The following is a 113,820-nucleotide window of genomic DNA, read 5'->3' on the forward strand; positions in this document are numbered from 1 at the left end:
GGCTACGAACTGTGCGAGAACATCCCCCTGCGCGAGGGCAGCGAGGAGTACCTCGACTCCGAGAAGTACCAGCTGCGCCCCCGCGACTGGGAGACCGCCGAACGCGAGGGCCGCACCATCACCCCCCTCATCACCCGCCTCAACGCGATCCGCCGCGCGAACCCCGCCCTCAGGCAGCTGCGTGATCTGCACTTCCACCATGCGGACCAGGACCCGGTGATCGCATACTCGAAACGGAGCGGTTCGAACACGGTTCTGGTGGTCGCCAACCTCGACCCTCACCACACCCAGGAGGCCACGGTCTCGTTGGACATGCCGCAACTCGGCCTGGACTGGCACGAGTCGGTGCCGGTGCGCGACGAGCTCACCGGCGAGACCTATCACTGGGGCAGGGCCAATTACGTGCGCCTGGAACCGGGCACCCGTCCCGCGCACGTGTTCACGCTCCTGCGACCGTCCACCCCGCAGATCGGAGGGTCACCCACAACATGATCGTCAACGAGCCCGTTCCGGACACCTTCGAGGACACCCCCACCAAGGACCGCGACCCGGATTGGTTCAAGCGCGCGGTGTTCTACGAGGTCCTCGTCCGTTCCTTCCAGGACAGCAACGGCGACGGCGTCGGCGACCTCAAGGGCCTGACCGCCAAACTCGACTACCTGCAGTGGCTGGGCATCGACTGCCTGTGGCTGCCGCCCTTCTTCAAATCACCCCTCCGCGACGGCGGTTACGACGTCTCGGACTACACCGCCGTACTGCCGGAGTTCGGGGACCTCGCCGACTTCGTGGAGTTCGTCGACGCCGCCCACCAGCGCGGCATGCGGGTGATCATCGACTTCGTCATGAACCACACCAGCGACCAGCACCCGTGGTTCCAGGAGTCCCGCAAGGACCCCGACGGCCCCTACGGCGACTACTACGTGTGGGCCGACGACGACAAACAGTTCCCGGACGCCCGGATCATCTTCGTCGACACCGAGGCCTCCAACTGGACCTTCGACCCGGTCCGCAAGCAGTACTTCTGGCATCGGTTCTTCTCCCACCAGCCGGACCTCAACTACGAGAACCCGGCCGTCCAGGAGGAGATGATCTCCGCCCTGCGGTTCTGGCTGGACCTGGGCATCGACGGCTTCCGGCTGGACGCGGTGCCGTACCTGTACCAGGAGGAGGGCACCAACTGCGAAAACCTTCCGGCAACCCATGAGTTCCTCAAGCGGGTACGGAAGGAGATCGACGCCTCCTACCCGGACACGGTGGTGCTGGCCGAGGCCAACCAGTGGCCCGAGGACGTCGTCGACTACTTCGGCGACTTCGAGTCCGGCGGCGACGAGTGCCACATGGCCTTCCACTTCCCGGTCATGCCGCGCATCTTCATGGCCGTACGACGCGAATCCCGCTACCCCGTCTCGGAGATCCTCGCCAAGACCCCGGCGATCCCGAAGAACTGCCAGTGGGGCATCTTCCTGCGCAACCACGACGAGCTGACCCTGGAGATGGTCACCGACGAGGAACGCGACTACATGTGGGCCGAGTACGCCAAGGACCCACGGATGCGCGCCAACATCGGCATCCGGCGCCGGCTCGCCCCGCTCCTCGACAACGACCGCAACCAGATCGAGCTGTTCACCGCCCTGCTGCTGTCCCTGCCGGGATCGCCGATCCTGTACTACGGCGACGAGATCGGCATGGGCGACAACATCTGGCTCGGCGACCGGGACGCGGTCCGCACGCCGATGCAGTGGACACCTGACCGTAACGCGGGTTTTTCGTCCTGTGACCCCGGGCGCCTCTACCTGCCGACCATCATGGACCCGGTCTACGGCTACCAGGTCACCAACGTCGAGGCGTCGATGTCGTCGCCCTCCTCGCTGCTGCACTGGACGCGCCGCATGATCGAGATCCGTAAGCAGAACCTGGCCTTCGGTCTCGGGTCCTACACGGAGCTGCAGTCGTCCAACCCGGCGGTCATCGCGTTCCTGCGCGAGTACGAGGACGATCTCGTGCTGTGCGTGCACAACTTCTCCCGGTTCGCACAGCCCACCGAGCTCGACCTGCGCGAGTTCAACGGGCGGCATCCGGTGGAGCTGTTCGGCGGGGTGCGTTTCCCGGCCATCGGGGAACTGCCGTACTTGCTGACCCTCGCGGGGCACGGGTTCTACTGGTTCCGGCTCCGCGGGGAAGGCGCCTAGCAGCCCCGCGAACCCGGCGTGGGGCGGTTTCTCCCGCCCCACCCGGGGCACGCATACGTAGCACCCCGCCCACCCGGGGAAAGGACGACGCCATGTCGGAAGCCGTCACCCGTACCGCCACGACCAGCCCCGGCCTCCTTGCGTCACTGGACCCCCTGCTGCGCGAGTGGCTGCCCCGGCAGCGCTGGTTCGCCGGCAAGGGACGTCCGGTCACCGGGTTCTCACTGGTCGCCGCCACCGAGCTGCTCCCCGGCGACGGCAAGCTGGGCCTGTACCACCTGCTGGTGCGCGCCCACCAGCCGTCCGCGCTGGGCGCGGAGACCCACGCCGGCGACTGCTACCAGCTGCTCATAGGCGTGCGCGAGGCGCTGCCGCCCCGGCTGGCGCCCGCGCTGATCGGACACGTGGAGGAGGGCCCGCTCGCCGGACGCACGGTGTACGAGGCCCTGTACGATTCCCGGCCCGCCGAGGTGCTCCTGGAGGCCCTGCGCTCCCAGGCCCGCATCGGCGGGCTGCGTTTCGAGCGGGAGCCGGGCCGGGAGATCCGGGCCGGGCTCGTCCCGCGGCTGATGACCGCCGAGCAGTCGAACTCGTCGGTCGTCTACGGCGATACGTTCATCCTGAAGCTGCTGCGCCGGGTGGTGCCCGGCGTCAACCCCGACCTGGAGCTGCCGCTGGCGCTGGCCCGTGAGGGCTGCCCCCGGGTGCCCCCGCCGACGGCGTGGCTGCGGGCGGAGCTGGGCGGGGAGCCGTACGTCCTGGGCGTGCTGCAGCCCTTCCTGCAGGGCGCGTCCGACGGCTGGGAGCTGGCCCTGCGGGAACTCGCCAAGGGCGAGGACTTCGGCGCCGAGGCGCGGGCGCTGGGCCGTGCGACGGCCGAGGTGCACACGGCGCTGGCCCGTGCGCTGCCGACGGTCACGCTCGGCCACACGCAGATGGAACTGCTGGCCGGCGGCATGATCGAACGGCTGGAGGCGGCGGCGCAGGCGGTGCCGGTGCTGCGGCCGTACGTGCCGGCCCTGCGCTCGGCGTTCACGGCGCTGGCCGACCTGGCGGCCGAGGGCCGGGTCTGGACCGGGCAGCGCGTCCACGGGGACCTGCATCTCGGGCAGTGTCTGCGCTCGCCGGGCGGTCAGTGGTGGCTGATCGACTTCGAGGGCGAGCCGGCGAGGCCGCTGGCCGAGCGGCGGATGCCGCAGCCGCCGGTGCGGGACGTCGCGGGCATGCTGCGATCCTTCGACTACGCCGCGCACTCCGCGGGGCCGTCGGCCGCGGAGGACTGGGCCGCGACCTGCCGGGCGGCGTACTGTTCCGGATATGCCGAGGTCAGCGGCGCGGATCCGCGCACCGACCCGGTACTGCTGCGGGCCTGTGAGACCGACAAGGCGGTCTACGAGGTCGTCTACGAGGCCCGGCACCGGCCTGACTGGCTGTCGGTGCCGATGACGGCGATAGAGCGTTACGCCACGTCTGACCTGTACTGACTTGTACCTTCCTGTTCTGACCCACTCCACTTCCCCCGTCCCTTCGCCGAGGAGGCGCCGCCCGTGACCCCCCGCCCCACGTCCAGCGGTCCGGATCCCAAGAAAACGGCCGAGGACAAGGCCGTCAAAGCCGCGAAGAGTGTGAAGAAGGCGGTGAAGAAGGCCGCGGACAAGGTCACGCCCGGGAAGACGGCGGAGAAGACCCCGGCGCGGAAGACACCCCTGAAGGCCCCGGCGGGCGCGGCCCCGGCGGAGAAGGTGACCGCCAAGAAGGCGACGGCGAAGAAGGCAGCCGCGAAGAAGACGACGACCGACGAGCCCGCGGCCAAGAAGACGGTGGCCAAGAAGACGACGGCGAAGAAGGTGGCTGCGGAGGGCGCGGCGGCCAAGAAGACAGCCGCGAAGAAGGTGGCCGGTGACAACGCGGCGCTCAAGAAGGCAGCCGCCAAGAAGGTCACTGCCGAGGGCCCGGCGGCGAAGAAGGCTGCTGGCGAGGGCCCGGCGGTGAAGAAGACGGCCGCCAAGAAGGTGGCTGCGGAAGGCGCGGCGGCCAAGAAGACAGCCGCGAAGAAGGTGGCCGGTGACAACGCGGCGCTGAAGAAGACGGCCGCCAAGAAGGCGACAGCCGCGGGCACGGTGACGAAGGCAGCCGCCAAGAAGGCTCCGGCGAAGGCCGCCTCTTCCACTACGGCCGCCAAGAAGGCCGCGGCCGAGAAGGCGGTCGCCAAGAAGACGGTGACGGCGAAGGCCGCAACCAAGAAGGCGAGCACCGCGAAGAGGGCCCCTGCCAAGACGACGGCCTCGAAGGCGGCGGTCAGCAAGGCCACCGCGGCGGCCGAGGCGGCTGCTGCCGCGCCGGAGCACCTCACCGCGGCCGGCGCCTCCACCCGGCCCGGCGGCACAGGCACCCCGGAGCAGGCCGCCGCTCCGAGCGACGGCACGGCACCCGAGTCACTTGCCGCCGCCGACTCCGGCGAGGTCGGGGCGCATGAGCCCGTTGCTCTCGGGCGGGAGGATCGGGAGCGGTTGTCGGCCGGTACCCATCATGATCCGCACACCGTGCTGGGGGCCCACCCCGTCGACGGGGGCGTGGCGTTCCGGGTTTTCCGGCCCTACGCGTTGGGCGTGACCGTCGTCGCCGGCGAGCTGCGGGCGGAGTTGGAGGACGACGGGGACGGGTTCTTCTCCGGGCTGCTGCCGCTGTCGGAGGTGCCGCCGGGGTATCGGCTGCTCGTGACCTACGAGGGGTCCGTGCAGGACGTCGAGGACGCGTACCGCTTCCTGCCCACGCTCGGCGAGCTGGACCTGCACCTGATCGGTGAGGGCCGGCACGAGGAGCTGTGGAAGGTGCTGGGCGCGCATCCGATGACCCACCAGGGCGTGGCAGGCACCCGTTTCTCCGTGTGGGCCCCCAATGCCCGCGGCGTCCACGTGGCCGGCACCTTCAACTTCTGGGACGGCACCGGTTACCCGATGCGCTCGCTCGGCTCCTCCGGCGTGTGGGAGCTGTTCGTGCCCGGCATCGGCGAGGGCGAGCTGTACAAGTTCCAGATCACCCGCCCCGACGGCTCCAAGACCCTGCGCGCCGACCCTCTGGCCCGCCGCACCCAGGCCCCGCCGGAGACCTCGTCGATCATCACCGCCTCGCACCACGAGTGGGGCGACGAGGAGTGGCTGGCCCGCCGCGCGGACCTGCCCGCGCACGAGGCGCCGTTCTCCGTGTACGAGGTTCATCTGCCCTCCTGGCGGCCCGGACTGACGTACCGTCAGCTGGCCGAGCAGCTGCCCGCGTACGTCAAGGACCTCGGCTTCACGCATGTCGAGCTGATGCCGGTCGCCGAGCATCCCTTCGGCGGCTCCTGGGGCTACCAGGTGACCGGCTTCTACGCTCCGACGGCGCGCCTCGGCACCCCGGACGACTTCCGGTACCTGGTCGACGCCCTGCACCAGGCCGGCATCGGCGTCCTGATGGACTGGGTGCCGGCGCACTTCCCGCGCGACGACTGGGCGCTCGCGGAGTTCGACGGTCGCCCGCTGTACGAGCACGAGGACCCGCTGCGGTCCGCGCACCCCGACTGGGGCACCCTGGAGTTCGACTTCGGGCGCCGCGAGGTGCGCAACTTCCTGGTGGCGAACGCCATTTACTGGTGCGAGGAGTTCCACATCGACGGTCTGCGGGTGGACGCCGTCGCCTCCATGCTCTACCTGGACTACTCGCGCGAGCCGGGCCAGTGGGTGCCGAACGAGCACGGCGGCCGGGAGAACCTGGACGCCGTCGCCTTCCTGCAGGAGATGAACGCGACCGTGTACCGGCGGGTGCCGGGCGTGGTGACGATCGCGGAGGAGTCCACGGCCTGGGACGGCGTCACCCGCGCCACGCACCACCGGGGCCCGGGCGGCTTCGGCGGGCTCGGCTTCGGCCTGAAGTGGAACATGGGCTGGATGCACGACTCGCTGGACTACATGAGCCACGAGCCGATCCACCGCAAGTACCACCACAACGAGATGACGTTCTCGATGGTGTACGCGTACAGCGAGAACTACGTGCTGCCCATCTCGCACGACGAAGTCGTCCACGGCAAGCGCTCGTTGGTCTCGAAGATGCCGGGCGACTGGTGGCAGCAGCGGGCCAACCTGCGCGCCTATCTGGCCTTCATGTGGTCGCACCCCGGCAAGCAACTGCTCTTCATGGGGCAGGAGTTCGCGCAGGGCGCGGAGTGGTCGGAGGCGCACGGCCCGGACTGGTGGCTGCTGGACCCGGGGTACGGCGCCGAGGCCGACCACCGGGGCGTGCGTGACCTGGTCCGCGATCTCAACACCGTGTACCGGCACAGCCCGGCGCTGTGGCAGCAGGACATCCAGCCGGCGGGCTTCGAGTGGATCGTGGGCGACGCGGCCGACGACAACGTCTTCGCGTTCCTGCGGTACGCCACCGACGGCACGCCGCTCCTGGCCGTCTCCAACTTCTCCCCGGTGGTCCGCCACGACTACCGGCTGGGCGTCCCGGACGACGTCCCCGCCTGGCACGAGGCGGTGAACACGGACGCCGCGCGCTACGGCGGCACCGACGTCACCAACCCGGACGACATCAAACCGGAGCCCCACCCGTGGCACGGCCGCCCGGCCAGCATCCGGCTGACCCTGCCCCCGCTGGCGACGCTCTGGCTGCGCCCGGCGTGACCGCTCCCTGAGCAGGGGTCCGGGGCACACAGGCCCCGGGCCCCGCTCAACGGTTCCCGAACATCAGCCTCCGCAGCGCCGACAGCATCCCCCGCATATGGCTGTCACCCCGGCCCGTGTCGACCGCGACGGGCTCCTCCCGCGACCCCGTGACGGAAGGACGCACCCGGCCGCTCAGCTCGTACCGCACCGGCAGCAGCCTCAGCCCCCGCACCACCGGTCCCGTCCGCCACGGCAACTGGTCCGGCGGCAGGGTCAGTTCGGCCTTGGTGAAGTGGTCGAAGACGCGGCCCACGGCCGTGGTCACGATCATTCCGCCCAGTTCGCGCGCCGCGCTCGGGCAGCCGTGCGGACCGGCGCCCCAGCCCAGATGGGCCCGTGTACTGACCGTCGACCCCACCATCGGGGAGGAGCCGATCGCCAGCAGGTCCTGGTGCGCCGCGGCGGCCGACGGCGAGACCACGTCACCGGCCCGCACACAGAAGTCGCCCAGCAGCGCGTCCCGCGCCGCGAACCGGAAGCACATGTTGGCGACCGGCGGATTGACCAGCGCCGCCCGGTTGACCGTCTCCCCGAACTGCCCGGCCGACAGGCTCCGCCGCACCCCGGCGTTGCCGCGCAGCACCTCCAGCAGGGTGTTGAGCACCATGTTGCCGGTGATGTCGTTCAGGTACACGGCGTTCATGAACAGCTCCCGGCCCAGTTGCTCGTCGCTCATGCCCGGGTCGGCCAGCAGCATGTAGGACGTGAGGTCGTCCCCGGGCCGGGCCCGCCGGTGCGCGGCCAGCCGGGTCATCGCCGCCAGCGCCCGTCCCGTCGCGGGCCCCGCGTCCGGCCCGCCGTCCAGCATCCGCCACAGGTCCATGACCAGTTCGTCACCGAGTTCGACCGGGCAGCCGAACAGCTTGGTGGTGACCATGAGCAGCAGCGGCCGGGTGTACTGGGCGCCCAGGTCCGCGAACCCGGCCGTCCCCGACTCCGCGGCGAGCACGCCGACGAGTTCGTCCGCGTACCGCGCGACGGTCGCCCTGAGCTCCCATCCCTGCGGAGTGCGCGGCTCCTGGAAGGGCCGCAGCGCCGAGTGCAGGGTCCCGCGCGCCGCCCGGTGCTCCTCGGCGTCCATGAACATGGTCTGCCGCACCTCGTACCCGGCGAGCATCGGCCAGTCGTGGGGCAGGCGCCCCTCGGCCCGGGCCCGCCAGTACCGGACGTCCCGTCGCCACTGGTTCTCGTTCTTCAGGACCTCCAGCACCTCGCGGTAGTCGAGAACCAGCCACACGGGCACGCCCATCAGCCCGACGGGAGCCACCGGACCGTAGGTGCGCCGCAGCCTGTCGTACACCGCCCCGGGATCGGCGTCGAACTCCGCCGTGAGCAACGGCTGGACGGGCAGCGACTCGAGCCGGGGACGGTCGGCCGGCGCGCCGGTGTACGGATGGGCTTCCATGACCACCACGCATACCGCACCGACCGTGCACGAGCAGTGACCACGGCGGGAACTGTTACGGCTCGGTGATCCCCGGGGCACCCGTGTCGACCAGCCCCTTCGGCAGCCGTCCGGTGTGCAGCACGCCCAGCCGCTGGGTGGCCCGGGTCAGCGCCACATAGAGGTCGCTGGTGCCGTACAGGCCCGGCTCGACCACCAGCACGGAGTCGAATTCCAGCCCCTTCGACTGACGCGGGTCGAGGAGGACGACGGTCCGGGTCAGGTCGGGCTCCGCGCCGGCCGTCACCCCGTCCAGCCGGGCCGCGAGCCTTCGGTGCAGATGGCGCGGGGCGATGACCGCGAGCCGGCCCTCGGCGGGGGTCAGCTCCTTCACCGCCTCGGCGACCGCGCCGGGCAGGTCGTCGGTGGCGCGCACCCAGGGCCGTACCCCCGTCGAACGGATCGAGCTCGGCGGCTCGAAGTCCGGGCTCTCGGCGCGTACGACGGCCGCCGCCAGGTCCATGATCTCGGCGGGGGTGCGGTAGTTGACGCCCAGGCGGGTGTGCTCCCAGCGGTCCTCGACGTAGGGCTCGAGGATCTTCTCCCAGGAGCCGACGCCCGCCGCCTCCGCGGTCTGCGCCGGGTCGCCGACCAGGGTCATCGAGCGGGTCGGGCTGCGCCGCATGAGCAGCCGCCAGGCCATCGGCGACAACTCCTGCGCCTCGTCCACGATGATGTGCCCGAACGCCCAGGTGCGGTCGACGGCCGCGCGCTCGGCGGCGCTGCGGTGGTCGTCCTCCTCCTGCCGCTCGGCGAACCGCTCGGCGTCGATGATGTCGTGCGCGGACAGCACCTCGGAGCCGTCCGGGTCGCTGTCCTCCTTGTCCTCGAACTCATAGGTCCGGGAGGCGAAGGACACGTCCAGCACGCCCTGCGCGTAGGCGATCTGGGTCTCCCGCTCGCGCTCGGCCCGCGCCCGTGCGAACCGCTCGTCCACGCCGAGCAGTTCGGCCGCCTCGTCGAGCAGCGGGACGTCCGCCACGGTCCACGCCCGGGTCACCGGGCGCCGGATGGCGGCCGCGTCCTCGTCACTGACGTAGCCGACGGGGTCGGCGAGGAAGTCCGCGACCAGCCGCTGCGGGGTCAGCCGCGGCCACAACTGGTCGATGGCGGCCCACACTTCGGGGTTCTCGGCGATCTCGTCACGGATCTGGGTGACGTCGGAGGCGTCCAGCAGACTGCCGCCGTCGTAGGGGTCGGTGCCGACGCGCTCGGCGTACAGCTCGGTGAGCGTGTTGAGGATGTGGCCCTCGAAGTGCTCCCGGGCCACGTTGTGCGGCAGCCGGGCGGCGCGGGTCTTCTCGCGGGCGACCTTCACCAGGCCGTCGTCGAGCATCAGCACCTCCCGGTCGTGCTCGATCGCGATCACCGGGTCGGGCAGCGCCTGCCAGTCGCGTACGACGTCGGCGAGCACGTCCGCCATGTCGGCGCGGCCCTTCACGGCCGCCGCCTCCCGGGTGTCCGTGGCCGTCGCCCGCACGCCGGGGAACAACTCCCCCACGGTGGCGAGCAGTACGCCGGTCTCGCCGAGGGCCGGCAGCACCTCGCCGATGTACCCGAGGAAGGCGGGGTTGGGGCCGACGATGAGCACGGCCCGCTTGGCGAGCAGTTCCCGGTGTTCGTAGAGGAGAAAGGCCGCCCGGTGCAGCGCGACGGCCGTCTTGCCGGTCCCCGGGCCGCCCTCGACGACCAGCACACCGCGGTGGGGCGCCCGGATGATCTCGTCCTGCTCGGCCTGGATGGTCTGCACGATGTCGTGCATACGTCCCGTGCGGGCCGCGTCGAGGGCGGCGAGGAGCACGGCGTCGCCGGTCGGGTCCTCGTGGCCGGTGCGCTCCCGGTCCCCGAGGTCGAGGATCTCGTCGTGCAGGGCGGTGACGGTACGGCCGCCGGTGGTGATGTGCCGGCGCCTGCGCAGGCCCATCGGAGTGTGGCCGGTGGCCAGGTAGAAGGGGCGGGCGACGTCGGCCCGCCAGTCGATGAGGATCGGGGTGCGCTCGGCGTCGTCGGTGCGCAGCCCGATGCGGCCGATGTGGTGGTTGGCGCCCGAGGTCAGGTCGATCCGGCCGAAGCAGAGCGAGCCGTCCACCGCGTTCAGGGCGGCCAGCAGTCCGGAGCGCTCGGCGACCAGGATGTCCCGCTCCAGCCGGGCCTGCATGGGCGTGTTGCCCTGGCCGAGCGCGTCCGTGACACCGGCCTCGGTGTCCCCGCGCAGGGCGTCCACACGGGCGTAAAGCCTGTCGATGAATTCCTGCTCACCGCGAATTTCATCGCTGTTTGACAATTCCACTCCCGGCCAGATATACTGTGCTCACTGAACTTCTTTGCGACTCAATTTCCCGTGAAGTCGCGAACCATTGAATATACGCAGGAAAATCCCCCGAGCGCAATTGCTCGGGGGATTTCTTTTTGTTCCCGTCGGGTCGGGCGCCGCCGGAACCACCCGCGGCGGGTGAGGCGGCGCTCGCACGGGCCGGAGTTCGCTGGTGGGTGACCACAACCTCCGCACCCCTGCGAGAACGGACCTCGAGATGACCCAGGACACCACCGGCGCGGGCGGAGTGACCGCACTCGCCGAGGCCGACGCTCCCGTCTTCGAAACGCTCGTACAGATGACCCTCAACACCTTCGAGCGGTCGGCACTCGACCCGGAGACGTACCTGCTGACCCGTATCGCGGCGCTGGTGGCCATGGACGCCGCGCCGGCCTCCTACCTGCTCAACATCGGCACGGCGGAATCACTGGGTATCCCGCTGGAGCGGATCCGGGGCACCCTCGTGGCCATCGCACCCGTCGTCGGCAGCGCCCGTGTCGTGTCCGCCGCCCGGAACATCGGCGAGGCCTTCGGACTGGACCTGCCGGACGCGGACGCCGGCTGACCGGCGCGGCAGGCCCGAGACAGGGATACCGTCATGTGCCGCTGGCTCGCCTACTCGGGGACGCCCGTGCTGATCGACGAGGTCCTCTACCGCCCGACGCACTCACTGATCGACCAGAGCCTCCATTCACGGATGGGCGTCGAGACGACCAACGGCGACGGCTTCGGTGTGGGCTGGTACACGGACCACGCCCACACCCCGGCCGTCTTCCACGACACCGGCCCGGCCTGGAGCGACCGCAACCTCCACGAGATCGCCTCTCACGTCAGTTCGCCGCTGTTCTTCGCCCACATCCGGGCCTCCACCGGGACGGCCGTGCAGCAGACCAACTGCCACCCCTTCCGGCACCGCCACTGGATGTGGATGCACAACGGCGCGATCGCCGATTTCGCGGTACTGCGCCGCGATCTCACCCTCGCCGTCGACCCCGTCCTGTTCCCCTCGATCGAGGGGACCACGGACTCGGAACTCATGTTCTACCTGGCCCTCACCTACGGACTCGACGTCGATCCCCCGGGGGCCGTGGCCCGTATGGCGGGCCTGGTCGAACACGTGGGGCACACGCACGGGGTGGCTCAGCCCCTGCAGATGACGGTCGCCGTGACCGACGGGGAGCGGGTCTGGGCCTTCCGGTACTCCAGCGCCGGCGCCTCACGGTCGCTGTTCTACAGCAGCCGCGTCAGCGACCTGCGCGCACTCCACCCCGACGTCTCGTTCCTGAAGGACGTCTCCGACGACACCCGGCTGATCGTGTCGGAGCCGCTGGGCGATCTCCCCGGCGCCTGGAACGAGGTGCCGGAGAGCACGTACGGCATCGTCCAGCCGGGGCAGGACGTCCTGAGCACCTTCCAGCCCCAGTACGGGTAGTCAGAGCACGTCCTCCAGCTCCGCCAGCAGCCGCCGCTTGGGCCGGGCGCCCACCATCGCCTTCACCGGCTCACCGGCCCGGAACACCATGAAGGTCGGCATCGACAGCACCTTGTAGGCGTTCGTCGTCTCCGGGTTGGTGTCCACGTCCAGCTGGACCACCTTCAGCCGCTCGCCCTCCTCGGCCGCGAGGGCCTTCAGCACCGGGCCCATCTGCCGGCACGGCGGGCACCAGTCGGCGGTGAACTCCACCAGCACCGGCAGTTCCGAGCCGATCACCTGCGCCGCGAAGTCCGCGTCCGTCACCTCGGTCACGCTCACAGTTCCCGCCCTCCCAGTTCGCACAACGGTGGTTCGCTGTCGGTCGAGGCCAGACGCACGGCGATGGTCGCCCGCACCGCCTGCAACTCACCGATCAGCGCGTCGAGTTCGGCGAGCTTGCGCCGGTAGACCGCGAGCGAGGCCGGGCAGGAGTCACCCTCTGGATGACCGGCCCGCAGACACTCCACGAAGGGCCGTGTCTCCTCCAGGTCGAACCCGAAGTCCTGCAGCGTGCGGATCTGCCGGAGCAGCTTCACATCGCTCTCGTCGTAGGTCCGGTGTCCGAGCTCGTCGCGACGCGCGGGCAGCAGCCCGCGCGCCTCGTAGTACCTGAGCGCCCTCGTCGTGGTCCCGGCCCGTGCGGCCAGCTCGCCGATTCGCATGCCTACGAACGTACGGCTTCACGCCGACGTCAAGGCAAGCACCGGTGTCAGCGGGGTGGCGCTCCGGGCGCCCGGCCGGGGCGCGGGCCCAGCAGCCACTCGCCGGAGGGCGGCCCCGAGTGGACCACCTCCTCCTCGTCATCGTCCGCCGGCCAGTCCTCCTCGTCCTCGTCGCCGGTCCGCACGCCCAGCAGCCGCCGGGTGAGGCGGTCGCGGTCGGAGAGGAGTTCGTCGAGGGCCTCGCGGACGTCCGCCGGTTCGGTGCGGGCGGACTCGCGTTCCGCCGCGATCAGCACCGAGCGGCGCACCAGTTCCTTGGTGAAGGAGGCCGTCGTGCCCTCGGTGCGGGTCACCACCTCGGCGGCGATGTCCTCGCCGAGGTCGAGACGGGTGCCGTACAGGGCGAGGAGGGCGGCGCGGCCCTCGGCGTCGGGCAGCGGGATCTCGACGGCGAGGTCGACGCGGCCGGGGCGCTGCGCGAGGGCCGGTTCCAGGAGGTCGGCGCGGTTGGTGGTGAGCAGGAAGGCGACGTCGGCGTCGTCGCCGAGGCCGTCCATCTCGTTCAGCACCTGGAAGAGCAGGGGCTGTTCGCCGTGGCCGTAGTCGCGGGCCTCGGCGATCAGGTCGCAGTCCTCCAGGACGACGAGCGCGGGCTGGAGCATCCGGGCCAGGGCGCAGGCCGGGCCGATGGCCTCGATGCTGGTGCCGGAGAGGATGACCGCCGTGAACTGCGGGAGATGGGAGAGGAGGTAGCGGATGGTGTGGGTCTTGCCGGTGCCGGGCGGGCCGTAGAGCAGCAGGCCCCGGCGCAGGTGCTGGCCGACCGCGCGCAGCTGCTCGCGGCGCCGGGCCACACCCACCACCTGGCGCTCCACCCGCTCCAGCAGGCCGGTCGGCAGCACGATGTCCTCGCGGGTCAGGCCGGGCCTGCGGTGGAAGCGGAACGGGCCGAGGCCGTGGCCGAACTGGGAACCCTCGAAGGACAGCACCTGGCCGCGGAAGACGTTGTGCTCGCGCACGATCGCGTCGAGGTCCGCGAGCAGCCGGTCCGCGAACTCCTTCTCCTGCGCGAGGACCTCGATCTCGACCTTGTTGCGCCCGTACTCGTCGGCGGGGCCGCGCAGCAGCACCGCGAACCGCTCCTCGCCGTCGGTGCCGAGATAGAAACCGCAGGAGACGCAGGCCAGTTCCTCGTCCGGGGAGATCGGCAAGTGCGCGTAGTCGACCGCGCCGATGGTGAACCGGTCGTAGCGGTCGGCGGATTCGAGGATGTCGCCGAGGGTGAGCTCGCCGTGGTGCTGGGCGCCGCGCATGCCGATGAGCTCGTAGGAGCGGCCGTCGGCGGCGAACCAGCGTTCCAGCGCGAGGTGCACATTGGGGAGGTCGTAGGGCGGGTACGCCGCCTTGACCACCGGGCGGTCGGTGGGCGCCGAGCCGAGGTGCTCGCGCAGCCGCCTGGTGAGGTTGCGGCGATCGTCGTCCTCCTTGCGCCGGGGACGGGCCACGGCGGAGAGGAACTCGTAGAACATCTCGGAGATCTGCTCCATCGACAGCGACGACGGCTCGCGGCCCGCGCCGTAGCGCCGCTCGTACTCGGCCGAGCTGACGATCTCGACGCCTTCGGACTCCCCCATGTCGCCTCCGTATGGTCGGTACGTGCGCTCCAGGGCTCCCCAGCCTGGTCCCAACCGGCACCCGAGGCAAAGCATTTAGGGCAAGCGTCACCAAACGGTCGCCGGACGCACCCGGAGCGGCGGGCCCGCTCCCGGACCCGCCGCTCCGTTCCCCCGTGTCTCCCCCGTCGGTCTCGTCATCGCCCCCATCTCACCGCTCGGCAACGACCGCCGGTGTCCACGGTGGCTCCTCGGCCTCCTTCGCCCCGCCCCGCTCGAACCACACGCGGGCCGCTTCGGGCCGCCCGGTGAGCAGGAGGAGCAGCGCCGCGATCGGGCCGCGGATCTCCTCGCCCTCCCCGCGCGTCCACTCGATGTCGGTGGCGACGAGCCGGGCCCTGGGAAGCGGCCAGGGACGCGGCGGGATCCGCATGGTCCACACTCGGTCGGCGGCGTCCCGAGCGGCCTCCGGCGGCATCTCGCGTGTCCGGCCGAGCGCGAGGGCGATGTCCTGGCCGTGCACGAGGACGTCCAGCAGCGACTCACGGGGCGTGGTCAGCGGGGCCATGCGCCGCGAGCCGACGATGGAGCGCAGATGGGCGACGATCTCGGTCACGGGCAGCCGCGCCTCGCGCAGCGCCGAGTCATGGATCATCCGGTCGAAGTTCCCCCGGGCCCGAACCGCTTCCCGCAGCACGACCCGCACCGGACAGCGCGCCCCGATGGTCAGATGGGCGGCCACGTCCCGCACTCGCCAGTCCCCGCAGCGCGTGGGTGTCTCCCACTCCTCCGCGCCCAGACCGGCCAGCAGATCGGCGAGGGCCGCCCGCTCACGGTCGACGACCTGCCAGAGCTCGTCCGTCGGCAACTGCGCACCCATGGGATCACCGCCCACTCAAGTGGTAAGCTTCACTGACCAAAATAGTCAGAGACTCTGACCAATGTCAAGGTATGCGGAGGAACGTCCACGATGGCGGTGGAGAGCGAGCTCAATACGGGAGTGCTCCTGTTCCTCCCCTATCGGGCCCTGGAGAACCGTATCTTCGCCGTGCTCGCCGAAGCGGGGCATGACGACCTCACGCCCGCCCAGGCCCGGGTCCTGCAGCGGATCGGGCCGCAGGGCACGCGGCTGACGGAGCTGGCCGAGCAGGCCCAGGTGACCAAGCAGACCGCGGGCTTCCTGGTCGACCAGCTGGAGAAGGCCGGGTACGTACGCCGCGAGCCGGACCCGACCGACAGACGCGCCCGGCTCGTGTGCCTGGCACAGAAGGCGTGGGCGGCGAAGGAGATCGCCGACGGGATCGTGGCCGAGGTCGAGGAGGAGTGGGAGCGGCACCTCGGCAAGCGCCGTATGAAGCAGCTGCGCGAGGCGCTGACCCTGCTGCGGGAGATCACCGACCCCTGGGCGGAGCGGCAGCCCTAGACCGGCACGCCGGCCGACTCCTCGACCTCCAGGAGTGACGCGCTCTGGCGTTCCTCCTCGAAGGCCCTGCGGCCGCCGCGGAGTCCGAACAGGCGCTTGGCGAGGGCGATGTAGAGCACCGCGAGGATGTTGAGGACCAGCGTGGTGATCTTCAGCCAGCTGATGTGCTCGGTGAGTTCGTAGATCTCCAGCGGCAGGAACGCGGCGGTGGCGACCACCGTCAGATACTCCGCCCAGCGCTTGGCGTACCAGAGGCCGACCGCCTCGACGAGCTCGATCAGCGCGTAGGCGAGCAGCAGCGCGGCCACCAGGACCAGCGTGGAGTGCTTGTAGCCGAAGGTCTTCTGGATGGTGCCGACGATCGGCGAGTGGTCGAGGTCGTAGTGGAAGTGCTTGAAGACCGGCCGGAACACGTCCAGGTACTCGTTGAACAGCCGTCGCACCGCGTCCTGACTGTTGCTGAACCTCCACACGGCCACGGCGACCAGCACGATGAACACCCCGCGCACCAGCCGCTCGATCGCCAGGAAGCGCAGGATGAACAGGTCGCGCAGCACCTTGCCGCGCGGCACCAGGGGCGCCTCGGCGGCTGGTCCCGAGCCGTGCGGCTCGCCGAGCACGAAGTCGCCGCAGCGCAAACAGCGCCAGACCTCGCCGAGGGCGGTCTCGGCGTGCAGCCGCACCCGCAGCCGGGGGTCGTCCGGCGCGTACGTGATGTGCCCCTTGCGGGAACACGTCCGCCGGTCCCAGTCGATCTTCATCCCCCGCGCCTCCATACCGCCGTGCCGAGCATGCCGAGCATGCCGAGCGTGCCGTGCCGGTCGACGGCACGGCACGTTAGTGCATCGGAGTAAGAGACGACGATCCGGGGACATCAGTTCGCCGCGGCGCCCGCCGGTTCTGCCGGGAGCGGGTGGCCTCCCCGGACCGGGCGGCTGAGCAACGGGGGGACGCTCAGCCGCCCGGCGTGAGCGGGGGACGGGCCCGGGTTCAGGGCGGGCCGCTCCCGGGTTCGCCGGGGCCTCAGGCCTTGGCGAGTTCCTTCTCGCCGCCCTGCTCGGGGATCTCGGCGTGCGGCTGCACGCCCTCGTCGAGGAGGGTGGTCTCGTCGAAGGGGAGCTCTCCGGCGAGGACCTGCCGGACGCGGACCTTGTCGATCTCCTTGGTCCAGGTGCCGACCAGCACGGTGGCGACCGCGTTGCCCGCGAAGTTGGTCAGGGCGCGGGCCTCGCTCATGAAGCGGTCGATGCCGACGATCAGGCCGACGCCGTCCACCAGGGCGGGCTTGTGCGACTGCAGACCACCGGCCAGGGTCGCGATGCCGGCGCCGCTGACGCCCGCCGCGCCCTTGGAGGCCAGCAGCAGGAAGAGCAGCAGCGGGATCTGCTCGCCGACGGACATCGGCGTACCGAGGGCGTCGGCGATGTAGAGGGACGCCATGGTCATGTAGATCATGGTGCCGTCGAGGTTGAAGGAGTAGCCGGTCGGGACGGTGATGCCGACCACCGACTTGCTGACGCCCAGGTGCTCCATCTTCGCGATGAGCCGCGGCAGCGCGGACTCGGAGGAGGAGGTGGACAGGATCAGCAGGAACTCACGGGCCAGGTACTTCAGCAGCACGAAGATGTTCAGCCCGGCCACGGCCCGCAGGATCACGCCCAGCACGACGAAGACGAACAGGAAGCAGGTGACGTAGAAGCCGAGCATCAGGACCGCGAGGCTCTTCAGGGCGTCCAGGCCGGCCGAGCCGACCACCGCGGCGATGGCGCCGAAGGCACCGATCGGGGCGGCCCACATCACCATGGCGAGGATGCGGAAGACCAGCCGCTGGATGTGCTCGACACCGCGCAGGACCGGCTGGCCGACCGAGCCCATGGCCTGCAGCGCGAAGCCGGTGAGCAGCGCGATGAGCAGGGTCTGCAGGACCTGGCCCTCGGTGAACGCCGAGACGAAGGTGGTCGGGATGATCGACAGCACGAAGTCCACCGGCGGCAGCGCGTCGCTGGAGACCTGGTCGTGGCCGGAGGCCTTGATCGCGTTGGTGAGGTGCAGTCCGTCGCCCGGGTGCAGGATGTTGCCGACGACGAGCCCGATGGTCAGTGCGACCAGCGACATCACCAGGAAGTAGCCGAGCGCGATACCGCCGACGGCACCGACCTTCGCGGCCTTCCGTACCGATCCGATACCGAGCACGATCGTGCAGAAGATGATCGGGGAGATCATCATCTTGATCAGGTTCACAAAGCCCGTACCGAGCGGCTTGAGCTCGACGCCGGCGTCGGGCCAGATCAGACCCACGGCGATACCGAGCACGACCGCCGCGATCACGGCGAGGTAGAGGTAGTGGGTACGGTCCCGCTTCACGCGGGGTGCGGCAGGTGCCGTATCGGGGGTGCTGGCGGCGGCCACGGCTGCCCTCCTTGACGTCTTCGTCGGCATCACCGGCGTGCGGCTCACGTCCGGGGGATGGGGATCGGGGGTGCGGTTTCGTCCGGCGGCCGCGATGGCTGGAACCGAATGTCCCGCTTCCGCTCGCTTCCGCATTGCGGTGACTATCCCGTGCCCCTGTGAGGGCGGTCACCCTTCCGTTCATTTAGTTCATCGAGAAGAACCGCACACTCAGTCGCGCGATCTCCGATGCGTCGTGGGCTGAGCTGTGCTCCATGCTGGAGTACAAGGCCGAGTGGCACGGCCGCGAAGTGATCGCGGTCGACCGCTGGTACCCGTCGAGCGGAACCTGCTCGGCCTGCGGCCACCTGGTCGCGAATCTGCCGTTGACCATCCGGGAGTGGACCTGCGCCGCATGCGGGGTGACCCACGACCGGGACGAGAACGCGGCGAAGAACGTTCTGGCCGCCGGGCTGGCGGTGTCGGCCTGTGGAGCCGGCGTAAGACCTCAACGGAGATCCTCCGGGCGGGCGGCCGGTGCTGAAGCAGGAAAGCTTCGAAGGAGCGCTGGACAGCGGCGCAGAGTCGGAGCATCCCCCTCATTGGAGCGGGATGAGGCCAATTAGTTCACGCTTGGCCCGGGGCCTCGGGAGACCGGAAAGAGGGGCACCGACCAGGGGCGAGGCACACTGAACCCATGCGCATGCCCAGCGTCCCGAGACCCCGCAGCCTGGCGGGGCAGCTCTTCGCCATGCAGGCCGTGCTGATAGCGGTCGTCGTGGCCGGATACGCGCTGTTCACGTACGTCAGCGACGAGCGGCAGGCCGAGCGGGCGGCCGGCCGGCAGGCCATGGCGGTGGCCAGCTCGATCGCCGACGCCCCCTCCGTGCACGCCGCGATCGCCACCCCGAAACCGAGCCTCGAGCTCCAGCCGTACGCCCTGAAGGTGATGCGCGACGCCGACGTGGACTTCGTGACGATCATGGATCCGCAGGGCATCCGCTGGACCCACCCCAAAAAGAACATGATCGGCAAGCACTTCGTCGGCAATATCGCCAAGGCCCAGCAGGGCGGCTCCCTCACCGAGAAGTACAAGGGCACCCTCGGTGTGTCGGTCCGCGCGGTCACCCCGATCAAGGACGCGGACCAGCACGTCATCGGCCTGGTCAGCGCCGGTATCAAGGTCCAGGCGATCAGCAAGCAGGTACGGGGCCAGGTCTCGGCGCTGCTCGGCGTCGCGGCCGGCGTCCTCGCCCTGGGCGCGATCGGCACGTACGTCGTCAACGCCCGGCTGCGCCGCCACACCCACGGCATGAACGCGGCCGAGCTCAGCCGGATGCACGACTACCACGAGGCCGCCCTGCACGCGGTGCGCGAGGGGCTGCTGATGCTGGACGGGCAGTACCGGGTGGCGCTGATCAACGACGGCGGACGGGAGCTGTTGGGGCTGGAGGGCGAGCGGGGCGTGATCGGGACGTCGGTCGCGGACCTGGGTCTGCCGAGTCCGTTGACGGGGGCGTTGCTGGCGTCGGAGCCGCGGGTGGACGAGGTGCATCTGACGGCGGACCGGGTGCTGGTGGTCAACACCTCGCCGGTGTCCGGCGGAGAGCGCCGCGGCACCGTGGTCACCCTCCGGGACGTCACCGAACTGCAGTCCCTGATGGGCGAGTTGAACTCCGAGCGTGGCTTCACCCAGGCCCTGCGCTCCCAGGCGCACGAGGCCGCGAACCGACTCCACACGGTGGTCTCCCTGATCGAGCTGGGCCGCGCGGAGGAGGCGGTGGACTTCGCCACGGCGGAACTGGAGCTGGCGCAGGCGCTCACCGACCAGGTGGTGGCGGCGGTGAGCGAGCCGGTGCTGGCGGCGCTGCTCCTGGGCAAGACGGCGCAGGCGAACGAGCGGGGCGTGGAACTGGTGGTGTCGGAGGACAGCCGCCTGGACGACGGTCTGCTGCCGCCGACCCTGCCCGCCCGGGACCTGGTGACCATCCTCGGCAACCTGATCGACAACGCGGTGGACGCGGCGCAGGGCAGCGTGCGGGCGCGGGTGACGGTGACGGCGTACGCGGAGGGTTCCGAACTGGTGCTGCGGGTGGCGGACACGGGCGCCGGGGTGGATCCCGCCCACGCCGACCTGGTCTTCCAGCGCGGCTTCTCCACGAAACCGTCCGGGCCGGGGGGCCGGGGGCTGGGCCTGGCGCTGGTACGGCAGGCTGTGCAGCGGCAGGGCGGGGAACTGACGGTGACCGAGGCGGACGGCGGGGGCGCGGAGTTCGTGGTGCGGCTGCCGCTGCGTACGACGGCGCCCGTCCCGGTGCCGGGAGGCGAGGCATGACCGACATCCGGGTGCTGGTGGTGGAGGACGATCCGGTCGCGGCGGACGCGCACGTGATGTACGTCGGCCGGGTACCGGGGTTCGTCGCGGTCGGGAAGGCGCACACGGGCGCGGAGGCACGGCGGCTGCTGGACCGCACGCCGGTGGATCTGCTGCTGCTGGACCTGCATCTGCCGGACGTCCACGGGCTGCAGTTCGCGCGGTCGTTGCGGGCGGCGGGGCATCACGCGGACGTGATCGCGGTGACGTCCGCGCGGGATCTGACGGTGGTGCGCGAAGGGGTGTCGTTGGGGGTCGTGCAGTACGTCCTGAAGCCGTTCACCTTCGCGACGCTCAGGGACCGGCTGGTGCGGTACGCGGAGTTCCGTGGGGCGGCCGGGGAGGCGAGCGGCCAGGACGAGGTGGACCGGGCGCTGGCGACCCTGCGCGCCCCCTCGCCGGCGGCGCTGCCGAAGGGGTTGAGCGGGCCGACCCTGGAGCGGGTGACGGGGGCGCTGCGGGAGGCCGCGGAGGGGCTGACGGCGGCGGGGGTGGCGGAGGCCGTGGGGATATCCCGGATCACGGCCCGGCGGTATCTGGAGCACCTGGTGGACGCGGGCAGGGCGGCACGCAGCCCGCAGTACGGGACCGTGGGGCGACCGGAGTTGCAGTACCGATGGGTTCCCGGGCGTTAGGGCCCGCTGCGAAAGTCCCGCCTGCCCCGCGACGCCCGGCACGCTCCTCCACGACGCCGCAGGGCACGCCCTTCGGGCGGACGGCGGGACTTTCGTATCAGGCCCCAGCCGCTCGTCGTACCCGCCCCCACCCCAACACCGCAACCCTGCAGGCGCATTGACCTGACTAGACCACTCCTCCTACCTTCACCGGGCAACCATCTCGGCCGACAACGACGTAGGCCCGCAGGAGGTCATGCCCGTGCGCCCCACCGCCGCCATCACCGCCCTCCTCTCCACCGCTCTCGCCGCAGGCGCCCTCACCGGCTGCGGCAGCGGTTCCGGCAGCAGTCCGGACACCGTGAAGATCTCCTTCAAGCAGTCCACGGACAACTCGATCCGCGTGATGGACGACTATCTCGCGGACATCAAACGGCAGTTCGAGAAGCGCTACCCCGGCAAGAAGGTCCAGCTCGTCCCCATCAAGGCCCCGGACTCGGAGTACTACACCAAGCTCCAGCAGATGCTCCGCTCCCCCAAGACCGCCCCGGACCTGGTCTACGAGGACACCTTCCTCATCAACTCCGACATCACCAGCGGGTACTTGAAGCCCCTGGACGCCTACCTGGCCAAGTGGCCCGACTGGAACCAGTTCATCGACACCGCGAAGGCCGCGGCGAAGGCCGAGGACGGGAAGACGTACGGCGTCCCGGACGGCACCGACACCCGGGGGCTCTGGTTCGACAAGGGCATCTTCAAGCGGGCGGGGCTTCCCGCCGACTGGCAGCCGAAGAACTGGGAGGACGTCCTCGCCGCGGCTCGCACCGTCAAGAAGAAGGTCCCGGGAGTCACGCCGATCAACCTCTACACCGGCAAGCCCGCCGGTGAGGCCGCCACGATGCAGACCTTCGAGATGCTGCTCTACGGCACGAGCGACGGGACGTCGGACCCGCTGTACGACAAGGCGTCCAAGAAGTGGATCGCCGGGAGCCAGGGCTTCAGGGACGCGCTGCGGTTCGTCGAGACCGTCTACAAGGAGAAGCTCGGCCCGGACGTCTCCGACGCCCTCGACCCCAACATCCAGACCATCGTCGCCGGGGATCTGCTGCCGAAGGGCAAGCTGGGCATCGCCCTCGACGGCTCCTGGCTCCCCCAGGCCTGGCTGAAGGGCAGCGGGCACGAATGGCCGCAGTGGTCGAGCGAGCTGGGCCTCGCGTACATGCCCACCCAGCACGGTCAGGCCCCCGGCAAGGTGAGCATGTCCGGCGGCTGGACCTGGGCGATCCCCGCAAAGGCGGGCAACCCCGACCTGGCCTTCGACTTCGTCAGGACGATGCAGACCAAGGCCAACGCCGAGAAGTGGTACATCGCCAACTCCGGCATCTCCGTACGCAAGGACGTCGCGAGCGACTCGTCGTACGCGAGCGCCCAGCCCGGCATCAAGTTCTTCACGGATCTCGTCGCGAGTACGCACTACCGGCCCGCCTACCCGGCGTACCCGAAGGTGTCCACCGCCATCCAGGAGGCGATGGAGGGCGTCACGACGGGTGATCTCTCCGTCGACAAGGCGGCGAGCGGCTACGACGACGCCCTGAAGGACGCCACCGACAACCAGGTCGTCAAGAAGTGACCGCCGCGACCCCACCCGCGCACGCACCGAGCCCGAGGGCGGCCGAGTCGCCCTCGCGCCCGGCGGCCTCCCCGCCGCCCCGCCGGCAGACGCGCCGTGCCCTCGCCCGCTTCCTCCCCCTGTCCCCCGCCGTCGTCCTCCTGCTGCTCTTCCTGGCCGGACCCATCGCCTACTGCGCCTACATCGCCTTCACCGACCTCCAGCTCACCGGGCAGGCCCACTCCTCCTTCGTCGGTCTCGCCAACTTCCGCGAGGCCTTCAGGGACGAGGAGTTCCTCAACGCCGTATGGCTGACCCTCGTGTTCACGGTGATCTCGTCCCTGCTGGGGCAGAACACCCTGGGGCTCGCTCTCGCCGCCCTGATGCAGCGGGCGTCCAAGCCCGTGCGCACCCTCACCGGCGGTGTCGTGATCACGGCGTGGGTGCTGCCGGAGGTCGTCGCCGGCTTCCTGCTGTACGCCTTCTTCCGCCGCGAGGGCACCCTGAACGCCATCCTGGACCTGCTCCATCTCCCCTCCCAGAACTGGCTGTTCACCCTGCCGATCCTCGCGGTGTCCTTCGCCAACGTCTGGCGCGGCACGGCCTTCTCGATGCTGGTCTACTCGGCCGCGCTGAACGAGATCCCGAAGGAGGTCACCGAGGCGGCCGAGGTCGACGGGGCGGGCGGCTGGCGCCGGATGTGGCACATCACCCTGCCGATGATCCGCCGCTCCATCGGCACCAACCTGATGCTCAACACCCTGCAGACCCTGTCGGTCTTCGGACTGATCTGGGTGATGACGAGGGGTGGTCCCGGGAACAAGAGCCAGACTCTTCCCCTGTTCATGTACGAACAGGCCTTCCAGAACAGCATGATCGGCTACGGCACCGCGGTGGCCCTGCTGCTCCTGCTGGTCGGCTCGCTGTTCTCGCTGGTCTATCTGCGCCTGCTGCGGACGGAGGTCTGACCCCCATGGCCCTCACTCTCGCCGACCGCCGCCGCAGCCGCCGACTGGCCGCCGACGCGGGCCTGTTGGCGGTCGCCGCCGCCTTCGCGCTGCCCCTGGTCTGGGTGCTGCTCTCCTCCGTGGACCCGCACGCGGACCTCAGGGTGAAGGCGCCCGACGGCGTCACCTGGTCCAACTTCGACGCGATCCTGAAGCAGGACATCACCTTCACCCCGCTGCTCAACAGCCTGATCCTGTGCGGCGGGGCGACCCTGCTGACGGTGGTGTGCGCGGCCCTGGCGGCCTATCCGCTCTCCCGCTTCCGCTCCCGTCTCAACCGGCCCTTCCTGCTCACCATCCTGTTCGCGACGAGTCTGCCCATCACGGCGATCATGGTCCCGGTCTACGCGCTGTTCGTCCAGGTGAACCTGATCGACACCATGCAGGGGACCATCCTCTTCTTCGCCGCCTCCCAACTCCCCTTCGCCATCTGGCTGATGAAGAACTTCATGGACGGGGTGCCGAAGGAGCTGGAGGAGGCCGCGTGGACGGACGGGGCCTCCTCGATGCAGTCCCTGGTCCGGATCGTGCTCCCCCTCATGGGCCCGGGAGTGGCGGTCGTCACCGTCTTCTCCTTCGTCGTCATGTGGGGCAACTTCTTCGTCCCGTTCATGCTGCTGCTCACCCCGGACCAGATGCCGGCGAGCGTGAGCATCAACGAGTTCTTCGGCAACCGCGGGATGGTGGCGTACGGGCAGCTGGCGGCGTTCTCGATCGTCTACTCGACGCCGGTGATCCTGCTGTACGTGCTGATCGCCCGGCGACTGGGAGGAGGCTTCGCCCTGGGCGGCGCGGTCAAGGGGTGAGCCGCCGGCCCGGGCGGAGCGGAACGGCGGGATTGAGCCGCGGGTTCGGCTCGGCCGCCCGGTGGGGCTTGGTACCGGCGCTGACGCACGTTCCTTCGACCTCCGTCCACAGGCGCGAGGTCCGGGGAGCGTCGTCAGGGCCGATCCCGGTCAGGTGTCAGCGGGCGGTGACGGGGGAGGTTCGGGCATATGCCCCTCTACCTTGCCACCCGGCATGCTCCACCGACCCCGGAACGCCGCACAGCCGTACCTTCCTACAATCCGTATTCCTGGCCGAACAGACCGTAGTCAGTGCACTCCCGCACCCCTACGTTGTGGCGCGTGCACCCACCGTCACCCCACCCGAACCGCCCGAACCACTCCACCCGGCCCCTTCAACCCGCCCCGCCCTTCAACGCCATCGCCGCCCGCCGGCTGCGCACGGCCCTCGACATGGGCCCCGAGCACGTCGCCTATGGAATGCGCGTCTCCTACGGACTGCCCTACGTGACCGCGGACCTGGTGACCTCCTGGGAGCGCGGGACCCTGTCCCCGACGAACACCGAACTCTCCGCCCTCGCCGGCGTGTTGTGGTGCTCCTCCGGTGAACTGATCGGAAAGCCGCGGACTTTGCGCGAGCACCGCATCGCCCGTGGCCTGGCGCCCGAGAACGTGGCCCGTTTCGTCGGGCTCGAACTGCCCGCCTACCTCCACATGGAGGAGCACGACACCTGGCGCGGCAACCACCGCCAGTCCACCGCCCTCGCCGAGCTGCTCGACCTGTCGCTGCCGGACTACATCACCGTCACGGGTCGGGAGACGAAGCTGGCCGAGATGCTGCGCAGCGCGGTGACCACGCGCTGGCAGGCGTACGTCCGGCCGGTCGCCAAGGCGGTACCGCTGGACCGGCGACTGCTGGAGGACTCCCTCCAGCAGCTCCACCAGGACTACCAGGGGCAGATGGTCGCCTCGCTGAGCTGGGGCGACGGCGGCGCGGCGAACACGGCCGGCGACGCGGGGCGGGACTTCCTGGACCGGATCGTCGACCACTTCTGGGCCGCGGTCCAGGACAACACCGCATGACCGCCGAAGGGTCTGGCAGGGGGGCCTAGAAGACCGACTCCGCCTCGTCCATCCGGTCCTTGGGCACCGTCTTCAGCTCCGTCACCGCCTGGGCCAGCGGCACCATCACGATGTCGGTGCCCCTGAGTGCCGTCATCTTCCCGAACTCGCCCCGGTGGGCCGCCTCCATGGCGTGCCAGCCGAAGCGGGTGGCGAGCACCCGGTCGTAGGCGGTGGGGACGCCGCCGCGCTGGACGTGACCGAGGATGACCGGCTTGGCCTCCTTGCCGAGGCGCCGCTCGAGCTCGTACGCCAGAGCGGTGCCGATGCCCTGGAAGCGCTCGTGGCCGTACTTGTCGATCTCGCCGTGGCCGTAGTCCATGGTGCCCTCGGCGGGGTGGGCGCCCTCGGCGACACAGACCACCGCGAACTTCTTGCCGCGGGCGAAGCGCTCCTCGACCATCTTGACCAGGTCGGCCGGGTCGAAGGGGCGCTCGGGCAGGCAGATGCCGTGGGCGCCGGCCGCCATGCCGGACTCCAGGGCGATCCAGCCCGCGTGCCGGCCCATGACCTCGACCACCATCACGCGCTGGTGGGACTCGGCGGTGGTCTTCAGCCGGTCCATCGCCTCGGTGGCGACACCGACCGCGGTGTCGAAGCCGAAGGTGCGGTCCGTGGAGGAGATGTCGTTGTCGATGGTCTTCGGGACGCCCACCACCGGCAGACCGGCGTCCGACAGCATCCGCGCCGCCGTCAGCGTGCCCTCGCCGCCGATCGGGATCAGCGCGTCGATGCCGAACTCGTGGATCATGTCGGAGGCGTTCTCGCAGGCCTCGCGCAACCGGTCGCGCTCCAGCCGGGAGGAGCCGAGGATGGTGCCGCCACGGGCCAGGATGCCGCTGACCGACTCGAGGTCGAGGGTGCGGTAGCGGCCGTCCAGCAGGCCCGAGTAACCGTCCTCGAAGCCGATCACCTCGTCGCCGTAGTGGTCCACCGCCCGGTGCACGACCGAGCGGATCACGGCGTTCAGGCCGGGGCAGTCGCCGCCTGCGGTGAGAACTCCGATGCGCATCGTGCTGTGTCTCCTGCTTCGGTCTCGGTACCGGTGAGCAGATCCGATTGTTTCATGCTCCACGCCCAAGTCCGTTGTGTCCCTTATCACCCGGATGGCCGGGTCGCCGTGTGCGGCCGGCCCCCCGCCCTGACGGGCGCCTTATCCAGCGCCGAGGGTATTGTCAAGGGGGTTCCGCTCGCCCCTACGGGCGATGTCTGTACCGGCGCCAGACGAACGCCAGACGAAACGGAGAGCACGCGTGACGCGCAGCGTGTACGTGACCGGTATCGACCGCGGCGACGGCCGCCAGGTCGTCGAGCTGGGGGTCATGGAGCTGCTGACCCGGCAGGTCGACCGGGTGGGGGTGTTCCGGCCCCTGGTCCACCACAGTCCCGACCGTCTCTTCGAGCTGCTGCGCGCCCGTTACCGGCTCTCCCAGGACCCGGCCACGGTCTACGGCATGGACTACCACGAGGCCTCCGCCCTGCAGGCCGAGCGCGGGACCGACGAGCTGGTGTCCACGCTCGTGGACCGCTTCCACGTCGTCGCCCGGGACTACGACGTCGTCCTGGTCCTCGGCACCGACTTCGCCGACACCCAGCTGCCGGACGAGCTGTCCCTCAACGCCCGGCTCGCCAACGAGTTCGGCGCCTCGGTGATCCCGGTGGTGGGCGGCCGCAAGCAGCCCGCCGAGGCCGTACTCGCCGAGACCCGCAATGCCTACCGCGCCTATGAGGGGCTCGGCTGCGACGTGCTGGCGATGGTGACCAACCGGGTCGCTCCCGAGGACCGGGACGAGATGACCCGGCAGCTCGGCTCCCGGCTGCCGGTGCCCTGTTACGTCGTGCCGGACGAGCCCGCGCTCTCCGCGCCCACGGTCTGGCAGATCAGCCAGGCCCTCGGCGCCCGGGTGCTGCTCGGCGACGACTCGGGGCTGGCGCGGGACGCCCTCGACTTCGTCTTCGGCGGGGCGATGCTGCCCAAGCTGTTGGGCGCCCTGACCCCGGGCTGTCTGGTGGTGACCCCGGGCGACCGCGCGGACCTGGTCGTCGGCTCGCTCGCCGCGCACAGCGCGGGCACCCCGCCGATAGCCGGCCTGCTGCTCACCCTGGGCGAGGTGCCGAGCGACGACGTCCTCACCCTGGCCGCCCGTCTGGCGCCCGGCACGCCGGTGCTCTCGGTGCCCGGCATGAGCTTCCCCACCGCCGAGCAACTCTTCTCCCTGGAAGGGAAGTTGAGCGCGGCCACCCCGCGCAAGGCGGAGACCGCGCTCGGCCTCTTCGAGCGGTACGTCGACACCGCCGACCTCATCCGGCGGGTCTCCGCCCCGAGCAACGACCGCCTCACCCCGATGATGTTCGAGCACAAGCTGCTGGAGCAGGCCCGCTCCGACAAGCGCCGGGTCGTGCTGCCGGAGGGCACCGAGGAGCGCGTCCTGCACGCCGCCGAGGTGCTGCTGCGCCGGGGCGTGTGCGACCTGACCCTGCTCGGACCGGTCGACCTGATCCGCAAGAAGGCCGCCGACCTCGGCATCGACCTGGGCGAGACCCAGTTGATCGACCCGGCCACCAGCGAGCTGCGCGACTCCTTCGCCGAGAAGTACGCCGCCTTCCGCGCCCACCGGGGCGTCACGGTGGAGCTGGCGTACGACGTGGTGAGCGACGTGAACTACTTCGGCACGCTGATGGTCCAGGAGGGCCTGGCGGACGGCATGGTCTCGGGCTCGGTCCACTCCACGGCCGCGACCATCCGTCCCGCCTTCGAGATCATCAAGACGAAGCCGGACGCCGACATCGTCTCCTCGGTCTTCTTCATGTGCCTCGCCGACAAGGTCCTCGTCTACGGCGACTGCGCGGTGAACCCCGACCCGGACGCCGAGGAGCTCGCCGACATCGCCATCCAGTCGGCCGCGACGGCCGAGCAGTTCGGCGTGGAGCCGCGGATCGCGATGCTGTCGTACTCGACGGGCACGTCCGGTTCGGGCGCCGACGTCGACAAGGTGCGCGAGGCGACCGAGCTGGTGCGCGCCGGGCGCCCCGACCTCAAGATCGAGGGGCCGATCCAGTACGACGCCGCCGTGGAGCCCACCGTCGCGGCGACCAAGCTGCCGGAGTCGGACGTGGCCGGGCAGGCGACGGTGCTGATCTTCCCGGACCTCAACACGGGCAACAACACCTACAAGGCCGTGCAGCGCTCGGCCGGCGCGATCGCGGTCGGCCCGGTGCTGCAGGGCCTCAACAAGCCGGTCAACGACCTGTCCCGGGGCGCCCTGGTCTCGGACATCGTCAACACCGTGGCCATCACCGCCATCCAGGCACAGAACTCCGCAGAGAAGGCACCCCTGAAGTGAGCGCGACCCGCGTCCTCGTCCTCAACTCCGGCTCCTCGTCGGTGAAGTACCAGCTGCTCGACATGCGGGACAGCAGCCGGCTGGCCGCGGGGCTCGTCGAGCGGATCGGTGAGGAGACCTCAAGGATTCGGCACACGCCGCTCGCGAGCGGCGGCGGGACCCGCGAGTCGGTCGGCCCGGTCGCCGACCACGAGGCCGCCCTGAAGGCCGTCGCGGAGGAGCTCTCCAGGGACGGACTCGGCCTGGACTCACCCGAGTTGGCCGTGATCGGGCACCGGGTGGTGCACGGCGGCAAGACCTTCACCGAGCCAACCGTGATCGACGACACCGTGCTCGCCGAGATCGAGCGGCTGATCCCGGTCGCCCCGCTGCACAACCCGGCCAACCTCACCGGCATCCGCACCGCCCGGGCCCTGCGCCCCGATCTGCCGCAGGTCGCCGTCTTCGACACCGCCTTCCACACCACGATGCCGGAGTCGGCCGCCCGCTACGCGATCGACGTGGCCACGGCCGACGAGCACCGCATCCGGCGCTACGGCTTCCACGGCACCTCGCACGCCTATGTCTCCCGGGCCACGGCGAGGCTGCTCGGCAAGGCGCCCGAGGACGTCAACGTCATCGTGCTGCACCTCGGCAACGGCGCCTCCGCGTCCGCGGTGCGCGGCGGCAAGTGCGTGGACACCTCCATGGGGCTGACGCCTTTGGAGGGGCTGGTGATGGGTACGCGCTCCGGGGACATCGACCCGGCCGTCATCTTCCATTTGGCGCGTGTTGGCGGAATGTCCATCGATGAAATCGACACTCTTCTCAACAAGAAGAGCGGGCTGATCGGCCTCTGCGGCGACAACGACATGCGGGAGATACGACGCCGGATCGACGCGGGCGACGAGGAGGCGAAGCTCGCCTTCGACATCTACATTCACCGCCTGAAGAAGTACATCGGCGCCTATTACGCGGTACTCGGCCGCGTGGACGCGATCGCCTTCACAGCGGGAGTCGGGGAGAACGCGAGTGAGGTGCGGGAGGCTGCCGTCGCGGGCCTGGAGACCCTGGGCCTGGCGGTGGACGGCGCGCTGAACGCCGTACGGGGCGACGAGCCGCGGCTGGTCTCGCCCGCGGACGCACGGGTGAAGGTCGCCGTGGTGCCCACCGACGAAGAACTGGAAATCGCTACGCAGGCCTACGCGCTCGTAAAGAAAGTGACCGAGCAGTAACCGGCAAATGAGCACCGCTCCGCCCATATGAATCTTCCGCCAGACGGAATATTCCGCGGCGAAACAAACCGATAGGATCGCCCCATGCGCCGTTCGAAAATCGTCTGTACTCTCGGCCCCGCGGTCGACTCCCACGAAATGCTGGTCTCGATGATCGAGGCCGGAATGAACGTGGCCCGGTTCAACTTCAGCCACGGCACCCACGCCGAGCACCAGGGGCGGTACGACCGCGTCCGTGCCGCGGCCAAGGAGACCGGGCGCCCCATCGGCGTCCTCGCCGACCTGCAGGGCCCGAAGATCCGTCTGGAGACCTTCGCCGAGGGTCCGGTGGAGCTGGAGCGCGGTGACGAGTTCGTCATCACCACCGAGGACGTCCCGGGCGACAAGACCATCTGCGGTACGACGTACAAGGGCCTGCCCGGTGACGTCGACCGCGGCGACCAGATCCTGATCAACGACGGCAACGTCGAGCTGAAGGTCCTGGACGTCGAGGGCCCCCGGGTGCGGACGATCGTCATCGAGGGCGGTGTCGTCTCCGACCACAAGGGCATCAACCTGCCCGGCGCCGCCGTGAACGTGCCGGCGCTGAGCGAGAAGGACGTCGAGGACCTCCGCTTCGCGCTGCGCATGGGCTGCGACATGGTCGCCCTGTCCTTCGTCCGCGACGCCAAGGACGTGGCCGACGTCCACCGGGTGATGGACGAGGAGGGCCGCCGGGTCCCCGTCATCGCCAAGGTGGAGAAGCCGCAGGCGGTGGAGAACATGGAGGGCGTCGTGATGGCGTTCGACGCCGTCATGGTCGCGCGCGGTGACCTGGCCGTCGAGTACCCGCTCGAGAAGGTCCCCATGGTGCAGAAGCGGCTCATCGAGCTGTGCCGCCGCAACGCCAAGCCGGTGATCGTGGCGACCCAGATGATGGAGTCGATGATCACCAACTCCCGCCCCACCCGCGCCGAGGCCTCCGACGTGGCCAACGCGATCCTCGACGGCGCGGACGCGGTCATGCTGTCGGCGGAGTCCTCCGTGGGCGCCTACCCGGTCGAGACCGTGAAGACGATGTCGAAGATCGTCGCCGCGGCCGAGCAGGAGCTGCTCAGCAAGGGCCTGCAACCGCTGGTGCCGGGCAAGAAGCCGCGCACGCAGGGTGGTTCGGTCGCCCGTGCGGCCTGCGAGATCGCCGACTTCCTCGGCGGCCGCGGCCTGGTGGCCTTCACCCAGTCCGGCGACACCGCCCGCCGGCTGTCCCGCTATCGCGCGCAGCAGCCCATCATCGCCTTCACCACCGACGAGAACACCCGCAACCAGCTGACCCTCAGCTGGGGCGTGGAGTCGCACGTGGTGCCGTTCGTCAACACCACCGACGAGATGGTCGACATGGTCGACGCGGAGATCGCCAAGATCAACCGCTTCAACCCGGGCGAGATCGTCATCATCACCGCGGGTTCGCCCCCCGGCGTCCCCGGCACCACCAACATGCTCCGCGTGCACCACATCGGCGGCACGAACAACTGACACCGCCGTGAAGGCGGTTGTACGGCGCTGAGGGCGCCCCCTGGATCAGGGGGCGCCCTCAGTTCGTGCGCGGCTCCCGAACGGGCCTGTGGCGGCGCTCAGCCGGTTCCGTCGGTCGTGTACACATGCATCCCGGGCACGTGCAGGGTGCCGCCGAACTGGCCGGCCTGGACGACCTTGACGTTGGTGAAGTAGATCAGCGGGATGTTCAGCGGCGGCGGGTTGTCGGGGCTGAACGTGATCGGGATCAGACCGAACAGGTTCCCGGAGATGGACTGCGTGTACATCGTGGTGTCGCCGTTGCGGATCGTGGACGTCGTGCCCTTGCCGGCCTGCACGTGGTAGGTCTTGTTCTGGCTCGTGTCCTTGACCGTCTGGTGCAGGTCACCGATGTCCGTGCCGCCGGAGATGACGTACTTCAGCACCTTCTTGACGGTGCCTCCGGCCGTCTTCACCTCGACGATGCCCTTGTAGTCGGCGCCCTTGAGCGTCAGCGAGCTGGCGTTGAGGTACCAGGGGTCGTTCGCCACCGGCACCTTGTTGTCGACACCGCTGGTGGCGTCGGTGGCGGCGTCGCAGTTCGCCGCGTCCGCGCTCGAACTCGCGCTCGGCGAGGGGCTGGCGGAGGACGTGGCCGCCTCGGCCGCCTTCTCGGCCGCCGTGGTGGCGCTGTCCGCCGCCTTGGACGCCGCATCGGTCGCGCCCTTCACGGTGTCGTCGACCGTGTCGGTGACCTTCTTGGTGGTGTCCTTGACGGTGTCCGAGACGCCGGCGCCCGAGGACGAGTCCTTGGTGTCACTCGCCGAGGACGACGCGGAGGGGGACGGCGTCGGGCTCGCGCTCGACGTCGAACTGCCGCTGCCACCCGTGAAGATGCTGCCGAGCGTGTCGCCGATGGTGTCCAGCAGGCCGCCACCGCTGCTGCTGCTCGTCGACGCCGAGGGGGTGGGCGTCGTCGCGGTGTCGCCGGAGGAGGACTTGCTCTGCGACGCGGACGGGGTCGGCGTGGCCTTGTCGTCGGAACCTGAATCCGACGAAGAGGTCTTGCCGGAGTCCGCGGTCGACGAGTCCTTCGACGTGCCCGCCGAGGACGAGGCGGACGGCGAGGGCGTCGGCTTGTCGGCGGAGTCGCTCGAACTCGCCGAGGCGGAGGGCGACGGCGAGGCCGAGGAGCCGTCCAGGGCCGCGACACAGTCCTTGTAGTCGTCGGCCTTCTGGCTGTTCGTCGTCGCGGTGGAGCCACCGCTGTCGGCGAGGGCCAGCGAGGACGTGAACCCCATTCCCACGATGACCGCCGTCGGCATCGCCGCCATGGCTATCGCCTTGCCGGCGGGCATGTGGAACCTGGTGAACAGCGGCTTCCTGGGGGCCGCGTGGCGCGGCCCGGTTCTCACACGGGACTCGTCCACATCAGTCCCGTGGGTCACCTCGTCAGCCGGCACTGTGCCTCCCGTTCGCCCCGTTGGCCGGGCTCGTTCCTGACAGATCGTTCGGCTCACCGACCACGGGCTTGAGGATCGTGGTGTCGGAGTCCAGGGCCTGCGGGGCGTCGCCCGCTCCCGTGGTGTCCTCCTGCACCGGCTGCTCCTCCGGCGCAACGCCCGGCGCCCACGACACCGCCATGGCCCCGCCGACCAGCGCGAGCAGGAAGCCCATCAGGAAGCCGCCGAGGTTGGACACCGGGATGGAGACCAGGCCCAGCAGGATCGCCGCGACGCCCGCGAAGACCCGTACGTGCTTCTGGAACCAGAGGCTGAATCCCAGCACGACGAGCAGCACGCCGATGATCAGGGAGCCGGCCCCGCCCGTGGTGGCCATCGCCAACGTCAGATGACCGACCTGGAGATGCGCGTACGGGAAGTACATGATCGGCAAACCGGCGAGCAGGACGAAGAGCCCCGCCCAGAACGGCCGCGTGCCCCGCCAGGCGCGGAACTGCGCCCTCCGGCGACTGAACTGGCCGGCGGGTACGGCAGGAGTCTCGGCGCTCATGGAAAACAGCTCCCTGGTGCGGCTTTGCTGTGGTGATGGTGCTGTGGTGATGAGTTGTGCTGCTTGTGAAGAAGTCGGTGGAAGGTGGACGGGCGGGGGCGCCGTGAGGCTCCCCCGCCCGTCAACGAGTGCTCAGTAGCACTCGTGGGTGCCCGTCTGGACCGACATCTTCAGCCCGCTGAGCTTGAAGGTTCCGGCGGTGGTCGCCCACGCCGTCTGCTTCACACCGCTCAGCGAGGCGTGATCGGCCTGCTGCGCGAACCCGTACGGGTTCGCGGTGTCACCGCTCTTGATGCCGGGACCCTTGCTGGCGTCCTTGGCGGCCACACCGATGTCGATGTTCGTGAACGTCGCGTCGGCGCTCAGGTCGTCGAGGTCGATGTAGAGCTTGCTCGCCTCGACCGGCTTGTCGCCGCCGCCCGCCTTCAGGATCAGGCTGACGTTGCCGATGATCGGGATGTTCGGGGTGACGACCGACTGGCACAGACCCTTGATGGTCGCGGAGTTGAACGCCGAGACCGCGACCGGGTGGGCCGTCTTCTGGCCGTCGAGGGTGTACCCCGAGTCGACGGCGCCGTACTGTGCGAACCCGTCACCTTCGAGCTGGTCGGCCGTGACCTTGAACTGCTGGCCGGACACGCTGAAGGACGCGGCGAGAGCGCCCTGCGCGAGGGCGACACCTATCGCGGCCGTTGCGGCGACGCTGGGCACCATGACCACAGCGAACCGCTTCCATCTGGTCCCGCCACGCACCTGGGACTCCATATTTCCTCCTTCTCGGACGTACATCTCCTGGTCGGCGGCCCCCAGTCGGCGGCTCTTCCGGGCAGGGATGGGAGAAGTGCTACGTCCTCGGGAAGGGGAGCGCCCGTACTCGGAGGCGCGAACCGCGCACCGATCACCGGCGATCACCCCCGAGCGACAACCACTGGTCGCGCCTGACACGCATCACGCACAACCTTGCTGGACAGGCTTCGCCGAGTGGACGAAGACCCCCCTGTCCAAGAGCCGGCGCACCCTGGCGCCGTCTCTGCTCGGTGGGGACCCAGGAACTCCCGCGACCCGACCGGCTGTCGGGGTACGGGAAGGGACCGAGCGTCGCCGATCGTGGTGCATTCTCGCCGCCCGCACAAGGGGCTTCGTTACTGGGTAGTAACGGCCGGATAACCGAAGCACGACCCAGAGGTCTCGGGTGGCGACGGAGGGTGCAGCAGTGGGCGGGGACAAAGCTATTGATCGTTGGACAGAATCCGACAGATCAACGCCCGTAACTTACTCGTAGTAACAGCGGCCGCGATTACCAAGATTTGGTAAAGCGCGGCCGCACTGACATTCCGTCGGCAAATCTTTCACTCCGGCATCACATGCCGTGGCGTTTAGCGACTGGTCAGAACAGCGCCCGCGCGAGCGCCCTCCGGGCCGTCGCCACACGCGGATCATCCGCCCCTACGACCTCGAAGAGCTCCAGCAGTCGCAGACGTACCGTGTCCCGGTCGTCACCCGCCGTGCGCCGGACGGTCTCGATGAGCCGCCCGAAGGCGTCCTCCACATGACCGCCGACCAGATCCAGGTCCGCCGCGGCGATCTGCGCCTGGACGTCGGCCGGCTTCTCGGCCGCGTCCTTGCGCGCCTGTTGCGGGTCCAGTCCCTGCACCCGCTGGAGCAACTCGGCCTGCGCGAGCCCGAGTTTGGCCTCCGGGTTGCCGGGGTCGTCGCTCAGCACGTTCTTGTAGGCCTGGACGGCACCGCCCAAGTCCCCCGAGTCCAGGGCGCGTACGGCGGACTCGAGCAGGGCGTCGTACGGCCCGGCCGGCACCGCCTGCGCGCCCGCCGGGGCGCCGCCCGGCTCGGCGTCGGGGTCGACCGTCAGGCCCGTGAGGCCGAAGCGCTCCTCGGCGACCTGCACCAGTTGGTCCAGGGTCTGCCGGATCTGTGCCTCGCCCGCGGCCCCCTGGAAGAGCGGCAGTGCCTGGCCGGCGACGACCGCGAACACCGCCGGGATCCCCTGGATGCCGAACTGCTGCATCAGCATCTGGTTGGCGTCGACGTCGATCTTGGCGAGCAGGAAGCGCCCGTCGTATTCGACCGCCAGCCGCTCCAGGACGGGGCTCAACTGTTTGCAGGGTTCGCACCACTCGGCCCAGAAGTCGATGACGACGGGCACCTCGGTGGACCGCTGCAGGACGTCGCGCTCGAAGGAGGCCTCGTCGACGTCGATCACCAGATCGGCCGGAGAGACGGCTCCGGTGCCGCCGCCCTGCCGGGCGGCCTCGGCGCGCGCCTGCTCCGCCTTGGCCTTGGCCTCCTGGGCCGCCTTCACCGCGGCGAGGTCGACGACTCCGCTCATGGACATGTTCCGTGGCTGCATGCGTCTATCCTCCCCCGTCCGCGCGTGTGAATGAAAAGCGCCGTGAAAGCCGGTCGAACTCGCGTGTGGTCGGCGCCGGGTCCCCACCCTGCGCCACGCCCGTGGTTTCGCTACGAGTCGTAGCGTAATGGCACCGGGTGCCTCATGGGTACCACCCCCCGGTGATCTCCCTCACGGCATCACAAGAACCGCCGGTTATGGTCGAGGGATGCGAAGCCGCACCCCCGTCCCCCGTGCCTCGGGACGCCCGCGCAGCGCCGAGGCGGACGCCGCGATCCTCGCGGCCACCCGGGAGGCGCTGGTGGAGCTGGGCTGGTCCAAGCTCACCCTGGGAGACGTCGCGACCCGGGCCGGGGTCGCGAAGACCACCCTCTACCGCCGCTGGGCGGGCAAGAACGAACTGGTCGTCGACGCGGTGGCCGAGCTCTTCGACGAACTGCGCCTGCCCGACCGCGGCAGCCTCGCCGCCGACATCGAGGGCGTGGTCCTGCAGCTCGCGGCGATCCTGGATCGCCCCGAGGCCAAGAGCGGCCTGATGGCGGCGATCGCGGAGTCCACCCGAGACGACGCCCTGCGCGAGCGCATCCGGGACTCCATCGTCGACCGGCAGAAACGCCTGGTCCTGGAGGGCCGCGCCCGCGCCCAGCGACGCGGCGAACTGGCCCCGGAGGCGGATCCGGCGGAGTCGGCCCGCACGGTCGACCTGATCTTCGACGTGGTGGCGGGCGCGGTGGTCCACCGCACCCTGGTCAGCGGCCGCCCGGCGGACGAGGAGTGGGTGCGCGCCTTCACGGCCCTGCTGCTGGGCGGCCTCGGAGCGGACGCCGAGGGCCGGCCTCAGGACGACGGGCCGGCCGGCGGGGCTCCGCTCACCGCGTCGTCGTAGAGGGCCCGGACCTTGTCGCCGAAGTAGGCGCTGTAGGAGATCTCGGGGGTGTTGCCGCCGGTGTGGTAGCCGCCGATGATGCCGACCACCGCCCAGCCGCCCGACCACGGCACCAGCATCGGCCCGCCACTGGTGCCGTCCACGAACGCCTTGCAGGCGATGCGCAGATAGCTGCCCGGGTCGGCGGGGTCGTCGCTGTCCCAGCGGGTGGTCCAGCTCCAGCACTCCAGCGGCTTCTCGGCTCCCCCCGGGTAACCGATCATCCGCACCGGGGCGTGCCGGTATCCGGTCCCGGTCAGCAGCCGCACCGCGCCGCCGGTCGCGTCCTCCAGGGACAGGCCGTTCTGGTTGGGTTCGGTGGCGGCGAAACCGACGTCGTACTCGGCGCCCGCGTCCTCGCCCAGGTCGTAGTACTGCTGGGGGACGTAGACGCCGTTGGCGCGCACCGGGAAGACACCGAACGGCTTGAGTCCGTCGTGGTACTGCGGCACGAAGGCGAGGTTGCGGCGCGGGGAGCTGCCCGAGTAGCTGCGCAGACAGTGGCCCGCGCTGAGCACCAGGTCGTGGCCGGGGCTGTGCACCACCGATCCGCTGCAGGTGCGCCCGGTGCCGGTGGGGTCGGTCCAGAAGAAGGTGCCGGCCTGGGGCATCCCGTCGAAGCTGCGGCTGGGCGGGACGTACTCGCCGGGCCGGGGGCCGTCGACCTTGGCGGAGACGGTCTGCGCGTCGTCGTCGGCGGTGTCGCTGGGCAGCGCGGCCACCAGCCGGTCCGCCGTCCAGTAGGCGTCGAGCCGCTCGGCCACCGGGTTCGGCGTGGGCGGCCCCGCGTGGGCGGAGGCGAGCGGCGCGAACCACGCGCACGGCAGCAGGGCCGCCGCGATCGCGAGGGCGCCCTTGACGGCCCTCGGTCTGAACAGCCTACGCACCGTCAGGTCCCCTAGCGGTCGGCACAGTCGACGGTGCCGATGGTATGCGTGGGATTGACGGTGGAGAAGAAGGCGAATCGATTCACCCCGCCGGGCGCCGGCATCCGGCGGGGTATGGGGGTGTGTTTCGTCGGATACACGGATACATCGGATAGAGATGGGTGCCGCCGTGGCCTCAGAACCCGGCGGGTTCCGTGTACACGCCCCACTCCTCCCGCAGTACCCCGCAGATCTCGCCCAGCGTCGCCTCGGCGCGTACGGCGTCCAGCATCGGCTCGATCATGTTGGCGTCCGAACGGGCCGCGGTGAGCATGCCGTCGAGCGCGGACCGTACGGCGGTCTCGTCGCGCGCCGTCCTCCGCTCGCGCAGCACGCGGACCTGCTCCCGCTCCACCTCGTGGCTGACCCGCAGGATCTCCAGGTCACCGGTCACCGATCCGGTGTGGACGTTGACGCCCACGACCCGCTTCTCCCCCTTCTCCAGGGCCTGTTGGTAGCGGAACGCGGACTCGGCGATCTCGCCGGTGAACCAGCCGTCCTCGATCCCGCGCAGAATGCCGGAGGTGACTGGCCCGATGGGGTGCCGTCCGTCGGGGTGGGCCTTCAGACCCCGCTCCTTGATCCGCTCGAACACCTTCTCGGCGTCGGCCTCGATCCGGTCGGTCAGCTGCTCGACGTACCACGAACCCCCCAGCGGATCGGCCACGTTGGCCACCCCGGTCTCCTCCATCAGCACCTGCTGGGTCCTGAGTGCGATCTCCGCGGCCTGCTCGCTGGGCAGCGCGAGGGTCTCATCGAGGGCGTTGGTGTGCAGCGAGTTGGTGCCGCCGAGCACCGCGGCGAGCGCCTCGACGGCCGTACGGACCACGTTGTTGTACGGCTGCTGCGCGGTGAGCGAGACACCGGCGGTCTGCGTGTGGAAGCGCAACCACTGGGCCTTCTCGGACCGGGCCCCGTACACGTCCCGCATCCACCGTGCCCAGATCCTGCGCGCCGCACGGAACTTGGCGATCTCCTCGAAGAAATCGACGTGCGCGTCGAAGAAGAAGGACAGCCCGGGCGCGAAGACATCCACGTCCAGTCCGCGGCTGAGCCCCAGCTCCACGTATCCGAAGCCGTCGGCGAGGGTGTAGGCGAGCTCCTGCGCGGCCGTCGCGCCCGCCTCGCGGATGTGGTAGCCGGAAACGGACAGCGGCTTGTAGTCCGGGATGCCGGCCGCGCAGTACTCCATCAGGTCGCCGATCAGCCGCAGATGGGGCTCGGGCTGGAAGAGCCACTCCTTCTGGGCGATGTACTCCTTGAAGATGTCGGTCTGGAGCGTGCCGTTGAGCACCGCCGGATCGACGCCCTGCCGCTCGGCGGCGACGAGGTACATGCAGAAGACCGGGACGGCCGGCCCGCTGATGGTCATGGAGGTCGTCACGTCCCCGAGCGGGATGCCGTCGAACAGCACCTCCATGTCAGCGGCGGAGTCGATGGCGACCCCGCAGTGTCCCACCTCGCCCAGCGACCGGGGGTCGTCGGAGTCGCGGCCCATGAGGGTCGGCATGTCGAAGGCGACGGACAGGCCCCCGCCTCCGTGGCCGAGGATCATCTTGTAGCGCTCGTTGGTCTGCTCGGCGTTCCCGAACCCGGCGAACTGCCGGATGGTCCACGTCCGGCCCCGGTACCCGGTCGAGTACAGCCCGCGCGTGAAGGGGTACTCCCCCGGCCACCCGATCCGCTCGAACCCCTCGTACACGTCCCCGGGCCGGGGCCCGTACACCGGCTCCACGGGATCCCCGGAGAGCGTGCTGAAATCGGCGTCCCGCTTCCGCGCGGCGTCGTACCGGGCCTGCCACCGTCGGCGGCCCTCTTCGATCGCGTCAGCGTCCATACCATCGAAGTTACTAGGACGTCCTAGTAAATGTCGACGGGAGACCGCCGTACGTGTGTCGTACGGCGGTGAGAGCGGTGAGAGCGGTGAGAGCGGTGTGAGCTGTGAGAGCTGTGAGGGCCGTGGGAGGGGGGTAGGTCAGACCTTGGCGACCGCGGGGGTGCCGTCGGTGACCTTTGCCTCCAGCTCGTGGGTGACCTTGCGCTCGACGAAGAAGGCGGCCGTGGGGACCGTCCCCGCGAGCAGCACCCACAGCTGCTTGCCGACCGGCCACTTCGCCTTGGAACCCAGGTCGAAGGCGAAGACCAGGTAGACGACGTAGAGCCAGCCATGGGCGATGCCGATGACGGTGGTGAACTTGTCGGCGCCGTCCACGTGAAGCCCGTACTTGGCGATCACGCCCAGGGTCAGCAGGACCAGCAGCACACCGGTGACATAGGCCATGACGCGGTAGCGGGTCAGCACGCTCTTCTTCATGACGTCGAGCGTAACCGCCCGTTCCGGGAGATCTTGGGCCGGGTCAGTCCTCGTCGAAATCGTTCGCCGCCACCCGCAGTGGGCGGAGCATCGCGAAGATCTCGGCGCACTCCTCCGCGTCGTAGACACCGAGGCCGAAGTCCATGGCCATCAGGTCTCGGGTGGCGGCCTCGACGACCTCGCGGCCCTTGTCGGTGATGGAGGCGAGGGTGCCACGGCCGTCGTTCGGGTTGGGGCGCTTGGCGACCAGGCCGGACCTGACCAGACGGTCGACGGTGTTCGTCACCGACGTGGGGTGCACCTGGAGCCGTTCACCGATCTTCGACATGGTCAGCTCGCCCTCCTTGGAGAAGGTGAGCAGCACCAGCGCCTCGTACCGCGCGAAGGTCAGTCCGTACGGCTTGACCACCGCGTCCACCTCGGCGAGCAGGATCTGGTGCGCGCGCATGATCGAGGTGATGGCCGCCATCGACGGCACGTTGCCCCAGCGCTGCTTCCACAGTTCGTCGGCGCGGGCGATGGGATCGAAGGGGAGACTGAGCGACTTCGGCACGCCACTGACCTTACCGGCCGGTCACATGGTGGTCAGCCCCGTCTCGCCTTTCGGTCTTGCGGGCTTCCACCGCCAGGACGACACATGCGAGCGTGCCGAGGACGCCGGCGCCGGCGACCGTTGCGGCCACCCCTGCGAATTCCGCCGCAACCCCCGCCAGGGCCATGCCCAGCCCTTGGACGGTCATCAGTCCGGCCGTGAGCAGCGTCATCGCCCGGCCGCGCAGGTCCTCGGGCACGGCGCGTACGAACCACTGGTCCAGGCCCAGTGTGTACGCCGATCCCGCACCGGAGACCAGGAGCAGGAGGAGGGAGACGGCGAGGCCCGGGTGGAGGGCGTAGCCGAGGTACGGGAGGAGGGTCAGGGTGACCAGGGGCAGGGCTGCGCGTTCCCTCGTCGCGGGGCGCAGCCGCGAGCCGGCGTAGAGCTCGCCGGCGATCGTGCCGATCGGGAGCGCGCACATGAGGAGGCCGATTCCTACCGAGCCGGCGGAGATGTCGTGGGCGTAGGGGGCCGCGAGGGCCTCCGGGGTGACCGCGAACATCGGGGGGAGCCAGAAGAGCAGGAGCAGGGCACGGGTGCGGCGGTCGGTGAGGACCTGGCGGGCGCCCTTCAGCGAATCGCTCACCAAGGGGGCACGGGCTCCGGCTGCGACTCCGGCTTTGCAGCGGGGCTGAGGCTCGATGCCTGCGGCGCCTGTGCGGGTTCGGTGGGGGCGGGCGTAGCGCCTTCGGTTTGGTGGTGGGTCGGGGCCGGGGCGGGGGGTGTCCGTCCTCGGTCGGGCGGGGCTGGTGGTCATGCGGTGCTGTTTCTTGACGCCCGACACTGCGGGCGGACACCCCCACCCCGTCCCCTTCGCACGTACGGCGACTGCAACCCCCTCAGGGGCGCGGGGAACTGCGCGAGCGGCCACGACGGGCCCGCAGTCGCCCTACGGCCTCGCGCGGCCCCTAGGCCCGTCGGCGTAGGTGGAGGCGGACCGCGCGTTGGGCGACGGGGCCCAGGTCCTCCAGCGCTGCGATGAGCGCGCCCAGTTGTTCCAGGGCGTCCAGGGCCGCGTGTGCGCCGGTTTCGTCCACTCCCTCGTACAGCTCGATGCCCACGAAGGACGCCGCCACGGCGCGGGCGAGGCCGCGCGGGTCGGCGAACTCGCCGAACGGCGTCTGTGCCAGGACCCGGGTCAGGACCTTCTCTATTTCGTCGATCCAGAGGTGCAGGCCGGCCGCCGTGGCGGGGCCGAGGGTGGTGTGGGTCTGGGCGCCGGCGAGGAGTTGGCCGAGGAGGGCCACGTGGCCGTGGGCGCGCTCCTCCTCGTGCATCTGCCGTCCGACGGTGAGGAGTTCGGAGAGGGAGCCGACCTCGGACAGGCGTGTGCGGTAGCGGGCCACTGTCTGTTCGGCGCCGTATCGGCATGCCTGGGCCAGGAGTTCGTCGACCGAGCCGAAGTGGTAGAAGACCAGGGCCTGGTTGACGCCCGCCTCGGTCGCGATGGTGCGGGCGGAGGTCTTGGCGATGCCCTGGTCGGTCAGGACGCGGAGGGCGCCTTCCAGGAGTTTGGTCTTCGTGGTCTCGGGGCTCACGCGCGGGACTCCTCGCGGACCGGGCGCAGACCGGGGCGGACACCGCAGGTGCGGATGTCCGTGTATGTCGCCCGGAAGGAGCCCTCGTAGCCGAAGAGGGGGCCGAAGTAGCGGTTGACCACGCGGACTTGGATGCGGAAGCGGTTTTCTGCTTCGTCGTACGACTCTCGGACCTCCGCGGTGGCGCCGATCAGTTCGGGCACCCGTAGGTCTATGGCGCCCTCGCGGAAGCGGTGTTCTCCGGAGCGGATGAGGAGGGAGCCGTCGGGCTCGGCGTGGAAGTGGAGTTCGCTGGCCAGGTGCTGGTGGGTGCCGAGGTAGTCGAGGATGCGGTCGCCCTTGGGACTGAGCACCATCTGGGCGTCGAAGCGGCGGGGGCGGCCCGGCAGGTCGAAGGTGCGCACGAAGGTCACCGTCTCACGGCCGAAGGTGTCCGCGTACGGGACGTTCTCGATGGTGAAAGGGACGTTGCGACCAGGGGTCGGGATCAGGATGTTGCGGGTGGCGCCGAGGGCGAGGAAGGGGCGGACGAAGGCTCCGCCGTGCCAGACGCGGTCCATCACTCCCCTGCCCGTACAGGCCTCGCCGCTGGTCAGGCCGACGGAGAAACGGCGCTGGAGCTGGGGGTGCAGGCGGTCGAAGTCGGTGCCCATCACGGTGCGGAAGATCGAGGTCATCGCGGGTTCTCCAGGGTGCGCAGGACGCGGGGCGCCCGGCTGCGGGTGGGCGGGGTGCGCAGGCAGCGGCGGGCGGCCGGGGTGCAGGGCAGGGGCGCTTTGAAGAGGGCCACGCAGACCGCGACGGTGAGGAGGAGCGGGCACAGGTAGGCCAGTGACGCCGTGAAGGGGCCGAGGAGGGGGAAGGAGGCGGCGGGGGCGAGGGCCGTGCAGGCGATGGTGATCACCAGGGTGCGGATCAGTAGTTCCGCGAGCCAGTTGGCCAGGGCTCGCTCCGGGGTGATGCCTCGCTCCAGCCAGAGCCGTAGCCGGTCGAAGGACCAGGCCGTCGCCCAGCCCATCAGAGGGCGGAAGAGGAGGCGGTCGGCGGTGGCGCCCAGGCGGCCCCAGCGCGGGCGGTAGTCGTAGCCCGTGAGGAAGCGGACGCCGTCGCCGTCGGGGACGTAGCGCCAGTAGCCGCTGCCCTCGGCGAGGAGGGAGAGGGGGTGCGGCGAGGAGAAGCGGAGGGCGGAGGTGCGGGTGCCGTCCGGGCGTTCGCGCTCGCCGGCCGAGACCCCGGTTCCGGCGACTGTGAGGAACGGCCCTATGCGCGTGGCGTACCGGAAGCGCTGCGGCTCGCCCTCTTCGCGGGGGAGGTAGGTGATCTCGGTGAAGCGGAGGTCCCAGCGCTGGTGCTGGGCGGGGTCCTGTGTGCGGGTCCAGAGGTCGTCCAGGTCGGCGCGGATGCGTGCCTCTATGTAGAGGCCGGTTTGGCCCATGTGAATCCCCCAGGTCAGCAAGGAGTTTGAGCGAGTGCTCAAGCTGCTTGGGGGTGAATGTAGCGGGTTTTGAGCGATCGCTCAAAGGGGGGTAAGAGAAAACCCCGGCGCGGGCGGCCGGGGTTTGGGGTGGTGTGTCTCAGCGGGAGAGGTGTCGTTCCACCGTTTCGACTTTGGACGTGAGGCCGTCCGTCACGCCGGGGCGGATGTCCGCCTTGAGGACCAGGGAGACGCGCGGTGCCCTCTCTTCAACGGCTGCGACCGCGCGTTTGACGACGTCCATGACCTCGTCCCACTCGCCCTCGATCGAGGTGAACATCGCGTCGGTGCGGTTGGGGAGGCCGGATTCGCGGACGATCCGGACGGCGTCGGCGACGTACTCCCCCACGTCCTCGCCGACGCCCAGCGGTGTCACGGAGAAGGCGACGATCATGCGTTCACGATCCCCTCGTTGCGGGCGCGGGAGGCGATCACCGCATCCTCGGCGGCCCGCTTCAGCTTGCGCTCGGCGAAGAAGCCGCCGGTCGGCAGGACCGAGAGGACGAAGTAGAGGGCGCCGGTCTTCAGCGGCCACTTGGTGCGGTTCCAGGCGTCGGCCCAGAAGACCACGTACAGGATGAACAGGACGCCGTGGACCATGCCCATGACCGGCACCGCGTTGAAGTCCGTGGTCCGCTTCAGCACCGAGCAGACCAGCAGGAGCAGGAAGGACACGGCCTCGGGGGCCGAGACGAGCCGCAGGCGGCGGATGGCGGTGGCGGTCTTGAGGTCCACGGGTCACCTTCGGTGGGAGACAGGTCGCTCTTTGTGAACAGAAGCACAAGCGTTCGCCCATTGTGACAAACGGTCGGACGGACGTGGGTCGGGGGGTCGGCCGCGGGTCCCCCTAGGGGTGGCATCAGGGACGCTCTCCACCCGTGGGATCTGTTCCGTCCACCCGCCGTGCGGCTACCTTCGCAGCGTGGCGATGTTTCGACTTCAGGGCAGCAAGGTGCTCGCCGTCGACATGACCGGGGACGCCGTGAAGGCGAAGAACGGCTCGATGGTCGCGTACGACGGGCAGATGGCCTTCAAGAAGCTGAGTGGTGGAGGTGAGGGCCTGCGGGGCATGGTGACGCGGCGGCTCACCGGTGAGCAGATGACGGTGATGGAGGTGCGCGGACAGGGGACCTGCTGGTTCGCCGACCGGGCGTCCGAGATCAACCTCGTGCAGCTCCAGGGGGACAAGCTGTTCGTGGAGTCGAGCAATCTGCTGGCGACCGACGCCGGGCTGAGGACGGGGACCACCTTCACGGGGCTGCGGGGCGCCTCGCAGGGCAACGGGCTGTTCACGACGACCGTCGAGGGGCACGGACAGGCGGCGATCATGTCGGACGGGCCGGCCGTGGTGCTGCGGGTGAGTGCGCAGTACCCGCTGATCGTCGATCCGGGGGCCTACATCGCCCATCAGGGGAATCTGCGGCAGTCGTTCCAGTCCGGTGTGACGTTCCGCACCTTTTTCGGGGAGGGCGGCGGCGAGGCCTTCCAGATCCGGTTCGAGGGTGACGGGCTGGTGTACGTGCAGCCGAGTGAGCGGAACACGATCGCGGGGGATGTGTGACGTGGCCTTCCGTGAGATCAACTCCAAGATGATCGAGGCCACGGTGGTGCCGGGGCAGCGGCTGTTCAGTCAGCGCGGCGCGATGCTCGCCTACAAGGGCGAGGTGTCCTTCACGCCCAACATCCAGGGCGGGCAGGGCGGGGTCATGTCGATGATCGGACGGCGGATCGCCAATGAGGCGACACCCCTGATGAGCGTCGAGGGCAGCGGCACCGTGATGTTCGGGCACGGCGGCCACCATGTGCAGGTCATCAACCTCACCGGGGACACGCTGTACGTGGAGGCGGACCGGCTGCTGGCCTTCGAGGGCACGCTGCGCCAGGGCACGATGTTCATGGGCTCGCAGGGCGGGGTCATGGGCATGGTGCGGGGCCAGGTCACCGGGCAGGGGCTGTTCACGACCACCCTGCAGGGCGTCGGCTCGGTCGCGGTGATGGCCCACGGCGGTGTCTTCGAGGTGCCGATCACCCCGGGGCGTGCCGTGCATGTCGACCCGCAGGCCTACGTCGCCCACCACGGCGACGTCCGCAACAAGCTGTCGACCGCCCTGGGCTGGCGCGACATGGTGGGCCGGGGCTCCGGCGAGGCCTTCCAGCTGGAGCTCAGCGGCAACGGCGTGGTCTACGTCCAGGCCTCGGAGGAGAAGCTGTGAGCATGTACGGGGCTCCGGGCGGCGGCCCGACGGTCTACGACCCGATGACACTGCCGGTCGACGACAACGTCAACAAGTACACCTTCTGCGTGGAGCTCAAGGGGAGCCAGTGGTTCCTGCAGAAGGGGAAGATGATCGCCTACTACGGGCAGATGGAGTTCAACGGCGTCGGGCACGGCCGGCTCGACCGACTTGTCCGTACCTCCTTCCATTCGCCTCTGCACGCGAGCGACTGGGTCGTGGCGGAGGGCTCGGGCAAGATGCTGCTCGCCGACCGGGCCTTCGACGTCAATTCCTACGACCTGGACGACGGCAACCTGACCATTCGCTCGGGCAACCTCCTCGCTTTTCAGCCAAGTCTCGCGCTCAAGCAGTCGATCGTCCCGGGCTTTCTCACGCTCATCGGAACCGGAAAGTTCGTGGCGGCATCTAACGGTCCGGTGGTGTTCATGGAACCCCCGATCCGGGTGGACCCTCAGGCGCTCGTCGGGTGGGCCGACTGCCCGTCGCCGTGCCATCACTACGACCACGGCTACATGACGGGCGTCATGGGCGGTCTACGTGCGATGACGGGCCTCGGCGGGGCCTCCGGGGAGGAGCACCAGTTCGAGTTCGTCGGGGCGGGCACGGTCCTGCTCCAGTCGTCCGAGACCCTGATGGCCGAGCAGGCCACGGGAGCGGTTCCGCACGAGCCGGGAGTACCCGGTGGCGGCGGGGGCTTCACAGGCCCCTCACAGCAGGCGGGCGCACCGCGCCTTCCCGGACAGCTGGGTGACCTCCAGCGTCGCTTCGGGCTGTGAGCGGTAGTCTGCGGAGTGTGACGTCGAACGCGTGCACGGCGCCACACAACCCTCACTAGTTCGCCTTTCAACATTTTAGGTAGACTTCATTCATGGAGACCGAGACGGCCACGCGCTGGCTGACCGATGCGGAGCAGTGCGCCTGGCGCACCCACCTGGAGGTCAACAGGCTGTTGACGTACCAGCTCGAGAGGGACCTTCAGCCGTTCGGGCTGACGATGAACGACTACGAGATCCTGGTGAACCTCTCCGAGTCGGAGGACGTACGGATGCGGATGAGCGACCTTGCGTCCGCCACCCTCCAGTCCAAGAGCCGCCTCTCCCACCAGATCACCCGTATGGAGAACGCGAACCTGGTCCGGCGCGAGAACTGCGAGTCCGACCGGCGCGGCCTCTACGCGGTGCTGACCGAGCACGGCATGGAGACGATGCAGAAGGTCGCGCCCCATCATGTGGCGTCCGTGCGGCGGCACTTCATCGACCTGCTGTCCCCCGAGGCCCTGTCGGAACTCGACAAGGCCCTGAAGCCCATCGCGGAACACCTGCGCGGGCAGCGGGGGCGCCCCTGACCGACGGGACGCGCGGCAGGCGGAACCCGGTGCGGGGTGCCGCCTGCCGGCGTCTCGCGGGGCGTCATGCGGCGGACGCGCTCTCCTCGGCGTCGCGCTGCGGCAGCGGACGGGGCGTGCCCCGCCGGGCCCGGACGGCGCCCCCGGACGTGGCCAGGGCGGTCAGCAGCGCCGCCGCACCGGCCGCGACGAAGCACAGGGCCGTCGGCAGGCCGCCCAGGAGGAGCCCGGCGGCGGCCGCACCGGCCGTACTGCCCGCGTTGACACCGGTGTTGACCCAGGCGCCGGCCCGCACCCGCGCCTCGGGGGCGGCCGCCTCGTCGGCGACGAGATAGGCGGTGGTCAGAGCGGGCGCGACGAAGAACCCGGAGACCGCGAGCACGGCGGCGAGCATGCCGAGCCCGTCCGCGAACCCGGCCCCGAGCAGCGCCAGGCCCAGCCCGACGGCGGTGAACGGCAACCGCACCCGCGCCGGGACGCGCCAGGCCACGGCCCCGTTGAGCAGCCCCCCGACGGCACTACCGCCCGAGAGCGCCGCCAGCGTCCAGGCCACGGCGTCGTCCCCCTGACCACGCTGCTCGGCAAAGGCGACGACCACCAGATCCACCACCCCGAGAGCGAGCCCCACACCGAGGGCCCCGACCACGGGCTGGAGGATCCCGCGCAGGACAGCACGCCCCTTTGCGGGCTGACGGCGTTCCTCGCGCAATGTGCTCGCCCCGTCGGCTGTGGTCTTCTCGGCGGGCCCCTGTGCCCGTACCGGCGGTGAGGTCACGAAACCCGCCGTGCCTGCCAGCATCAGGGCGGTTCCGACGGCGATCGCGGTCGCCGGTGAGGTCGTGCCCACCAGCAGGCCCACCAGCAAGGGGCCCGAGACGAAGAGGAGCTCCTCGGCGACCCCGTCGAGGCTGTAGGCGCGCTGGAGCAGTGCCCGGTCCGGGGCGAGGCGGGTCCATACGGCGCGCATGGTCGGGCCCAGGGGCGGGGTGCAGGCGCCCGCCGCGGCGGTCACGGCGCCGAGGGCCAGGGGTGGCACGCCGGGGCGCCAGACCAGTGCGGTCAGGAGGGCCAGGAGTGACGCGTAGACGGCCGTCATCGGCACCAGCGCCCCGCGGGGGCCGTACCGGTCGATCAGGGCCGCCCTCGCCGGCGACAGGAAGACGCTGGTGCCGCTGAAGAGCGCCATGACGGTGCCCGCCACCGCGTAGGACCCGGTGGCCCGGGTCACGGCGAGCATCACGGACAGGGGCACGACGCCGTACGACAGGCGGCCGAGCAGGGCGAAGGCGAAGGTGCGGCGGGCATGCGGGACACGGAGGACGACGGCGTACGACGGCCGCCGCCCGACGGGCGTGGAAGACACGGGAGTTCCTCGACTCGACGAGGCGGAAAGGGGACGCCTGATCGCCGCGCGGACCGTGCTTCACGGTCGGCGCGGGCCGGGGCGGGCCCTATGCCAAGAGGAGGAACATGCGGGCAACGTAACAGCGTGGGGTGGGGGTCGCCATGGGATTTCGAGCCCGGGTCAGCTCTCCGTCAGACCCGCCACCAGCTCGTCCGCGGCGCGGTAGGGGTCCAGTTCCCCGCCGACGATCCGTTCCGCCAGCGCGCTGAGCCGGCGGTCGCCGTGCAGGTCGCCGATGCGTTCGCGCAGGGTGGTCACGGCGATGGTCTCCACCTCGCGGGCCGCACGGGCCAGCCGGCGCTCGGCCAGCACGCCCCGCTCCTCCATCCAGGCACGGTGCTTCTCCAGCGCCTCCACCACCTCGTCGACGCCCTCCGCGCGGGCGGCGACCGTCTTGACGATCGGCGGGCGCCAGTCGCCCGGACCGCGGGACTCGCCGAGGCCCAGCATGTGGTTCAGCTCGCGGGCGGTGGCGTCGGCGCCGTCGCGGTCGGCCTTGTTGACGACGTACACGTCACCGATCTCCAGGATCCCGGCCTTCGCCGCCTGGATGCCGTCGCCCATGCCGGGGGCCAGCAGCACCACCGACGTGTCCGCCTGGGAGGCGATCTCGACCTCCGACTGGCCCACGCCCACCGTCTCGACGAGGATCACGTCGCAGCCCGCCGCGTCCAGCACACGGATCGCCTGCGGGGCGGCCCAGGCGAGGCCGCCCAGATGGCCGCGGGTGGCCATGGAGCGGATGTAGACGCCGGGGTCGGAGGCGTGCTCCGACATCCGGACGCGGTCGCCCAGCAGGGCGCCGCCGGAGAACGGGGACGACGGGTCGACGGCCAGGACGCCGACCCGCCTGCCCTGCTTGCGGTACGCGGTGACGAGCGCGGACGTGGAGGTCGACTTGCCCACGCCGGGCGAGCCGGTCAGACCGACCACGTACGCGTTGCCCGTCAGCGGGGCCAGGGTCTCCATGACCTCCCGCAGCTGCGGGGACGCCCCCTCCACCAGGGAGATAAGCCGGGCCACGGCACGTGGCCGGCCCTCCCTCGCCTGGGCGACGAGTGTGGAGACGTCCTGCATCACAGCTCCGTTCAGGAAGGCACGTACGACAGCTACGTACGAAGGAGGGTCTCAGGCCTTGGGTACCCGCACGATCAGGGCGTCACCCTGACCGCCGCCGCCGCACAGCGCGGCCGCGCCGACACCGCCGCCCCGGCGCTTGAGCTCCAGGGCCAGGTGCAGGACGAGCCGGGCGCCGGACATGCCGATGGGGTGGCCCAGGGCGATCGCCCCGCCGTTGACGTTCACCTTTTCCGTGGACACGCCGAGGTCCTTCATTGACTGGACCGCGACGGCCGCGAAGGCCTCGTTGATCTCGATGAGGTCCAGGTCCTCGACCTCCAGGCCCTCCTTCTTCAGGGCGTGCAGGATCGCGTTGGACGGCTGGGACTGCAGGCTGTTGTCCGGCCCGGCGACGTTGCCGTGGGCGCCGATCTCGGCGATCCACGCGAGGCCCAGCTCCTGCGCCTTGGCCTTGCTCATCACGACCACGGCCGCCGCGCCGTCCGAGATCTGCGAGGAGGTGCCGGCGGTGATGGTGCCGTCCTTGGTGAACGCCGGGCGCAGCTTGCCCAGGGACTCCGCGGTGGTGTCGGCGCGGATGCCCTCGTCCTTGCTGAAGACGACCGGCTCGCCCTTGCGCTGCGGGATCTCGACCGGGGTGATCTCGGCCTCGAAGACGCCGTTCTTCTGGGCGGCGGCGGCGCGCTGGTGGGACAGCGCGGCGATCTCGTCCTGCTCGGGGCGCTGGATGCCGAGGCGGGTGTTGTGCTTCTCGGTGGACTGGCCCATCGGGATGTTCTCCCAGGGGTCGGTCAGGCCGTCGTACGCCATGGCGTCGAGCATCTCGATCGCGCCGTACTTGAAGCCCTCGCGGGACTTCGGCAGCAGGTGGGGGGCGTTGGTCATGGACTCCTGGCCGCCCGCGACGATCACGTCGAACTCGCCGGCGCGGATCAGCTGGTCGGCGAGCGCGATGGCGTCGAGGCCGGACAGACACACCTTGTTGACGGTGAGCGCCGGGACGTTCATCGGGATGCCCGCCTTCACGGCGGCCTGGCGTGCCGGGATCTGCCCTGCCCCGGCCTGGAGCACCTGGCCCATGATGACGTACTGCACCTGGTCGCCACCGATTCCCGCACGGTCGAGGGCGGCCTTGATCGCGAAGCCGCCGAGGTCGGCTCCGGAGAAGGACTTCAGCGAGCCCAGCAACCGCCCCATGGGCGTACGGGCGCCCGCGACGATCACCGAGGTCGTACTGTTCGATCCAGACATGAGCTGCGATCCCCTTACCGGCTGCACTGCCGAGGAGTGAACGAGGGTTTACTTCAAAGGTACTGAGTGGCACTCCGTGCCGTCATCGGGCCGTCGGTGTGATCGCGCGCACGTTGCGTAACCATCCGAAGCGCGCTGCACTGACAAACATGCTGACGCGAATCGACCACATCGGGATCGCCTGCTTCGACCTCGACAAGACCGTCGAGTTCTACCGGGCCACATACGGCTTCGAGGTGTTCCACTCCGAGGTCAACGAGGAGCAGGGCGTCCGCGAGGCCATGCTCAAGATCAACGAGACCTCCGACGGCGGCGCCTCCTACCTGCAGCTTCTCGAGCCGACCCGGCCGGACTCGACCGTGGCGAAGTGGCTCGACAAGAACGGCGAGGGTGTCCACCACATCGCCTTCGGCACCGCGGACGTGGACGCCGACGCCGCCGACATCAAGGACAAGGGCGTCCGGGTGCTGTACGAAGAGCCGCGACGTGGCTCCATGGGGTCACGGATCACGTTCCTGCACCCCAAGGATTGCCATGGCGTACTGACAGAACTGGTCACTTCGGCGCCTGTTGAGTCACCTGAGCACTGACCCTCGTACATAGGGGCCGGTAGGGTTGGGGGCGGTCGCTCCCCAAGCGAGGGGTGGCCGGGTCCTTCCGTCAGGACGGGAGGGCCACGCCGGGGTCCGGGTTTCGGGGGCGAGCGTCGGGCAGCAGCCCATGCTCCGCCGTTGATCTGACACCATTCCCCGGGGGCCCCGTTCGGCGGAGGACGGAGCTCGTATGGGCAGACCTGCGACCAGGGGACGGATGGGACCGCGCAGTGCGGGGCTACGAACGCCAGGAGCGAGAGCCGGCGGCTGACGTCGACCACCTCTCTCGGTTCGAGGCCGAGATGGATCGGCTGAAGACCGAGCGGGAGAAGGCGATCCAGCACGCCGAGGACCTCGGCTACCAGGTCGAGGTGCTGCGCGCCAAGCTGCACGAGGCGCGCCGCACCATCATGTCCCGCCCCGACTTCGGCGGCGGCGACCTCGGCTACCAGGCCGAGCAGTTGCTGCGCAACGCCCAGATCCAGGCCGACCAGCTGCGCCAGGACGCCGAGCGCGAGCTGAGCCAGGCGAGGGCGCAGACCCAGCGCATCCTGCAGGAGCACGCCGAGCAGGCCGCGCGGCTGCAGGCGGAGCTGCACCAGGAGGCGGTCACCCGCCGTCAGCAGCTGGACCAGGAGCTCGCGGAGCGCCGGCAGACCGTCGAGTCGCACGTCAACGAGAACGTGGCGTGGGCGGAACAGCTGCGCGCCCGTACGGAGTCCCAGGCGCGCCGGCTGCTGGAGGAGTCCCGTGCCGAGGCCGAGCAGGCCATGGCGGCCGCCCGCGCGGAGGCCGAGCGGCTGACCCGGGAGGCCCGCGAGCGGCTGCAGACCGACGCCGAGGCGGCCCGCGCGGAGGCCGATCAGATCCTGCGCCGGGCCCGCACCGACGCCGAGCGGCTGCTCAACGCCGCCTCCACGCAGGCCCAGGAGGCCACCGACCACGCCGAGCAGCTGCGCTCGTCGACCGCCACCGAGTCCGACAGCGCCCGCCGTCAGGCGCAGGAGCTGAGCCGGGCCGCCGAACAGCGCATGGCGGAGGCCGAGGAGGCGCTGCGCAAGGCGCAGGCCGAGGCCGACAAGCTGGTCACCGAGGCCACCGCACAGGCCGAGAAGGCCCTGTCGAGCGCCGAGTCGGCCAACGAGCAGCGCACGCGCACGGCGAAGGAGCAGGTCGCCCGGCTGGTCAGCGAGGCCACCAAGGAGGCGGAGGCCACCAAGGCGGACGCCGAGCAGGTCGTCGCGGACGCCCGCGCCGAGGCCGAGCGGATCGTCGCCGAGGCCTCCGAGAAGGCCCGCACGATCACCGCCGAGGAGAGCGCGACCCAGCTGTCCAAGGCGGCCAAGACGGCCGAGGACGTCCTCAACAGGGCGCAGGAGGACGCGCGGAAGACCACCAAGGCGGCGGCCGAGGAGGCCGAGCGGATCCGTTCCGAGGCCGAGGCCGAGGCGGACCGGCTGCGCGCCGAGGCGCACGACCTGGCTGAGCAGCTCAAGGGCGCCGCCAAGGACGACACCAAGGAGTACCGCGCCAAGACGGTCGAGCTGCAGGAGGAGGCCCGACGGCTGCGCGGCGAGGCAGAGCAGCTGCGCGCCGACGCGGTCGCGGAGGGCGAGAAGATCCGCGCGGAGGCCCGCAAGGAGGCCGTGGCGCAGATCGAGGAGGCGGCCAAGACCGCCGAGGAGCTGCTGTCGAAGGCCCGGCAGGACGCGGACGAGCTGCGCCAGAAGGCCACCACGGACAGCGAGAAGGTCCGTACGGAGGCCATCGAGCGGGCGACCACGCTGCGCCGGCAGGCCGAGGAGACCCTGCAGCGCACCCGCCAGGAGGCCGAGCGGCACCGCGAGGAGGTCGTCGAGCAGGCCGAGGGCATCAAGGCCGACGCCGAGCGGGCCGCGCTCGAGCTGCGCGAGGAGACCGAGCGGGCCATAGAGGCCCGCCGGGCGGAGGCCGCCGGCGAGCTGAGGCGGCTGCACACGGAGGCCGAGGAGCGCCTCGCCGCCGCCGAGCAGGCGCTGACCGACGCCCGCGAGGAGGCGTCCCGGATCCGTCGGGAGACCGCCGAGGAGACGGAGCGGCTGCGCGCCGAGGCCGCCGAGCGCATCCGGACGCTGCAGCAGCAGGCGGAGGCGGAGGCCGAACGCCTGCGGGACGAGGCCGCGTCGGACGCGTCCGCCTCGCGTGCCGAGGGCGAGGCCATCGCCGTACGGCTGCGTTCGGAGGCGGCGGCCGAGGCGGAGCGGCTGAAGTCGGAGGCGCAGGACGCCGCGGACCGGATGCGGGCCGAGGCGCTGGCCGCGGCCGAGCGGCTGGCCGCGGAGGCCTCGGAGACGCTGGCCGCCGCGCAGGAGGAGGCCAACCGGCGCCGGCGCGAGGCCGAGGACACCCTCGGTGCCGCGCGTGCCGAGGCCGACCAGGAGCGTGAGCGGGCCCGCGAGCAGAGCGAGGAGCTGCTGGCCTCCGCCCGCAACCGGGTCGAGGAGGCGCAGGCCGAGGCGGTCCGGCTGGTCGAGGAGGCCGACCGGCGCGCGAACGAGATGGTGTCGGCGGCCGAGCAGCACGCCCAGCAGGTACGGGACTCGGTGGCCGGGCTGCACGAGCAGGCCCAGGAGGAGATCACCGGGCTGCGCAGCGCCGCCGAGCACGCGGCCGACCGCACCCGGCGCGAGGCGCAGGAGGAGGCGGACCGGGTCCGCGCCGACGCGTACGCCGAGCGGGAGCGGGCCAGCGAGGACGCGGGCCGCATCCGGCGCGAGGCGGCCGAGGAGACGGACGCGGCGAAGGCGCTGGCCGAGCGGACCGTCGGCGAGGCGATCGCGGAGGCGGAGCGGCTGCGCTCGGAGACGGCGGAGCACGCCCAGCGGGTGCGTACGGAGGCTTCCGACGCCCTCGCCGAGGCCGAGCAGGCGGCCGCGCGCACCCGGGCGGAGGCCCGTGAGGACGCCAACCGCATCCGCTCGGACGCGGCGACGCAGGCCGACACCCTGATCACCGAGGCCCGCAACGAGGCGGAGCGGCTCACCACGGAGACGATCCGGGACACGGACCGGCTGCGCAACGACACGGTCGCGGAGGCCGAGCGGGTGCGGGCCGAGGCGGTCGCCAAGGCGGAGAACCTGCTCGCGGACGCCACCGGTGAGGCGGAGCGGCTGCGCGCCGAGGCCGCGGAGACGATCGGGGCGGCCCAGCGGCACGCGGAGCGGATCCGCAGCGAGTCCGAGCGGGTCAGGTCCGAGGCGGCGGCGGAGGCCGAACGGCTGGTCAACTCCGCGCGCGAGGAGGCCGAGCGGACGCTGGACGAGGTGCGCAGGGAGGCCAACAAGCGGCGCCAGGACGTGGCCGAGCAGGTCGACACGCTCATCACGGAGACCACGGCCGAGGCGGACAAGCTGCTGACGGAGGCACAGCAGCAGGCCCACAAGACCACCGCCGACGCGGAGGCGCAGGCCGACTCGATGGTGGGCGCGGCCCGCACCGAGGCCGACCGGCTGGTCTCCGAGGCGACGGTCGAGGGCAACTCGCTGGTGGAGCGGGCCCGTACGGACGCGGACGAGCTGCTGGTCGGAGCGCGCCGGGACGCCACCCAGATCCGGGAGCGCGCGGAGGAGCTGCGCGACCGCATCACGGGCGAGATCGAGGCGCTGCACGAGCGGGCCCGCCGCGAGGCCGCCGAGACGATGAAGTCGACCGGCGACCGCTGCGACGCGCTCATCAAGGCCGCCGAGGAGCAGCTGGCCAAGGCGCAGGCGAAGGCCAAGGAGCTGGTCTCGGAGGCCAACTCCGAGGCGGGCAAGGTCCGTATCGCCGCGGTGAAGAAGGCCGAGGGTCTGCTGAAGGAGGCCGAGCAGAAGAAGGCGGCGCTCGTGCGGGAGGCCGAGGAGCTGAAGGCCGAGGCGATCCGCGAGGCCAAGGCCACGGTCGAGGAGGGCAAGCGCGAGTTGGAGATCCTGGTGCGCCGGCGCGAGGACATCAACGCCGAGATCTCCCGGGTCCAGGACGTGCTGGAGGCGTTGGAGTCCTTCGAGGCTCCCGCCGGGGGCAAGGACGGTGGCGTCAAGGCGGCCGCGTCGGTCGGCGCCCCTCGTTCGGGTAAGCCGTCGGACGGCTAGTCGGACAGCTGATCGACAGCAATTCGGGTGCGATCTGGGGCCTTTGACCAAGTTTTTGGCAAGCCGTCCCGGGGTTAGCCACTCAAAAGGGGTGTCATTCTCCAGATCAAACACGTATCCGCTCGATGACACACCGCTTCGGCCCCTAGGATTCCCCCTATCACCTCACCGGTCTCATTTGACAGGAACCCCATGAGCGACACTTCCCCCTACGGCTTCGAGCTTGTGCGGCGTGGGTACGACCGCGCTCAGGTGGACGAACGCATCTCCAAGCTCGTCTCCGACCGTGACAGCGCTCTCGCCCGCATCACCGCTCTGGAAAAGCGCATCGAGGAGCTCCACCTCGAGACGCAGAACGCCCAGGCTCAGGTAAGCGACGCGGAGCCGTCGTACGCCGGTCTCGGCGCGCGTGTCGAGAAGATCCTGCGCCTCGCCGAGGAAGAGGCCAAGGATCTGCGCGAGGAGGCCAGGCGCGCGGCCGAGCAGCACCGCGAGCTCGCCGAGTCGGCGGCCCAGCAGGTCCGCAACGACGCAGAATCGTTCGCGGCGGAGCGCAAGGCCAAGGCCGAGGACGAGGGCGTCCGGATCGTCGAGAAGGCCAAGAGTGACGCCTCGCAGCTGCGTTCCGAGGCGCAGAAGGACGCGCAGTCCAAGCGTGAGGAGGCGGACGCCCTCTTCGAGGAGACCCGCGCCAAGGCCGCGCAGGCTGCCGCCGACTTCGAGACGAACCTGGCCAAGCGCCGGGAGCAGTCCGAGCGCGACCTGGCCTCGCGTCAGCAGAAGGCCGAGAAGCGTCTCGCGGAGATCGAGCACCGCGCCGAGCAGCTGCGCCTGGAGGCGGAGAAGCTGCGCACCGACGCCGAGCGCCGCGCCCGCCAGACGGTGGAGACCGCTCAGCGCCAGGCCGAGGACATCGTGGCCGACGCCAACGCCAAGGCCGACCGGATCCGTTCGGAATCCGAGCGTGAGCTGGCCGCGCTGACCAACCGTCGCGACTCGATCAACGCCCAGCTGACGAACGTCCGCGAGATGCTCGCGACGCTGACCGGTGCGGCCGTGGCCGCCGCCGGTTCGCCGGCCGAGGACGAGCCGATCTCCCGCGGGGTCCCGGCGCAGCAGTCCCGGTAATCTGCAGCACGCTCAGAGGCCCGTACCGTCTCCCCCGGAGGTGCGGGCCTCTTGGCGTGGCCGGCGGACGTTGCCCGTGGCGTCGCCCTCTGTTTGCCCGTCCGGGTGGCAGTGGCCCAACCGGCGTCCTAACGTGGCCGCATGATCGAGCTCGAGGGGCTGACCAAGCGGTACGGCGAGAAAGTGGCGGTCGACAACCTCACCTTCACCGTCAGACCCGGCATCGTGACCGGGTTCCTCGGGCCCAACGGCGCCGGCAAGTCGACGACGATGCGGATGATGCTGGGGCTCGACCGGCCGACCGCGGGCGACGTACGGATCGACGGCAAGCACTACGACCGCCTCAAGGACCCGCTGACGTACATCGGCGCCCTGCTGGACGCCAAGGCCATGCACGGCGGCCGCAGCGCCTACAACCACCTGCTCTGCCTCGCCCAGAGCAACGGCATCCCGAAGAGCCGGGTGGCCGAGGTGCTGGACACCGTCGGCCTCACCGCGGTCGCGAAGAAGAAGGCCAAAGGGTTCTCGCTGGGCATGGGCCAGCGGCTCGGCATCGCGGGCGCGCTGCTGGGCGATCCGCGGATCCTGATGTTCGACGAACCGGTCAACGGGCTCGACCCCGAGGGCATCCACTGGATCCGCAACCTGATGAAGTCCCTCGCCGCGCAGGGGCGGACGGTCTTCGTGTCGAGTCACCTGATGAGCGAGATGGCGCTGACCGCCGACCACCTCGTGGTCATCGGGCAGGGTCGGCTGCTCGCCGACACGTCCATGGCCGACTTCATCGAGCGCAACTCGCGGTCGTACGTCCGCGTCCGCACCCCCCAGCGCGAGCGGTTGCTCGACGTGCTGCACCAGGCGGGGGTGACGGTCGTCGAGGCCGGCAGCGGGGCACTGGAGGTGGACGGCGGCAAGGCCGAGCAGATCGGGGAGCTGGCCGCGCAGCACCAGATCGTGCTGCACGAGCTGAGCCCCCAGCAGGCCTCCCTGGAGGAGGCGTTCATGCAGCTGACCGCCGAGTCGGTCGAGTACCACGCACACACCGACACGCCCGTCGACCAGCCCCGGCCGTGGGGCGAGGGCTGGAACAGGAGCTGAGCATGGCCGCGATCCAGGTCGTACGGTCCGAGTGGACCAAGATCCGGTCGGTGGCCTCGACCGTGTGGACGCTCTCCCTCGCGGTGATCGTCACCGTCGCCCTCGGCATGCTGATCTCGGCACTGTCGAAGAACGAGTTCGACAACATGAGCGCGAAGGACCGGCTCTCCTTCGACCCGACCTTCATCAGCTTCGCCGGCATGACCCTCGGTCAGCTCGCGATGATCGTGTTCGGGGTGCTGGTGGTCTCCAACGAGTACAGCACCGGCATGATCCGCACCTCGCTGGCCGCGGTACCGCAGCGCGGCACCTTCCTGTTCAGCAAGATCGCGGTGGCGACCGGGCTGGCGCTGGCCGTCGGCATGGTGACCAGCTTCGTCGCCTTCTTCCTCGGTCAGGCGATGCTCGGCTCGCACCGGGCCTCGATCGGCGACCCGCACGTGCTGCGCGCGGTGATCGGCGGCGGGATCTACATGACCCTGATCGCGGTGTTCTCGATGGGCGTCGCGTCGATGCTGCGCTCGCCGATGCTGTCCCTCGGCATCCTGATGCCGTTCTTCTTCCTGATCTCCAACATCCTGGGCAATGTGTCGGCGACCAAGAAGATCGGCCGGTACCTGCCCGACCAGGCGGGCAGCAAGATCATGCAGGTGGTGCCGAGGATCGACGACGACACGCCGTACGGGCCCTGGGGCGGGCTCGGGATCATGGCGCTGTGGGTGCTGGCCGCGCTCGCCGGCGGGTACGTGCTGCTGCAGCGGCGGGACGCCTGACCTGGGCCGACGGGACGCCCGAAAGCGGCCGGCCTTTTACTTCCTCTTGAGCGGAACCGTCAGCGCCTCGATATCCTCCTAACCCTTACGGGGGCGTGTGCCCCGCTGTCCTGAACCTTTCGATGGGTGCGGAGCATGATCGAGGCTGTCGGCCTGACCAAGCGGTACGGCGACAAGACCGCTGTGTACAACCTGTCCTTCCAGGTGCGGCCCGGAGCCGTCACCGGCTTCCTGGGGCCCAACGGCTCCGGCAAGTCGACGACGATGCGCATGATCCTCGGGCTGGACAACCCCACGGCGGGGCAGGTGACGATCGGCGGCTACCCGTACCCCAAGCTGCCGAACGCCCCCCGTCAGGTGGGCGCGCTGCTGGACGCCAAGGCCGTGCACGGCGGTCGCTCGGCCCGCAACCACCTGCTGTGCCTCGCCCAGCTGTCCGGCATCCCGGCCCGCCGGGTCGACGAGGTGCTCGGCGTGGTCGGCCTGCAGGACGTGGCGAAGCGGCGGTCCAAGGGCTTCTCGCTCGGCATGGGGCAGCGGCTCGGCATCGCCGCCGCGCTGCTCGGCGACCCGCAGGTGCTGCTCTTCGACGAGCCGGTCAACGGGCTCGACCCCGAGGGCATCCTGTGGGTGCGCAACCTGATGAAGGCGCTCGCCGCGGAGGGCCGTACGGTCTTCGTCTCCTCGCACCTGATGAGCGAGATGGCGCTGACCGCCGACCACCTCATCGTCATCGGGCGCGGGCAGCTGCTCGCCGACATGAGCGTGAAGGACTTCATCTCCGCGAACTCCGCCGACTTCGCGCGGGTGCGGACTCCGGACACCGAGCCGCAGCTGCGCGAGAAGCTGACGTCCGCGCTGACCGAGGCGGGCGGGCACGTGCTGCCGGAGCAGGACGGCGCGCTCAGGATCACGGGACTGCCGCTCCCCCGCATCAGCGACATCGCGCACGACGCCGACGTACGGCTGTGGGAGCTCTCCCCGCATCAGGCCTCGCTGGAGGAGGCGTACATGCGGATGACGCAGGGCGCGGTCGACTACCGCTCGACCATCGACCAGAAGGAGGGCCTGATGCAGCCCCTCCCGCCCGGCGCCCAGCCCCCGGTCCCGGTCCCCGGCCAGGGCCAGCCCGGCTGGTACGCCCCACCCCCGCCGGGACACGGGGGCCGGCCTTTCGCGATGCCGGGTCCTTACGGCGGTCCGGGACAGCCCCCGGCGGGCCCCTACGGCGCCCCGGGAGCCCCGGGCGCGGGCCGGCCCAACCCCTACGCCCAGCCGACGCCTCAGCCGTCCCAGGCGCCACAGCAGGCCCCGGCCGCCTCCACGACTCCGGCACCAGCACAGCCTCCCGCCCAGCCGACGGATGCCGCGCAGCCGTCCGCGCCGCAGGACGCCGCCCCGGCCTCCGCCCCGTCCGCCGCTCCCGCCGACCTGACCAAGCCCGAGGACGCACGATGAGTACCCCGCAGCCCCCGATGCCGCAGGCCGCCGTACCCGACTGGCAGGGTGGCGTGGCCGGTTCGCCGTACGGCGGTTACACCTCGCCGATCCCCGTCGTGCGCACGCACCTCGGGCACGCGATCGCCTCGGAGTGGACGAAGATCAGGTCGGTGCGCTCCACCATGTGGACGCTCGGCGTGTTCCTCGTGCTGGTCGTCGGGGTCGGGCTGCTGGTCGCCGCGCTGGTCGAGGCCAACGCCTCCGAGGACAGCCTGGCCGGCGACAACCCGCTGTCCTTCGGCGTGTTCGGCCTGCTGCTCGGCAGCATCTGCATCATTACGCTCGGCGTGCTGACCACCGCCTCCGAATACGGCACCGGAATGATCCGGACGACGATGACGGCCTGCCCGTCCCGCAGCCGGGTGCTCGCGGCGAAGGCCATCGTGTTCTTCGCCGTCGCCTTCTCGGTGACCTTCGTGTCGGTGCTGCTCGTCGCCCTCGCGGACGCCTCCATCCTCAGCGGGGCCAGGTCCCCCTCCACCCAGGAGTGGCTGAAGGGCACGCTCGGCATCTCGCTGTACGTCGCGCTGCTCGGCCTGCTCTCGCTCGTCCTCGGCTCCGTCATCCGGCATTCGGCCGGCGCCATCACCATCATGATCGGCCTCGTGCTGGCCCCGCTGGTGCTGGCCCTGTTCATGTTCTCGGAGTCCTTGAGCGGACTGCGCGACGCCCTGTTCAACTACTCGATCCCGAGCCAGATGAGCGTGTTCTACACCACGTCCCTCACCAACGACGGCCCCACCGGCTGGGACCCGCTGTGGATCGCCCTGGGCGTGACCGCGGCCGCCTTCGCCGGCGCGGTGTCGCTGCTGCAGAAACGCGACGTCTAGCGGGCGGCCGGAACCGGCTCAGAACTTCGGCGCGTTACGGGACCGCTGCACCCGCGTGGTGCGGCGGTCCTTCGCGTTCCAGCAGGCCTTGTGCCAGTGCCGCCGGTCGTCGACCCCCGTGTGCTCCGGCCAGGCCACCACGTGCGGGACGCCGGAGGCGATGAGCTGGTCACAGCCCGGGCAGCGGTACGTCTTGCCCTGCGCGCTCGCGCCCGCCACATGGCGCACGCTCCACTCCTCGCCCTGCCAGTTCTCCGTCGACTGCCAGCCGCCGTAGCGGCCGGGGCGGTCGTCCTCGGCGCTCCGGCCGGAGGAGGACGACGGATCTGCTCCCTTGGGTCGGTTGCGACGCGGGGACACGGAACACCTCACGGGGCTATACAGGAAGCTGGGGGCCGCCTCCAGCCTACGGGTCCAGGACAGGGGTACGCGTAGGGGACCAACTCCCTCAAGTCCCCACTGCGGCCACCCATTCTGCAGACAATCCGCAAATCTCTTCGCCAGGCCGTGTCCTCGGCACGTGTCGGACGGTTATGCCGGGTGGGGGAGCTCCGCGTCGGAGCCAAGGAAGCAGGAAAAGGCAATGCACGTAGGAACGTTCGTGTTGGCGGCCCAGTTCCCGGGCCAGGGTCACGGGGAGGCCTTGCACCGCGCGATCCGCTCGGCCGAGGTCGCCGAGGAGGCCGGTCTGGACTCGGTCTGGCTGGCCGAGCACCACTTCGTGCCGTACGGGACCTGCCCGTCGGCGATCACCCTGGCGGCTCTGCTGCTGGGCCGCACCAGCCGGCTCCGGGTCGGCACGGCGGTCAGCGTGCTGCCCACCGCCCACCCGGTGGCGCTCGGCGAGCAGGCGGCGCTGCTGCACATCGCCTCCGGCGGCCGCTTCTCGCTGGGCGTGGGGCGCGGCGGCCCGTGGGTCGATCTGGAGGTCTTCGGTTCCGGCCTCGCGGCGTACGAGAAGGGGTTCCCGGAATCACTCGATCTGCTGGTGCGCTGGCTGCGCGAACCCTCGGTCGGGGCCGCCGGGGAGCGCTTCAGCTTCCGTGAAGTGCCCGTGGTCCCCAGGCCGTCGGAGTCCTTGTCGGAGGAGCCGGGCCCCGAGGTGGTCGTCGCCTGCACCTCGGCGGCGAGTGTGCGGCTGGCGGCCGAGCGCGGACTGCCGATGCTGCTCGGGATGCATGTGGGCGACGAGGAGAAGGCCGAGATGGTCGCGCTGTGGCGGCAGTCGGCGCGCGCGGCCGGACACGCGCCGGAGCGGGTCCTGGACGCGCCCCATGTCTCGGCCGGCGTCTGCCAGATCGCGGACCGGCGCACGGACGCGGTGGAGGCGCTGACGAAGGCGATGCCGGGCTGGCTGCGGCAGGGGCTCGAGGCCCATGTCACGGTGGACGGGCGAGCCCGGCAGATGCGCGACCCGCTGGCGTACACCGAACTGCTCTGCGGGCTGCACCCGGTGGGCACCCCGCGGCTGTGCGTCGACCGGCTCGCGGCGACCAGTGAGCGGACCGGCATCTCCCGCTTCGCCCTCCTGGTCGAGGGCTCGGGCGATCTGGCGGCCACCGAGGAGAACGTACGGCGGCTGGGCGCCGAGGTCCTGCCCCACCTCGGCTGATCTCGAACTGTGCTGTCCTGCACGGAGCTTGCCGCCCCAGTACTGATGCACCTCCCGCGTATGGAGCGGCAAGCCTGCGACGTGCCGCTCAGCAGTCCCGGAGCTCCGGGGACTGGTTGAGCAACTGGCTGCGCACCGAGGTGAAGCGGGCCAGGGTCTCGTCGACGGACGAGTCCAGCGGGAACACAGCCACCCGGTGGCAGTTCTGGAAGGCCAGCCGCACACCGAAGTGCCGCTGCAGGGCGCCGCGTATCGCGTCACTCGCGAGCGCACGCAGCAACTGACCGCGTGCCTGCTCGTCCGGCGGGGGCGTCTGGTTGTCGGCGAACTGTCCACCGTCCACCTTCAGCTGGGCCACCAGGGAGCTGATCATCTCCCATGCGTAGGGCAGGGAGGTCCGGACGCAGTCGACGAAAGCTGCTTCGTCGACCTCGCCTCGCTCGGCCTGTTCGAGTAGGGCCGGTGAGACGTCGAGCGACATGGGTTCTCCTCTCGCACCCCCGTGGTTGACAGGGGTTGCCGGACAGATAAGGGAGTCCGCGACTTCGAACACGCGCTGTATACGCATCGCGACCTCCCGTTCACTACGGTATGCAACGGACGGTGACGGCACCAGCAGAATGCGTACATGGGGCGGTCTCTTTGGGCACACAATCGGCCATAAATGAACAGGGGTTGACCCGGGTTTTCCGGGGCGAATCGCGTGCACAGGCACCCGTCGAGTAGCGTTGCCGACCATGCGTCTCGTCATTGCCCGATGCTCCGTCGACTACGCGGGCCGGCTCACCGCCCATCTCCCCTCGGCGCCCCGCCTGATCCTGGTGAAGGCGGACGGCAGCGTCTCGATCCACGCGGACGACCGTGCGTACAAGCCCCTGAACTGGATGTCTCCGCCCTGCACGCTGAAGGAGGGCAGCGGCGAGGAGGAAGGCGTGTGGACCGTCGTCAACAAGGGGGGCGAGAAGCTGATCATCACGATGGAGGAGATCCTCCATGACTCCTCGCACGAACTGGGCGTGGATCCCGGCCTGATCAAGGACGGCGTGGAAGCACACCTCCAGGAACTGCTCGCCGACCGCATCGAGACCCTGGGCGACGGCTACACCCTCATCCGCCGCGAGTACATGACCGCGATCGGCCCGGTCGACATCCTGTGCCGGGACTCCGAGGGTCGGACCGTCGCCGTCGAGATCAAGCGGCGCGGTGAGATCGACGGCGTGGAGCAGCTCACGCGCTACCTCGAGCTGTTGAACCGCGATCCCCATCTCGCCCCCGTCCGCGGCATCTTCGCGGCTCAGGAGATCAAGCCCCAGGCCCGCGTCCTCGCGACGGACCGCGGCATCGGCTGCGCGGTCCTGGACTACGACGCCCTGCGGGGCATCGAGGACGACAAGCTGCGGTTGTTCTGAGTCCAAGGGTTCTTGTACGGCCGAGGGGGCCGGGTTCGTCCGTACGAACCCGGCCCCCTCGGTGTCTGTCTCAGCGTCAGATCACCGAGCCCGCGGAACCGCTCGGCGTGCCCGTACCGCTGGTCGTGCCGGCCGGGGCGCTCGACGAAGCGGGGGCGCTGGAGGCGGGGCCACTGGCGGAGGTGGACGTGGTCGGGGTGCCAGACGGTGGCTGGGACGTCGACGAGTCGGACGGCGTGGGCGTCGGGGTCGGAGTCGACGAGTGGGACGGCGTGGAGCTGGTCGAGGTCGAGGTCGACGGCCTCGGAGTCGTCGAGTGCGAAGGAGACGTCGACGTGCCGCCCCCCGACCCCCTCGTCCCGCTCGGCTTGTCCGACGGGGTGTTGCCGTAGGACGGCGGCGTCGGGTCGTCCGAGGTGCCGTACGTGCCGTCGGGGCCCGGGTCGCTCGGGCGGCTCGTCGCCGTGCCCGTGTCGCCGGAGCCGTTGCCCTTGCCGTTCTTCGGGGTGTCCGCGCCCAGGGAGCCGTCGTCCACGCCCTGGCTCGCGGACGGGTTGACGCCGACCTTGTCGGAGGGGTTGTTGGCGTCGTTGTTGGAGGTCGCGCCCAGCGTCACCACCGTGCCGAGCACCGCCACCAGCAGCGCGCCGGCGCCCGCCGCGACGAGGTTGCGCCGGGCGAGCCCGCGGATGCCGGCCCGGTGGGCCTTGGGCGGTGTCCCGGGGCCCGGCGCCGCGCGGTTGACGACGATCGTCGAGGTCTCGCCGGTCGGCGGCGGCAGGGCCGCGACCGCCCCGAAGGCGGCCGGCACCCCGCCCGGCGGCGACTGGGACTCCTCGTAGCGCGCGTCCGGCACCTCCTCCCCCGCCGTCGCCAGGAACCCCGGCGCGGTGCCGGTCCGGTCGGCGACCAGAGCGAGGGCGCGGCGGCCGGCGACCGTGCCGCGCTTGTCGGATATCGCGCCGCGCAGCCCGAGCGAGGTCTCCAGCTCGGTGCGGGCCCGCTCGAAGTCACCGCCGCAGATCGCGAGGACGCCCAGCTCATGGTGGAAGTAGGCCTGTTCGGCGACCTCTCCGGCCAGCCGGGCGGCCTCGGTGCCGAACCGCAGGGCGCGGTCCCAGGCGCTCCAGTGCAGCCCGGCCGCGAATGCGGGCGCGGCCGTACGGGCCAGCTGGACGGTGACGGCCTCCTCGCCCTCTCCGGGCGGGGTCGTCGTCGGCACCAGGACCGCGAGGGCGGCGAGCAGGGCGTCGGCCTCGGCGCACACGCGCTCCGGGGTGACCGAGGGGTGCCCGGCCCACCAGGCGTAGTGCTGGGCGGCGGTCAGCGCGCGGGCCTCGATGTCGTCGCCGTACCCGGCGGCCTCCAGCTGCTGCAGCACACCGGCCGCGAGGCGGTAGCGAGAGCCGACCGGCGAGACCAGTCCGCAGGAGGCCAGTTCGCCAAGGGCCGCGTCCGCGTGGGTGTCGCCGACGAGGGCGGGCAGGTGGGCCTGGTGCGGGATCTCGCCGCCGAGCGCCACGGCGAACCGCAGCGTGGCGCGGGCCGAGTCGCTGAGCCGGGAGGCTAGCAGCGGCGCGGGCGCGGCGGCCTCGCCGAGCGAGGGCAGCGGCAGGTCGTCGCTCTCCTCGACGCCGAAGAGGGTCTCGAAGGGCCCGTCGACGGGCAGCGCGTCGGCGAAGACGCCGAACTCGTCGACGGCGCTCGCACCGGCCCGCTGCTGGTCGCGCTGGCGCAGCAGGGCGCCGGCCTGGACGAAGCGCAGCGGCAGGCCCTCGGACTCGAACCAGAGGTCGCCGGCCCAGTTGGCCTCCTCCTCGGTGAGCGCCCGGCCGACGGTGCGCTCGATGATGTCCACGCCGCCCGCGCGCTCGAGGCCGCCGAGGAAGACCTCCTCGACGACCGCGTCGGCGGACGGGGCGGGCACGTCGGGTGTGGCGCCGATCACGAAGGCGCACTCGGGCGTCGCGTCGAGCAGCTCGTCGAGGGAGGCGCCGCCGAACTCGATGTCGTCCAGGACGACGACCGCGCCGATGTCACGGACGAATCCGAGCAGTTCGTCCCGTCCCGGGCGGTGCAGGGGCGCGTTGTAGACGCTGTAGAAGAGGTCGTGGAGCAGTTCGTCGGCGGTGCGGTGGAAGCCGTTGAGGCGGACGACGCCGTCGGGGGCGAGGTCCGAGCAGTCCTCGGCGACCAGGTCGAGCAGGGCGGTGCGGCCGGAGCCGGCCGGGCCGGTGAGGCGTACCGAGCGGCCGCGAGCGAGCAGGCGGACCAGGCGCTCGCGGTCGTCCTGGCGCTCCAGCAGCGGCAGCACGGGCAGGGCCGGTCCGGGCGGGACGGGTGCCTTGGCGGCGCGGGCCACCTCGGCGCGCTCGGCCGGGGTGAGCTTCTCGGGCCGGCCCGGGCGTTCCCCGGGCGGGCAGATCTCTATCTCGCTGCCGTCGACGGGGTTGACGGTGAGCAGATAGTCGCCGGTGACCAGCTGCACCGTACGCGCGAGCGCCGGCGCAGTCTGTCCGAAGTCGGATGTGAGGGAGTCCCTGGGCGGGCGCGGGCGCGGCGAACCGCCGTCGCCGTCATGGCCGTACTCCTCGGGTCCCCGGTTGTTCGGGTCCATAGGTCAAGCCCCCCAAAAGCGCTCGTGTGCCGATACAGCCCCTCCCGGCCTTGCCGCACACCTCGCTGTCGCTTCTGGTCCGGTGCCCGCACGAGGGTTCTCGGGGTGGCGGGCGACCGAACCCTAAACCTTCGCACAGTATCTCCGACAGCCCGGGGTACCGCGCCGTCCGAGACGTCACAGTCCGGTGAGGATTGCACGTGTCGTACGTTTCGGAACCGAAGCGTCCGGGTGCCCCCGCAGGTCCGCCGTCACACCCGGGGCAGTGACTCCACCCCGATGCCCCCCTCGATCGCCAGGATCCGGTGCAGCCGGGTGGCCACCAGCAGGCGCTGCATCTGCAGGGGTACCTCGCGCAGCACCAGGCGCCGGCCGCAGCGGCCGGCCCGCCGGTGGACGCCCATGATCACCCCGAGTCCGGTGGCGTCCCAGGAGTCCAGTTCGGACAGGTCGAGCACCAGGTCGCCGACTCCGTCGTCGACGGCCGAGTGCAGGACCGTACGGGCGTCCGCCGCGCTGCGGACGTCGAGGCGGCCCCCGACGACCAGCTCGGCGTGGTCGCCCCTGATGTACATATGCGCTCCCCGTGAGTGCGGTGGCGTACTCCATGACGGTGGCTGTGCATCGTCTGACTGCTTCAGCGGCGAAGTGGTTGCCGTCTGTAAGCGAACCGATACCGAATTCACCCTCAGGAGTGAGGCTCCCGGGGCTTGTGCGGTTTCAGTGGCTGTGCGGTTTCCGTGGCTCGACGTACCGGTGTGTCAGTACGTGTAGAAGCCCTGCCCGCTCTTGCGTCCGATGTCACCGGCGTCAACCATCCGGCGCATCAGCTCCGGCGGCGCGAACTTCTCGTCCTGCGACTCGGTGTAGATGTTGCTGGTGGCGTGCAGCAGGATGTCGACCCCGGTCAGGTCCGCCGTGGCCAGCGGGCCCATCGCGTGGCCGAAGCCCAGCTTGCAGGCGAGGTCGATGTCCTCGGCGCTCGCCACGCCGGATTCGTACAGCTTGGTGGCCTCGACGACCAGCGCCGAGATGAGACGGGTGGTCACGAAGCCGGCCACGTCGCGGTTGACGACGATGCAGGTCTTGCCGACGGACTCGGCGAACTCCCGCGCGGTGGCGAGGGTTTCGTCGCTCGTCTTGTAGCCGCGGACCAGCTCGACGAGCTGCATCATCGGCACCGGCGAGAAGAAGTGCACGCCGACGACCCGCTCGGGGCGTTCGGTGGCCGCCGCGATCTTGGTGATCGGGATGGCGGAGGTGTTGGAGGCGAGCACGGCGTCCTCGCGCACGAGCTTGTCCAGCGTGCGGAAGATCTCGTGCTTGACCTCCAGCTTCTCGAAGACGGCCTCGACGACGACGTCGGCGTCCGCGGCGGCGTCCAGGTCGGTGGTCGTGGTGATCCGGGCGAGGGCGGCGTCGGCGTCGTGCGCCTCGAGCTTGCCCTTGCCGACGAACTTGTCGTACGACGCCTGGATGCCGCCGACGGCACGGTCCAGTGCCCCGTCGGTGACGTCGCGCAGGACGACGTCCCAGCCCGCCTGCGCGGAGACCTGGGCAATACCGGAACCCATCAGGCCGGCACCGATGACGGCAAGCTTCCGTGCCACTGTGCGACTCCCCTTTGAAACGCCTTGAACCCTGTTCAGGTTGCCTCTCCGGCGGACCCTAGCGCCGATGACCGGCTGTGTGACGGGTTAGTAATGCGCGTCACGTCTCATCTGACGGACATCACACCGGCAGGGGTCATTCGGCGCCACGGACGGCGTAGTTGAGCACCTTCTCACTCAACAGCTCCTCGATGTCGTCAAGGAGGGCCAGCACCTCTCGTGACACTTCGCGTGGATTGCGCCCCTTGACCATCTCACGGCCGATGACGCCCATGACGGTGCTTGTGCGCCCAGCCGAGCTGACCGGCGATCAGACGCGGCATCGGGTCGTCGTGCAGCGCGAGTGAAAAGGGTGCGGGGGTTGTCACGCCCCCACGCCCCAAGACCCCCGGTTGGGGCACGCGCTGCGGTGCCCCAACCCCATCGCCCTCATCACCGCTCAGCCGCCCGTATCGACCTCGCCGTCCGCGAGGGCGAGATCCTCGGCTTCCTCGGCCCGAACGGCGCCGGCAAGAGCACCACCCTCCGGATGCTCACGACCCTGCTCGCACCGACCGGCGGCACGGCCTCGGTGGCCGGCTGCGACCTGGTGACCGATCCGGTCGGGGTGCGGCGGGCGGGCGGTTACGTGGCCCAGTCGAGCGGGGTCGACCCAAACATCGGCGTGCGGGAGGAGCCCGTCACCCAGGGCCGCCTCTACCGCCTGACGAAGGACCAGGCGGGCGCGCGGGCCGAGGAGTTGGCCCGCGAGCTGGACTTCGCGGACCTGCTCGGCCGCAAGGCAGGCGCCCTCTCCGGCGGGCAGCGCCGACGCCTCGACCCCGGCAGCCGGGCCGACCTGTGGGACCTGATCCGTCGGCTGCGCGGCGCGCTCACCGCGCTGATCTACGGGCGCTACCTCCGCCAGTCGCTCCGCTCCCGCTTCGCACATGCCGTTCCGCCATCTGGTGGACGCGGTGCGGGACGCGTGCGTCGGCTCGTACACGACGGATCACATGCTGTACGGCGCGCTGGTGGCCGTCGGTCTCTCCGTGCTCGCCGTGACGGTGGGCACACGTGTGTTCCGGACGGCCGGAGCGTAATTACGCTGGCCGCATGGTCAATCTGACGCGCATCTACACGAAGACCGGCGACAAGGGCACCACCAACCTCGGTGACATGAGCCGGGTCGCCAAGACCGATCTGCGCATCGCCGCGTACGCCGACGCCAACGAGGCGAACGCGGTGATCGGCACGGCGATCGCGCTGGGCGGTCTGGAGGAGGAGGTCGTCAAGGTCCTCACCCGCGTCCAGAACGACCTGTTCGACGTGGGCGCGGACCTGTCGACGCCCGTGGTGGAGAACCCCGAGTACCCGCCACTGCGGGTGGAGCAGTTCTACATCGACAAGCTCGAGGCGGACTGCGACCGCTTCAACGAGCGGCTGGAGAAGCTGCGCTCCTTCATCCTCCCGGGCGGCACCCCCGGCGCGGCCCTGCTCCACCATGCCTGCACGGTCGTCCGCCGGGCCGAGCGCTCCACCTGGGCGGCCCTGGAGGCCCACGCCGATGCGATGAACCCGCTCACCGCGACCTACCTCAACCGCCTCTCCGACCTCCTCTTCATCCTGGCGCGCACGGCGAACAAGGCGACGGGAGATGTGCTGTGGGTGCCCGGCGGGGAGCGCTGAGCCGAGGCGCTCCCCTTTCTCAGTGGTCCTGTGCCGCGTCCTTGTCGGCCCGGGCCAGCGCGGACTCGGCGGCGGACAGCTTCTGCCGCATCTCCGCGTAGCCGGAAGGAGTGGCGGCGGCCTTCCGGGGCGTGCCGGCGTCGTGGGCGCAGCCCGCGGTCAGCGCGATCAGAAGCGCGACAGCGGCGGCCGCGGCCTTCGGCCGCATCAGCTCGCGCCGCCGTTGTGGTCCTTGCACCAGCTCTCCACCTCGGCCAGGTCCTTCTGGCGCTGCTCCAGTGTCGTCACCAGGGACTTGCGGAAGGTCAGCCGGTCCTGGAGGTAGGTGGCGATCTCGGAGTGCCCGGCGCTCTTCGCGTTGTCCACCCGCTGCTGCAACCGGGCGATCGAGCCGCGCCGGCCGGCGCCCGCGTTCAGCCGCTTCAGGGCCCGGTCGATCCGGTGGTCGATCTTCGGGGCCCGCTTGCACAGGGCCCGCGCGCCGTCACCGGTGGGCGTGGCGGAAGGCGCGGGGGTGCTGTCGGCGACGGCAGCTCCGGTGGTCCCCGCCAGGATCGCCGCCACGGCCGCCCCGGCCAGGAGCGTGCGCCGGCGTCGTCGTACGTACATCTCAGCCTCCGTTCCGCGGACGGCCCCTTCGTCCGTCCGCCCGCCGGGGAGGCTAGGGAGCGTCTTTGGGGAAACTCTGTGACCGGTTTGTCCCGGCTGTGTCGATCAGCCAGTCGCGGTGCGCGGGCAGCGGGCCACCGGTGGACGGCAGCCGCACCTCGAAGCGGGCGCCCACGCCCGAGGGGCCGTCCTCGACCGTGACGCTCCCGCCGTGCAGGGCCGCCTGTTGGGCGACGAGAGTCAGGCCGAGCCCGGAGCCGGAGCTGGCGGGCCCGCGCCGGAAGCGCTCGAAGATCCGGGCGCGGGCCTCGGGAGGCACCCCGGGGCCGGCGTCGTCGACGGTGACGACGACCTGGTCGCCCGCGCACCGCACCCAGACCGTGACCGTCGCCCGGCCCGCCGCGTCCCGTCCGTGGGCCAGGGCGTTGGCCAGCAGGTTGTCCAGCAGCAGGCGCAGGCCCGGTTCCCAGCCGTGCACCGTCGGCCCGGGTTCCGCGGCCAGCGTGATCCGGGCGTCCGGGGCGCGCCGTCGGGCCTCGGCCACCGCGGCGTCGGCCGTCTCGGAGACGTCCACGGCCTTGAAGGCCTCCGCCTCCACCAGGTCGCCGCGGCCCAGCTCGCGCAGCATGACCAGCAGGTTCAGCAGCCGGGCGTGCTCGGTGCGCAGGTCGGCGAGGACCTCGGTGCGGTCGGGTTCGGGCAGGTCGGGATGGGCGGCGAGGATGTCGAGGTTGGTGCCCATGCTCATCAGCGGGGTGCGCAGTTCGTGCGCGGCGGCCGAGGAGAAGGAGCGGGCGGTGTCCAGCGCCTCGGCGGTGCGGGCGGCCTGTTCGTCGTAGCGGGCGAGGACCGTGCGCAGGGTGGCCGCGAGTTCGTCGACCTCGGTGACCCCGCTCGGCTCGTCGGAGAGCCGGGCGGTACTGGTGCGCGGGTCGAGTCCGGCGGTACGGCGGCCCAGGCGCCGCAGCGGGCCGGTCGCGCCGGTGGCGACCGCCCAGGCGAGCAGGCCGGAGAGGGGGACGGCGAGCAGGGTCGTGACGGCCACCCGGCGCCGTACCAGGCGGAGTTGCGCCTGGTCGGCGGCGTTGGGCGAGAAGACCCAGAGGGTGCCCGAGCCGCGCGGGGTGGTGATCGTCCGGGCCAGCGCACGCCAGCTCGCGCCGCCGTCCCGCACGGTGACGGGACCCTTCGTGCCCTCAGGCAACGGCACCGAGGCGTCCGGCTGCGGGCCGCCGCTGAAGGTGGCGTCCGGGCCGGTGACGCGTACGCCGACGTCGAGGGCGGCGCTGAACAGCCGCCGTTCGCGGGTGTCGGCCGCCTTGGGGCGGTTGTTTGCGGTGGCCCGCAGCAGGGCGCGGGCGTCGGGGGCGACGGCGGTGGCACGCGCACGCAGATGGTCGTCCTCGGCGCTGTGCAGATCATGGTTGACCAGCCGGAGCAGCAGCCAGCCGGAGGCCAGGACGAGCAGCGGCACGGTGACGCCGACCGCGAGCCCGATACGGGTGGAGAGCCTCACGGTTCATCCCTCAGCACGAAGCCGACTCCGCGCACGGTGTGCACCAGCCGGGGCCGGCCGTCGGCCTCCAGCTTGCGCCGGAGATAGCTGACGAAGGTGTCGACGGCGTCGGTGCGCACGTCGAAGTCGTAGCCCCACACCCGTTCCAGCAGCTGGTCGCGGGTGAGGACGAGTCCGGCGTTGCGGGCGAGCACCTCCAGCAGCTCGAACTCGCGGCGGGTCAGCTCCAGTGGCCGCCCGTCCCGTTCGGCGGTGCGGGCGCCCGGATCGATCACCAGACCGGCGACCCGGAGCACCTCCCCCGCGGGCGGGCGGCGGCGCAGCAGGGCGCGCAGCCGCAGCACCAGTTCCTGCAGCGCGAACGGCTTGACCAGGTAGTCGTCGCCGCCCGCCTGGAGCCCGGCGATACGGTCAGCGGTCTCGTCGAGCGCGGAGAGCATCAGCACGGGCAGGTCCAGTCCGTCCGCGCGGAGGCGTTCGCAGACCTCGATGCCGCTCATGCCGGGCATCGACACATCGAGTACGAGGACGTCGGGCGGTGCCTCCCGGACCGTGGCCAGCGCCTCCCGGCCGCCGTCCGCCGTGCGGACCCGGAATCCGCTCAGCCTGAGCCCGCGTTCCAGGGAGCGCCGGATGGCCGCGTCGTCGTCCACGACCAGCACGGCCCCGGAACGTTCCGCCTCGCTCATACACCCCTCCTCGCCCACCGCCCGGTCAGCGTACGGGCCTAAGCGGGGCGCGCGGCAGCGATGGTTCAGAGGTACCGAGTGGTCCAGACCTATTGACCCGTGGTCCAGACCTTTCTATTCTCGCGGCACCGTGGGTGTGAAGGCTCAGTCACGCCCCAACTCCCCCTAAGGAGGCGCGACATGCGCTTCAGACACAGAGCCGCGGCCGGGTTCGCGACCCTGTTGCTCCCGCTGGCCGGGCTCGTCGGTCTCGCGAGCCCCGCCCAGGCCGCGAGCACCGCGACGGCCACCTACGCCAAGACCCAGGACTGGGGCACCGGCTTCGAGGGCAAGTGGACGGTCACCAACACCGGTTCCACGTCCATCAGTTCCTGGACGATCGCCTGGGACTTCCCCTCCGGCACCTCCGTCACCTCGGCCTGGGACGCCGACGTCACCAGCTCCGGCACCCACTGGACCGCCAAGAACAAGTCCTACAACGGCACCCTCGCCCCCGGCGCCTCCGTCTCCTTCGGCTTCAACGGCACCGGCTCCGGCTCACCGAGCAACTGCACGCTGAACGGCGGCAGTTGTGACGGCGGTACGACCGTTCCCGGCGACAACCCGCCCTCCGCGCCCGGCACCCCGACGGCGTCCTCGATCACCGACACCTCGGTGAAGCTGAGCTGGAGCGCGGCCACCGACGACAAGGGCGTCAAGAACTACGACGTCCTGCGCGACGGCAAGGTCGTCTCCACCGTCACCGCCACCAGCTACACCGACGCCGGCCTGACCGCCGGCAGCGACTACTCCTACACCGTCCAGGCCCGCGACACCGCGAACCAGACCGGCCCGGCCAGCGGCGCGGTCGCGGTCCACACCACCGGCGGTACGACCACTCCCCCGACCACCGGCGACAAGGTCAGGCTCGGCTACTTCACCGAGTGGGGCATCTACGGCCGCAACTACAACGTCAAGAACCTGGTGACATCGGGCTCGGCCGCGAAGATCACGCACATCAACTACGCCTTCGGCAACGTGACCAACGGCCAGTGCGCGATCGGCGACTCGTACGCCGACTACGACAAGGCGTTCACCGCCGACCAGTCCGTCAGCGGGGTCGCCGACACCTGGGACCAGCCGCTGCGCGGCAACTTCAACCAACTGCGCGAGCTGAAGGCCAAGTACCCGAACATCAAGGTGCTGTGGTCCTTCGGCGGCTGGACCTGGTCCGGCGGCTTCGCCCAGGCCGCGGCCAACCCCGCCGCGTTCGCCGCCTCCTGCTACAACCTCGTCAACGACCCGCGCTGGGCGGACGTGTTCGACGGCATCGACATCGACTGGGAGTACCCGAACGCCTGCGGCCTGTCCTGCGACACCAGCGGGGCCGCGGCCTTCAAGAACGTGCTGTCCGCACTGCGCGCCAAGTTCGGCACGAGCAAGCTGGTCACCGCGGCCGTCACCGCCGACGGCTCGGCCGGCGGCAAGATCGAGGCCGCCGACTACGCGGGCGCCGCGAACTACGTCAACTGGTACAACGTGATGACGTACGACTTCTTCGGCGCGTGGGACGCCCAGGGCCCGACGGCCCCGCACTCCCCGCTCACCTCGTACTCCGGCATCCCGAAGGCCGGGTTCACCACGGCCGACGCGATCGCCAAGTACAAGGCCATCGGGGTCCCCGCCTCGAAGCTGCTCATCGGCATCGGCTTCTACGGCCGCGGCTGGACGGGCGTGACCCAGGACGCGCCCGGCGGCACGGCCACGGGGGCCGCGGCGGGGACGTACGAGCAGGGCATCGAGGACTACAAGGTCCTCAAGACGTCCTGCCCGGTCACCGGCACCGTCGCCGGCACGGCGTACGCCCACTGCGGCAGCAACTGGTGGTCCTACGACACCCCGTCGACGATCGCCGGGAAGATGAGCTGGGCCAAGTCCCAGGGTCTGGGCGGCGCGTTCTTCTGGGAGTTCAGCGGCGACACCAGTAACGGAGAGCTGGTGAGCGCCATCAACAGCGGACTGAGCTGACCCTCGGCCCGCCCCGCCCCACCCCGCCGCGGACGGTCCACGAGCCCGTCCGCGGCGGCTCGTTGTGCCCGGCAGTGATCCTTCGCCGGATCTCAGGCGACATTTACCCGTTGCCCGGGGGGTGCCGCCTCCAGCCAGGCCAGGAAACCGGTCAACGCGTCCTCGCTCATGGCGAGTTCGAGGCGGGTGCCCCGGTGCAGACAGGTGAGCACGACGGCGTCGGAGAGAAGGGCCAGTTCCTCCTCGCCCTCGGGGAGGCGGCGGCCGGCGACCTCGATCGCGGCGCGCTCCAGGAGGCGGCGGGGACGGTAGGCGTAGGAGAAGACGCGGTACCACTCGATGCGGTCGCCGTTGTAGCGGGCGACACCGTAGCTCCAGCCTTTTCCGCTGGCGTCGGGTTTCTCGGGGACGTCCCAGCGCAGCGAACAGTCGAAGGTGCCCCCGGAGCGCTGGATCAGTCTGCGGCGCAGCCCGAAGACGAACAGCCCCAGCACCACCAGGGCCACGACAACTCCGCACACAGTCAGAGCGAGGACCATCGACACCGACCTCCTCGTCTCCTAGTACCGAACACGGCTTGCTTTAGGTCACGGAACGGAAAAATCATCCATATCTGCCTCAGCCGCGACCGGCTCCGGATTGCTCCGGTTCCGATCGCGGCTGAGTGACGTCATACGGCTCCGAGCGGGGTCAGCTCGTCGCCGCCGCACGCAGTCGTACGTCCGCGCGGTGCTCGGCGGCGGCGTCGCCCTCCGCCTTCGCGCGCTCCAGCTCCCGCTCCACGCGCTGGACGTCGATCTCGTCCGACAGCTCGGCGATCTCGGCCAGCAGCGACAGCTTGTTGTCCGCGAACGAGATGAAACCGCCGTGCACCGCGGCGACGACCGTTCCACCTTCACTCGTACGGATGGTCACCGGGCCCGACTCCAGCACACCGAGCAGCGGCTGGTGACCGGGCATGACGCCGATGTCGCCGGACGTGGTGCGCGCGACGACCAGGGTGGCCTCGCCGGACCAGACCTCTCGGTCGGCCGCGACCAGCGCGACGTGCAGCTCAGCAGCCAAGGTGGCTCCTCGGGTCACCACCCGGCGGTTCGGCCGGGTGTTGGTTACAAGTCTAGTGGGCGTGAAAGAGGGGGCGGGACGCACCCGCCCCCTCAGGTGAACTCAGGGAGTTCAGGAGACACCCAGCTCCTTGGCGTTGGCCTTGAGGTCCTCGATGCCACCGCACATGAAGAACGCCTGCTCCGGGAAGTGGTCGTACTCGCCGTCGCAGATCGCGTTGAAGGCCGCGATCGACTCGTCCAGCGGGACGTCCGACCCGTCGACGCCGGTGAACTGCTTGGCGACGTGGGTGTTCTGGGACAGGAAGCGCTCCACGCGACGGGCCCGGTGGACGACGAGCTTGTCCTCCTCGCCGAGCTCGTCGATACCGAGGATCGCGATGATGTCCTGGAGGTCCTTGTACTTCTGCAGGATCGTCTTGACGCGCATGGCGGCGTCGTAGTGGTCCTGCGCGATGTAGCGCGGGTCCAGGATGCGGGACGTGGAGTCCAGCGGGTCCACGGCCGGGTAGATGCCCTTCTCGGAGATCGGACGGGACAGAACCGTCGTCGCGTCGAGGTGGGCGAAGGTGGTGGCCGGGGCCGGGTCGGTCAGGTCGTCCGCGGGGACGTAGATCGCCTGCATCGAGGTGATCGAGTGACCGCGGGTCGAGGTGATGCGCTCCTGGAGGAGACCCATCTCGTCGGCCAGGTTCGGCTGGTAACCCACCGCGGAGGGCATACGGCCGAGCAGGGTGGAGACCTCGGAGCCGGCCTGCGTGAAGCGGAAGATGTTGTCGATGAAGAACAGCACGTCCTGCTTCTGGACGTCACGGAAGTACTCGGCCATGGTCAGGCCGGCCAGCGCGACGCGCAGACGGGTGCCCGGGGGCTCGTCCATCTGACCGAAGACCAGCGCGGTCTTGTCGATGACGCCCGAGTCCGACATCTCCTCGATGAGGTCGTTGCCCTCACGGGTGCGCTCACCGACACCGGCGAACACGGAGACACCGTCGTGGTTGTTGGCGACGCGGTAGATCATCTCCTGGATGAGCACCGTCTTGCCGACGCCGGCACCGCCGAACAGACCGATCTTGCCGCCCTTGACGTACGGGGTCAGCAGGTCGATGACCTTGACGCCGGTCTCGAACATCTCGGTCTTCGACTCGAGCTCGTCGAAGTTCGGGGCCTTGCGGTGGATGGACCAGCGCTCGCCCTCGTAGGTCTCGTCGACGTTCAGCACCTCACCGAGGGTGTTGAACACCTTGCCCTTGGTGAAGTCGCCGACGGGGACGGTGATGCCCGTGCCCGTGTCGGTCACCGCGGCCTGGCGGACCAGACCGTCGGTCGGCTGCATGGAGATGGTGCGGACCAGGCCGTCACCCAGGTGCTGGGCGACCTCCAGGGTCAGGATCTTCTTCTCGCCGGCGTTGGCCGGGTCGGCCACCTCGACGTGCAGGGCGTTGTAGATCTCCGGCATCGCGTCGACGGGGAACTCCACGTCGACGACCGGGCCGATGACCCGGGCGACGCGGCCCGTAGCCGTCGCGGTCTCAACAGTGGTGGTCATTAGCGGTCACTCCCCGCGGTCGCGTCGGCCAGGGCGCTCGCGCCACCGACGATCTCGCTGATTTCCTGGGTGATTTCGGCCTGGCGGGCCGCGTTGGCAAGCCGGGAGAGCGTCTCGATGAGCTCGCCCGCGTTGTCGGTCGCCGACTTCATCGCGCGCCGCGTGGCGGCGTGCTTGGAAGCGGCCGACTGGAGCAGCGCGTTGTAGATACGGCTCTCCACGTAGCGCGGCAGCAGGGCGTCGAGGACGTCCTCCGCCGAGGGCTCGAAGTCGTACAGCGGGAGGATCTCGCCCTGCGGGGCGGCCTCCTTCGCCACCTCTTCGAGGCTGAGCGGCAGCAGACGGTCGTCGAGGGCCGTCTGCGTCATCATCGAGACGAACTCGGTGAAGACGATGTGGAGTTCGTCCACGCCGCCCTCGGCCGTCTCCTTCTCGATGGCCTCGATCAGCGGGGCCGCGACCTTCTTGGCGTCCGCGTACGTCGGCTCGTCGGTGAAGCCCGTCCACGACTCCGCGATCTTGCGCTCACGGAAGTTGTAGTGGGCGACACCACGGCGGCCGACGATGTAGATCTCGACCTCCTGGCCCTCGCGCTCCAGCCGCTCGGTGAGCTGCTCCGCCGTCTTGATGGCGTTGGAGTTGAAGGCACCGGCGAGACCGCGGTCGCTCGTCAGGAGCAGCACCGCGGACCGCGTGACCGTCTCGGCCTGCGTGGTCAGCGGGTGCTTGGTGTTCGAGCCGGTACCGACCGCCGTGACCGCGCGCGTCAGTTCCCGCGCGTACGGCGTGGAGGCCGCCACCTTGCGCTGCGCCTTGACGACGCGCGAGGCGGCGATCATCTCCATCGCCTTGGTGATCTTCTTGGTCGCGGTGACGGATCGGATGCGACGCTTGTAGACCCGGAGCTGGGCTCCCATGAGTCAGGTCCCTTCCTTACGTCACTTGGCGGCGGCCGGGGCGTCCTCGCCGAGAAGCTTGCCGTCCGAGGTCTCGAACTGCTTCTTGAACTCGGCGATCGCGTCGGCGACAGCGGTGAGGGTGTCGTCCGACATCTTGCCGCCCTCCTTGATGGAGGTCATGAGGCCCTGCTCCTTGCGGTGCAGGTACTCCAGCAGCTCCTTCTCGAAGCGGCGGATGTCGTTGACCGGGACGTCGTCCATCTTGCCGGTGGTGCCGGCCCACACCGAAACGACCTGGTCCTCGGTCGACATCGGCTGGTACTGGGCCTGCTTCAGCAGCTCGACCATGCGCTGACCGCGCTCCAGCTGCGCCTTCGACGCGGCGTCCAGGTCGGAACCGAAGGCGGCGAAGGCCTCCAGCTCACGGAACTGGGCGAGGTCGACGCGCAGACGGCCGGAGACCTGCTTCATCGCCTTGTGCTGCGCGGAACCACCGACTCGGGAGACGGAGATACCGACGTTCAGCGCGGGGCGCTGACCGGCGTTGAACAGGTCCGACTCCAGGAAGCACTGGCCGTCGGTGATGGAGATGACGTTGGTCGGGATGAACGCCGAGACGTCGTTGGCCTTGGTCTCGACGATCGGCAGACCCGTCATCGAGCCCTTGCCCATGTCGTCGGAGAGCTTCGCGCAGCGCTCCAGCAGACGGGAGTGCAGGTAGAAGACGTCACCCGGGTAGGCCTCGCGGCCCGGCGGGCGGCGCAGCAGCAGGGACACGGCGCGGTAGGCGTCGGCCTGCTTCGAGAGGTCGTCGAAGATGATGAGGACGTGCTTGCCCTCGTACATCCACTGCTGGCCGATGGCCGAACCGGTGTACGGCGCCAGGTACTTGAAGCCGGCCGGGTCGGACGCCGGGGCGGCGACGATGGTCGTGTACTCCAGCGCGCCGTTCTCCTCCAGCGCGCGGCGGACCGACGCGATGGTGGAGCCCTTCTGGCCGATGGCGACGTAGATGCAGCGGACCTGCTTGTTCGGGTCGCCGGTGCGCCAGTTGTCGCGCTGGTTGATGATCGTGTCGACGGCCAGGGCGGTCTTGCCGGTCTGGCGGTCGCCGATGATCAGCTGACGCTGACCACGGCCGATCGGGGTCATCGCGTCGACGGCCTTGTAGCCGGTCTCCATCGGCTCGTGCACCGACTTGCGCTGCATGACCGTGGGGGCCTGCAGCTCCAGCGCGCGGCGGCCGGACGTCTCGATCTCGCCGAGGCCGTCGATCGGGTTGCCGAGCGGGTCGACGACGCGGCCGAGGTAGCCCTCACCGACCGCGACGGAGAGCACCTCACCGGTGCGCTGCACCGGCTGACCCTCCTCGATGCCGCTGAACTCGCCGAGGATGACGCAGCCGATCTCGCGCTCCTCCAGGTTCAGCGCGAGGCCGAGGGTGCCGTCCTCGAACTTCAGCAGTTCGTTGGCCATGGCCGAGGGCAGGCCCTCGACCTTCGCGATGCCGTCGCCGGCAAGGGTGACCGTACCGACCTCCTCGCGCGAGGCCGCGTCCGGCTTGTACGACTGGACGAAGTTCTCCAGCGCGTCCCGGATCTCCTCCGGCCGGATCGTGAGCTCCGCCATCTGGGTTCCCTGCTCTCCTTGTTGGGCCCGAAGTTTCAACTTGGGGGTCTGGGGGCGACCCCCAGGAATCCTCTGCACGGCCCAACCGGGCCGTAGGTACGTACTGCTGTACTGCTTATGAAGTTGCTGCTCAGCCCGCCAGGCGGCGGCCGGCGTCCTCGATGCGGTCCGCGATCGAGCCGTTGATGACCTCGTCGCCGACCTGCACCCGGATGCCGCCGACGACCTCGGGGTCCACGTCGATGTTGAGGTGCATCGTGTGGCCGTAGAGCTTCGCGAGAGCGGCGCCCAGGCGCTGCTTCTGTATGTCGCTCAGCGGCACCGCCGAGGTGACCACGGCGACCAGGCGCTCCCGGCGCTCGGCGGCGAGCTTGGACAGGGACTCCAGTCCCGACTCCAGGCTACGTCCCCGCGGCGCGGTCACAAGGCGCGTCACCAGACGCTCGGTCACCTGCGCGGCCCGGCCGCCGAGCAGCCGGTGCAGCAGCTCGACCTTGGCGGCGGTGGTCGCGGCGCGGTCGGTCAGCGCGGCGCGCAGCTCGGTGTTGGAGGAGACGATCCGCCCGAAGCGGAACAGCTCGTCCTCGACGTCGTCGAGCGAACCCGACTTCTGCGCGGCGGTGAGGTCGGCGGTGTCGGCCAGCTCCTCGAGGGCGTCCACCAGGTCGCGGGACTGCGACCAGCGGGAACGCACCATGCCGGACACGAGGTCGACGGCCGGGCCGCCGACCTGCCCGCCGAGCAGACGCTCGGCCAGCTGGGCCTTGGCCTCGGCGGCCTGCGCCGGGTCGGTCAGGACCCGACGCAAACCGACCTCGCGGTCGAGCAGCGCGGTGACGGCGGCCAGCTCGTCGGCGAGCGTGCCCGCGTCGGCGGACGTGGAGTCCGTCAGCGCGTCGAGACGCTCGCGTGCGGCTGCCAGGGCCTCGCGGCTCGCTCCGTTCATCGGGTGGCCTCGGCCTTCTCCTCGAGCTCGTCGAGGAAGCGGTCGATGACACGGCTCTGGCGGGCGTGGTCCTCGAGGGACTCGCCGACGAGCTTGCCGGCCAGTTCGGTCGCGAGGTGACCGACGTCCTGCCGCAGCGCGGACGCGGCGGCCTTGCGGTCGGCCTCGATCTGCGCGTGACCGGCGGCGACGATCTCCTCGCGCTGCCGCTGGCCCTCGGCGCGCATCTCGGCGATGAGGGCGGCACCCTGCTCCTGCGCCTCCTGGCGCAGACGCGCGGCCTCGTGCCGGGCCTCGGCGAGCTGGGCCTTGTACTGCTCGAGGACGCTCTGGGCCTCGACCTGAGCCGCCTCGGCCTTCTCGATGCCACCCTCGATCGCCTCGCGGCGCTCCTCCAGAACCTTGTTGATGTTCGGGAGCAGCTTCTTCCAGAAGAAGAAGAACACGATGGCGAAGGCGATGGCGCCGACAAGCAGTTCGGGGCCCGGCGGGACGAGGGGGTTCTGCTTCTCCTCGGCCGCCAGCTGAACCAGGTTGGCGATCACATCAGTGCCTTTCGTCGATACGTGTCGGTGTAAGAGGTCTTACTGACCGAACACGAACGGCATAACGATGCCGATGAGGGCGAGCGCCTCACAGAAGGCGAAGCCCAGGATCTGGTTGGCGCGGATCAGACCGGCCGCCTCGGGCTGACGGGCCAGCGCCTGGGTGCCGTTACCGAAGATGATGCCGATACCGATGCCGGGGCCGATGGCCGCGAGGCCGTAACCGATGGAGCCGAGGGAACCGGAGACGCCGGCGGCGAGGTCGATGGCAGCGGACATGCCGTTTCTTCCTTCTCTTTTACGGACCGGTGGGGGTTGGCCACCGGACGACTGGTGGGGGTGGTGCGGACGGTGCTCAGTGGTGCTCGGCGAGAGCGCCCTGAACGTAGGAGCAGGCCAGCAGCACGAACACGTACGCCTGGACGGCCTGGACGAAGAGTTCGAACATCACCATCACGATGGTCATCACGAAGGAGACCGCGGCGCCGGGGATCATCCAGCTGTTGAGCAGGTACCAGCTGGCGACGGTGAACATCACCAGCAGCAGGTGACCGGCGAACATGTTGGCGAAGAGTCGGACCGCGTGCGTGAACGGGCGGACGATGACGTTCGAGAAGAACTCGATGACGACCACGAGCGGCAGCACCGCGCCGAGCGAGGCGTCGTAACCGGTGATGTTCTTGAAGCCGCCGGCGAAGCCGTGCTTCTTGAAGGTCAGCGGCAGCCAGGTCAGGTACACGACCCCGGCGAGCACGGCCGGGTAGGCGATGATCGACGAGACCGGGAACTGGGCCAGCGGGATCACCGACCAGATGTTCGCGATCCAGATGAAGAAGAACAGCGAGACCATCAGCGGGACGTACTTCTCGCCGTCGCGCTTGCCGAGGGTCTCGTAGACGATGCCGCGGCGGACGAAGTCGTATCCGGCCTCGCCGACCATCTGGAGCTTGCCCGGGATCACCTTGGCCTTGCCGAAGGCCGCCGAGAAGAAGATCACGACGACCGCGGTGGTGATCAGGGCGAGCAGCATCACCTTGTTGAACTCGAACCCGCCCACCGTGAACAGGGGCTTGAACAGGAACGAGTGCAGGCCCGGAGCCGGGAAGCCACACCCGTTGTCGGACATGATCCGACAACTCCAGTCAAAGGCGAGCTGGGTCTGGTCAGCACTCACCACGGGCTCCTTCGGCGTGACGCATGGGTACGGCAACCTCGTTGTGTCGGCGCGGCGCGCGGCCGCGGGTCGGCACCGGACTGGTGTTACGGATGTGGGGGCGGCTGGGGGGCTTCGAGCCTCGCGTTGCTGCAGGCGTCAGCTCGGATGCCCGCGCCCGCGATGCCGCAGTTGGCACCGGACGATAGCAGGAGATCTCGCACGCCTTTATCCCGCCCCTACCCCTCACGACGGGTGACCCGTTTTCTCGGGCCGCTCGCTCTTCGCGGAGTCCGGATCGACGTAGAAGATCTTGGACTTCATGTGTGCACGTGCCTGGGTGGCCATCCACACGACGGTCGCGACGACGAGCGAGAGCGCGAACGCCTTGCCGTTGAAGAGGGAGGTCCCCTTGAAGAGGGCCACGAAGATCATGAGCAGCAGGAGTTGGGCGACATAGAGCATCAGCCCCATGGCCTGGAACAGCTGCGGGAGCGTTTTTGCCGTCCACTGCAGAACGTAGAGACCGATCCCCATGAAGAGCATCGCGAGCAGCGCACCGACGGCCGCACCGATCGCTCCCTTGCCACCGGCCACGGCCGCGCTGACGGCGACGGCGACCACGCCGGCAGCCGCCGTGGGTACGGCGATCGGCACCAGGTTCCGGGCGTCATTGGACGGCATGGCGGCAACTCCGCTTTCGCAGGGGGGCAGGGTGTCGTCATGGACGAGCGTAGTCCCGGGCTGAGAGGGGAACTCGCGGCCAATGGACCGTCGCATCACGGTCCTTCGGCTCTACCCCGGGTTCTCGTGAACCGTATCACAAACTATTTGATGCGGTCTTTACCAAGACGTGTGCTCGCTGTCACACATGAGAGTGACCGTGCGCGTCTGTGCAAAATCCGGGGTGACTTGTCTGGTATTGGGGGGCTTTACTTCCCCACGACTTGGCAATGCTCTAGTCAGATTCTTACCTTGCCGACGTCAGCGGGACGTTCCGGCCTTTCCACGGTCGAGGAGGTGCGGACGGGCGCCCAGCGCGGTCGCTCCGTTGACTCCCGCCACACCGGCCACGACCGGGGGGCACGGCTCCGGGGCTCCCTCGGACTCGTCCACGGCCCCAACTCCCGCTTCCTGTACGGGCGCAGAGGCGGCACGGGCCAGCGCGCGGCGCCGCCGGTAGCGGGGCGGCAGGACGGACTCGGCCCACCGCGGGGCACGCGGCGTGAAGCGCGGCAGCAGAAGCAAGACGAGACCGATCGCACTCAGGAACACGATGCCGAGCACGATCCACATTGACGCGGAGTTGACCGAGTAGGCGAGCGCCCCGAAGGCGATCAGCGCCGACCAGAAGTACATGATCAGCACCGCCCGGCTGTGCGAGTGGCCGATCTCCAGCAGCCGGTGGTGCAGATGACCGCGGTCGGCGGCGAACGGCGACTGACCGCGCCAGGTACGGCGCACGATCGCTAGGACCAGGTCGGCGGTGGGCACCGCGATGATCGTCAGCGGCAGCAGCAGCGGGATGTAGACCGGCACCGTCTGGTGCACCGCCGCCTTCTCGGAGCCGACGAACAGCTTCAGCGCGTCCGGGTCGACCTGTCCCGTGATGGAGATCGCGCCTGCGGCCAGGACGAGCCCGATCAGCATCGAGCCGGAGTCGCCCATGAAGATCCGCGCCGGGTGCATGTTGTGCGGCAGGAAGCCGATGCACATGCCCATCAGGATCGCCGAGAAGAGCGTGGCCGGGGCGGCGGCCTCGACGCCGTACGAGTACCAGATGCGGTAGGCGTACAGGAAGAACGCGGCGGCCGCGATGCAGACCATGCCGGAGGCGAGACCGTCGAGGCCGTCGACGAAGTTCACCGCGTTGATCGTGATGACGACGAGGGCGACGGTCAGCAGGGTGCCCTGCCACTGGGTCAGCGCCACGTTGCCGACACCGGGGATGGGCAGCCACAGGATCGTCAGACCCTGCATGACCATCACGCCGGCTGCGATCATCTGGCCGCCGAGCTTGATCAGGGCGTCGATCTCGAACTTGTCGTCCAGGACGCCGATCAGCCAGATCAGCGCGGCGCCGGAGAGCAGCGCCCGCGGCTCGTTCGACTTCTCGAAGACCTCGTTGAGGTTGGTCAGGTGGTCCGCGACGAGCAGACCGGCGCACAGCCCGAAGAACATCGCGATACCGCCGAGCCGTGGAGTCGGTTCCCGGTGCACGTCACGGGCCCTGATCTCCGGCATCGCTCCGGCCACGATCGCGAACTTCCGTACCGGCCCTGTCAGCAGATACGTCACCGCGGCCGTGACGCAGAGCGTCAGCAGGTATTCACGCACGGGCTTCCCCACAGGTCTCGCTGGCCATCTCAGCCCCACACCCTAGCGATGTACGCATAACTGTGGGGACTGCCGGGTAGCGACGATGGTTGCACGTGTGGCTGTGTCATCAGGTTGCAACCAGGTGTACGCAGCTGCGCCTACCCCCGCTCAGCGGGAATACGGCGGAAATCTACCGGTCAGCTCGCGCACATGATCACGCGCCCTCTGGCTTTCGACCTCGCCGCGCAGCACATTCCCGAACAACCCGGCGACAAGGCCCATCTCCTCCTCGCCCATGCCCTGCGTGGTCAGGGCCGCCGTGCCCAGCCTCAGTCCGCGCGCGTCGCCGTGCGGCAGGGCGCAGCAGTCCAGCACCATCCCGGCCGCCGCCAGCCGGCCCCGCGCGCTGCGGCCGTCGACGCCGAGGGGCGCGGGATCCGCGGTGATCAGGTGGGTGTCCGTCCCTCCGGTCGTCACCACCAGCCCCTCGGCGGCCAGCCCGGCCGCGAGGACCCTCGCGTTGGCGACCACCTGATGGGCGTACGCGGTGAAGTCCGGGGTTGCCGCCTCGCCGAAGGCGACGGCCTTCGCGGCGATGGTGTGCATCTGCGCGCCGCCCTGGGTGAAGGGGAACACCGCCCGGTCGACCCGCTCGGCCAGCTCGGCGCCGCACAGGATCATCCCGCCGCGCGGCCCGCGCAGCACCTTGTGCGTGGTCGCGCAGACGATGTCGGCGTACGGCACCGGGCTGGGCGCCGCTCCCCCGGCGACGAGCCCCATGGGGTGCGCGGCGTCGGCGATCAGATACGCGCCCACCTCGTCGGCGACCTCGCGGAAGAGGGCGTAGTCGATGTGCCGGGGGTAGGCGATGGAGCCGCACACGATCGCCTTGGGCCGGTGGGTGCGGGCCAGCGTCCGCACCTGGTCGTAGTCGATGAGCCCGGTCTCCGCGTCCACGCCGTAGCCGACGAAGTCGAACCAGCGGCCGGAGAAGTTCGCTGGTGAGCCGTGGGTGAGGTGGCCACCGTACGGGAGCCCGAGGGCGAGGACGGTGTCACCGGGGCGCAGCAGCGCCGCGTAGGCGGCGAGCACGGCGCTCGACCCGGAATGGGACTGGACGTTGGCGTGCTCGGCCTGGAACAGCGCCTTGGCCCGGTCGACGGCGAGCCGTTCGGCGACGTCGACGATCTCGCAGCCGCCGTGGTGCCGGGCGCCCGGATATCCCTCGGCGTACTTGTTGGCCAGCGGCGACCCGAGCGCGGCCAGCACGGCCGGGGAGCAGAAGTTCTCGGCGGCGACGAGCTGGAGCGTCGTCGACTGCCGGTCGAGTTCCCCGAGCAGGATCTCGGCGAGCTCGGGGTCCTGCCGCCGCAGGACGTCGGCGGCATCGAGGGTGTGGATGACCGGCATGGTGGGCTCCGGGGGGGCGTCGGCGATGACGTACGACCAATGTAGGCCCGGGACCAGTGGGGTGCTCGGTACTTACATCCTCGCGGGGACACCCGTGAGCGCCGTGACGACCGGATCCAGCGCCTGGTGTATCTCGTCGCCGATGGACCGGAAGAAGGTCAGGGGTGCGCCGTAGGGGTCGTAGACCTCGTCCGCCTCGGCCGTGGGCGCCAGCAGCCACCCGCGTAGAGCGGCCGCGGCGCGGACCAGGGCACGCGCGCGGACGACCACGCCCTCCTCCAGCGGAGGCAGCGTGGCCGGGTCTATCGCGCGCACCAGACGGGTGAACTCCTTCAGCGTGAAGGTGCGCAGGCCGGCCGAGTGACCCATCGAGATGACCTGGGCGCGGTGGTCGCGGGTGGCCGTGAGGACCAGGTCGGCCATGATCACGTGCTCGTCCAGCAGCTCCCGGCCCGTGAACCCGGAGGCGTCCGCGCCGAAGTCGGCCAGCACGGCCTCCGCGTTGGCCTCCATGGGGGCGCCCTCGTGACCCCAGGTCCCGGCGCTCTCGACGATCAGCGCGCCGCCCAGGATGCCGAGCCGCTGTTTCACGTAATGCCGGGTCAGCCGCTCGGTGATGGGCGAGCGGCACACGTTGCCGGTGCTGACGTGGAGGATGCGGAAGACATCGCGCGGGAGCCCCACGAACGTCGTCGTGATCTCCGCCGCGCTTTCCCCGTTGCCTATGCCACGCCCCGCGTCAGGGGCTGTCAATTCGCCACCTCGAGGTCGGGTACGACCTTGCGCAGCTCCTCCGGCGACAACGCGCCCTCCCGCAGCAGCACCGGCACGGGACCGGTGACGTCGACGATGGAGGACGGGACGTTGCCGGGGGTCGGGCCGCCGTCGAGGTAGACGGAGACCGAGTCGCCGAGCATCTCCTGCGCGGCGTCGCAGTCCTCCGGTGCCGGGTGCCCGGTCAGGTTCGCCGAGGACACCGCCATGGGGCCGACCTCGGTCAGCAGCTCGATGGCGACCGGGTGCAGCGGCATGCGGACGGCCACCGTCCCCCGGGTGTCCCCCAGGTCCCACTGCAGCGACGGCTGGTGCTTGGCGACGATCGTCAGCGCGCCCGGCCAGAACGCGTCGACGAGCTCCCAGGCCAGCTCGGAGAAGTCCGTGACGAGGCCGTGCAGGGTGTTCGGGGAGCCGATGAGGACGGGCGTGGGCATGTTGCGGCCCCGGCCCTTGGCCTCGAGCAGGTCGGCGACGGCCTCCGAGGAGAACGCGTCCGCGCCGATGCCGTACACCGTGTCGGTCGGGAGGACGACCAGCTCGCCACGGCGGACGGCGGACGCGGCTTCACGCAGACCGGTCGTGCGGTCGGTCGCGTCATTGGTGTCGTATCGCCGTGCCATATCTAGCGGGCCTCCTCGTACAACGGATTTCGGGGATCCACGAAAGCGGTGCGGGCGGTGCTCACGGCAGTGCCTTGCGGGCCGTGGCGAACCGGGGGCGGTTGTTGAGGTCGGGGTGGTCGGCCGCGTCGGCCCAGCCCCGCTCCTCGGTGAAGATCCACGGCACCTGGCCGCCCTGGGTGTCGGCGTGTTCGACGACGACCACGCCGCCGGGGCGCAGGAGCCGATGTGCGGTCCGTTCCAGACCGCGAATGAGGTCGAGGCCGTCCTCGCCGGAGAACAGGGCGAGTTCGGGATCGTAGTCCCGCGCCTCGGGGGCGACGTACTCCCACTCGGTCAGCGGGATGTACGGCGGGTTGGAGATGACCAGGTCGACCTGGCCGTCGAGGTCGGGGAAGGCGTCCAGGGCGTTGCCCTGCCGCAGGTCGACCCGCGAACCCTCGACGTTCTTGCGGGTCCAGGCCAGGGCGTCCTCGGAGAGCTCCACGGCGTGCACCTTGGAGCGCGGGACCTCCTGGGCGAGGGCGAGCGCGATGGCGCCGGAGCCGGTGCACAGATCGACGATGGTCGGCTCGACGACGTCCATCGCGCGCACGGCGTCTATGGCCCACCCGACCACCGACTCGGTCTCCGGCCGCGGCACGAACACGCCCGGCCCGACGTGGAGTTCGAGGTAGCGGAAGTAGGCCCGCCCGGTGATGTGCTGCAGCGGCTCGCGCTGCTCACGCCGGGCGATGACCTCCCAGTACCGGGCGTCGAAGTCCGCGTCCTTCACGGAGTGCAGCTCGCCCCGCTTCACGCCGTGCACGAACGCGGCGAGCTCCTCCGCGTCGTTGCGCGGCGAGGGCACGCCGGCGTCGGCCAGCCGCTGGGTGGCCTGTGCCACCTCTGCGAGCAGCAGGTTCACGCATTCCTCCGTGTCGTACTGGGTCGTGCGTATGTGCTGTTATGCAGCCGCCAGCTTCGCCGCCGAGTCCGCGTCGACGCAGGCCTGGATCACCGCGTCGAGGTCGCCGTCCAGGACCTGGTCCAGGTTGTACGCCTTGAAGCCGACGCGGTGGTCCGAGATGCGGTTCTCCGGGAAGTTGTACGTACGGATCTTCTCGGAGCGGTCGACGGTGCGGACCTGGCTGCGGCGGGCGTCGGCGGCCTCCTTCTCCGCCTCCTCCTGCGCCGCTGCGAGCAGCCTGGAGCGCAGGATACGCATCGCCTGCTCCTTGTTCTGCAGCTGGCTCTTCTCGTTCTGGCAGGAGGCGACCACTCCGGTGGGGATGTGCGTGATGCGCACGGCGGAGTCCGTGGTGTTGACGGACTGGCCGCCGGGACCGGAGGAGCGGTAGACGTCGATGCGGAGGTCGTTGGGGTTGATCTCGACGTCGACCTCCTCGGCCTCGGGCGTGACCAGCACACCGGCGGCTGAGGTGTGGATACGGCCCTGGGACTCGGTCGCCGGCACGCGCTGCACGCGGTGCACACCGCCCTCGTACTTCAGCCGCGCCCAGACGCCCTGCCCGGGCTCGGTGGCGCCCTGGCCGCCCTTGGTCTTCACGGCGACCTGGACGTCCTTGTAGCCGCCCAGCTCGGACTCGGTGGCGTCGATGATCTCGGTCTTCCAGCCGACGCGCTCGGCGTAGCGCAGGTACATCCGCAGCAGGTCGCCGGCGAACAGGGCCGACTCGTCGCCGCCCGCGCCCGCCTTGATCTCCAGGATGACGTCCTTGTCGTCGCTGGGGTCGCGCGGGACGAGCAGCAGCCGCAGCTTCTCGGTGAGCTCCTCGCGCGTCTTCTCCAGCTCCTTGACCTCGGCGGCGAAGTCCGGGTCGTCGGCGGCGAGTTCACGCGCGGTCTCGACGTCGTCGCCGGTCTGCTTCCAGGAGCGGTACGTGGCGACGATCGGGGTGAGCTCGGCGTACCGCTTGTTCAGCTTGCGCGCGTTGGCCTGGTCGGAGTGGACCGACGGATCGGCGAGCTTCTTCTCCAGGTCGGCGTGCTCACCGACGAGGTCCTCGACGGCCTCGAACATCTCTGGGCTCCTGATACTGCGAACGAAAGGGGGAAGGCGGGCGACCAAAAACGCCGGTCCCGGCGCGCCTGTGGAAGGGCGCGGCCGTGGACCGGCGGATTGGAGCTCGCTACTTCTTGGAGCCGGCTGCAGCCTTGCCGAAGCGGGCCTCGAAGCGGGCCACACGGCCACCGGTGTCGAGGATCTTCTGCTTGCCCGTGTAGAACGGGTGGCACTCGGAGCAGACCTCGGCGCGGATGGTGCCGCTGGAGATCGTGCTGCGGGTGGTGAACGACGCGCCACAGGTGCAGCTGACCTGCGTCTCGACGTACTCGGGGTGGATGTCGCGCTTCAAGGTGTCTCCTAGTTCCGGGAGGGCGCCGGGTCGCAGCCGCGGGATGCGGAGGCGTGAACCGGAGCCGACGTACCAGTCTGCCAGGACTGGGGCCGTCCTCCCAAACCGGGGGCTCGTGCGTTCTATTCCACGACACCCCTGGCGTCGCCGGACGCCGTGCCCTTGGTGGCGCTCGCCGGGATCGGCAGGTCCCCCCGCAGGGCGTTCCAGACCTGCCGGGCCTTGGCCTTCTCGATGATGACGCGATTGGGGTTCGCCGGGTCGTACCGGACCGGCATGGTCACCATGTGCATCTTCGAGGAGCCGATGCCCTTCAGGCCGCCCGCGAAGGACATCAGGGAGTTGACCGAGCCCAGGTCGGAGTCGGTGGTCACGGACTTGGTGGCGGTGTCGGCGAGGTCGTACAGCTTCTTGGGGTTGGTGAAGATGCCGACGTGCTTGACCTGGTCGACCAGGGCCCTGATGAACGCCTGCTGGAGCTGGATGCGGCCGAGGTCGGAGCCGTCGCCGACGCCGTGCCGGGTGCGGACGAGGCCCAACGCCTGCTTGCCGTTGAGGGTGTGCGTGCCGGCCTTGAGGTCGAGGTGGCTCTGCTTGTCGTCGATGTTCTTCGTCGTGGTGACCGGGACACCGCCGAGCTCGTCGATGAGCTTCTCGAAGCCGCTGAAGTCGACCTCGAGGTAGTGGTCCATGCGCAGCCCGGTGAGCGACTCCACGGTCTTCACCGCGCAGGCCGCCCCGCCCGTGGAGTACGCGGAGTTGAACATCACGCCGGAGGCGGCGTCGTGCTTCTCGCCCTTGGTGTCGGTGCACTCGGGGCGGTCGACGAGGGTGTCGCGCGGGATGGAGACCACGCTCGCGCTCTTGTGGCCCTTGTAGACGTGCACGATCATCGCGGTGTCCGAGCGGGCGCTGCCGTCGTCGGCGCCGCCGCCGAGCTTCTTGTTGCTCCCGGAGCGCGAGTCCGAACCGAGGACCAGGATGTTCTCGGAGCCGTTGTCGACCTTCGTCGGCCGGTCGGTGCCGAGGGCCTGGTTGATGTCGACGCTCTTGATGTTGCCGTTGAGCTTGAAGTACAGGTAGCCGGCTCCGGTGCCGCCCAGCACGACGATCCCCGCGGCGGTCCAGGCCATCAGGATCAGGGCCTTGTGGTGCTCGCTGCGCGGTTTGCGACGGCGCCCCTTGGCGCAGCGGCGTGGACCGTTGGCCCCGTTATCACCCGGTATGCCGGGTTCCGGAGTGCTCTCGGCAGACATGTGCTCCTCGAATCTCGTTACGGTCGGTTACCCCCTGTTTTCAGGGACAGGCCTGAATCGGCGCGGCTGATACCGCTCCATCGTCGCTCCGTCCGGTCAGACGGGGAAACTCGGGAAAGGGTTGCACAACGCACTGTGCCCAACCCGTGGAAGGTTGGGCACAGAGCGTCACGAAGGTTTACGGCCGTACCGCCGTCACCAGGGGTTTCAGCCGAACAGGTCGTACTGCTGGAAACCGCCACCGACCGAGACTCTTGTGGCAAAGATCTCGCTCGTGGCCTTACCGGTGCCCTTGTAGAGATACAGGGTGCCGCCGGGCGTGCGGGCGAGGAAGTCGGCCCTGCCGTCGCCGTTGACGTCCCCGATCGCGTCGAAGGCGTTGTAGCCGGTCCAGGCGCTGCGCACCTTGATCCGGGCCGAGAAGGCGCCCGTACCGGCCGTTCCGGTGCCCTTGTAGAGGTACACGTCCCCGGTGCTCCTGTTCCGGGCGAGCAGATCGGCCTTGCCGTCGCCGGTGAAGTCGCCCTTGCCCCGCAGGACGTCGTACTGGTTCCAGCCACTGCCGACCTTCACGCGGGCGGCGAAGGTGCCGTTGCCCTTGCCCGGGTAGATCCACAGTGTGCCGCCGGAGTCCACGGACAGCAGGTCGGGCAGGTAGTCGCCGGTGACATCGCCCGGGGTGACGATCCTCGTCCGGGTCGTCCAGCCGCTGAAGATCTTCGTCCTGGCCCAGGAGTCGCCGGCGGGCACGTAGTGCAGCCAGTAGACGTCGCCGGTGGAGCTCTGGCGCAGCACGAGGTCCTGGTAGCCGTCCCGGTTCAGGTCGGTCTGCAGGACGACGTTGACACCGTCGTACGACCCCAGGGAGACCCGCGCGGCGAACGCCGAGCCGGTGGAGTCCTTCTCGAACGCCTCCTTGGTGGAGGAGTTGCGCACGAACAGGTCGGCCTTGCCGTCCGTGTAGCTGAGGTTGGAGTCGTCGACATTGGCCCAGGCGGCGCCGACGTAGCTGCTGACCTTGGTGAAGACGCTGTAGTAGCCCTTCTTCACACAGTTCTGCACGCCCCAGGAGACCACGCCCACGATCCGGTTGTTCACGACCAGCGGCCCGCCGGAGTCCCCGTTGCAGGAGGCCTTGGTCCCGCTGTCGGTGCCGCTCTGCGTGCCGGCGCAGATCATGTGCCCCTTGACGTACTGGGAGCCCCAGGCGCCGGAGCAGGTGGTGTCGGCGTGGATGGTCAGCGCGGCCGACTTCAGCGTCTCGGAGATGTCGCTGCTGCTGGAGCTGGTGCGCCCCCAGCCGTAGAGCCGGGCACTGGTGCCGCCGGCGTACGAGGCGGTGTCACCGGACGTCGTCATCCGCAGCGGCGTGGCGGTGACCGGCGCGGCGAGGGTGAGGACGGCGATGTCGTTGCTGAGGGTCGTCGGGCTGAACGACGGGTGGTTCCACTGCCGCAGCGGCAGCGAGACGGTGCCGCCGTGCAGGTCGGTGTTGCCCGAGCTGTCGGTGGTCGGCGTCTGCGAGGTGCCGGTCAGGACGGCGCCGTAGGCCTTCCAGTTGTAGGCCTTGCCGTTCTCGTCCTTGACGCAGTGCGCGGCGGTGAGGATCTTCGTCGGCGACACGACGGTGCCGCCGCAGAAGAAGCTGACGACGTTGGCGCTGTCGGAGTCGTCGTAGTACCACAGCTGCGCCATCCAGGGCGCGGTGGTGATGGCGGTGTCGGTGCCGCCGATGACGTACGGCGAGACCGTCGAGCCGGTCGTGCTCGCGCTGTAGGCCGACTTCGTGGCGCTGCCGTCGGTCGTGAGCGCGCCGGCGATGCGCTTCGTCAGCTCGGCGGTCGGCACGGAGGCGGTGGCCGGCTTTGTGGCGGGTGTGGGCACCGGGGTCGCGGCGTTCGCCGACGAGGTGGACAGCGCGATCCCGACGGCCGCGGCGACGCCCGCGGCGGCGACGGGCAGCCCGAAACGAATCCGACGTCTGTGACGCCCGCCGGACAGGGGTGTGGACAAGGAGGTTCCCCCCAGGGGACACAAGTGACAGGAGGGGCGCGATGAATCGCCCGTTCCTATCAGCGCCGAAGGGGCGGCTTCCGTCACGGAAGCCGCCCCTTTGCGAGGAACCTGGGTTGTGCAGTGACCTCAGTCGCCGTTGCCCGGCGTCGGGGTCGTCTTCTGGATCTGCATCAGGAACTCGATGTTCGACTTGGTCTGCTTCATCTTGTCGAGGAGCAGCTCGATCGCCTGCTGCTGGTCCAGCGCGTGCAGCACGCGCCGCAGCTTCCAGACGATCGCGAGCTCCTCGTTGCCGAGCAGGATCTCTTCCTTACGGGTACCGGACGCGTCCACGTCCACCGCCGGGAAGATGCGCTTGTCGGCGAGCTTCCGGTCGAGCTTGAGCTCCATGTTGCCGGTGCCCTTGAACTCCTCGAAGATCACCTCGTCCATGCGGGACCCGGTGTCCACCAGCGCGGTGGCGAGGATGGTCAGCGAGCCGCCGTCCTCGATGTTGCGGGCCGCACCGAAGAAGCGCTTCGGCGGGTACAGGGCGGTCGAGTCGACACCACCGGACAGGATGCGGCCGGAGGCCGGCGCCGCCAGGTTGTAGGCACGGCCAAGACGCGTGATCGAGTCGAGCAGCACGACCACGTCGTGACCCAGCTCCACCAGACGCTTCGCCCGCTCGATGGCGAGCTCGGCGACCGTGGTGTGGTCCTCGGCCGGACGGTCGAAGGTCGAGGAGATGACCTCGCCCTTCACCGACCGCTGCATGTCGGTGACCTCTTCCGGACGCTCGTCGACCAGGACGACCATCAGGTGGCACTCGGGGTTGTTGTGCGTGATCGCGTTGGCGACCGCCTGCATGATCATGGTCTTGCCGGTCTTCGGCGGGGCCACGATCAGACCGCGCTGGCCCTTACCGATCGGCGACACGAGGTCGATGATGCGGGTGGTGAGGACACCGGGGTCCGTCTCCAGACGGAGCCGGTCCTGCGGGTAGAGCGGCGTCAGCTTGTTGAACTCCGGGCGGCCACGGCCGTGTTCGGGCGCCATACCGTTGACGGAGTCCAGCCGCACCAGCGCGTTGAACTTCTCCCGCCGCTCGCCTTCCTTGGGCTGGCGGACCGCGCCGGTGATGTGGTCGCCCTTGCGCAGGCCGTTCTTGCGGACCTGGGCGAGGGAGACGTACACGTCGTTCGGGCCCGGGAGGTAGCCGGAGGTCCGGATGAAGGCGTAGTTGTCGAGGATGTCCAGGATGCCCGCGACCGGGATCAGGACGTCGTCCTCGGCGAGCTGCGGCTCGGCGCCGCCGATCTCGTCACGGCCGCGCCGGCCACGACGGTCCCGGTAACGGCCCCGGCGGCCACGGCGGCCGCCCTCGAAGTCGTCGTCGTCCTGCGGACCGGCGCCGCCGCGGTCCTGACGGCCGCCGCCCTGCTGCTGGCTCTGCTGCTGGCGCTGGCCGCCCTGGCCCTGCTGGTCGTCGCCCTTGCGACGGTCACCGCGGTCCTGACGGTCCCCGCGCTCGCCGCGGTCCTGACGGTCGCCGCGGTCACGGCCGCGGTCCCGGCGGTCGCGACGGCCACGGCCCTCGCCGTCACCGGCGTCGCCCTGCGGCTGCGCCTGGGCCGGGTTCTCGGCCTTCGGCTCGCTCTTGGCCTCGGCGACGATGGTCTCGGCGCTGTTCGACGCCGGGGCGCCGGCCTCGGCGGTGGCCCGGCGCCGACGGCGCTCGGTGGGCGCGTCGTCGCCGGCCGCGGGCTGGCCGGGGATCTCGATCTGCTGCTGGGCCACGGCGGTCTCGGCGGGCGCCTCGGCCGACTTCTTGTCGGCGGCGGGAGCGGCGTCGTCGCCGGTACGGGCCTTGGAGGTGGCCCGGCGCTTCGGCTTGGTCTCGGCGGCGGCGTCGGCCTTGGCAGCCGGGGCCCCACCTCCCGCCTGCGCCTCCTTGATGACCTCGATCAGCTGGCTCTTGCGCATCCGCGCGGTGCCCCTGATGCCGAGGCCCGAGGCGACCTGCTGGAGCTCGGCCAGCACCATGCCCTCGAGGCCGGTACCGCGGCGCCGCCGGGAGCCGGCACCGGTGGCAGGCGCGGAGGCGTCCGTGGCGGGCGCGGCAGCGGTCTCCTCGACACGTGCGCCCATCAGATCGGTGGTGTCGCTCACGAAGGGTCCTTCCCTGGAGCGGACGTCGGCCTTCTGGCTCGGCGACCGGTTGTGCGTCCGGCTTGGTCCTCGCTGTGTGGACCGCGCCGGGGCGGTGGTCCGCCAAAGGTGGCGGAGGCGATATCTGGGATGGCGCTTCCTACGGCCGTGGCACCGAGTGCCGGTGTCACGTGGCCTGGTCGCACCGATTCCGGAGCGTGCCCGGCAAGTCGCTCAGTGCCCGCGTACGAGGTACTGCCCACGTACGTCGTACGGAACACAGTGCGGCTTGGGAGGCTCCCGGAAGAATGTCTGTCCCGGACGGGGACACGAAGCACCTCGCCATGGTGGGGTCGGGTGCAGACTTGAGATTAACACTACCGGATCCAACAAACATTCCCCCTCTCGAAATCCGGCAACCGTGTGTCAGGTCGCAAGCGGCAGCACGCTCGCTCCCCGGGCGTCGAGGTCGAGCCGGTTGGCGGCCCACCCCTCGCCTGCCAGATGGGACACCTTGTCGGCGCTGTCGGCGTCGGCCAGCGCCAGCACAGTGGGCCCGGCACCGGAGATGACCGCCGGGACCCCGTCGGCCCGCAGTCGCTCCACCAGCGCGGCGCTCTCCGGCATGGCCGGGGCGCGGTACTCCTGGTGCAGCCGGTCCTCGGTGGCGGGCAGCAGCAGCTCGGGGCGCCTGGTCAGGGCCTCGACGAGCAGGGCCGCCCGGCCCGCGTTGGCGGCGGCGTCGACGTGCGGCACGGAGCGCGGGAGCAGTCCGCGCGCGGTCTCGGTCAGGACCGGCTTTCCGGGCACGAAAACCACCGGAACGATGGAATCGTCGGGCTCCAGCCTGATCGCCCGGGCGGCCCCCGCCTCCATCCAGGCGATGGTGAAGCCGCCGAGCAGACACGGGGCCACGTTGTCGGGGTGGCCCTCGATCTCGGTCGCGAGCTCCAGCAGCGCGGTGTCGTCGAGCCGGGCCTCGCCGCCTATGGTCACGGCGCGCGCGGCGACGATCCCGGCGCAGATGGCGGCGGAGGAGGAGCCCAGGCCACGGCCGTGCGGAATGCGGTTCGCGCACACGATCTCCAGGCCGCGCGGCTGTCCGCCCAGCAGATCGAAGGCGGTGCGCAGGGACCGTACGAGAAGGTGGTTTTCGTCACGCGGCAGCGTCTCGCTGCCCTCGCCGGCGATGTCGACGTGCAGCCCGGAGTCGGCCACCCGCACGACGACGTCGTCGTAGAGCCCCAGCGACAGACCCAGGGCGTCGAAGCCCGGGCCGAGGTTGGCGCTGGTGGCGGGGACGCGCACCCGCACGGCGGCGGCGCGGAACGCTGGACCGGCCATCGCTCGACGACTCTCCTTGAGCTGCGTGATTGTCGAATGGCATCCGATTGACATTCGATGACGTACGAAGACCCTGCGGGCCGCGGAGACGGCGCGGCACCCGACATATGCGAGGGCATATGCAGCGGGCGGGTTCGGTACAGCCTATCGAAGGAAGGTTCTGTGGCGACATAGGGCGCACAGGAGGCGCACGATGCGTGTCGTAAGCCCCCTGTGCACCCCCGTAGGGACAACCCCTGGAGTCGCTGCGGAGTTCCCGGTCGGCCCCCGCGAATTCCCCGGTCGGCCGCCGCGAATTCCCCGGTCGGTTCCCTGTCGTTTCCCGGTCAGGCGAGGCCGAGGCGCTCTGCCGCGGTGACCGCGTCGACCGGGACGGTGACCGGCTGCGGGGCGCCGGCGACGGCCCAGTCGGGGTCCTTGAGGCCGTTGCCGGTGACGGTGCACACGATGGTCTGGCCCGGGTCGACCTTGCCCTGCTCGGCGGCCTTCAGCAGACCGGCCACGGAGGCGGCGGAGGCGGGCTCCACGAAAACGCCCTCCTGAGAGGCCAACAGCCGGTAGGCGCGCAGGATCTCACGGTCCGTCACCTCGTCGATGAGGCCGCCGGACTCGTCCCGCGCGGCGAGCGCGTACTGCCAGGACGCGGGGTTGCCGATGCGGATGGCGGTGGCGATGGTCGACGGGTCCTTGACCACCTCGCCGCGCACGATGGGCGCGGAGCCGGAGGCCTGGAAGCCCCACATCCGGGGCGTCCGCTTCGCCACACCGTCGGCGGCGTACTCCGTGTAGCCCTTCCAGTAGGCCGTGATGTTGCCCGCGTTGCCGACCGGCAGGACGTGGATGTCGGGCGCGTCACCGAGCATGTCGACGATTTCGAAGGAGGCCGTCTTCTGTCCCTCGATGCGCACCGGGTTGACCGAATTGACCAGCGCCACCGGGTAGTTGTCGCTCAGCGAGCGGGCGAGGGTGAGACAGTCGTCGAAGTTGCCGTCGACCTGGAGGATCTTGGCGCCGTGCACCAGCGCCTGCCCCATCTTGCCCAGCGCGATCTTGCCCTGCGGCACGAGAACGGCCGAAACCATGCCCGCGCGCACGGCGTAGGCGGCCGCGGAGGCGGAGGTGTTGCCCGTGGAGGCACAGATGACTGCCTTCGCGCCCTCCTCCTTGGCCCTGCTGATGGCCATGGTCATCCCGCGGTCCTTGAAGGACCCGGTCGGGTTCGCGCCCTCCACCTTCAGGTGGACCTCGCAGCCCGTGCGCTCGGAGAGCACCTGCGCGGGCACGAGGGGCGTGCCGCCCTCGCGGAGCGTCACGACCGGCGTGGTGTCGGAGACGGGCAGCCGGTCCCGGTACTCCTCGATGATTCCGCGCCACTGGTGGGTCATTGCTGGTTACTCTCCTTCAACCCGCATGATGCTGGCGACACCCCGCACGGTGTCGAGCTTGCGCAGCGCCTCGACGGTCCCGGACAGGGAGGCGTCGGACGCGCGGTGGGTGACGACGACGAGAGAGGCCTCGCCGTCCTTGCCCTGCTGCCGAACGGTGTCGATCGACACCCCGTGCTCGGCGAACACCGTCGCGACCTGGGCGAGAACACCCGGTTTGTCGGCCACGTCGAGGCTGATGTGGTACCGCGTCACGACGTCGCCCATGCCCGACACGGGCAGCGCGGCGTACGCCGACTCGCCGGGACCGGTCGCGCCGCCCAGCCGGTTGCGGCAGACGGCGACGAGGTCGCCGAGAACGGCGGATGCGGTGGGGGCGCCGCCGGCACCGGGCCCGTAGAACATGAGCTGCCCACTGGCGTCCGACTCCACGAACACGGCGTTGTACGCGCCCCGCACCGAGGCCAGCGGATGCGTGAGCGGGATCATCGCGGGGTGCACACGCGCGGTGACCGACTGCCCGCCCTCGGCCCGCTCGCAGATGGCGAGCAGCTTGATGGTGCAGCCCATCTCCTTCGCCGAGCGGAAGTCGGCGGCGGTGACCTCGGTCATGCCCTCGCGGTAGACGTCGTCCAGGCGCACCCGCGAATGGAAGGCGATCCCGGCGAGGATGGCGGCCTTGGCGGCGGCGTCGAAGCCCTCGACGTCGGCGGTGGGGTCGGCTTCCGCGTACCCCAGGGCGGTGGCCTCGTCGAGGGCCTCCTGGTACCCGGCGCCCGTCGAGTCCATCTTGTCGAGGATGAAGTTGGTGGTGCCGTTGACGATCCCGAGCACCCGGTTGACCTTGTCGCCGGCGAGGGACTCGCGCAACGGCCGGATCAGCGGGATCGCGCCCGCGACGGCGGCCTCGTAGTACAGGTCCCTGCCGTGCTCCTCCGCCGTCGCGTGCAGAGCGGCGCCGTCCTGGGCGAGCAGTGCCTTGTTGGCGGAGACGACGGAGGCCCCGTGCTCGAAGGCGGTGGTGATCAGCGACCGGGCGGGCTCGATCCCCCCGATGACCTCCACCACTACGTCGATGTCGCCGCGTTTGACGAGGGCGGTGGCGTCGGTGGTGACGAGTTTGGGGTCGATGCCCTCCCGGACCTTGCCGGGACGCCGTACCGCGACCCCCGCGAGTTCGACGGGAGCCCCGATCCGGGCGGCGAGGTCGGCCGCGTGCGTCGTCATGATGCGCGCCACCTCTGAGCCGACAACCCCACAGCCCAGCAGCGCCACCTTCAGCGGACGCGTACGCATCATCCGACCTCGTTTCCTCATACCGTCTACGGTTGGACCAGTCTCACTCACCGGACGGGACTTTCTGCCGATTGTCCGAATCCTGAGACATCTATTTCATTTGTACGGGGCGGAAAGACCGAAGATCTTCCACCCCCACCTCGCCTCCAGGGCTCTACCTGGCCGGCCTCACCCGACGTCGAGACGGAGCAGATCCTCCTCGGTCTCGCGCCGCACGATCACCCGCGCCTCACCGTCCCGCACGGCGACGACCGGCGGCCGCAGCACGTGGTTGTAGTTGCTGGCCATGGACCGGCAGTACGCCCCGGTCGCCGGTACGGCGATGAGGTCACCCGGTGCCAGGTCGGCCGGCAGGAACGCGTCCTTGACCACGATGTCCCCGCTCTCGCAGTGCTTGCCGACGACCCGCGCGAGCATGGGCTCGGCGTCGGAGACCCGGGAGACGAGGGCGACGCTGTACTCGGCGTCGTAGAGCGCGGTCCTGATGTTGTCGGACATGCCCCCGTCGACGGAGACGTACGTCCGCAGCCCGTCGAGGGGCTTGATGGTGCCGACCTCGTAGAGCGTGAAGGCGGTCGGCCCGACGATGGCCCGCCCGGGCTCGACGGAGATACGGGGAGTGCGCAGCTTGGCGGTGTCGCACTCACGGCTGACGATCTCGGTGAGCGCCTTGGCGATCTCGTGCGGCTCACGGGGATCGTCGTCACTGGTGTACGCGATCCCGAGCCCACCCCCGAGGTCGATCTCGGGCAGCTCCACCCCGTGCTCGTCCCGGATGTCCTTGAGCAGCCCGACCACCCGATGGGCGGCGACCTCGAACCCGGACATGTCGAAGATCTGCGACCCGATGTGGGAGTGAATCCCGATCACCTCGAGCCCGTCGAGCTGCAACGCGCGCCGCACGGCCTCCGCGGCCTGCCCCCCGGCGAGCGGAATCCCGAACTTCTGGTCCTCGTGGGCGGTGGCGATGAACTCATGAGTGTGCGCCTCCACCCCCACCGTGATCCGGATCTGCACCCGCTGCCGCTTGCCGAGCTCCTGGGCGATGTGGGCGACCCGCACGATCTCCTGGAAGGAGTCGAGCACGATCCGCCCGACCCCGGCGGTGACGGCCCGGCGGATCTCCTCGGTCGACTTGTTGTTGCCGTGGAAGGCGATCCGGTCGGCGGGCATCCCCGCGGAGAGCGCGGTCGCGAGCTCTCCCCCGGAGCAGACGTCGAGATTGAGCCCTTCCTCGTCCAGCCACCGCACCACGGCCCGCGAGAGAAAAGCCTTCCCCGCGTAGAAGACGTCGGCGTCATGCCCGAAGGCGGTACGCCAGGCACGCGCCCGGGCACGGAAGTCGGCCTCGTCCATGACGTACGCCGGGGTCCCGAACTCCTCGGCGATCGCCTTGACGTCGATCCCGCCGACGGTCACGACCCCGTCGGCGTCCCGGCGCACGGTCTGCGCCCACACCTTGGAGTCGAGGCTGTTGAGGTCGGTCGGAGGGGCGGAGTAGTGCCCCTCGGGAAGCACATCGGCGTGACGGGGCCCGGCGGGGTGTGCGGAACGGCTCATCTTCGGTCGTCTTTCAGAGGTGTTGGGGTGCGTCGATGCCGAGCAGGGACAGGCCACCGGCCAGCACCGCCCCGGCGGCTTCGGCAAGAGCGAGCCGGGCACGGTGGGCGGCCGAGGGTTTCTCCGCGCCACGGGGCAACACGGCTGGCAGCAGCGGCAGCAGGGCATCGGCAACGCTGACGAGGTGCCGGGCGAGACGGTCGGGAGCGTGACTGGTGGCGGCGACGAGGAGGACGCGGGGGTGGTCGGCGAGGGCGGTCAGGAGGGGGGCAGGGTCGGGGAGGGGAATGAGGAGGGGGGTGAAGGTGAGGGGGGTACGGGTGGCGGGGCCGGCGCTGAGGCGGGTGGCTAGGGCAGGAGCGGAGCCTGCCTGTTCGGGTTCGGAGGCCGACGCCTCATCGGCTACGGACGGCCCGGCGCCACGGGGGGCGCCGGGGGCGCTGGGGGCGCTGGGGGCGCTGGGGGCGGCACTCGCCAGACCACCCGCCACCGGTCGCCCGAGACCTTCGGCTTCGGTGCGGCCGCTCGGCAGGTCACCGCGCGCGGACGGCAGCACGGGTGCGAACTCGCCACCCGACGACTCGCCATGGTCGGACAGTCGTACGTCCCCGGGTTCCCCGGGTTCCGCGGTGAAGCCGAGGGCAGCGGCGTTGCGGGTGAGGGCACGGGTACGGGCGTGGGCGTAACGGACCCGGAAGAGCGGATTGCTCTCGCGCTGGACCAGGTGGTCGGCGGTTATACGGGGCCGGTCGTGCGGGGCGGGGTGGAGCATGGCCCAGCGAGCGGCGTCGGGACCGAGCGGCGCGGGGTCCTCGGGCGCCCGGACGGGCCGGAGATTGATGGGCTCGGCGTGCTCGACCTCGGCGCGGCCGCCCTGGGAGGCGATGATCCGGGTGAGCGCGTCGGCGACGACCTCGGCCCGCACCTCGTACGGGATGCGCAGCTCGACGATCCGACCAGCAAGGGCGTCACTGTGGCCGTACGCCGTCCCCACCCGCAGGATGTCACGCACGAGGACGACGGGAGCGGCACCCTCGAGGCTGATGTTGATGAACCCGGGCCCGGTGACGGTGACGCCGGCGACCCCATCCGTCTCGACCAGATACCGACACAGAATCTCGGCGACGCGAAGAGGCGGCTGCCCGGCGGCGCGGGCGAGCTGGAGGGCGATGTTGGTGGCGTAGTCGCCGCAGCCGCCGGGCCCGGGCGGGGTGACGACGGCCCGTGCCGGCACGGCAACGCGCAGTTCCCCACCGTCAACAGCACGACGCACCGCGCCCAGCACGGTACGGGAGAGCTCGACGGGGGTCACGGGACAAGCGTAGGGGAGGAGGGGGGTGGGTAGGCGAGTAGGTTTGGGCGGGGTCCCGGGATGTGGGACGGGGCGCACACCGGACATCGGTCAGATCACACGAACGCCCTCGGCCCCTTTCCCACGCGGGCACGTCCGCGCCACCCTGCGTAGCCCCTAGGGATGCCCGGCGTCCTGGAGCCCGGGGTCGTGAAGGCCATCGTCATTGAGCCCGGCATCACGAAGACCGGCATCGGGATGCCCGGCGTCACGCGGACCGCTGGGAAACCCGGTGTCGCGAAGCCCGGCGTCATCTCGCCCCGCACCCCCCTCTCCCCCTCCCCTGCTCCGCCCGCCCCGCGTGCCGCGCTTCCGCTCGATCAACTGCTGCACAAGACGAACGAGTTCAGCGGGCTCGAAGGGTTTGGCGAGAAAGGCGTCGACGCCGACGTCGAGCCCGGCCTCGACCTCGTAGGAGGTGCAGGCGCTCACGATGGCGAGAGGAAGATCACGGGTACGGGGATCGGACCGCAACCGAGCGGCGGTGCGCAACCCGTCCAGCCGCGGCATGACCACGTCGAGGGTCACGACATCGGGCCGCACGTCATGAACGAGATCCAGACACTCGACACCATCGGCCGCGGTCACGACCTCGAGCCCCTCCAGCTCGAGATTGACCCTGATCAGCTGCCGGATGACCTTGTTGTCGTCCACAACAAGCACCCGACCCGACGCGCCTGGCACAACTCGAGAGTAGGTCGACCCCGGCCACCGCGTCCGGCTTTTCCCCACTTCCACCCCGCGCGAGGGACACACCGGGGACGACCGCGCCCCGCCCCGCTGGCTCCACCCACAGGAACCCACCGCGACCGCCACGCCCGCCCCCGCTAAACCCGTTCATGAACACCCCGAGTGAGCTGGTAGGGTTCTACCCGTCGCCGCCACCCAAGGCGCCCGACACGCCCCCGTAGCTCAGGGGATAGAGCAACGGCCTCCGGAGCCGTGTGCGCAGGTTCGAATCCTGCCGGGGGCACTTCGAGTGAAGTGCCCAAAGACCCCGCCACCAGCGCGTTAGCTGAGTGCGGGGTCTTTGCGTATGCGCAGGCGGATGCCGCCGGAAGCAGCTCCATGACAGTGATCACGTAATGACCACGTAATGATCTTGGTGGACATTCCAGCAGCTCAGCGCCCGCTTCCGGCTCACCGAGCGTAGCTCCGCAACACACCTCCGACACGACGAAAGCCCCGGATCGCTCCGGGGCCCCTCATGTCTCGCCGTTCAGAAACGATTGCGCAAGATCGCCACCCAGTACCCATGGCGAACCATCTCCGCTTCGTCGGCCTCGCCGACCACGAACCTCAGCGATGATCCTTCAGCGATCGAGTCGAACAGTGCGTCCGAGCGCTCAACGACGCGACCACCGAACCGGTCCGGCAGGGGATCACCATCCCGCAACTGCGCCCGCGGCCGACCAGGCTTAGGAATGATCGCGGCGTACCGGCCGTCGTCAGTCTCGACAAACTCTGTCCATGGGTAATACGTGGTGGAGTCAACTCCCCCCTGCTGATGGAAAACGATGGCTCGCAGACGGTCATCCCGCCCCCAAGCGGCCCGGCGAGCCCAAGCAACTCTCACGCGCTGCCTGCCCTGCTCACCAGCGGCCTCGTACCAACGCGTTCGATGGAATCTCTCGACGCCGCTGCCCGGCCACCGGTAGGTCCATTCCTCGGTCTCTTCCTGAGCAGAGACCGACACCGCATCAACCACCGAGGCAGGCACGCGCGCGCCGTCGCCATGGCCCGCATGAGAGTCGATGATCTGATCGACAGCCCTGTGAAGCTCTGCCCTGATCGCTTCGAGGTCCACTCTCACTCCCTCCCCTCGCCAGCGCCTCACGGCGTTGGCATTGTCCGCAACTCCACTTGCCAAGTAACAACGACACTTTCCAAGTATCGCCCTTCACTTGTCAAGTGAAGGGCGATACTTAGGGCAGAGAGTGGTGTGGCTGGCAGAACCATGGGGCGGCCCGCCTGTCACCTGAGAGAGCCGTTTCAGTGGTCGGGTGCGTCCGCCTCCCCCAGGCCCTTCAGGATCCGGTCGTTCATCTCTTGCTCCTGGCCGTCGATGCACTTCGCGTAGATCTTCAGGAGCACGTCCACCGAGTGGCCGGCGCGGGCCGCCACCTCCGGAGCGGGAACGCCCGAGTTGAGCCACTGAGAGACGCCCGCGTGCCGGAGGTCGTAAGGGCGAGCCGCCATGACGGAGGCGACCTGTTCGGGCGGGAAGGCCAGCATCCGGGCCTGCTTCCACGCGCGGGAGTACGACGACGCCGCTACGACGTTGCCCCGCTCGCTCGCGAACAGCCTGCCGTCCTTCGCCGTGGCGAACTCCTTGATGTGGTCCCGAAGCAGATGTACGAGCGGAGGCGGTATCGGCACGATGCGCACCTCACCGTCCGCCCGTTGCTTCAGGCCGCGCCGGTCGTGCGCCTCACCGGAGTCGGTCCATGCCTTCCCGGCGGTTGGCCGGGTCTCGGCTAGGTCGATCCGGCCCCACCCCTTCTCTGGGAGCGTGCAGTCCGACAGCCGCAGGCCCAGCGCCTCACCCGGCCGCATGGCTGCGTAGTACAGACAGCCGAAGAAGGCCCTCAGCCGTCGACCACTCGCCCGCTCGTAGCTGCCCACGTACGTCAGCGCGGTCAGCAGCTCCCGCGCCTGCCGAGGGTTGACTACCACGCGGCGGTCTACTTCCTGAACGGCCCGCTTCCCCCGCTTGCGCCGCACTCGGCTCAGCGGGTTCGACTGCAGCGCTTCCAACTCCACCGCGTACTCAAGGGCGTTGAAGACCACGGCGCGTCGCCGCCGGTAGGTCTGCGTAGCCGCAGGCTTACCGTCGAGCTTCCGTGTGAGCGCGTCGATCAGGTCGTGTACGCGGGTGATCTCCTGGAGTTCCGCCACCGGCAGCGAAGCTTTCTCGATCCACTTCACCGCCGAGGCGATCTCCTGGGGCCACTCGCGCTCCCGCCGAGGCGGAGGGAACAGGTAGGACCGCAGCGCCCGCCTGAGGTCAGCCGGAGCAGGTCGCCCGCGGAGCGGTTTGACCAGAGCGGGCAGAACTGTCGCCAAGGCATCGGTCATGCTGTCCCGCTGCTTCGCTGAGGCCTCCGCCCACCGGGCATCGATGTACTTGAGCGCCAGCTCCAGGAACGACAAGGCCGCTTTGCCGCCCCGCAACGAATCGGGCAGACCGGTCACGGTGTCGAACGGCTCGCCCTTGTCCGCCGCCCCAAGAAGCTTCGCGCGGAAGCGATCGGCCAGCGCCTTCGTCTTGTGTGACTCGTGGAACGGCTCGCCGTCCACCGACCATCGGACGAGGTACGTCGGTTTTTTCGCGGAGCGGTTGATGCTGAGCTTCCAGATGACGACCTTGTACGACTTCACGGCGCAGCCCCCTCCGCCCGGTCCTCCAACCAGTCGTTGAGCACGTCCCGCCGAACCCGGAGCTCCCCGTTCGGGAGCCGTATGCAAGGCGGAGCGAGCCGCAGTTCCCGCCAGCGGTAGAAGGTGCGCCGCGAGATGCCGCCCAGTTCGTCGAGCACCTGGCGGACCGTGAGCAGTTCGGCCGTCTTCGCGCGGCTGTCACGCGCCATGGAGACCACCGCCCTCCCGCACCGAAGCGGCAAGGAGCGCGCCCGCCGGCGAGTAACCACGTCCCGCGTAGCGCCACTGGCCGACCGTGACCGTCGGACCGTCCACCAGGCCGAGGGAAGCCCGTTGCTCCTCCGAACGGTGATCGGAACGCGCCTCTCGGAGCGCGGTCAACGTGGTCGAGTAGCGGCGTGACTTGGTGGAGAAGTGCCCGCCGTACCCGAGCATGTGAGCCCACCGACGCAGCCCAAGCGGCTCGAACTCTGGCAGACCACCGAGCCACCAGCACGTACCGATCATGCGCAGCACATGTGCACGCACCGGCAGCATGACCATGTCCCGCGCGCGGTAGATCCGACCGTCCACCGCGCCGGCGGACTCGGCTCCCTTCGTGGCGTACTTGGCGATGTAGCCCGCAACGGCCGCCGCGGAGGCAGGCCGCTCCCCCGCATCCCGCCTGTACGAGGTGACCGGCCGAACGTCGATCTGCTTACCGAAGCGGAGCTCCCGCGGTCCGACGACGTCCGCTCCAGGAGCGGCCAGCCGCACCCGACCGGACACCTCCCGAACAGCGTCGATCAGCAGGGGCACGGTCGCCCAGCCCGGCGGAGCCGAGTCGGGCCCGTCCGGTCCGTCGAGGCGGATCACGCCATGGAAGTGGACCAAGCCGCGCCGCTGGTACTCGGCGACCTTCGCGTACGAGAGCCGAGCGACTTCCCCGAACTCCGTCCGCGACAACCCGGCACGCCGTGCAACCTCGCGCCGCAGCTCCAGGCCGAACCGATGCCAGAGCCGACCGGCGAACGCGTGCCAGAGGACAGCGCCTGCGTAGTCGTAGCAGCGTGGACAGAGCGGCTCGCCGAGACGGAGATCGTCCGTTGAGTGACGCTCAAGACATCCGGTTGGCCGACCATGGGGGCACGACTCCCCCACCCGACGGGGACGACAGGCCCGTACGCGCCCGTCGCGTTCCCGCCGTGTGTGCACCGGGCCGAAGCCGGGAGCGGTGAGTGTGGCGAACACGCGCGGGTACCCGCTCACCGCCTCCGTGACGTTCTTGCCGCCGACGAGTCCGGCCCGGACGAGTTGGTACGTGTCCGCCCGGTACAGGCCCGAGCAAGCCGGGCAGACCGTCGCGCGACGGTTGCCGCACGCGACGAGCAGGCGACCGCCATAGACGTCCGACCCGTAGGAGAGCAGGGCCGCGCCCGTAGTCGTGTCGTAGACGGTCGCCGCGCCGACCAGGTGAATCGGGTTGGTGCAGCCACCGAGGCGGACGATGTTCCGGCGCCAGGCCGCGAAGTCCGCCTCAGATGCCCTGGCGATCAGGGCGTCAGCGTTCGTCGTGAGGGTCGTGGTCATCGGCGACCACCCCCACCGCCGAACGCATGCGCCATCGCGGCCGAGATGCCCTCGGGCCGAGTCTTGGCGCTGAAGCGGAACGTCGGATCCGTGAGCCAGAGCGCCGCGGCGTGTGCCGGGCACAGATGTTGCTCGGTGTCGTCGAGTCCGATGAGGACGACCGGTTCCTTGCCTGCGCAGGTCGAGGCCTCCGAGTCTCGCTGCCTGAGTTCGCAGTCGGGCAGTGGGGATTTGCGCGAATGATGCGCGCTGGTCAAAGTGTGAGTGCTCCTTTCACTGCTCATGTGGCGGATGGAGTGGGTTCCTGACGGGGTCGGGTTTGGCGACTTCGCGCCCCGTCGGGAGCCCTTCGTGCGGGCGATCACTGCCGCTCCTCGGGCGGGATCGCGACGACGATGTACGCGATCGGTCCGAACTCGCGGCGCGCGTTGAAGTAGCCCTGGCCGAGGTCCTCCGTCGGTACGCCGAGCGGATCAGCGACGGACAGCACTCCCTCTCGCCGACCGGCGGAGTCGGATGCGTCGACCAGGACGGCGACGGATGCACGGCGCGGTACGACGACCGCGGGGTTGTCTGTCAGGAAGTCGACCAGCTCCCGCAGACCGGCCAGGAACGCGGCACGGTCACCGGAGCGGATGACGTATGCGGACACGGGATGTACCCCTCTCGGGTCGACGGGTGCTTTCAGAAGCGGAGTTGGCCGAGGAAGCCGTTCACGCCGTCGAGGAAGGCCTGAGCGAACGGCGCGGCCACGGTCTTGGAGAGCAGGAAGCCGAAGGCTCCGCAGAGCAGCGCGTCGACCCACCGCAGGTACCGGATGCGGAGAAGGAACCAGATCAACAGGCCGAGCAGCAGGACGGCGGACATGGACACCAGCACGGCGGGCCCCTTTCACGGCGCTTCGACGTGCAGTTCGGACAGGATGGGAGTCAGGTGCGCGTACTCGGCGGCGACGGCTTCCGCCTCTGCCTCCGTGATCAGGTGCGACCGGGCCCGCTCCCAGCCGTCACCGGAGGCGAGGACGGCCGTGCCGGCCTGCTCCGGGGTGATGGCCTGCGCCGCCTTCAGGGCGTCGGGATTCAGATCCCCGAGCGCCATTTCGGCCGTACCGGGGTCGGCCACGCGATGGCAGACCCGGCCGCCGAGCTGTGCCCGCAGTGCGGTCACACCGGGCCCCAGGTCGGAGCCGACACGTTGGCCGGCGACGACGAGGAACACCCCGAGGGCTGCACCGAGTTGGGCAAGTCGGATCAGCGCCGTACCGGCCGCCTGAGCTTCGTCCTTCTCGTTCCGGTTCGCGACGAGGAACAGTTCCGCGAGCTCATCGACGATCACGACGACGGGGACCGGGCGTTCCTTGTCCGGCAGACCCCAGATGTTGCGCACGCGAGCCGTCCGGCAGACGGTCATGCGGTCGAGGGTCAGGTCTACGAGCGCGGCCAGTAGCCGGACTGCCTGTTCACGGTTGGTCGCGAGGGCGGACAACCGCGGTTCGTAGAGGGACAGTTCCATGCCGCCCTTGCAGTCGATGCCGACGAGAGCGACAGGTTGCGGAGCCAGCCCCGCGACGAGGGCGTTGATCAGCGTGGACTTGCCGGAGCGGGTGGCGCCCACGATCAGCCAGTGCGGCACGCGCCTCAGATCGAGCACCCACGCGGCACCGGTCTCCAGCGCGCCCACGGTCACCCGGAGCAGATGGCCAGGGCCCCGCTGCTTCGGTATCCGCGGAGCGGCCAACGGGTCGGCGGCCGAGGCGACGATCCGTACGATCCCCGGCTTCCAGGAGGTCACCCGCACCGCGTGAACCTGCCAGTCCTCCGCCATGGCGGGCGCAGCCTTGACGAAGTCCTCAGGCACCTGGCCCGGTAACAGCCGTACCAGTAGCACGAAGCCGCCGGAGGTCGGGCGTATGAGCCCGCGACGCGGCACCCGCGGCTGAGGCGGTGGCGCCCCGTTGCCGACGAGTCCGGACACGACCGTCAGCGCCGGTCGCCGGCTGACGGCGAGCCCACACCCGGCCATCAGCTGCCGCCAGGCCCACATGACCCGGAAGGCGGCGGCCGGGAAGCCGAGTAACAGCCACCAGGCAACGGGGTAGCGGCGGCGCAGGGCCGGGCCCGCCAGGAGCAGGCCCGACACCAGCACTGCGGCCACCACCAGAACCCAACTCGGCCCGGACGCACCGGCCGAAGTGGTGGAGGCCAGGTTCATCACTGCGCGGCCCCCTTACCCGCCGGGGCGGGAGCGTTCAGGGGCCGGATCTCCGCGGCACGGAACGCGATCCCGTGCCGCCCCTCGTTCTCCCACGGCGTGGCGACCAGGTCCCGCACGGCCACCGGCATGCCGAGCTGCACGCCGCTCGGTTCACCGGCCACGCTCACATTCACGACGTTCGCCGACGCCCCGGCCATCAGGCAGAGCCCGACTTGGTACATCGTCTTGCCGGTCTCGCGGTCGACGCGAAGCTGACCGGTCTCTCGGTTGGCGACCCGCGGAGCCGGGGGTACGGCGCAGATGATCCCCGTGTACTTCGCGGTGTCGATCGGAAGGCTTGCCACTTTTCGGATCTCCTCTTCTCTGGCACCCGAAGGCCGATCCTCCGGGCTGCTAGACCACCCGTAGTACGGGTGACGCAGACAAGAGTGCAACCCGTAGTACGGGTTGTCAACCGACCTTGCGATGCGAGAAGCTGTGCACGCCTGTAAACAAACCGTCTACGACGACGCACAGCCGCAAAGACCACGGCCACGGAGGGCCCGCATGCCGCCGAAGAACACGCAGCCGAAGTATCGGCAGATCGCCGACTACCTGCGCGATGGCATCCTGGACGGCACCTTCCCGGCCGGCCAACCGCTCCCGTCCGAGGAGGCGTTGGCGAAGCAGTTCGGCGTGACGCGTCCCACAGTCCGTCAGGGTCTCTCCGAGCTACGGGCATCCGGTCTCGTCGAGGCCATCATGGGCCGCGGCACCTTCGCTCGCTCCCCCCACAGCCGCCCGAGCCATACGCGCCCGCGCGGCGTACGCCGGGCCCCCGACGGCCGTTACGTCGAGGCCGACGGCATCCGCTGGACAGACGCCGAGCCCCCTGTAGCCACCCGCACCGACGCCCCGTTGGCTCTGGCGGACCTACTCCGTATCCCGCCGGGCGAGCCGATGTTCACGTACGACGCCCTACAGACGGCAGACCACGGCCGTCTCCGCCAACTCCACAGGACGTACGTACCGTTCTCCGTCTTGATCGACACCAAGTACGAGGAGGAGGCACCACCGCCCGCGCCGGAGCTCTACAGCGCCCTCACCGGCCTAGGCCACGCCCTGCACTTCACGGAGTACGTCCGCACCCGGATGCCTTTGCCGGACCAAGCCCAGGCCCTCCGACTCGCGGACGGGGTGCCCCTCATGCACGTCATCCGTGTGACGCTCGCGGAGGCAGACAAGCCATTGGCTCTAGAAGAGTTCCACCTGCCGGGCGACGAGTTGGAACTGTCCTTCAAGCTGTAGCTGAGCCCCGGTTGGCTCAGAATTTCCTCACGTAATCAAGGCCCGCGCACGGCGCGGGCGCGCGCCGCCTCTGCGGCGCGGCCTGCCTCCTGTCTGCGCCCCGGCTGGCCGCGCCCGGCGGCGCGCTCGGCGGCGCGCTCGGCGGCGCGCTCGGCGGCTGCAGGCATGAAATGGGAAACACCCACTGTGGCTGGGCCGGTCGGCTCCACGGCTTTAGGCAGCCAATTTGGCGCGAGCCTCGAAGATCACGGCCCAAGATCGGGCACTAACGGGCAGGCTCACAAACCTGCCCGATCCGCTGGCTAGCGTAATGGGCCATGATCACTCGCGCCAAATCAGCTCCAGCCCAAAGCCACTCCGCCGACCTCGCGTGTCTCAAATCCGCAGTGATTCGCTAAAACTCCATCTCATCAATACGATTCTCGAGCTGCGAGCAGAGAGCGTCAATGCTGCTTGCACGCCTAGGGTGCAAGGCAGAGCCAGGATTCGCAACCACGAGCCTCGACACTAGCATTTTCACCTGCGTGCCCACGCTTGTGTCATAGACCTTACCCTGCGACCGAAAAGCAGCCTCCATTCGGTCACCCCACTTACTCTTTTCTCTCTTAAATTCCGGCACGTCCAACGAAACACCAAATGCTTTGGAGACCTCATCCTTATACAGCTCGACGTTCAGAGTATCTTCGAATTCGGACTCCTTCATGGAAGGAACTATAGTATAGGTCTCCTCTTTGGGGGAAAGCAGACCTGCATCGCGCGCCTTCCTTCCGGCCATCAACCCAGCGTCGTCATGATCCAACAGGACATGATATTGGCAAAGTTGCTGTCGCAATCCGTCCAGCTTGGGCAGCAGATTGGAGGCCCCCTTCAAGTAATCCAAGGAAAGTCCACCACTAGCGATAAATGTCCTGAGCTTTGCGCTTTTGTTTGCGATCAGAGCCTCAAGTGAATGGCGATCCGTAAGTCCCTCAACAATCAGCACAAGGGCAGCTTGTGCGAGGTTGTCCGAAGTTCTTACTCCTAGAACATCACGCAGTTCATTTAGCGTTTTCGCTGGTGCAGCCTTACTGCCCCGTACGATGACGTTATTGGATAGCTTGAACCTGTCCACCAGTAGCGGACTATGGGTCGTGTAAATCACCTGCTGCTTCGATGCGATTTCGTTCACGACCTGGCGCACCCTGTGCACAGCGCTCGGATGCAGATGCGCTTCCGGCTCCTCAATAGCCAGGATCAACGAACGTCTCCCGCTGTCGGCCACCTTCCGCGCCATGGCCAAAGCCGCCAGGCTCTGTACACCATCACCCTTGTGCCTTAGGTCGGTCTCAGCGCCATCATCAATGAGCACCCTTGTCTCGTCGATTAGTCCGTCAAGGATACCGCCTTCAGTTACTTGAATGCGAACGTCAGCTATGTCCGGGATGAAATCTTTGAGGGTCTCGCGCAATTCGATTGCCAGCGGCTTCATGGCATCAGTCACGGCGACTGAAAGTTGACGCACAAGACTCTCGTATTGTTCGGCATCGAGAGCTTCAGTGATGCGGTCACGCAACATTTCTCGGATGACCTCTGTAGCATCAGCGGCAGTTCTAACCGAGCCGACGTATTCGATACGAAGGCGGCGACCAACAAAGCTCGCCACTTGCCCAGATTTCCGGTTTAGCGTTTCCTTGCCTGGCCCCTGCTTACGGACGGTGAAATCTACATACTTGTTGACCGTTAGGCGAATCGGAAGTTCCGTTTTGAGGCTGACTCCAATCTGACTCTTGAAGAGAGCCTTTTCTGTATCATCCAACTCAAACCAAAAATCAATTATCGTACTACCATTCGGAGTCTTCTCCTGAAGATCTTTCGGGTAGTCTTCAAACCAGTCGTAATATTGCCTGCTGGAAAGCCGCGTGCTGGGCGAGTTAGTTCTGGCGGATCCCATCAGTCCGAAACGGCGCAGTATTCGCATGCCCATAACAGCCGCTCGGAGAATGTTAGACTTCCCCTCATTGTTAGGACCGACCAGAACCGCCAACTCTCCGAAGTTGAGGCGCGGGGTCTGTTTGATGGATCGGTAATTCTTTACCGACAGTCCTGAAAGCTGCACTTTCGTAGCCCCTTTGCCCGTGCGGCGGTTGTGATGCTCAATCTTATCGGCGCCCTACGAGCCATACGTTGCTTTTCTTGTAGTTCGTCCGCGTCGGTTACGTGGCGCAACGCTGTGCTATCCGGTGCTGTTCGAGTGCCAAGCCACCGTCCAAAAACCCCGTGTACGCGAGCGCCCTCCCGGGCCGTCCTCGGGCCGTGGCAGGGCGCTCAACAATGACCAGCGTCGACAGCTGCCGACAGCTCGGCAGCAGGTCAGAGCGCTGATCGATTAGGCAGCCGCAGGTCACGGCTGCCGATGATCAGTTGTGGCTGGCTGGGCCAGCGACCTTGGGCAACCAGGTTGGCTGAAGGCTTGTCGTCGGCCTCGGAGGCGACACGACTCAGGGAGCAGGTGGCTGAGGCCGGTGGGGGCTCAGCGAGGCATACGCGCGCCTGACCGGTCAACGCACCCGCCGCCGTGGCTGATTGTCGTCGGCTGAGGCTCGTTGGGGTACTCCGCATGACCGTTGAAGCCCCCGCCTGTCCCAAGTGCAGCCAATCCATGCAGTTCGGCGGCTTCGTGCTCTGCAAGCGGGAGGATGACGGCCGGCGGACTTGTCGGGCGCTGTGGCGGTGTGCCGGTCGGCATGTCTGGTGGGGCTGGGCTGACCGGCC

103 protein-coding genes, 1 tRNA gene and 4 pseudogenes are annotated in these 113,820 nt (G+C 69.9%); 36 read left to right on the forward strand and 72 right to left on the reverse strand.

Features of this window, described 5'->3' with window-relative positions; translation table 11 throughout:
- From ABZZ74_RS26135 to glgB, 4 genes and pseudogenes are all read left to right on the forward strand, one after another.
- Positions 1–492, forward strand: a pseudogene (locus ABZZ74_RS26135) (alpha-1,4-glucan--maltose-1-phosphate maltosyltransferase); the annotation flags it as partial.
- Positions 489–2,189, forward strand: coding sequence for a maltose alpha-D-glucosyltransferase (gene treS / locus ABZZ74_RS26140; protein ID WP_356768857.1), 1,701 nt, complete (start codon positions 489–491; stop codon positions 2,187–2,189). The pseudogene ABZZ74_RS26135 and the gene treS, both read left to right, overlap by 4 nt.
- A 92-nt stretch (positions 2,190–2,281) precedes the next feature.
- Positions 2,282–3,673, forward strand: a complete 1,392-nt coding sequence (locus ABZZ74_RS26145; protein WP_356768859.1) for a maltokinase — start codon at positions 2,282–2,284, stop codon at positions 3,671–3,673.
- Positions 3,674–3,736: 63 nt separating this feature from the next.
- The gene (gene glgB, locus ABZZ74_RS26150) at positions 3,737–6,853 is read left to right on the forward strand and encodes a 1,4-alpha-glucan branching enzyme (protein ID WP_356768861.1); all 3,117 of its coding nucleotides are present in this window, start codon (positions 3,737–3,739) and stop codon (positions 6,851–6,853) included.
- Positions 6,854–6,899: 46 nt separating this feature from the next.
- On the opposite strand, the gene ABZZ74_RS26155 is transcribed toward glgB, so the two are convergent.
- Both ABZZ74_RS26155 and ABZZ74_RS26160 read right to left on the reverse strand, forming a co-directional pair.
- Positions 6,900–8,300: a cytochrome gene (locus ABZZ74_RS26155; protein WP_356768863.1), complete on the reverse strand. Its 1,401-nt coding sequence runs from the start codon at positions 8,298–8,300 to the stop codon at positions 6,900–6,902.
- A gap of 55 nt (positions 8,301–8,355) precedes the next feature.
- Entirely contained in the window at positions 8,356–10,605 is a 2,250-nt protein-coding gene (locus ABZZ74_RS26160; RefSeq protein ID WP_356769074.1) for an ATP-dependent DNA helicase, read from the reverse strand.
- A gap of 265 nt (positions 10,606–10,870) precedes the next feature.
- On the opposite strand from ABZZ74_RS26160, the gene ABZZ74_RS26165 reads away from it, so the two are divergent.
- Together ABZZ74_RS26165 and ABZZ74_RS26170 are read left to right on the forward strand one after the other, a co-directional pair.
- Positions 10,871–11,218: a carboxymuconolactone decarboxylase family protein gene (locus ABZZ74_RS26165; protein ID WP_356768865.1), complete on the forward strand. Its 348-nt coding sequence runs from the start codon at positions 10,871–10,873 to the stop codon at positions 11,216–11,218.
- A gap of 33 nt (positions 11,219–11,251) precedes the next feature.
- Positions 11,252–12,085, forward strand: coding sequence for a class II glutamine amidotransferase (locus ABZZ74_RS26170; RefSeq protein ID WP_356768867.1), 834 nt, complete (start codon positions 11,252–11,254; stop codon positions 12,083–12,085).
- Here the strand turns inward: ABZZ74_RS26170 and ABZZ74_RS26175 are convergent, their stop codons facing one another.
- The 4 genes from ABZZ74_RS26175 to ABZZ74_RS26190 all read right to left on the reverse strand — a co-directional run bounded on the left by ABZZ74_RS26175 (position 12,086) and on the right by ABZZ74_RS26190 (position 15,282).
- Positions 12,086–12,400 carry a thioredoxin domain-containing protein gene (locus ABZZ74_RS26175; RefSeq protein ID WP_356768869.1) on the reverse strand — a complete coding sequence of 105 codons (315 nt, stop codon included), beginning with the start codon at positions 12,398–12,400 and terminating at the stop codon, positions 12,086–12,088. It lies immediately after the preceding gene.
- Between the two features lie 2 nt (positions 12,401–12,402).
- Complete coding sequence (locus ABZZ74_RS26180) at positions 12,403–12,789, reverse strand: MerR family transcriptional regulator (RefSeq protein WP_133044734.1); 387 nt, start codon at positions 12,787–12,789, stop codon at positions 12,403–12,405.
- Between the two features lie 47 nt (positions 12,790–12,836).
- Positions 12,837–14,423 (reverse strand): AAA family ATPase, encoded by a 1,587-nt coding sequence (locus ABZZ74_RS26185; RefSeq protein WP_356768871.1) that lies wholly within the window; start codon positions 14,421–14,423, stop codon positions 12,837–12,839.
- A 190-nt stretch (positions 14,424–14,613) separates the two neighbouring features.
- Entirely contained in the window at positions 14,614–15,282 is a 669-nt protein-coding gene (locus tag ABZZ74_RS26190) for a maleylpyruvate isomerase family mycothiol-dependent enzyme (RefSeq protein ID WP_356768873.1), read from the reverse strand.
- A 90-nt stretch (positions 15,283–15,372) separates the two neighbouring features.
- Here ABZZ74_RS26190 and ABZZ74_RS26195 point away from each other — a divergent pair, with 90 nt between their 5' ends.
- On the forward strand, positions 15,373–15,825 hold the full coding sequence (locus ABZZ74_RS26195) for a MarR family transcriptional regulator (RefSeq protein ID WP_356768875.1): 453 nt from the start codon (positions 15,373–15,375) through the stop codon (positions 15,823–15,825).
- On the opposite strand, the gene ABZZ74_RS26200 is transcribed toward ABZZ74_RS26195, so the two are convergent.
- Complete coding sequence (locus ABZZ74_RS26200) at positions 15,822–16,586, reverse strand: DUF2127 domain-containing protein (protein WP_356768877.1); 765 nt, start codon at positions 16,584–16,586, stop codon at positions 15,822–15,824. The genes ABZZ74_RS26195 and ABZZ74_RS26200 overlap by 4 nt on opposite strands.
- A 262-nt stretch (positions 16,587–16,848) precedes the next feature.
- On the reverse strand, positions 16,849–18,264 hold the full coding sequence (locus ABZZ74_RS26205) for a cation:dicarboxylase symporter family transporter (protein WP_356769076.1): 1,416 nt from the start codon (positions 18,262–18,264) through the stop codon (positions 16,849–16,851).
- 167 nt (positions 18,265–18,431) lie between these two features.
- Here ABZZ74_RS26205 and ABZZ74_RS26210 point away from each other — a divergent pair.
- The 7 genes and pseudogenes from ABZZ74_RS26210 to ABZZ74_RS26240 form a co-directional block, all read left to right on the forward strand.
- Positions 18,432–18,839 (forward strand): annotated as a pseudogene (locus ABZZ74_RS26210) (RNA-guided endonuclease TnpB family protein); the annotation flags it as partial.
- Positions 18,840–18,910: 71 nt separating this feature from the next.
- The gene (locus tag ABZZ74_RS26215; protein ID WP_356768879.1) at positions 18,911–20,548 is read left to right on the forward strand and encodes a sensor histidine kinase; all 1,638 of its coding nucleotides are present in this window, start codon (positions 18,911–18,913) and stop codon (positions 20,546–20,548) included.
- A complete protein-coding gene (locus tag ABZZ74_RS26220) occupies positions 20,545–21,222 on the forward strand; it encodes a response regulator (RefSeq protein ID WP_240871309.1) in 678 nt (225 codons plus the stop codon). Before ABZZ74_RS26215 ends, ABZZ74_RS26220 begins: the two co-directional genes overlap by 4 nt.
- 235 nt (positions 21,223–21,457) lie before the next feature.
- Positions 21,458–22,831, forward strand: a complete 1,374-nt coding sequence (locus ABZZ74_RS26225; protein ID WP_356768882.1) for an extracellular solute-binding protein — start codon at positions 21,458–21,460, stop codon at positions 22,829–22,831.
- A complete protein-coding gene (locus tag ABZZ74_RS26230) occupies positions 22,828–23,778 on the forward strand; it encodes a sugar ABC transporter permease (protein WP_356768884.1) in 951 nt (316 codons plus the stop codon). Before ABZZ74_RS26225 ends, ABZZ74_RS26230 begins: the two co-directional genes overlap by 4 nt.
- A 5-nt stretch (positions 23,779–23,783) precedes the next feature.
- Complete coding sequence (locus tag ABZZ74_RS26235) at positions 23,784–24,623, forward strand: carbohydrate ABC transporter permease (protein ID WP_356768886.1); 840 nt, start codon at positions 23,784–23,786, stop codon at positions 24,621–24,623.
- Between the two features lie 321 nt (positions 24,624–24,944).
- Positions 24,945–25,685, forward strand: a complete 741-nt coding sequence (locus ABZZ74_RS26240) for a helix-turn-helix transcriptional regulator (RefSeq protein WP_356768888.1) — start codon at positions 24,945–24,947, stop codon at positions 25,683–25,685.
- Positions 25,686–25,710: 25 nt separating this feature from the next.
- Here ABZZ74_RS26240 and ABZZ74_RS26245 read toward each other — a convergent pair whose 3' ends face one another.
- Entirely contained in the window at positions 25,711–26,736 is a 1,026-nt protein-coding gene (locus ABZZ74_RS26245) for an ATP-dependent 6-phosphofructokinase (protein ID WP_133044724.1), read from the reverse strand.
- 241 nt (positions 26,737–26,977) lie between these two features.
- On the opposite strand from ABZZ74_RS26245, the gene pta reads away from it, so the two are divergent.
- The 3 genes from pta to pyk all read left to right on the forward strand — a co-directional run bounded on the left by pta (position 26,978) and on the right by pyk (position 31,794).
- Positions 26,978–29,068 (forward strand): phosphate acetyltransferase, encoded by a 2,091-nt coding sequence (gene pta / locus ABZZ74_RS26250; protein WP_356768890.1) that lies wholly within the window; start codon positions 26,978–26,980, stop codon positions 29,066–29,068.
- Positions 29,065–30,282 (forward strand): acetate kinase, encoded by a 1,218-nt coding sequence (locus ABZZ74_RS26255; RefSeq protein WP_356768892.1) that lies wholly within the window; start codon positions 29,065–29,067, stop codon positions 30,280–30,282. Before pta ends, ABZZ74_RS26255 begins: the two co-directional genes overlap by 4 nt.
- 84 nt (positions 30,283–30,366) lie before the next feature.
- Entirely contained in the window at positions 30,367–31,794 is a 1,428-nt protein-coding gene (gene pyk / locus ABZZ74_RS26260) for a pyruvate kinase (protein ID WP_356768894.1), read from the forward strand.
- A gap of 98 nt (positions 31,795–31,892) precedes the next feature.
- On the opposite strand, the gene ABZZ74_RS26265 is transcribed toward pyk, so the two are convergent.
- The 4 genes from ABZZ74_RS26265 to ABZZ74_RS26280 form a co-directional block, all read right to left on the reverse strand.
- A complete protein-coding gene (locus ABZZ74_RS26265) occupies positions 31,893–33,236 on the reverse strand; it encodes a hypothetical protein (RefSeq protein WP_356768896.1) in 1,344 nt (447 codons plus the stop codon).
- A complete protein-coding gene (locus tag ABZZ74_RS26270; RefSeq protein ID WP_356768898.1) occupies positions 33,226–33,786 on the reverse strand; it encodes a DUF6114 domain-containing protein in 561 nt (186 codons plus the stop codon). Before ABZZ74_RS26270 ends, ABZZ74_RS26265 begins: the two co-directional genes overlap by 11 nt.
- A 132-nt stretch (positions 33,787–33,918) precedes the next feature.
- Complete coding sequence (locus ABZZ74_RS26275; RefSeq protein ID WP_208782162.1) at positions 33,919–34,551, reverse strand: DUF6230 family protein; 633 nt, start codon at positions 34,549–34,551, stop codon at positions 33,919–33,921.
- A gap of 622 nt (positions 34,552–35,173) precedes the next feature.
- Complete coding sequence (locus ABZZ74_RS26280; RefSeq protein ID WP_356768900.1) at positions 35,174–36,154, reverse strand: tetratricopeptide repeat protein; 981 nt, start codon at positions 36,152–36,154, stop codon at positions 35,174–35,176.
- Positions 36,155–36,362: 208 nt separating this feature from the next.
- Between ABZZ74_RS26280 and ABZZ74_RS26285 the strand changes: the two genes are divergently transcribed.
- Positions 36,363–37,040 (forward strand): TetR/AcrR family transcriptional regulator, encoded by a 678-nt coding sequence (locus ABZZ74_RS26285; protein WP_356768902.1) that lies wholly within the window; start codon positions 36,363–36,365, stop codon positions 37,038–37,040.
- Here ABZZ74_RS26285 and ABZZ74_RS26290 read toward each other — a convergent pair.
- The 10 genes and pseudogenes from ABZZ74_RS26290 to ABZZ74_RS26335 form a co-directional block, all read right to left on the reverse strand.
- Positions 36,992–37,966: a hypothetical protein gene (locus tag ABZZ74_RS26290; RefSeq protein ID WP_356768904.1), complete on the reverse strand. Its 975-nt coding sequence runs from the start codon at positions 37,964–37,966 to the stop codon at positions 36,992–36,994. The two genes, ABZZ74_RS26285 and ABZZ74_RS26290, sit on opposite strands and share 49 nt — an antisense overlap.
- Positions 37,967–38,141: 175 nt before the next feature.
- On the reverse strand, positions 38,142–39,842 hold the full coding sequence (locus ABZZ74_RS26295; protein ID WP_356768906.1) for a methylmalonyl-CoA mutase family protein: 1,701 nt from the start codon (positions 39,840–39,842) through the stop codon (positions 38,142–38,144).
- A gap of 138 nt (positions 39,843–39,980) precedes the next feature.
- Positions 39,981–40,319 (reverse strand): DUF3817 domain-containing protein, encoded by a 339-nt coding sequence (locus ABZZ74_RS26300; RefSeq protein WP_133044713.1) that lies wholly within the window; start codon positions 40,317–40,319, stop codon positions 39,981–39,983.
- A 43-nt stretch (positions 40,320–40,362) separates the two neighbouring features.
- Complete coding sequence (locus ABZZ74_RS26305; RefSeq protein WP_356768908.1) at positions 40,363–40,872, reverse strand: MarR family transcriptional regulator; 510 nt, start codon at positions 40,870–40,872, stop codon at positions 40,363–40,365.
- 10 nt (positions 40,873–40,882) lie between these two features.
- Positions 40,883–41,503: pseudogene (locus ABZZ74_RS26310) on the reverse strand (MFS transporter); the annotation flags it as partial.
- 319 nt (positions 41,504–41,822) lie between these two features.
- Complete coding sequence (locus ABZZ74_RS26315; RefSeq protein ID WP_356768910.1) at positions 41,823–42,452, reverse strand: TetR/AcrR family transcriptional regulator; 630 nt, start codon at positions 42,450–42,452, stop codon at positions 41,823–41,825.
- Positions 42,449–43,129 carry a DUF4166 domain-containing protein gene (locus tag ABZZ74_RS26320; RefSeq protein ID WP_356768912.1) on the reverse strand — a complete coding sequence of 227 codons (681 nt, stop codon included), beginning with the start codon at positions 43,127–43,129 and terminating at the stop codon, positions 42,449–42,451. The genes ABZZ74_RS26315 and ABZZ74_RS26320 overlap by 4 nt, the downstream gene beginning before the upstream one ends.
- Positions 43,126–43,887: a hypothetical protein gene (locus ABZZ74_RS26325; RefSeq protein WP_356768914.1), complete on the reverse strand. Its 762-nt coding sequence runs from the start codon at positions 43,885–43,887 to the stop codon at positions 43,126–43,128. Before ABZZ74_RS26325 ends, ABZZ74_RS26320 begins: the two co-directional genes overlap by 4 nt.
- Before the next feature lie 139 nt (positions 43,888–44,026).
- Positions 44,027–44,320 carry an MTH1187 family thiamine-binding protein gene (locus ABZZ74_RS26330; RefSeq protein ID WP_133044706.1) on the reverse strand — a complete coding sequence of 98 codons (294 nt, stop codon included), beginning with the start codon at positions 44,318–44,320 and terminating at the stop codon, positions 44,027–44,029.
- Positions 44,317–44,661: a DUF3817 domain-containing protein gene (locus tag ABZZ74_RS26335; RefSeq protein ID WP_208778016.1), complete on the reverse strand. Its 345-nt coding sequence runs from the start codon at positions 44,659–44,661 to the stop codon at positions 44,317–44,319. The genes ABZZ74_RS26330 and ABZZ74_RS26335 overlap by 4 nt, the downstream gene beginning before the upstream one ends.
- Before the next feature lie 193 nt (positions 44,662–44,854).
- On the opposite strand from ABZZ74_RS26335, the gene ABZZ74_RS26340 reads away from it, so the two are divergent.
- The 4 genes from ABZZ74_RS26340 (at position 44,855) to ABZZ74_RS26355 (ending at position 47,508) form a co-directional block, all read left to right on the forward strand.
- On the forward strand, positions 44,855–45,487 hold the full coding sequence (locus tag ABZZ74_RS26340) for an AIM24 family protein (RefSeq protein WP_356769078.1): 633 nt from the start codon (positions 44,855–44,857) through the stop codon (positions 45,485–45,487).
- A gap of 1 nt (position 45,488) precedes the next feature.
- Positions 45,489–46,139, forward strand: a complete 651-nt coding sequence (locus tag ABZZ74_RS26345) for an AIM24 family protein (RefSeq protein ID WP_356769080.1) — start codon at positions 45,489–45,491, stop codon at positions 46,137–46,139.
- Positions 46,140–46,141: 2 nt separating this feature from the next.
- The gene (locus ABZZ74_RS26350; protein ID WP_133044762.1) at positions 46,142–46,939 is read left to right on the forward strand and encodes an AIM24 family protein; all 798 of its coding nucleotides are present in this window, start codon (positions 46,142–46,144) and stop codon (positions 46,937–46,939) included.
- A gap of 92 nt (positions 46,940–47,031) precedes the next feature.
- Positions 47,032–47,508, forward strand: coding sequence for a MarR family transcriptional regulator (locus ABZZ74_RS26355; RefSeq protein ID WP_133044704.1), 477 nt, complete (start codon positions 47,032–47,034; stop codon positions 47,506–47,508).
- Between the two features lie 64 nt (positions 47,509–47,572).
- Here the strand turns inward: ABZZ74_RS26355 and ABZZ74_RS26360 are convergent, their stop codons facing one another.
- The 3 genes from ABZZ74_RS26360 to ABZZ74_RS26370 form a co-directional block, all read right to left on the reverse strand.
- Positions 47,573–48,871, reverse strand: a complete 1,299-nt coding sequence (locus ABZZ74_RS26360) for an MFS transporter (protein WP_356768917.1) — start codon at positions 48,869–48,871, stop codon at positions 47,573–47,575.
- A gap of 162 nt (positions 48,872–49,033) precedes the next feature.
- Positions 49,034–49,990: a methylmalonyl Co-A mutase-associated GTPase MeaB gene (gene meaB / locus ABZZ74_RS26365; RefSeq protein WP_356768919.1), complete on the reverse strand. Its 957-nt coding sequence runs from the start codon at positions 49,988–49,990 to the stop codon at positions 49,034–49,036.
- 51 nt (positions 49,991–50,041) lie between these two features.
- Positions 50,042–51,244 carry an acetyl-CoA C-acetyltransferase gene (locus ABZZ74_RS26370; protein WP_356768921.1) on the reverse strand — a complete coding sequence of 401 codons (1,203 nt, stop codon included), beginning with the start codon at positions 51,242–51,244 and terminating at the stop codon, positions 50,042–50,044.
- Positions 51,245–51,393: 149 nt separating this feature from the next.
- Between ABZZ74_RS26370 and mce the strand changes: the two genes are divergently transcribed.
- The 7 genes from mce (at position 51,394) to ABZZ74_RS26405 (ending at position 61,275) form a co-directional block, all read left to right on the forward strand.
- Positions 51,394–51,834, forward strand: a complete 441-nt coding sequence (mce, locus tag ABZZ74_RS26375; RefSeq protein ID WP_059192301.1) for a methylmalonyl-CoA epimerase — start codon at positions 51,394–51,396, stop codon at positions 51,832–51,834.
- A gap of 233 nt (positions 51,835–52,067) precedes the next feature.
- Positions 52,068–55,946 (forward strand): polarized growth protein Scy, encoded by a 3,879-nt coding sequence (scy, locus tag ABZZ74_RS26380; protein ID WP_356768924.1) that lies wholly within the window; start codon positions 52,068–52,070, stop codon positions 55,944–55,946.
- A 192-nt stretch (positions 55,947–56,138) separates the two neighbouring features.
- Positions 56,139–57,074, forward strand: coding sequence for a cellulose-binding protein (locus ABZZ74_RS26385; RefSeq protein WP_133044698.1), 936 nt, complete (start codon positions 56,139–56,141; stop codon positions 57,072–57,074).
- 141 nt (positions 57,075–57,215) lie between these two features.
- Entirely contained in the window at positions 57,216–58,172 is a 957-nt protein-coding gene (locus tag ABZZ74_RS26390) for an ABC transporter ATP-binding protein (protein WP_356768926.1), read from the forward strand.
- A gap of 2 nt (positions 58,173–58,174) precedes the next feature.
- Positions 58,175–58,945 (forward strand): ABC transporter permease, encoded by a 771-nt coding sequence (locus ABZZ74_RS26395; RefSeq protein ID WP_356768928.1) that lies wholly within the window; start codon positions 58,175–58,177, stop codon positions 58,943–58,945.
- Positions 58,946–59,080: 135 nt separating this feature from the next.
- Positions 59,081–60,403, forward strand: coding sequence for an ABC transporter ATP-binding protein (locus ABZZ74_RS26400; RefSeq protein ID WP_356768930.1), 1,323 nt, complete (start codon positions 59,081–59,083; stop codon positions 60,401–60,403).
- On the forward strand, positions 60,400–61,275 hold the full coding sequence (locus ABZZ74_RS26405; RefSeq protein WP_356768932.1) for an ABC transporter permease: 876 nt from the start codon (positions 60,400–60,402) through the stop codon (positions 61,273–61,275). The genes ABZZ74_RS26400 and ABZZ74_RS26405 overlap by 4 nt, the downstream gene beginning before the upstream one ends.
- Positions 61,276–61,293: 18 nt before the next feature.
- Here ABZZ74_RS26405 and ABZZ74_RS26410 read toward each other — a convergent pair whose 3' ends face one another.
- Complete coding sequence (locus ABZZ74_RS26410; protein ID WP_356768934.1) at positions 61,294–61,635, reverse strand: ATP/GTP-binding protein; 342 nt, start codon at positions 61,633–61,635, stop codon at positions 61,294–61,296.
- Between the two features lie 223 nt (positions 61,636–61,858).
- Between ABZZ74_RS26410 and ABZZ74_RS26415 the strand changes: the two genes are divergently transcribed.
- Positions 61,859–62,887: an LLM class flavin-dependent oxidoreductase gene (locus ABZZ74_RS26415; RefSeq protein ID WP_356768936.1), complete on the forward strand. Its 1,029-nt coding sequence runs from the start codon at positions 61,859–61,861 to the stop codon at positions 62,885–62,887.
- A gap of 88 nt (positions 62,888–62,975) precedes the next feature.
- Here ABZZ74_RS26415 and ABZZ74_RS26420 read toward each other — a convergent pair whose 3' ends face one another.
- Positions 62,976–63,368, reverse strand: a complete 393-nt coding sequence (locus ABZZ74_RS26420; protein ID WP_133044691.1) for an SCO5389 family protein — start codon at positions 63,366–63,368, stop codon at positions 62,976–62,978.
- A 256-nt stretch (positions 63,369–63,624) separates the two neighbouring features.
- Here ABZZ74_RS26420 and nucS point away from each other — a divergent pair, with 256 nt between their 5' ends.
- Positions 63,625–64,296, forward strand: a complete 672-nt coding sequence (nucS, locus tag ABZZ74_RS26425) for an endonuclease NucS (protein ID WP_356768938.1) — start codon at positions 63,625–63,627, stop codon at positions 64,294–64,296.
- 76 nt (positions 64,297–64,372) lie between these two features.
- On the opposite strand, the gene ABZZ74_RS26430 is transcribed toward nucS, so the two are convergent.
- From ABZZ74_RS26430 to ABZZ74_RS26445, 4 genes and pseudogenes are all read right to left on the reverse strand, one after another.
- The gene (locus ABZZ74_RS26430; RefSeq protein ID WP_356768940.1) at positions 64,373–66,913 is read right to left on the reverse strand and encodes an ATP-binding protein; all 2,541 of its coding nucleotides are present in this window, start codon (positions 66,911–66,913) and stop codon (positions 64,373–64,375) included.
- A gap of 251 nt (positions 66,914–67,164) precedes the next feature.
- On the reverse strand, positions 67,165–67,488 hold the full coding sequence (locus ABZZ74_RS26435; protein ID WP_240868613.1) for an STAS domain-containing protein: 324 nt from the start codon (positions 67,486–67,488) through the stop codon (positions 67,165–67,167).
- A gap of 186 nt (positions 67,489–67,674) precedes the next feature.
- On the reverse strand, positions 67,675–68,523 hold the full coding sequence (locus ABZZ74_RS26440; protein WP_356768942.1) for a 3-hydroxyacyl-CoA dehydrogenase family protein: 849 nt from the start codon (positions 68,521–68,523) through the stop codon (positions 67,675–67,677).
- Positions 68,524–68,659: 136 nt separating this feature from the next.
- Positions 68,660–68,852, reverse strand: a pseudogene (locus ABZZ74_RS26445) (TetR/AcrR family transcriptional regulator); the annotation flags it as partial.
- Positions 68,853–68,932: 80 nt separating this feature from the next.
- Here ABZZ74_RS26445 and ABZZ74_RS26450 point away from each other — a divergent pair.
- Together ABZZ74_RS26450 and ABZZ74_RS26455 are read left to right on the forward strand one after the other, a co-directional pair.
- Positions 68,933–69,631, forward strand: a complete 699-nt coding sequence (locus ABZZ74_RS26450; RefSeq protein ID WP_356768944.1) for an ATP-binding cassette domain-containing protein — start codon at positions 68,933–68,935, stop codon at positions 69,629–69,631.
- Positions 69,619–70,191 carry a cob(I)yrinic acid a,c-diamide adenosyltransferase gene (locus tag ABZZ74_RS26455; RefSeq protein ID WP_356768946.1) on the forward strand — a complete coding sequence of 191 codons (573 nt, stop codon included), beginning with the start codon at positions 69,619–69,621 and terminating at the stop codon, positions 70,189–70,191. The genes ABZZ74_RS26450 and ABZZ74_RS26455 overlap by 13 nt, the downstream gene beginning before the upstream one ends.
- Positions 70,192–70,210: 19 nt before the next feature.
- On the opposite strand, the gene ABZZ74_RS26460 is transcribed toward ABZZ74_RS26455, so the two are convergent.
- Genes ABZZ74_RS26460 through ABZZ74_RS26475 form a run of 4 tightly spaced genes read right to left on the reverse strand, consistent with a single transcriptional unit; the run spans position 70,211 to position 73,005 of the window.
- A complete protein-coding gene (locus ABZZ74_RS26460; RefSeq protein ID WP_356768948.1) occupies positions 70,211–70,399 on the reverse strand; it encodes a hypothetical protein in 189 nt (62 codons plus the stop codon).
- Positions 70,399–70,800, reverse strand: a complete 402-nt coding sequence (locus ABZZ74_RS26465; RefSeq protein ID WP_356768950.1) for a hypothetical protein — start codon at positions 70,798–70,800, stop codon at positions 70,399–70,401. Before ABZZ74_RS26465 ends, ABZZ74_RS26460 begins: the two co-directional genes overlap by 1 nt.
- Positions 70,801–70,852: 52 nt before the next feature.
- Positions 70,853–72,316: a HAMP domain-containing sensor histidine kinase gene (locus ABZZ74_RS26470; RefSeq protein WP_356768952.1), complete on the reverse strand. Its 1,464-nt coding sequence runs from the start codon at positions 72,314–72,316 to the stop codon at positions 70,853–70,855.
- Entirely contained in the window at positions 72,313–73,005 is a 693-nt protein-coding gene (locus ABZZ74_RS26475) for a response regulator transcription factor (RefSeq protein WP_356768954.1), read from the reverse strand. Before ABZZ74_RS26475 ends, ABZZ74_RS26470 begins: the two co-directional genes overlap by 4 nt.
- A gap of 180 nt (positions 73,006–73,185) precedes the next feature.
- Between ABZZ74_RS26475 and ABZZ74_RS26480 the strand changes: the two genes are divergently transcribed.
- Positions 73,186–75,012 (forward strand): glycoside hydrolase family 18 chitinase, encoded by a 1,827-nt coding sequence (locus ABZZ74_RS26480; RefSeq protein ID WP_356768956.1) that lies wholly within the window; start codon positions 73,186–73,188, stop codon positions 75,010–75,012.
- A gap of 92 nt (positions 75,013–75,104) precedes the next feature.
- Here the strand turns inward: ABZZ74_RS26480 and ABZZ74_RS26485 are convergent, their stop codons facing one another.
- From ABZZ74_RS26485 to ABZZ74_RS26610, 26 genes are all read right to left on the reverse strand, one after another.
- Positions 75,105–75,551 (reverse strand): DUF2550 domain-containing protein, encoded by a 447-nt coding sequence (locus tag ABZZ74_RS26485; protein ID WP_133044681.1) that lies wholly within the window; start codon positions 75,549–75,551, stop codon positions 75,105–75,107.
- A 151-nt stretch (positions 75,552–75,702) separates the two neighbouring features.
- Entirely contained in the window at positions 75,703–76,077 is a 375-nt protein-coding gene (locus ABZZ74_RS26490) for a F0F1 ATP synthase subunit epsilon (protein WP_356768958.1), read from the reverse strand.
- Between the two features lie 111 nt (positions 76,078–76,188).
- Entirely contained in the window at positions 76,189–77,625 is a 1,437-nt protein-coding gene (atpD, locus tag ABZZ74_RS26495; RefSeq protein WP_133044679.1) for a F0F1 ATP synthase subunit beta, read from the reverse strand.
- The gene (locus tag ABZZ74_RS26500; protein WP_356768961.1) at positions 77,625–78,542 is read right to left on the reverse strand and encodes a F0F1 ATP synthase subunit gamma; all 918 of its coding nucleotides are present in this window, start codon (positions 78,540–78,542) and stop codon (positions 77,625–77,627) included. The genes atpD and ABZZ74_RS26500 overlap by 1 nt, the downstream gene beginning before the upstream one ends.
- Before the next feature lie 21 nt (positions 78,543–78,563).
- Positions 78,564–80,153: a F0F1 ATP synthase subunit alpha gene (atpA, locus tag ABZZ74_RS26505; RefSeq protein ID WP_356768963.1), complete on the reverse strand. Its 1,590-nt coding sequence runs from the start codon at positions 80,151–80,153 to the stop codon at positions 78,564–78,566.
- A 130-nt stretch (positions 80,154–80,283) separates the two neighbouring features.
- The gene (locus tag ABZZ74_RS26510) at positions 80,284–81,099 is read right to left on the reverse strand and encodes a F0F1 ATP synthase subunit delta (RefSeq protein ID WP_356768965.1); all 816 of its coding nucleotides are present in this window, start codon (positions 81,097–81,099) and stop codon (positions 80,284–80,286) included.
- A complete protein-coding gene (locus ABZZ74_RS26515; protein WP_240868647.1) occupies positions 81,096–81,644 on the reverse strand; it encodes a F0F1 ATP synthase subunit B in 549 nt (182 codons plus the stop codon). Before ABZZ74_RS26515 ends, ABZZ74_RS26510 begins: the two co-directional genes overlap by 4 nt.
- A gap of 39 nt (positions 81,645–81,683) precedes the next feature.
- Positions 81,684–81,923: an ATP synthase F0 subunit C gene (gene atpE / locus ABZZ74_RS26520; RefSeq protein WP_046591560.1), complete on the reverse strand. Its 240-nt coding sequence runs from the start codon at positions 81,921–81,923 to the stop codon at positions 81,684–81,686.
- A gap of 76 nt (positions 81,924–81,999) precedes the next feature.
- Positions 82,000–82,770, reverse strand: coding sequence for a F0F1 ATP synthase subunit A (atpB, locus tag ABZZ74_RS26525; protein ID WP_356769082.1), 771 nt, complete (start codon positions 82,768–82,770; stop codon positions 82,000–82,002).
- A gap of 273 nt (positions 82,771–83,043) precedes the next feature.
- Positions 83,044–83,481, reverse strand: a complete 438-nt coding sequence (locus ABZZ74_RS26530) for a hypothetical protein (RefSeq protein WP_356768968.1) — start codon at positions 83,479–83,481, stop codon at positions 83,044–83,046.
- Between the two features lie 300 nt (positions 83,482–83,781).
- Positions 83,782–85,134, reverse strand: a complete 1,353-nt coding sequence (locus tag ABZZ74_RS26535; RefSeq protein ID WP_356768970.1) for an MraY family glycosyltransferase — start codon at positions 85,132–85,134, stop codon at positions 83,782–83,784.
- A gap of 150 nt (positions 85,135–85,284) precedes the next feature.
- Positions 85,285–86,526: a serine hydroxymethyltransferase gene (gene glyA / locus ABZZ74_RS26540; RefSeq protein WP_356768972.1), complete on the reverse strand. Its 1,242-nt coding sequence runs from the start codon at positions 86,524–86,526 to the stop codon at positions 85,285–85,287.
- A 72-nt stretch (positions 86,527–86,598) separates the two neighbouring features.
- On the reverse strand, positions 86,599–87,279 hold the full coding sequence (locus ABZZ74_RS26545) for a protein-tyrosine-phosphatase (protein ID WP_356768974.1): 681 nt from the start codon (positions 87,277–87,279) through the stop codon (positions 86,599–86,601).
- A complete protein-coding gene (locus ABZZ74_RS26550) occupies positions 87,276–87,923 on the reverse strand; it encodes an L-threonylcarbamoyladenylate synthase (RefSeq protein WP_133044670.1) in 648 nt (215 codons plus the stop codon). The genes ABZZ74_RS26545 and ABZZ74_RS26550 overlap by 4 nt, the downstream gene beginning before the upstream one ends.
- Before the next feature lie 61 nt (positions 87,924–87,984).
- Positions 87,985–88,830, reverse strand: a complete 846-nt coding sequence (gene prmC, locus ABZZ74_RS26555) for a peptide chain release factor N(5)-glutamine methyltransferase (RefSeq protein ID WP_356768976.1) — start codon at positions 88,828–88,830, stop codon at positions 87,985–87,987.
- A gap of 39 nt (positions 88,831–88,869) precedes the next feature.
- Positions 88,870–89,946: a peptide chain release factor 1 gene (gene prfA, locus ABZZ74_RS26560; protein WP_356768978.1), complete on the reverse strand. Its 1,077-nt coding sequence runs from the start codon at positions 89,944–89,946 to the stop codon at positions 88,870–88,872.
- Between the two features lie 109 nt (positions 89,947–90,055).
- Positions 90,056–90,280, reverse strand: coding sequence for a 50S ribosomal protein L31 (gene rpmE / locus ABZZ74_RS26565; protein ID WP_019753312.1), 225 nt, complete (start codon positions 90,278–90,280; stop codon positions 90,056–90,058).
- Between the two features lie 122 nt (positions 90,281–90,402).
- Positions 90,403–91,536 (reverse strand): LCP family protein, encoded by a 1,134-nt coding sequence (locus tag ABZZ74_RS26570; RefSeq protein ID WP_356768980.1) that lies wholly within the window; start codon positions 91,534–91,536, stop codon positions 90,403–90,405.
- Between the two features lie 207 nt (positions 91,537–91,743).
- Positions 91,744–93,549, reverse strand: coding sequence for a trypsin-like serine protease (locus tag ABZZ74_RS26575; protein WP_356768982.1), 1,806 nt, complete (start codon positions 93,547–93,549; stop codon positions 91,744–91,746).
- A gap of 129 nt (positions 93,550–93,678) precedes the next feature.
- Positions 93,679–95,703: a transcription termination factor Rho gene (rho, locus tag ABZZ74_RS26580; protein ID WP_356768984.1), complete on the reverse strand. Its 2,025-nt coding sequence runs from the start codon at positions 95,701–95,703 to the stop codon at positions 93,679–93,681.
- A 405-nt stretch (positions 95,704–96,108) separates the two neighbouring features.
- The gene (gene thrB, locus ABZZ74_RS26585) at positions 96,109–97,026 is read right to left on the reverse strand and encodes a homoserine kinase (RefSeq protein ID WP_356768986.1); all 918 of its coding nucleotides are present in this window, start codon (positions 97,024–97,026) and stop codon (positions 96,109–96,111) included.
- Positions 97,027–97,352: 326 nt separating this feature from the next.
- Positions 97,353–98,411, reverse strand: coding sequence for a threonine synthase (gene thrC / locus ABZZ74_RS26590; RefSeq protein WP_133044664.1), 1,059 nt, complete (start codon positions 98,409–98,411; stop codon positions 97,353–97,355).
- Positions 98,412–98,417: 6 nt separating this feature from the next.
- A complete protein-coding gene (locus ABZZ74_RS26595; RefSeq protein WP_356768989.1) occupies positions 98,418–99,710 on the reverse strand; it encodes a homoserine dehydrogenase in 1,293 nt (430 codons plus the stop codon).
- Between the two features lie 165 nt (positions 99,711–99,875).
- Positions 99,876–101,267: a diaminopimelate decarboxylase gene (lysA, locus tag ABZZ74_RS26600; protein ID WP_356768991.1), complete on the reverse strand. Its 1,392-nt coding sequence runs from the start codon at positions 101,265–101,267 to the stop codon at positions 99,876–99,878.
- A gap of 13 nt (positions 101,268–101,280) precedes the next feature.
- Positions 101,281–102,579, reverse strand: coding sequence for an ArgS-related anticodon-binding protein NrtL (nrtL, locus tag ABZZ74_RS26605; RefSeq protein ID WP_356768993.1), 1,299 nt, complete (start codon positions 102,577–102,579; stop codon positions 101,281–101,283).
- A 156-nt stretch (positions 102,580–102,735) separates the two neighbouring features.
- A complete protein-coding gene (locus ABZZ74_RS26610; protein WP_356769083.1) occupies positions 102,736–103,350 on the reverse strand; it encodes a response regulator in 615 nt (204 codons plus the stop codon).
- Between the two features lie 169 nt (positions 103,351–103,519).
- Between ABZZ74_RS26610 and ABZZ74_RS26615 the strand changes: the two genes are divergently transcribed.
- Positions 103,520–103,591: transfer RNA gene (locus ABZZ74_RS26615), tRNA-Arg, on the forward strand.
- A 246-nt stretch (positions 103,592–103,837) separates the two neighbouring features.
- On the opposite strand, the gene ABZZ74_RS26620 is transcribed toward ABZZ74_RS26615, so the two are convergent.
- The 9 genes from ABZZ74_RS26620 to ABZZ74_RS26660 all read right to left on the reverse strand — a co-directional run bounded on the left by ABZZ74_RS26620 (position 103,838) and on the right by ABZZ74_RS26660 (position 110,126).
- On the reverse strand, positions 103,838–104,425 hold the full coding sequence (locus ABZZ74_RS26620) for a hypothetical protein (RefSeq protein WP_356768995.1): 588 nt from the start codon (positions 104,423–104,425) through the stop codon (positions 103,838–103,840).
- A 185-nt stretch (positions 104,426–104,610) separates the two neighbouring features.
- Entirely contained in the window at positions 104,611–105,999 is a 1,389-nt protein-coding gene (locus ABZZ74_RS26625; RefSeq protein WP_356768997.1) for a tyrosine-type recombinase/integrase, read from the reverse strand.
- Positions 105,996–106,208, reverse strand: coding sequence for a helix-turn-helix domain-containing protein (locus tag ABZZ74_RS26630; RefSeq protein ID WP_356768999.1), 213 nt, complete (start codon positions 106,206–106,208; stop codon positions 105,996–105,998). Before ABZZ74_RS26630 ends, ABZZ74_RS26625 begins: the two co-directional genes overlap by 4 nt.
- A complete protein-coding gene (locus ABZZ74_RS26635) occupies positions 106,198–107,568 on the reverse strand; it encodes a replication initiator (protein ID WP_356769001.1) in 1,371 nt (456 codons plus the stop codon). The genes ABZZ74_RS26630 and ABZZ74_RS26635 overlap by 11 nt, the downstream gene beginning before the upstream one ends.
- On the reverse strand, positions 107,565–107,825 hold the full coding sequence (locus ABZZ74_RS26640; protein WP_356769003.1) for a hypothetical protein: 261 nt from the start codon (positions 107,823–107,825) through the stop codon (positions 107,565–107,567). Before ABZZ74_RS26640 ends, ABZZ74_RS26635 begins: the two co-directional genes overlap by 4 nt.
- 104 nt (positions 107,826–107,929) lie before the next feature.
- Positions 107,930–108,220 (reverse strand): hypothetical protein, encoded by a 291-nt coding sequence (locus ABZZ74_RS26645; protein WP_356769005.1) that lies wholly within the window; start codon positions 108,218–108,220, stop codon positions 107,930–107,932.
- Between the two features lie 32 nt (positions 108,221–108,252).
- A complete protein-coding gene (locus ABZZ74_RS26650) occupies positions 108,253–108,447 on the reverse strand; it encodes a hypothetical protein (RefSeq protein ID WP_062234062.1) in 195 nt (64 codons plus the stop codon).
- 12 nt (positions 108,448–108,459) lie between these two features.
- Entirely contained in the window at positions 108,460–109,779 is a 1,320-nt protein-coding gene (locus tag ABZZ74_RS26655; protein WP_356769007.1) for an FtsK/SpoIIIE domain-containing protein, read from the reverse strand.
- Positions 109,779–110,126 carry a hypothetical protein gene (locus ABZZ74_RS26660; RefSeq protein WP_356769009.1) on the reverse strand — a complete coding sequence of 116 codons (348 nt, stop codon included), beginning with the start codon at positions 110,124–110,126 and terminating at the stop codon, positions 109,779–109,781. Before ABZZ74_RS26660 ends, ABZZ74_RS26655 begins: the two co-directional genes overlap by 1 nt.
- Before the next feature lie 202 nt (positions 110,127–110,328).
- Between ABZZ74_RS26660 and ABZZ74_RS26665 the strand changes: the two genes are divergently transcribed.
- On the forward strand, positions 110,329–111,069 hold the full coding sequence (locus ABZZ74_RS26665) for a GntR family transcriptional regulator (protein WP_356769011.1): 741 nt from the start codon (positions 110,329–110,331) through the stop codon (positions 111,067–111,069).
- A gap of 394 nt (positions 111,070–111,463) precedes the next feature.
- Here ABZZ74_RS26665 and ABZZ74_RS26670 read toward each other — a convergent pair whose 3' ends face one another.
- Positions 111,464–113,164 (reverse strand): AAA family ATPase, encoded by a 1,701-nt coding sequence (locus tag ABZZ74_RS26670; RefSeq protein ID WP_356769013.1) that lies wholly within the window; start codon positions 113,162–113,164, stop codon positions 111,464–111,466.
- Positions 113,165–113,820 lie beyond the last annotated feature (656 nt).

The sequence above is a fragment of the Streptomyces sp. NPDC006476 genome, from assembly GCF_040612015.1.
GTDB lineage: Bacteria > Actinomycetota > Actinomycetes > Streptomycetales > Streptomycetaceae > Streptomyces > Streptomyces griseorubiginosus_B.

Coding starts and splice junctions, on each gene's coding strand:
- treS (WP_356768857.1), top strand. CDS start 489: ATGATCGTCAACGAGCCCGTTCCGGACACCTTCGAGGACACCCCCACC.
- ABZZ74_RS26145 (WP_356768859.1), top strand. CDS start 2,282: ATGTCGGAAGCCGTCACCCGTACCGCCACGACCAGCCCCGGCCTCCTT.
- ABZZ74_RS26155 (WP_356768863.1), bottom strand. CDS start 8,300: ATGGAAGCCCATCCGTACACCGGCGCGCCGGCCGACCGTCCCCGGCTC.
- ABZZ74_RS26165 (WP_356768865.1), top strand. CDS start 10,871: ATGACCCAGGACACCACCGGCGCGGGCGGAGTGACCGCACTCGCCGAG.
- ABZZ74_RS26170 (WP_356768867.1), top strand. CDS start 11,252: ATGTGCCGCTGGCTCGCCTACTCGGGGACGCCCGTGCTGATCGACGAG.
- ABZZ74_RS26180 (WP_133044734.1), bottom strand. CDS start 12,789: ATGCGAATCGGCGAGCTGGCCGCACGGGCCGGGACCACGACGAGGGCG.
- ABZZ74_RS26185 (WP_356768871.1), bottom strand. CDS start 14,423: ATGGGGGAGTCCGAAGGCGTCGAGATCGTCAGCTCGGCCGAGTACGAG.
- ABZZ74_RS26190 (WP_356768873.1), bottom strand. CDS start 15,282: ATGGGTGCGCAGTTGCCGACGGACGAGCTCTGGCAGGTCGTCGACCGT.
- ABZZ74_RS26195 (WP_356768875.1), top strand. CDS start 15,373: ATGGCGGTGGAGAGCGAGCTCAATACGGGAGTGCTCCTGTTCCTCCCC.
- ABZZ74_RS26200 (WP_356768877.1), bottom strand. CDS start 16,586: ATGAAGATCGACTGGGACCGGCGGACGTGTTCCCGCAAGGGGCACATC.
- ABZZ74_RS26205 (WP_356769076.1), bottom strand. CDS start 18,264: ATGCCGACGAAGACGTCAAGGAGGGCAGCCGTGGCCGCCGCCAGCACC.
- ABZZ74_RS26215 (WP_356768879.1), top strand. CDS start 18,911: ATGCGCATGCCCAGCGTCCCGAGACCCCGCAGCCTGGCGGGGCAGCTC.
- ABZZ74_RS26220 (WP_240871309.1), top strand. CDS start 20,545: ATGACCGACATCCGGGTGCTGGTGGTGGAGGACGATCCGGTCGCGGCG.
- ABZZ74_RS26225 (WP_356768882.1), top strand. CDS start 21,458: ATGCCCGTGCGCCCCACCGCCGCCATCACCGCCCTCCTCTCCACCGCT.
- ABZZ74_RS26235 (WP_356768886.1), top strand. CDS start 23,784: ATGGCCCTCACTCTCGCCGACCGCCGCCGCAGCCGCCGACTGGCCGCC.
- ABZZ74_RS26245 (WP_133044724.1), bottom strand. CDS start 26,736: ATGCGCATCGGAGTTCTCACCGCAGGCGGCGACTGCCCCGGCCTGAAC.
- pyk (WP_356768894.1), top strand. CDS start 30,367: ATGCGCCGTTCGAAAATCGTCTGTACTCTCGGCCCCGCGGTCGACTCC.
- ABZZ74_RS26270 (WP_356768898.1), bottom strand. CDS start 33,786: ATGAGCGCCGAGACTCCTGCCGTACCCGCCGGCCAGTTCAGTCGCCGG.
- ABZZ74_RS26275 (WP_208782162.1), bottom strand. CDS start 34,551: ATGGAGTCCCAGGTGCGTGGCGGGACCAGATGGAAGCGGTTCGCTGTG.
- ABZZ74_RS26280 (WP_356768900.1), bottom strand. CDS start 36,154: ATGCAGCCACGGAACATGTCCATGAGCGGAGTCGTCGACCTCGCCGCG.
- ABZZ74_RS26285 (WP_356768902.1), top strand. CDS start 36,363: ATGCGAAGCCGCACCCCCGTCCCCCGTGCCTCGGGACGCCCGCGCAGC.
- ABZZ74_RS26295 (WP_356768906.1), bottom strand. CDS start 39,842: ATGGACGCTGACGCGATCGAAGAGGGCCGCCGACGGTGGCAGGCCCGG.
- ABZZ74_RS26300 (WP_133044713.1), bottom strand. CDS start 40,319: ATGAAGAAGAGCGTGCTGACCCGCTACCGCGTCATGGCCTATGTCACC.
- ABZZ74_RS26320 (WP_356768912.1), bottom strand. CDS start 43,129: ATGACCTCGATCTTCCGCACCGTGATGGGCACCGACTTCGACCGCCTG.
- ABZZ74_RS26325 (WP_356768914.1), bottom strand. CDS start 43,887: ATGGGCCAAACCGGCCTCTACATAGAGGCACGCATCCGCGCCGACCTG.
- ABZZ74_RS26330 (WP_133044706.1), bottom strand. CDS start 44,320: ATGATCGTCGCCTTCTCCGTGACACCGCTGGGCGTCGGCGAGGACGTG.
- ABZZ74_RS26340 (WP_356769078.1), top strand. CDS start 44,855: ATGTTTCGACTTCAGGGCAGCAAGGTGCTCGCCGTCGACATGACCGGG.
- ABZZ74_RS26350 (WP_133044762.1), top strand. CDS start 46,142: ATGTACGGGGCTCCGGGCGGCGGCCCGACGGTCTACGACCCGATGACA.
- ABZZ74_RS26355 (WP_133044704.1), top strand. CDS start 47,032: ATGGAGACCGAGACGGCCACGCGCTGGCTGACCGATGCGGAGCAGTGC.
- meaB (WP_356768919.1), bottom strand. CDS start 49,990: ATGCAGGACGTCTCCACACTCGTCGCCCAGGCGAGGGAGGGCCGGCCA.
- ABZZ74_RS26370 (WP_356768921.1), bottom strand. CDS start 51,244: ATGTCTGGATCGAACAGTACGACCTCGGTGATCGTCGCGGGCGCCCGT.
- mce (WP_059192301.1), top strand. CDS start 51,394: ATGCTGACGCGAATCGACCACATCGGGATCGCCTGCTTCGACCTCGAC.
- ABZZ74_RS26385 (WP_133044698.1), top strand. CDS start 56,139: ATGAGCGACACTTCCCCCTACGGCTTCGAGCTTGTGCGGCGTGGGTAC.
- ABZZ74_RS26390 (WP_356768926.1), top strand. CDS start 57,216: ATGATCGAGCTCGAGGGGCTGACCAAGCGGTACGGCGAGAAAGTGGCG.
- ABZZ74_RS26395 (WP_356768928.1), top strand. CDS start 58,175: ATGGCCGCGATCCAGGTCGTACGGTCCGAGTGGACCAAGATCCGGTCG.
- ABZZ74_RS26400 (WP_356768930.1), top strand. CDS start 59,081: ATGATCGAGGCTGTCGGCCTGACCAAGCGGTACGGCGACAAGACCGCT.
- ABZZ74_RS26405 (WP_356768932.1), top strand. CDS start 60,400: ATGAGTACCCCGCAGCCCCCGATGCCGCAGGCCGCCGTACCCGACTGG.
- ABZZ74_RS26415 (WP_356768936.1), top strand. CDS start 61,859: ATGCACGTAGGAACGTTCGTGTTGGCGGCCCAGTTCCCGGGCCAGGGT.
- ABZZ74_RS26420 (WP_133044691.1), bottom strand. CDS start 63,368: ATGTCGCTCGACGTCTCACCGGCCCTACTCGAACAGGCCGAGCGAGGC.
- nucS (WP_356768938.1), top strand. CDS start 63,625: ATGCGTCTCGTCATTGCCCGATGCTCCGTCGACTACGCGGGCCGGCTC.
- ABZZ74_RS26430 (WP_356768940.1), bottom strand. CDS start 66,913: ATGGACCCGAACAACCGGGGACCCGAGGAGTACGGCCATGACGGCGAC.
- ABZZ74_RS26435 (WP_240868613.1), bottom strand. CDS start 67,488: ATGTACATCAGGGGCGACCACGCCGAGCTGGTCGTCGGGGGCCGCCTC.
- ABZZ74_RS26455 (WP_356768946.1), top strand. CDS start 69,619: ATGGTCAATCTGACGCGCATCTACACGAAGACCGGCGACAAGGGCACC.
- ABZZ74_RS26460 (WP_356768948.1), bottom strand. CDS start 70,399: ATGCGGCCGAAGGCCGCGGCCGCCGCTGTCGCGCTTCTGATCGCGCTG.
- ABZZ74_RS26465 (WP_356768950.1), bottom strand. CDS start 70,800: ATGTACGTACGACGACGCCGGCGCACGCTCCTGGCCGGGGCGGCCGTG.
- ABZZ74_RS26475 (WP_356768954.1), bottom strand. CDS start 73,005: ATGAGCGAGGCGGAACGTTCCGGGGCCGTGCTGGTCGTGGACGACGAC.
- ABZZ74_RS26480 (WP_356768956.1), top strand. CDS start 73,186: ATGCGCTTCAGACACAGAGCCGCGGCCGGGTTCGCGACCCTGTTGCTC.
- ABZZ74_RS26485 (WP_133044681.1), bottom strand. CDS start 75,551: ATGGTCCTCGCTCTGACTGTGTGCGGAGTTGTCGTGGCCCTGGTGGTG.
- atpD (WP_133044679.1), bottom strand. CDS start 77,625: ATGACCACCACTGTTGAGACCGCGACGGCTACGGGCCGCGTCGCCCGG.
- ABZZ74_RS26500 (WP_356768961.1), bottom strand. CDS start 78,542: ATGGGAGCCCAGCTCCGGGTCTACAAGCGTCGCATCCGATCCGTCACC.
- atpA (WP_356768963.1), bottom strand. CDS start 80,153: ATGGCGGAGCTCACGATCCGGCCGGAGGAGATCCGGGACGCGCTGGAG.
- ABZZ74_RS26510 (WP_356768965.1), bottom strand. CDS start 81,099: ATGAACGGAGCGAGCCGCGAGGCCCTGGCAGCCGCACGCGAGCGTCTC.
- atpE (WP_046591560.1), bottom strand. CDS start 81,923: ATGTCCGCTGCCATCGACCTCGCCGCCGGCGTCTCCGGTTCCCTCGGC.
- atpB (WP_356769082.1), bottom strand. CDS start 82,770: ATGTCCGACAACGGGTGTGGCTTCCCGGCTCCGGGCCTGCACTCGTTC.
- ABZZ74_RS26530 (WP_356768968.1), bottom strand. CDS start 83,481: ATGCCGTCCAATGACGCCCGGAACCTGGTGCCGATCGCCGTACCCACG.
- glyA (WP_356768972.1), bottom strand. CDS start 86,526: ATGCCGGTCATCCACACCCTCGATGCCGCCGACGTCCTGCGGCGGCAG.
- ABZZ74_RS26550 (WP_133044670.1), bottom strand. CDS start 87,923: ATGGCACGGCGATACGACACCAATGACGCGACCGACCGCACGACCGGT.
- prfA (WP_356768978.1), bottom strand. CDS start 89,946: ATGTTCGAGGCCGTCGAGGACCTCGTCGGTGAGCACGCCGACCTGGAG.
- ABZZ74_RS26570 (WP_356768980.1), bottom strand. CDS start 91,536: ATGTCTGCCGAGAGCACTCCGGAACCCGGCATACCGGGTGATAACGGG.
- thrB (WP_356768986.1), bottom strand. CDS start 97,026: ATGGCCGGTCCAGCGTTCCGCGCCGCCGCCGTGCGGGTGCGCGTCCCC.
- thrC (WP_133044664.1), bottom strand. CDS start 98,411: ATGACCCACCAGTGGCGCGGAATCATCGAGGAGTACCGGGACCGGCTG.
- ABZZ74_RS26595 (WP_356768989.1), bottom strand. CDS start 99,710: ATGATGCGTACGCGTCCGCTGAAGGTGGCGCTGCTGGGCTGTGGGGTT.
- lysA (WP_356768991.1), bottom strand. CDS start 101,267: ATGAGCCGTTCCGCACACCCCGCCGGGCCCCGTCACGCCGATGTGCTT.
- ABZZ74_RS26630 (WP_356768999.1), bottom strand. CDS start 106,208: ATGGCGCGTGACAGCCGCGCGAAGACGGCCGAACTGCTCACGGTCCGC.
- ABZZ74_RS26635 (WP_356769001.1), bottom strand. CDS start 107,568: ATGACCACGACCCTCACGACGAACGCTGACGCCCTGATCGCCAGGGCA.
- ABZZ74_RS26655 (WP_356769007.1), bottom strand. CDS start 109,779: ATGAACCTGGCCTCCACCACTTCGGCCGGTGCGTCCGGGCCGAGTTGG.
- ABZZ74_RS26665 (WP_356769011.1), top strand. CDS start 110,329: ATGCCGCCGAAGAACACGCAGCCGAAGTATCGGCAGATCGCCGACTAC.